The 115,343-nt window shown below is 60.6% G+C and carries 97 protein-coding genes and 2 tRNA genes (2 of these 99 running past the window's edge); 54 read left to right on the top strand and 45 right to left on the bottom strand.

The window, feature by feature from the left end:
- The 3 genes from CFB17_RS08830 to CFB17_RS08815 form a co-directional block, all read left to right on the top strand.
- Positions 1 to 567: the final stretch of an NADPH-dependent assimilatory sulfite reductase hemoprotein subunit gene (locus tag CFB17_RS08830; RefSeq protein ID WP_088561173.1), read on the top strand. The gene continues 1,179 nt to the left of window position 1, outside the view; the window shows 567 of its 1,746 coding nt (coding positions 1,180-1,746); its start codon lies off the left edge, out of view; the stop codon is at positions 565 to 567.
- Positions 568 to 1,445: 878 nt separating this feature from the next.
- Positions 1,446 to 2,006: a polysaccharide biosynthesis/export family protein gene (locus CFB17_RS08820; protein ID WP_088561171.1), complete on the top strand. Its 561-nt coding sequence runs from the start codon at positions 1,446 to 1,448 to the stop codon at positions 2,004 to 2,006.
- Positions 2,006 to 3,247, top strand: a complete 1,242-nt coding sequence (locus CFB17_RS08815; protein ID WP_088561170.1) for an outer membrane beta-barrel protein — start codon at positions 2,006 to 2,008, stop codon at positions 3,245 to 3,247. The genes CFB17_RS08820 and CFB17_RS08815 overlap by 1 nt, the downstream gene beginning before the upstream one ends.
- Positions 3,248 to 3,364: 117 nt before the next feature.
- On the opposite strand, the gene CFB17_RS19000 is transcribed toward CFB17_RS08815, so the two are convergent.
- On the bottom strand, positions 3,365 to 3,598 hold the full coding sequence (locus tag CFB17_RS19000) for a hypothetical protein (protein WP_133063872.1): 234 nt from the start codon (positions 3,596 to 3,598) through the stop codon (positions 3,365 to 3,367).
- 199 nt (positions 3,599 to 3,797) lie between these two features.
- On the opposite strand from CFB17_RS19000, the gene CFB17_RS19790 reads away from it, so the two are divergent.
- The 4 genes from CFB17_RS19790 to CFB17_RS08795 all read left to right on the top strand — a co-directional run bounded on the left by CFB17_RS19790 (position 3,798) and on the right by CFB17_RS08795 (position 6,115).
- Positions 3,798 to 3,926 (top strand): hypothetical protein, encoded by a 129-nt coding sequence (locus CFB17_RS19790; protein WP_279311730.1) that lies wholly within the window; start codon positions 3,798 to 3,800, stop codon positions 3,924 to 3,926.
- 55 nt (positions 3,927 to 3,981) lie between these two features.
- On the top strand, positions 3,982 to 4,248 hold the full coding sequence (locus CFB17_RS08810) for a hypothetical protein (protein ID WP_088561169.1): 267 nt from the start codon (positions 3,982 to 3,984) through the stop codon (positions 4,246 to 4,248).
- 271 nt (positions 4,249 to 4,519) lie between these two features.
- Positions 4,520 to 5,125 (top strand): tyrosine-protein kinase family protein, encoded by a 606-nt coding sequence (locus CFB17_RS18995; protein ID WP_133063871.1) that lies wholly within the window; start codon positions 4,520 to 4,522, stop codon positions 5,123 to 5,125.
- Positions 5,126 to 5,221: 96 nt separating this feature from the next.
- On the top strand, positions 5,222 to 6,115 hold the full coding sequence (locus CFB17_RS08795; protein ID WP_088561166.1) for an ExeA family protein: 894 nt from the start codon (positions 5,222 to 5,224) through the stop codon (positions 6,113 to 6,115).
- A 1,170-nt stretch (positions 6,116 to 7,285) separates the two neighbouring features.
- Here the strand turns inward: CFB17_RS08795 and CFB17_RS08785 are convergent.
- From CFB17_RS08785 to CFB17_RS08765, 4 genes are all read right to left on the bottom strand, one after another.
- Positions 7,286 to 8,386, bottom strand: a complete 1,101-nt coding sequence (locus CFB17_RS08785) for a ribonucleotide-diphosphate reductase subunit beta (RefSeq protein WP_088561307.1) — start codon at positions 8,384 to 8,386, stop codon at positions 7,286 to 7,288.
- A gap of 23 nt (positions 8,387 to 8,409) precedes the next feature.
- Entirely contained in the window at positions 8,410 to 11,283 is a 2,874-nt protein-coding gene (locus CFB17_RS08780; RefSeq protein ID WP_088561164.1) for a ribonucleoside-diphosphate reductase subunit alpha, read from the bottom strand.
- A gap of 824 nt (positions 11,284 to 12,107) precedes the next feature.
- Positions 12,108 to 13,487 (bottom strand): sensor histidine kinase, encoded by a 1,380-nt coding sequence (locus CFB17_RS08770; protein ID WP_088561162.1) that lies wholly within the window; start codon positions 13,485 to 13,487, stop codon positions 12,108 to 12,110.
- Positions 13,480 to 14,163, bottom strand: a complete 684-nt coding sequence (locus CFB17_RS08765; RefSeq protein WP_088561161.1) for a response regulator transcription factor — start codon at positions 14,161 to 14,163, stop codon at positions 13,480 to 13,482. Before CFB17_RS08765 ends, CFB17_RS08770 begins: the two co-directional genes overlap by 8 nt.
- A 137-nt stretch (positions 14,164 to 14,300) precedes the next feature.
- Between CFB17_RS08765 and CFB17_RS08760 the strand changes: the two genes are divergently transcribed.
- The 8 genes from CFB17_RS08760 (at position 14,301) to CFB17_RS08725 (ending at position 26,089) form a co-directional block, all read left to right on the top strand.
- A complete protein-coding gene (locus CFB17_RS08760; protein ID WP_088561160.1) occupies positions 14,301 to 14,990 on the top strand; it encodes a response regulator in 690 nt (229 codons plus the stop codon).
- An 82-nt stretch (positions 14,991 to 15,072) separates the two neighbouring features.
- Positions 15,073 to 16,530 (top strand): efflux transporter outer membrane subunit, encoded by a 1,458-nt coding sequence (locus CFB17_RS08755; RefSeq protein WP_407642399.1) that lies wholly within the window; start codon positions 15,073 to 15,075, stop codon positions 16,528 to 16,530.
- A 4-nt stretch (positions 16,531 to 16,534) separates the two neighbouring features.
- Positions 16,535 to 17,692 carry an efflux RND transporter periplasmic adaptor subunit gene (locus CFB17_RS08750; RefSeq protein ID WP_088561158.1) on the top strand — a complete coding sequence of 386 codons (1,158 nt, stop codon included), beginning with the start codon at positions 16,535 to 16,537 and terminating at the stop codon, positions 17,690 to 17,692.
- A complete protein-coding gene (locus CFB17_RS08745) occupies positions 17,689 to 20,787 on the top strand; it encodes an efflux RND transporter permease subunit (RefSeq protein WP_088561157.1) in 3,099 nt (1,032 codons plus the stop codon). The genes CFB17_RS08750 and CFB17_RS08745 overlap by 4 nt, the downstream gene beginning before the upstream one ends.
- Before the next feature lie 764 nt (positions 20,788 to 21,551).
- Positions 21,552 to 22,754 (top strand): ABC transporter substrate-binding protein, encoded by a 1,203-nt coding sequence (locus tag CFB17_RS08740; protein ID WP_088561156.1) that lies wholly within the window; start codon positions 21,552 to 21,554, stop codon positions 22,752 to 22,754.
- Between the two features lie 4 nt (positions 22,755 to 22,758).
- Positions 22,759 to 24,624, top strand: a complete 1,866-nt coding sequence (locus CFB17_RS08735) for an ABC transporter permease (RefSeq protein WP_088561155.1) — start codon at positions 22,759 to 22,761, stop codon at positions 24,622 to 24,624.
- Positions 24,621 to 25,388 carry an ABC transporter ATP-binding protein gene (locus tag CFB17_RS08730; RefSeq protein WP_088561154.1) on the top strand — a complete coding sequence of 256 codons (768 nt, stop codon included), beginning with the start codon at positions 24,621 to 24,623 and terminating at the stop codon, positions 25,386 to 25,388. Before CFB17_RS08735 ends, CFB17_RS08730 begins: the two co-directional genes overlap by 4 nt.
- The gene (locus tag CFB17_RS08725; protein ID WP_088561153.1) at positions 25,385 to 26,089 is read left to right on the top strand and encodes an ABC transporter ATP-binding protein; all 705 of its coding nucleotides are present in this window, start codon (positions 25,385 to 25,387) and stop codon (positions 26,087 to 26,089) included. Before CFB17_RS08730 ends, CFB17_RS08725 begins: the two co-directional genes overlap by 4 nt.
- 152 nt (positions 26,090 to 26,241) lie before the next feature.
- Here CFB17_RS08725 and CFB17_RS20060 read toward each other — a convergent pair whose 3' ends face one another.
- Complete coding sequence (locus tag CFB17_RS20060; RefSeq protein ID WP_407642405.1) at positions 26,242 to 26,769, bottom strand: ATP-binding cassette domain-containing protein; 528 nt, start codon at positions 26,767 to 26,769, stop codon at positions 26,242 to 26,244.
- A 385-nt stretch (positions 26,770 to 27,154) separates the two neighbouring features.
- Here CFB17_RS20060 and CFB17_RS08715 point away from each other — a divergent pair, with 385 nt between their 5' ends.
- The 4 genes from CFB17_RS08715 to CFB17_RS08700 all read left to right on the top strand — a co-directional run bounded on the left by CFB17_RS08715 (position 27,155) and on the right by CFB17_RS08700 (position 30,975).
- Complete coding sequence (locus CFB17_RS08715; RefSeq protein WP_165769506.1) at positions 27,155 to 27,838, top strand: TetR/AcrR family transcriptional regulator; 684 nt, start codon at positions 27,155 to 27,157, stop codon at positions 27,836 to 27,838.
- A complete protein-coding gene (locus CFB17_RS08710) occupies positions 27,835 to 29,214 on the top strand; it encodes an aminotransferase (RefSeq protein ID WP_088561150.1) in 1,380 nt (459 codons plus the stop codon). Before CFB17_RS08715 ends, CFB17_RS08710 begins: the two co-directional genes overlap by 4 nt.
- 184 nt (positions 29,215 to 29,398) lie before the next feature.
- Positions 29,399 to 29,644, top strand: a complete 246-nt coding sequence (locus CFB17_RS08705) for a hypothetical protein (RefSeq protein ID WP_088561149.1) — start codon at positions 29,399 to 29,401, stop codon at positions 29,642 to 29,644.
- 2 nt (positions 29,645 to 29,646) lie between these two features.
- A complete protein-coding gene (locus tag CFB17_RS08700) occupies positions 29,647 to 30,975 on the top strand; it encodes an NAD(P)/FAD-dependent oxidoreductase (protein WP_088561148.1) in 1,329 nt (442 codons plus the stop codon).
- A 278-nt stretch (positions 30,976 to 31,253) separates the two neighbouring features.
- Here CFB17_RS08700 and CFB17_RS08695 read toward each other — a convergent pair whose 3' ends face one another.
- The gene (locus CFB17_RS08695) at positions 31,254 to 32,486 is read right to left on the bottom strand and encodes a multidrug effflux MFS transporter (RefSeq protein ID WP_243389819.1); all 1,233 of its coding nucleotides are present in this window, start codon (positions 32,484 to 32,486) and stop codon (positions 31,254 to 31,256) included.
- A 169-nt stretch (positions 32,487 to 32,655) separates the two neighbouring features.
- On the opposite strand from CFB17_RS08695, the gene CFB17_RS08690 reads away from it, so the two are divergent.
- Complete coding sequence (locus CFB17_RS08690) at positions 32,656 to 33,390, top strand: 3-deoxy-manno-octulosonate cytidylyltransferase (RefSeq protein WP_088561146.1); 735 nt, start codon at positions 32,656 to 32,658, stop codon at positions 33,388 to 33,390.
- Positions 33,391 to 33,478: 88 nt separating this feature from the next.
- On the opposite strand, the gene CFB17_RS08685 is transcribed toward CFB17_RS08690, so the two are convergent.
- The 3 genes from CFB17_RS08685 to CFB17_RS19785 all read right to left on the bottom strand — a co-directional run bounded on the left by CFB17_RS08685 (position 33,479) and on the right by CFB17_RS19785 (position 35,585).
- Complete coding sequence (locus tag CFB17_RS08685; RefSeq protein WP_133063870.1) at positions 33,479 to 33,985, bottom strand: hypothetical protein; 507 nt, start codon at positions 33,983 to 33,985, stop codon at positions 33,479 to 33,481.
- A 17-nt stretch (positions 33,986 to 34,002) separates the two neighbouring features.
- Positions 34,003 to 35,115 (bottom strand): UDP-galactopyranose mutase, encoded by a 1,113-nt coding sequence (glf, locus tag CFB17_RS08680; RefSeq protein ID WP_088561144.1) that lies wholly within the window; start codon positions 35,113 to 35,115, stop codon positions 34,003 to 34,005.
- 347 nt (positions 35,116 to 35,462) lie between these two features.
- Positions 35,463 to 35,585, bottom strand: a complete 123-nt coding sequence (locus CFB17_RS19785) for a hypothetical protein (protein ID WP_279311727.1) — start codon at positions 35,583 to 35,585, stop codon at positions 35,463 to 35,465.
- Between the two features lie 483 nt (positions 35,586 to 36,068).
- Here CFB17_RS19785 and CFB17_RS18900 point away from each other — a divergent pair, with 483 nt between their 5' ends.
- Entirely contained in the window at positions 36,069 to 36,236 is a 168-nt protein-coding gene (locus CFB17_RS18900; RefSeq protein ID WP_122984970.1) for a glycosyltransferase, read from the top strand.
- A 741-nt stretch (positions 36,237 to 36,977) separates the two neighbouring features.
- On the opposite strand, the gene CFB17_RS08670 is transcribed toward CFB17_RS18900, so the two are convergent.
- From CFB17_RS08670 to CFB17_RS08655, 4 genes are all read right to left on the bottom strand, one after another.
- Positions 36,978 to 37,946, bottom strand: coding sequence for a transglutaminase family protein (locus CFB17_RS08670; RefSeq protein WP_088561142.1), 969 nt, complete (start codon positions 37,944 to 37,946; stop codon positions 36,978 to 36,980).
- A gap of 257 nt (positions 37,947 to 38,203) precedes the next feature.
- On the bottom strand, positions 38,204 to 38,485 hold the full coding sequence (locus tag CFB17_RS08665; RefSeq protein WP_088561141.1) for a hypothetical protein: 282 nt from the start codon (positions 38,483 to 38,485) through the stop codon (positions 38,204 to 38,206).
- Between the two features lie 81 nt (positions 38,486 to 38,566).
- On the bottom strand, positions 38,567 to 39,244 hold the full coding sequence (locus CFB17_RS08660) for a ParA family protein (RefSeq protein ID WP_088561140.1): 678 nt from the start codon (positions 39,242 to 39,244) through the stop codon (positions 38,567 to 38,569).
- 367 nt (positions 39,245 to 39,611) lie between these two features.
- On the bottom strand, positions 39,612 to 40,118 hold the full coding sequence (locus CFB17_RS08655; protein WP_165769505.1) for an NUDIX hydrolase: 507 nt from the start codon (positions 40,116 to 40,118) through the stop codon (positions 39,612 to 39,614).
- A gap of 125 nt (positions 40,119 to 40,243) precedes the next feature.
- Here CFB17_RS08655 and guaD point away from each other — a divergent pair, with 125 nt between their 5' ends.
- From guaD to CFB17_RS08640, 3 genes are read left to right on the top strand one after another with little or no spacing between them, the layout of a single operon-like run.
- The gene (gene guaD, locus CFB17_RS08650; RefSeq protein WP_088561138.1) at positions 40,244 to 41,641 is read left to right on the top strand and encodes a guanine deaminase; all 1,398 of its coding nucleotides are present in this window, start codon (positions 40,244 to 40,246) and stop codon (positions 41,639 to 41,641) included.
- A 33-nt stretch (positions 41,642 to 41,674) separates the two neighbouring features.
- Positions 41,675 to 42,535, top strand: coding sequence for a shikimate dehydrogenase (locus CFB17_RS08645; RefSeq protein ID WP_243389818.1), 861 nt, complete (start codon positions 41,675 to 41,677; stop codon positions 42,533 to 42,535).
- An 18-nt stretch (positions 42,536 to 42,553) separates the two neighbouring features.
- Complete coding sequence (locus CFB17_RS08640) at positions 42,554 to 43,057, top strand: DUF2726 domain-containing protein (protein ID WP_088561137.1); 504 nt, start codon at positions 42,554 to 42,556, stop codon at positions 43,055 to 43,057.
- 401 nt (positions 43,058 to 43,458) lie between these two features.
- On the opposite strand, the gene CFB17_RS08635 is transcribed toward CFB17_RS08640, so the two are convergent.
- A complete protein-coding gene (locus CFB17_RS08635) occupies positions 43,459 to 44,349 on the bottom strand; it encodes a replication initiator protein A (RefSeq protein WP_243389817.1) in 891 nt (296 codons plus the stop codon).
- Between the two features lie 145 nt (positions 44,350 to 44,494).
- Between CFB17_RS08635 and CFB17_RS08630 the strand changes: the two genes are divergently transcribed.
- The 3 genes from CFB17_RS08630 to CFB17_RS08620 all read left to right on the top strand — a co-directional run bounded on the left by CFB17_RS08630 (position 44,495) and on the right by CFB17_RS08620 (position 46,919).
- A complete protein-coding gene (locus CFB17_RS08630; protein WP_279311726.1) occupies positions 44,495 to 44,920 on the top strand; it encodes an NUDIX hydrolase in 426 nt (141 codons plus the stop codon).
- A 73-nt stretch (positions 44,921 to 44,993) separates the two neighbouring features.
- Complete coding sequence (locus CFB17_RS08625) at positions 44,994 to 46,118, top strand: endonuclease/exonuclease/phosphatase family protein (protein ID WP_165769504.1); 1,125 nt, start codon at positions 44,994 to 44,996, stop codon at positions 46,116 to 46,118.
- Between the two features lie 108 nt (positions 46,119 to 46,226).
- Entirely contained in the window at positions 46,227 to 46,919 is a 693-nt protein-coding gene (locus tag CFB17_RS08620) for a glutathione S-transferase N-terminal domain-containing protein (RefSeq protein ID WP_088561134.1), read from the top strand.
- 81 nt (positions 46,920 to 47,000) lie between these two features.
- Here the strand turns inward: CFB17_RS08620 and CFB17_RS08615 are convergent, their stop codons facing one another.
- From CFB17_RS08615 to CFB17_RS08600, 4 genes are all read right to left on the bottom strand, one after another.
- A complete protein-coding gene (locus CFB17_RS08615) occupies positions 47,001 to 47,792 on the bottom strand; it encodes a DUF882 domain-containing protein (protein ID WP_165769503.1) in 792 nt (263 codons plus the stop codon).
- 525 nt (positions 47,793 to 48,317) lie between these two features.
- On the bottom strand, positions 48,318 to 49,967 hold the full coding sequence (pgi, locus tag CFB17_RS08610; protein ID WP_088561132.1) for a glucose-6-phosphate isomerase: 1,650 nt from the start codon (positions 49,965 to 49,967) through the stop codon (positions 48,318 to 48,320).
- A gap of 84 nt (positions 49,968 to 50,051) precedes the next feature.
- Positions 50,052 to 51,368, bottom strand: coding sequence for a UDP-glucose dehydrogenase family protein (locus CFB17_RS08605; protein WP_088561131.1), 1,317 nt, complete (start codon positions 51,366 to 51,368; stop codon positions 50,052 to 50,054).
- Positions 51,369 to 51,591: 223 nt separating this feature from the next.
- Positions 51,592 to 54,033: a glycogen/starch/alpha-glucan phosphorylase gene (locus CFB17_RS08600; RefSeq protein WP_088561130.1), complete on the bottom strand. Its 2,442-nt coding sequence runs from the start codon at positions 54,031 to 54,033 to the stop codon at positions 51,592 to 51,594.
- 153 nt (positions 54,034 to 54,186) lie between these two features.
- On the opposite strand from CFB17_RS08600, the gene CFB17_RS08595 reads away from it, so the two are divergent.
- Both CFB17_RS08595 and CFB17_RS08590 read left to right on the top strand, forming a co-directional pair.
- A complete protein-coding gene (locus tag CFB17_RS08595; RefSeq protein WP_088561129.1) occupies positions 54,187 to 54,636 on the top strand; it encodes a hypothetical protein in 450 nt (149 codons plus the stop codon).
- 2 nt (positions 54,637 to 54,638) lie between these two features.
- Positions 54,639 to 54,845 carry a hypothetical protein gene (locus tag CFB17_RS08590; RefSeq protein ID WP_088561128.1) on the top strand — a complete coding sequence of 69 codons (207 nt, stop codon included), beginning with the start codon at positions 54,639 to 54,641 and terminating at the stop codon, positions 54,843 to 54,845.
- Between the two features lie 33 nt (positions 54,846 to 54,878).
- On the opposite strand, the gene CFB17_RS08585 is transcribed toward CFB17_RS08590, so the two are convergent.
- The gene (locus tag CFB17_RS08585; protein WP_207761987.1) at positions 54,879 to 56,495 is read right to left on the bottom strand and encodes a DHA2 family efflux MFS transporter permease subunit; all 1,617 of its coding nucleotides are present in this window, start codon (positions 56,493 to 56,495) and stop codon (positions 54,879 to 54,881) included.
- 3 nt (positions 56,496 to 56,498) lie between these two features.
- A complete protein-coding gene (locus CFB17_RS08580) occupies positions 56,499 to 57,905 on the bottom strand; it encodes an HlyD family secretion protein (RefSeq protein WP_088561127.1) in 1,407 nt (468 codons plus the stop codon).
- 232 nt (positions 57,906 to 58,137) lie between these two features.
- On the opposite strand from CFB17_RS08580, the gene glgX reads away from it, so the two are divergent.
- The 4 genes from glgX (at position 58,138) to CFB17_RS08555 (ending at position 64,307) form a co-directional block, all read left to right on the top strand.
- On the top strand, positions 58,138 to 60,225 hold the full coding sequence (gene glgX / locus CFB17_RS08575) for a glycogen debranching protein GlgX (protein ID WP_207761986.1): 2,088 nt from the start codon (positions 58,138 to 58,140) through the stop codon (positions 60,223 to 60,225).
- A 224-nt stretch (positions 60,226 to 60,449) separates the two neighbouring features.
- On the top strand, positions 60,450 to 61,454 hold the full coding sequence (gene galE / locus CFB17_RS08570) for a UDP-glucose 4-epimerase GalE (RefSeq protein ID WP_088561302.1): 1,005 nt from the start codon (positions 60,450 to 60,452) through the stop codon (positions 61,452 to 61,454).
- A gap of 174 nt (positions 61,455 to 61,628) precedes the next feature.
- Positions 61,629 to 63,071, top strand: a complete 1,443-nt coding sequence (gene wbaP / locus CFB17_RS08565) for an undecaprenyl-phosphate galactose phosphotransferase WbaP (protein WP_165769502.1) — start codon at positions 61,629 to 61,631, stop codon at positions 63,069 to 63,071.
- A 469-nt stretch (positions 63,072 to 63,540) separates the two neighbouring features.
- Positions 63,541 to 64,307, top strand: a protein-coding gene (locus CFB17_RS08555) for an IS5 family transposase (RefSeq protein ID WP_407642397.1) whose coding sequence is annotated in 2 segments (ribosomal slippage) — positions 63,541 to 63,850 and positions 63,850 to 64,307 — 768 coding nt in all. Because the reading frame shifts where the segments join, the coding sequence is not laid out codon by codon here.
- A 768-nt stretch (positions 64,308 to 65,075) separates the two neighbouring features.
- On the opposite strand, the gene CFB17_RS08550 is transcribed toward CFB17_RS08555, so the two are convergent.
- The 3 genes from CFB17_RS08550 to pepN all read right to left on the bottom strand — a co-directional run bounded on the left by CFB17_RS08550 (position 65,076) and on the right by pepN (position 69,140).
- Positions 65,076 to 65,342 carry a hypothetical protein gene (locus CFB17_RS08550; RefSeq protein ID WP_088561123.1) on the bottom strand — a complete coding sequence of 89 codons (267 nt, stop codon included), beginning with the start codon at positions 65,340 to 65,342 and terminating at the stop codon, positions 65,076 to 65,078.
- Positions 65,343 to 65,770: 428 nt separating this feature from the next.
- Positions 65,771 to 66,166 (bottom strand): hypothetical protein, encoded by a 396-nt coding sequence (locus CFB17_RS08545; RefSeq protein ID WP_088561122.1) that lies wholly within the window; start codon positions 66,164 to 66,166, stop codon positions 65,771 to 65,773.
- A gap of 334 nt (positions 66,167 to 66,500) precedes the next feature.
- Positions 66,501 to 69,140 carry an aminopeptidase N gene (pepN, locus tag CFB17_RS08540; protein ID WP_088561121.1) on the bottom strand — a complete coding sequence of 880 codons (2,640 nt, stop codon included), beginning with the start codon at positions 69,138 to 69,140 and terminating at the stop codon, positions 66,501 to 66,503.
- A gap of 187 nt (positions 69,141 to 69,327) precedes the next feature.
- Between pepN and CFB17_RS08535 the strand changes: the two genes are divergently transcribed.
- Together CFB17_RS08535 and hspQ are read left to right on the top strand one after the other, a co-directional pair.
- On the top strand, positions 69,328 to 70,197 hold the full coding sequence (locus tag CFB17_RS08535; protein WP_088561120.1) for an NAD(P)-dependent oxidoreductase: 870 nt from the start codon (positions 69,328 to 69,330) through the stop codon (positions 70,195 to 70,197).
- Positions 70,198 to 70,296: 99 nt separating this feature from the next.
- Positions 70,297 to 70,650 (top strand): heat shock protein HspQ, encoded by a 354-nt coding sequence (gene hspQ, locus CFB17_RS08530; protein WP_243389816.1) that lies wholly within the window; start codon positions 70,297 to 70,299, stop codon positions 70,648 to 70,650.
- 54 nt (positions 70,651 to 70,704) lie between these two features.
- Here the strand turns inward: hspQ and CFB17_RS08525 are convergent, their stop codons facing one another.
- The gene (locus CFB17_RS08525; RefSeq protein WP_088561119.1) at positions 70,705 to 73,656 is read right to left on the bottom strand and encodes a phosphoenolpyruvate carboxylase; all 2,952 of its coding nucleotides are present in this window, start codon (positions 73,654 to 73,656) and stop codon (positions 70,705 to 70,707) included.
- 166 nt (positions 73,657 to 73,822) lie between these two features.
- On the opposite strand from CFB17_RS08525, the gene CFB17_RS08520 reads away from it, so the two are divergent.
- Positions 73,823 to 74,803 carry an NAD(P)H-dependent glycerol-3-phosphate dehydrogenase gene (locus CFB17_RS08520; RefSeq protein WP_088561118.1) on the top strand — a complete coding sequence of 327 codons (981 nt, stop codon included), beginning with the start codon at positions 73,823 to 73,825 and terminating at the stop codon, positions 74,801 to 74,803.
- Positions 74,804 to 74,814: 11 nt separating this feature from the next.
- Here CFB17_RS08520 and CFB17_RS08515 read toward each other — a convergent pair whose 3' ends face one another.
- The 4 genes from CFB17_RS08515 to CFB17_RS20050 all read right to left on the bottom strand — a co-directional run bounded on the left by CFB17_RS08515 (position 74,815) and on the right by CFB17_RS20050 (position 76,507).
- Positions 74,815 to 75,336, bottom strand: coding sequence for a hypothetical protein (locus CFB17_RS08515; RefSeq protein ID WP_133063869.1), 522 nt, complete (start codon positions 75,334 to 75,336; stop codon positions 74,815 to 74,817).
- Positions 75,337 to 75,788: 452 nt separating this feature from the next.
- The gene (locus CFB17_RS20055) at positions 75,789 to 76,082 is read right to left on the bottom strand and encodes a GMC family oxidoreductase N-terminal domain-containing protein (protein WP_407642395.1); all 294 of its coding nucleotides are present in this window, start codon (positions 76,080 to 76,082) and stop codon (positions 75,789 to 75,791) included.
- 8 nt (positions 76,083 to 76,090) lie between these two features.
- A complete protein-coding gene (locus CFB17_RS19780; RefSeq protein WP_279311723.1) occupies positions 76,091 to 76,222 on the bottom strand; it encodes a hypothetical protein in 132 nt (43 codons plus the stop codon).
- Positions 76,223 to 76,240: 18 nt separating this feature from the next.
- Positions 76,241 to 76,507, bottom strand: coding sequence for a GMC family oxidoreductase N-terminal domain-containing protein (locus tag CFB17_RS20050; protein WP_088561114.1), 267 nt, complete (start codon positions 76,505 to 76,507; stop codon positions 76,241 to 76,243).
- Between the two features lie 334 nt (positions 76,508 to 76,841).
- Here CFB17_RS20050 and CFB17_RS08490 point away from each other — a divergent pair, with 334 nt between their 5' ends.
- The 8 genes from CFB17_RS08490 to thiL are packed head-to-tail and all read left to right on the top strand — an operon-like array spanning position 76,842 to position 84,022.
- A complete protein-coding gene (locus CFB17_RS08490; protein WP_279311722.1) occupies positions 76,842 to 78,740 on the top strand; it encodes an ABCB family ABC transporter ATP-binding protein/permease in 1,899 nt (632 codons plus the stop codon).
- A 29-nt stretch (positions 78,741 to 78,769) separates the two neighbouring features.
- Complete coding sequence (nrdR, locus tag CFB17_RS08485) at positions 78,770 to 79,270, top strand: transcriptional regulator NrdR (RefSeq protein ID WP_088561112.1); 501 nt, start codon at positions 78,770 to 78,772, stop codon at positions 79,268 to 79,270.
- On the top strand, positions 79,267 to 80,391 hold the full coding sequence (gene ribD, locus CFB17_RS08480; RefSeq protein WP_088561111.1) for a bifunctional diaminohydroxyphosphoribosylaminopyrimidine deaminase/5-amino-6-(5-phosphoribosylamino)uracil reductase RibD: 1,125 nt from the start codon (positions 79,267 to 79,269) through the stop codon (positions 80,389 to 80,391). Before nrdR ends, ribD begins: the two co-directional genes overlap by 4 nt.
- Positions 80,373 to 80,969, top strand: a complete 597-nt coding sequence (locus CFB17_RS08475) for a riboflavin synthase (RefSeq protein WP_088561110.1) — start codon at positions 80,373 to 80,375, stop codon at positions 80,967 to 80,969. Before ribD ends, CFB17_RS08475 begins: the two co-directional genes overlap by 19 nt.
- Entirely contained in the window at positions 80,966 to 82,120 is a 1,155-nt protein-coding gene (ribB, locus tag CFB17_RS08470) for a 3,4-dihydroxy-2-butanone-4-phosphate synthase (RefSeq protein ID WP_243389814.1), read from the top strand. Before CFB17_RS08475 ends, ribB begins: the two co-directional genes overlap by 4 nt.
- 20 nt (positions 82,121 to 82,140) lie before the next feature.
- On the top strand, positions 82,141 to 82,596 hold the full coding sequence (locus CFB17_RS08465; protein ID WP_243389813.1) for a 6,7-dimethyl-8-ribityllumazine synthase: 456 nt from the start codon (positions 82,141 to 82,143) through the stop codon (positions 82,594 to 82,596).
- Positions 82,593 to 83,066 carry a transcription antitermination factor NusB gene (nusB, locus tag CFB17_RS08460; RefSeq protein WP_088561104.1) on the top strand — a complete coding sequence of 158 codons (474 nt, stop codon included), beginning with the start codon at positions 82,593 to 82,595 and terminating at the stop codon, positions 83,064 to 83,066. The genes CFB17_RS08465 and nusB overlap by 4 nt, the downstream gene beginning before the upstream one ends.
- A gap of 17 nt (positions 83,067 to 83,083) precedes the next feature.
- On the top strand, positions 83,084 to 84,022 hold the full coding sequence (gene thiL, locus CFB17_RS08455; protein WP_088561299.1) for a thiamine-phosphate kinase: 939 nt from the start codon (positions 83,084 to 83,086) through the stop codon (positions 84,020 to 84,022).
- Between the two features lie 102 nt (positions 84,023 to 84,124).
- Here thiL and CFB17_RS08450 read toward each other — a convergent pair whose 3' ends face one another.
- From CFB17_RS08450 to glmU, 3 genes are all read right to left on the bottom strand, one after another.
- A complete protein-coding gene (locus CFB17_RS08450) occupies positions 84,125 to 85,456 on the bottom strand; it encodes a D-alanyl-D-alanine carboxypeptidase family protein (RefSeq protein ID WP_088561102.1) in 1,332 nt (443 codons plus the stop codon).
- Between the two features lie 150 nt (positions 85,457 to 85,606).
- The gene (locus CFB17_RS08445) at positions 85,607 to 86,362 is read right to left on the bottom strand and encodes an SH3 domain-containing protein (protein ID WP_088561100.1); all 756 of its coding nucleotides are present in this window, start codon (positions 86,360 to 86,362) and stop codon (positions 85,607 to 85,609) included.
- 49 nt (positions 86,363 to 86,411) lie between these two features.
- A complete protein-coding gene (gene glmU / locus CFB17_RS08440) occupies positions 86,412 to 87,767 on the bottom strand; it encodes a bifunctional UDP-N-acetylglucosamine diphosphorylase/glucosamine-1-phosphate N-acetyltransferase GlmU (RefSeq protein WP_088561098.1) in 1,356 nt (451 codons plus the stop codon).
- Positions 87,768 to 87,940: 173 nt separating this feature from the next.
- On the opposite strand from glmU, the gene gph reads away from it, so the two are divergent.
- Positions 87,941 to 88,609 carry a phosphoglycolate phosphatase gene (gene gph, locus CFB17_RS08435; protein WP_088561096.1) on the top strand — a complete coding sequence of 223 codons (669 nt, stop codon included), beginning with the start codon at positions 87,941 to 87,943 and terminating at the stop codon, positions 88,607 to 88,609.
- A 36-nt stretch (positions 88,610 to 88,645) separates the two neighbouring features.
- A tRNA-Val gene (locus tag CFB17_RS08430) sits at positions 88,646 to 88,720 on the top strand.
- A gap of 19 nt (positions 88,721 to 88,739) precedes the next feature.
- Here CFB17_RS08430 and cysK read toward each other — a convergent pair.
- Positions 88,740 to 89,732, bottom strand: coding sequence for a cysteine synthase A (cysK, locus tag CFB17_RS08425; RefSeq protein ID WP_088561094.1), 993 nt, complete (start codon positions 89,730 to 89,732; stop codon positions 88,740 to 88,742).
- A gap of 177 nt (positions 89,733 to 89,909) precedes the next feature.
- Between cysK and CFB17_RS08420 the strand changes: the two genes are divergently transcribed.
- Positions 89,910 to 91,169 (top strand): SAM-dependent methyltransferase, encoded by a 1,260-nt coding sequence (locus tag CFB17_RS08420; protein WP_088561091.1) that lies wholly within the window; start codon positions 89,910 to 89,912, stop codon positions 91,167 to 91,169.
- Positions 91,170 to 91,303: 134 nt separating this feature from the next.
- On the opposite strand, the gene rpsI is transcribed toward CFB17_RS08420, so the two are convergent.
- The 8 genes from rpsI to dnaG all read right to left on the bottom strand — a co-directional run bounded on the left by rpsI (position 91,304) and on the right by dnaG (position 99,817).
- Positions 91,304 to 91,786, bottom strand: a complete 483-nt coding sequence (rpsI, locus tag CFB17_RS08415; RefSeq protein WP_088561090.1) for a 30S ribosomal protein S9 — start codon at positions 91,784 to 91,786, stop codon at positions 91,304 to 91,306.
- The gene (gene rplM, locus CFB17_RS08410; RefSeq protein WP_088561088.1) at positions 91,779 to 92,264 is read right to left on the bottom strand and encodes a 50S ribosomal protein L13; all 486 of its coding nucleotides are present in this window, start codon (positions 92,262 to 92,264) and stop codon (positions 91,779 to 91,781) included. Before rplM ends, rpsI begins: the two co-directional genes overlap by 8 nt.
- A 548-nt stretch (positions 92,265 to 92,812) precedes the next feature.
- Complete coding sequence (locus CFB17_RS08405; RefSeq protein ID WP_165769500.1) at positions 92,813 to 93,658, bottom strand: aminotransferase class IV; 846 nt, start codon at positions 93,656 to 93,658, stop codon at positions 92,813 to 92,815.
- Complete coding sequence (locus CFB17_RS08400; protein ID WP_088561084.1) at positions 93,645 to 94,238, bottom strand: anthranilate synthase component II; 594 nt, start codon at positions 94,236 to 94,238, stop codon at positions 93,645 to 93,647. Before CFB17_RS08400 ends, CFB17_RS08405 begins: the two co-directional genes overlap by 14 nt.
- Positions 94,235 to 95,587 (bottom strand): aminodeoxychorismate synthase component I, encoded by a 1,353-nt coding sequence (gene pabB / locus CFB17_RS08395; RefSeq protein WP_165769499.1) that lies wholly within the window; start codon positions 95,585 to 95,587, stop codon positions 94,235 to 94,237. Before pabB ends, CFB17_RS08400 begins: the two co-directional genes overlap by 4 nt.
- A 122-nt stretch (positions 95,588 to 95,709) precedes the next feature.
- Positions 95,710 to 95,785 (bottom strand) — tRNA-Ile (locus CFB17_RS08390).
- A 71-nt stretch (positions 95,786 to 95,856) separates the two neighbouring features.
- Positions 95,857 to 97,851: an RNA polymerase sigma factor RpoD gene (gene rpoD, locus CFB17_RS08385; protein WP_088561080.1), complete on the bottom strand. Its 1,995-nt coding sequence runs from the start codon at positions 97,849 to 97,851 to the stop codon at positions 95,857 to 95,859.
- A 229-nt stretch (positions 97,852 to 98,080) separates the two neighbouring features.
- Entirely contained in the window at positions 98,081 to 99,817 is a 1,737-nt protein-coding gene (dnaG, locus tag CFB17_RS08380) for a DNA primase (RefSeq protein ID WP_165769498.1), read from the bottom strand.
- A gap of 236 nt (positions 99,818 to 100,053) precedes the next feature.
- Here dnaG and carA point away from each other — a divergent pair, with 236 nt between their 5' ends.
- From carA to CFB17_RS08355, 5 genes are all read left to right on the top strand, one after another.
- Positions 100,054 to 101,238: a glutamine-hydrolyzing carbamoyl-phosphate synthase small subunit gene (carA, locus tag CFB17_RS08375; protein ID WP_088561076.1), complete on the top strand. Its 1,185-nt coding sequence runs from the start codon at positions 100,054 to 100,056 to the stop codon at positions 101,236 to 101,238.
- 151 nt (positions 101,239 to 101,389) lie between these two features.
- Positions 101,390 to 104,650: a carbamoyl-phosphate synthase large subunit gene (gene carB / locus CFB17_RS08370; protein WP_088561074.1), complete on the top strand. Its 3,261-nt coding sequence runs from the start codon at positions 101,390 to 101,392 to the stop codon at positions 104,648 to 104,650.
- 71 nt (positions 104,651 to 104,721) lie between these two features.
- On the top strand, positions 104,722 to 105,198 hold the full coding sequence (gene greA / locus CFB17_RS08365) for a transcription elongation factor GreA (RefSeq protein ID WP_088561072.1): 477 nt from the start codon (positions 104,722 to 104,724) through the stop codon (positions 105,196 to 105,198).
- A gap of 107 nt (positions 105,199 to 105,305) precedes the next feature.
- Positions 105,306 to 106,310 (top strand): thioredoxin-disulfide reductase, encoded by a 1,005-nt coding sequence (gene trxB, locus CFB17_RS08360; protein WP_088561070.1) that lies wholly within the window; start codon positions 105,306 to 105,308, stop codon positions 106,308 to 106,310.
- A gap of 100 nt (positions 106,311 to 106,410) precedes the next feature.
- The gene (locus CFB17_RS08355) at positions 106,411 to 107,319 is read left to right on the top strand and encodes a LysR family transcriptional regulator (RefSeq protein ID WP_322112134.1); all 909 of its coding nucleotides are present in this window, start codon (positions 106,411 to 106,413) and stop codon (positions 107,317 to 107,319) included.
- 286 nt (positions 107,320 to 107,605) lie between these two features.
- On the opposite strand, the gene msrP is transcribed toward CFB17_RS08355, so the two are convergent.
- Positions 107,606 to 108,559, bottom strand: a complete 954-nt coding sequence (gene msrP, locus CFB17_RS08350; protein WP_088561068.1) for a protein-methionine-sulfoxide reductase catalytic subunit MsrP — start codon at positions 108,557 to 108,559, stop codon at positions 107,606 to 107,608.
- A gap of 296 nt (positions 108,560 to 108,855) precedes the next feature.
- Here msrP and CFB17_RS08345 point away from each other — a divergent pair, with 296 nt between their 5' ends.
- Positions 108,856 to 110,247: a DEAD/DEAH box helicase gene (locus CFB17_RS08345; protein WP_088561066.1), complete on the top strand. Its 1,392-nt coding sequence runs from the start codon at positions 108,856 to 108,858 to the stop codon at positions 110,245 to 110,247.
- 40 nt (positions 110,248 to 110,287) lie between these two features.
- On the opposite strand, the gene CFB17_RS08340 is transcribed toward CFB17_RS08345, so the two are convergent.
- The 3 genes from CFB17_RS08340 to gorA all read right to left on the bottom strand — a co-directional run bounded on the left by CFB17_RS08340 (position 110,288) and on the right by gorA (position 114,395).
- Positions 110,288 to 111,427, bottom strand: coding sequence for a nicotinate phosphoribosyltransferase (locus tag CFB17_RS08340; protein ID WP_088561064.1), 1,140 nt, complete (start codon positions 111,425 to 111,427; stop codon positions 110,288 to 110,290).
- Between the two features lie 143 nt (positions 111,428 to 111,570).
- Entirely contained in the window at positions 111,571 to 112,941 is a 1,371-nt protein-coding gene (locus CFB17_RS08335; protein WP_088561062.1) for a class II 3-deoxy-7-phosphoheptulonate synthase, read from the bottom strand.
- 62 nt (positions 112,942 to 113,003) lie between these two features.
- Complete coding sequence (gorA, locus tag CFB17_RS08330; RefSeq protein ID WP_088561060.1) at positions 113,004 to 114,395, bottom strand: glutathione-disulfide reductase; 1,392 nt, start codon at positions 114,393 to 114,395, stop codon at positions 113,004 to 113,006.
- Between the two features lie 174 nt (positions 114,396 to 114,569).
- Between gorA and CFB17_RS08325 the strand changes: the two genes are divergently transcribed.
- On the top strand, positions 114,570 to 115,343 hold the 5' portion of the coding sequence (locus CFB17_RS08325) for a lysine-2,3-aminomutase-like protein (protein ID WP_088561059.1). It continues 279 nt past the right edge of the window; only the first 774 of its 1,053 coding nucleotides appear in the window; its start codon is at positions 114,570 to 114,572; its stop codon lies beyond the right edge, outside the window.

Genomic DNA, 115,343 nt, shown 5'->3' with positions numbered 1-115,343 from the left:
TTCCGCATCACCGCCAACCAGAATGTCATCGTCGCCAGGGTCAAGCCCGAGAACAAGGCCGGGATCGAAGCACTCCTTGCCGCCCACCATATCGGGCCCGAGAGCTATTCCGGCCTCCGACGCAATTCCATGGCCTGCGTCGCCCTGCCGACCTGCGGCCTGGCCCTGGCCGAGAGCGAGCGCTACCTGCCCGATCTCGTCACCGAGCTGGAGACGGCCCTGGGCGAGGCCGGGCTGGACGAGGCCGACATCGTCATCCGCATGACGGGCTGTCCCAATGGCTGCGCGCGGCCCTACCTGGCCGAGATCGGCCTCGTCGGCCGCGGCCCTGGCACCTATAATCTCTATCTGGGCGCTGCCTTCGACGGCTCGCGGCTGAACAAGCTCTATCGCCGCGACATCCGGCATGAGCGGATCATCGCCGAGCTCCGGCCCCTCTTCCTGGCCTATGCCAAGGAGCGGGGCGAGAAGGAGCGCTTTGGCGACTTCGTCATCCGCAAGGGCGTGATCGCCAAGACAGAGGCCGGCCGCCATTTCCACGCGGACCTGCCAGAGCTGGTCGGCTAGCCCAAGGGAGGGCCCAGGCAGTCGAGCCGTCTCAGCCATTGCCCTGGGAGGCCGGCTGCGGCTGGCGCTCGAAATCGGCCGGCATCCGCCTGGCCTCCTTGGCACCCTCGAACATGAGGTCGAGGGTCAGGGCTTGGCGCGGCTGTCAAAAAAGCTGGTTTAGCGTATCGACGGCAAGATCGGTTCTCACCCCTTTGCATATGCACCTGGGCCAGGAGCTTGGGCCCGGGGACCAGAGAGGATCCCGTCGCAGGATTGCGCGCGTGGCCCGCAGCGCGCCTTCCAGATCGTTCTGCCTGAGCACGATCATGCCGTGTACGAGATTAGCCCCCCGATATTCAGCATTGGCGGCCAGCATCGTGGCCTGTTCGAGATTGCCCTTCGAGCTGAATCTGAGCCATCCCCGCCGCCGCATCCTGCACGCTCTAGGCCGGCAATAGCGTCTTTCGTTGGAACCGCAAGAACATCGACACCGGAAAGCAGCAACGTTTACCATCTTTTCTTTGCTCGCGCTCGGCCGCCTATTCGTTCACTCCTTGAAGATTAAGAGAACAACAAATATACGATTAACAATCTATGTTATTATAATTTCTCTTTTCGAGAGGCTTCATCAAATCAAAACGACGATACATTTCTATTTTAGTAAATTTGTCGGCAGTTTCATCATTCTTCCGATGGTAAATTTCCCCTGACTTGCAGAATCATCGGATCGGGCAACGAAGACACGTAAATGTCACGCCTCTGCTCGCAACCTTCGGCTCATTACGGCAAAGGCTGGGCAAGCCTGAAATCCTATGATACGCGCCAAGCGAAGCGGATTTGCGGCCATAGTCGAATAATAACGTTATTACGTTCATACTTGCGGATAAGGCACCTCGATGAAATCAATTAAAGGGGCCCTGTTCCTTCTTGTCGTCCTCTTCGCTCATGGGGTGCGAGCGGACGAATATCGCTTCAATGCGGGGGACGTTATCCGTGTCTCCGTCTGGCGTGAGGACGGCCTGGAGCGAGAGGAAGTCATCCTTCCCGACGGCTCGATCTCCTTTCCCCTGGTTGGCATCGTTGTCGCCAAAAGCAAAAGCGCTCCCGAGCTCGAACGCGAAATCGCCCAGAAACTGGAGCCCTTCATCCCGGGCCCTGTGGTCACGGTCGAACTCGTCGATGCACGCGGCAATATCGTCTACGTGCTGGGCGAGGTGAACAATCCAGGCGCCTTTCAGATCTCCAAGCCGACGACCGTCATGCAGGCGCTAAGCCAAGCGGGCGGCTTCACGCCCTATGCCGGCACCGGACGGATCAAGGTGCTGCGTGAGGATGCCACGGGCCAGAGCGTGCATCCCTTCAACTACAAGCATGTCGCCGTGGGCGAGGACCTGGAGAGCAACATCCAGCTGCAAGCGGGCGACGTGATCGTCGTGCCTGGCGGCTCGCTCTTTTGATGCCAATCCCATCGGGCCGCCTGCCTGGCTGGACCTGGCTGGTGGGCGGCGGATTGCTGGCGGTCCTCAGTCATGCCCAGCGTGTGGAGGCCGGCGTTTTCGACCTGTCGCCCAAGGTCAGCCAGACGACCACCTATGATGACAATGTGGGCCTGCAGAGCAGCAACAAGGTCTCCACGCTGGTCTCGCGCACGGGCGTCGACCTGGATGCCGACATGGGCACAGCGGCTACCAACCTTAAATTATATGCCGGTGCGGCTCTCGTTCGCTATTTCAGCGAAAACAGACTGAATACCGACGACGAGAATATCGGCTTTGACCTCACCCATAGCGGCCGGCGCCATCAGATGGGCCTGAAAGGCAGCCTCGTCCGCGATACGGGCATCAGCAACCCGCTCGATCTCGATTCCGGCCGCGGCGGTCTCGCCAACGAACGGCGCTATACCTACGATCTGGCGCCCAACTTCGCCTATCAGCTCGACCAGACCCAAAGTATTGAGCTGTCCGGCGCGTACACGCATCGTGATTTCAGCAATGTTGACGAAGATGAATTCGGCTCGAACGCTGCGCCCTACTCGCAATATCGCTCGAGCCTGGACTGGCTGAAAAGGCTGGATCCAAGGCTGCGGGCCGGCGTTGGCGTCAATGCGATCTATGTTGATACGAGCACGCAAAAGACGAGCCTTGCCAGCGCTGTCGGCATTGTCGAGTGGCAGGCTTCACCCAGGCTTGCCTTGAATGGTAATATCGGACCCGGCATCACGCGCACCGAGACGACGCTGCCGACGGGGTTGGGCGGCAGCGAGCGGGATAGCGAGGATACACTTGGTTATTACTTCGAGGCCGGTATCGATTGGCTGCCGACCCCCAGGACCACGACCAAGCTCAGCATCTCGCGAAGCATCCAGCCCTACGGCACGGGCCAGACGGCGGTAACGCGCAACAGCATCAGCCTGAGCGGCGATCACAAGCTCTCGCGCCGCCTGAGCTTCAACATGGATGCCGTCTATTTGCTCGACCAGTCAGTCGGCAATCAGCGCAGCGGCAGCGTCAATGATGGCGATATCACGGCAATCTACCTTACCCCCAGCCTGCGCTGGGCCGTGACCAAGGAGGTTGACTTGTCGCTAGCCTACAGACTGCGTTACAAATCATTCGAGAACTCGGATTCCGATGCTACATCTCAAGCCATAATTTTCCGCGTGGGCCTGGCATTGCCGACAACTCGCAGCAATTGGTAACTATCGTAGAACGTATGATTTTTACTTTGTCGTTGTTTTTTAAAGCGACATCCGGAATCGCTTTCATATAGCTGACATGACAGCAACCATGTACACATATAGGTCCGCTTTCCTGCGCTACAAATAGTGGTTTCTCATCCCCACCACCTCGCCCAGGAAAGGTATCGGGTCGATCAGCAGATCGATCAATTGAACACCCAGCTCGCCGAGTTCCGGCAGAAGAATTCCGGTGCCTTGCCCGATCAGACGATCTTCGATCAACAGACCTTGACGCGGCTCGAACAACAGGTGAGGGCCATTCCACCACCCTGCCAGAGCCTGCGCGAGCGCGAGGCCTACCCGCAGCAGCAATTGGTCCTGACCCAACCCACCAGCCCGGCGCCAGCGCTGGCGCCTCCTCGAGCCCGACCCGCCAGCTCGTGAGCATGAGGACCGAGCTCGCGACGCCCAGGGGTCGCTACGGTCCCGAGCGCCGCGCCTGATCCCGCAGGTGCGGGTCCTGAAGGTGTAGCAAGGGATCAATCCGAGATCCTCTCTGGAGCACGACCGGATGACGGCCCAGCAGAACCTGGAAGCACCCCTGCGGCGCCACACGCCGCGGTATCCAGACGTGCTCCGCGTCAAGCGAACGCTGGCCGGCAGATTGCCCGGAACGGCAAGGCCAGCCCGGGCACGCTGAACAATCTCGCCTATATCGAGCTGCAATCGACCTTGAACGGGGGCAGATCCCGACCTTGACCGGCCAGTTGAAGCCCGCGACCCAGCAATTGCAGGACTACCAAAAGCTGGCCAGCCGCACGCCCGGCATCGAGGGCGAATACGACCAGATGCAGCAGCAGCTGATCGAGCTTACCAATCGCCGCAACGATCTTGCCCAGCGCGAGATGACCGCGGTCCTGGGGCATGATGCCGAAACCGAACTCGAGGGTGAGCGCTTCTTGCTGATCGAACCGCTCGACCTGCCGATCGGCCCCGCCGGCTCATGCTGGGCTTCCTCGTGATGCTGGTCCTGCCGGCGGGCGGCCTTCGTCGTCACTGGCCGTGTCGCTCCTTTGGCCGTGCTGGCTTACAATCTCGTCAAACGGGTGGGACTTCCTGCGGTCGCTTTTCTACGGCAGCCTCAACACCGCCACGCCGCCTCAAGGATCTTAAGGAAAAGATCCAAGCGACGCTCGACAAAGCACACGATCGCCGGGCGCAGGTGGGCCGCAGATTGGCGATCTCAGCACGATCGAGAAGGTCCTAGCTGCCCTCCAGGAAGGAATTGCTGCGGTGCAAGATAATCGCCACCCAGGCCTTCCGCCTGCTGCGCGCCCGGCTTCTCCAGCGCAACGATATTCTCAAGGGCCCCCTGATCGCCGTCACGAGTCCGTAACCAGGCGACGGGAAGAGCTTTGTCGCCTTGAACCTCGCGTCCGCGATCGCCAGGCAGATCACCGCAGCGCCATCCTGATCGACGCCGATATCCGCTCCTATCTGCCGCTTTCTCCCGCAGGCCAGACCTCCGATCTTCTGCAAGGAAGCAAGCCGCTGGCCCAGTGCCTGTTACGCACCGACCTGGACGATCTGCTCTCGATGCTGCAGAAGACCTCACACGCGCGTTCCTCGGAGTTCTTGAGCTCGAAGACGATGCAGGCACTCTCGCAAGTCCTAAGGCGGGCTTTCCTCGACCGGCTGGTCATCGACCTGCCGCCTTTGCTGCCAAGCGACGATGCCCTGGCCTTGCAGCGGATCGTGAATGGCGTACTCCTGGTCGCCCAGGAGGGAGGTACGACACAGGCCGACCTGAAGCAGGCGGCCGAACTGATCGATCGCGACAAATTCCTGGGCTGCATCATGAATAATGCCCGCTGGCAGGATCCGATCAGTTACTATTGACCAGGCCGCACGCCATCGGTGAAGACCGGAGCGGGATCGGTATTCATTGACAGCAGCCCGGGCCTTTCGGGGCTCTTTGGCCAAAAGTGAGGCGAGTTGTACGAATCCTTCTTCGGTTTTGCGCAAAAGCCCTTCTCGCTTTTGCCCAATCCTTATTTCCTCTACGGCAGCCGCACGCACCGCATCGCCATCAATCTCCTGCAATACGGGCTTGAGGAGCAGACGGGCTATGTCGTGCTCACCGGCGAGGTCGGCACCGGCAAGACGACCTTGCTGCGCGAGCTACTACACCGTTCCTATGGCAATCTCACGATCGGGCTCGTGACCAACACGCATCACTCCTTCGGCGAGTTGATGAAATGGATTCTCTCAGCCTATGACCTGCCGTTTCGCGACAAGGACCGGGTCGAGCAGCACCAGGCCCTTTTGGATTTTGTCATCGACCGCTATGCCGCCGGCAAACGGGTGATCCTCATCATCGACGAAGCGCAAAATCTGAGCGGCGAGGCGCTGGAGCAGCTTCGCATGCTCTCCAACATTAATTCCGAGAATGATCATCTGCTGCAGGTCATCATGGTGGGCCAGCCCGAGCTCCGCCAGATGCTGGCTTCGCCGACCCTTCGCCAGTTCGTGCAAAGGATCGCGGTCGACTATCACCTGGAGCCGCTGACGGTGGAGGAGGTCGAGGGCTATATCGCGCACCGGCTGAAGACCGCGGGCGGCGATCCCAACCTCTTCACTGCCGATGCCTGCCGGGCCGCGCATTTCTTCAGCGGCGGCATTCCGCGCCTGGTCAATGCCGTTTGCGACTATGCGCTGGTCTTCGCCTTCGCCGACGAGCGCCGGCAGATCGATATCGACACGGTCCTGGACGCAGCGGCCGAGCGCATGCAGGGTGGCCTTGGTTCCTTCACCCGCATTCCCGAGGGTATCACCCGGGCGCAACTGCGCCACGCCCTGGTGACCGGCGAGCCCTTGCCGACTGCCTAGGCGGCAAGGCCGGCCGACAGGATCCGCGCCTTGATCTCATGCCACTGGGCCAAGCTCGCGGGGTCGCTCGCATACATGTCGAAGGGCACCGTTTAACGGGTCGCGCACTGGGGCGGTCTGGCGGTTGTTCCAAAGGCTGTAACGCGCCAGCTGGAGGACGCGCGCCTCCTTGCCCGGAAGACAGACCCCCATGTTCACCGTCGAATCGATGGTCATGACGAGACACGCTGCTCGATGGCCTCGATCGTGTTGGCGGCGGTGACGATGAACTCGGGGTGCCCCACGCTCGGCCGGACGCAGCTTGATCATCAGCCAGGTCCGGCACGCCAGCGCTTCCTCGAAGCCCAGATCCAGAGCGGCGAAATCATCGATCTCGCCGCGCCATGCGAGATTGGTGTCGGTCGATACCTGCAGCGACAGGAAGACGAGATCTCCCGACGGCAGGGTCGCTGTAGCCCGGCTGCTGATAAGGCCGCCTTTCCAGGCCAGGACCCTGACTGCAGCTACTTGTTGATCATCGCCTCGCCCGCGGCCATGAGGAGTGGTAGACGAGCCGAGCGGCCTCAGGCGTCATATAGCCCCAGGCACCTCGTGGTTGCGCGCGTCATAGAGGGCGGGGAAGGCAGAGGGCCAAGATTGGCCGGTCTCGTCGAATAACGTAACGAAGGAACGACGACATTACGTACTGTCGCCAGTACAATAAGATCGCCGCAATTGATCTCGACAGCGTGCCTGCCATCTTCCGTCATCCGCAGAATGAGCATGTCTCCAGACATCGGGTCCCAGTCCTGGCCATGCCGCGGGGCAAGACCAGGACCATGCCGGCACCCGGCAGGGCATCGGTGACGGCCTCGATGATCCCCGGACATTCCTGATATAGCTGTCAATGGCGCCAGTCCTGGCCATGCAGTGCCTGGTGTCGGAGAGGAGCATCAGGTTCTCAAGCCCGATATTCCTTGGCATGCGGTGGGGCCACGCTCACCGTCACGCCTGCCGGTATCGGCAAGATAGATCTTGGCCTGCCCGGCCGGGGTCGCATAGGGCAGGGGATAAGCAAGCTCGATCCGGCAGATCGTCGCCCCCCATCGCCGATAGGCGCGCCGTCAATGGCGAAATCAAACAAATCGACCTTGGGCAGGGCAGAGATCGGCCATGGGGACGGCCGGCATCTCAATCCCAGCTCAAAGATCCGCCCGTCTGGTACTCGATGACACGCGTCTCGAAGAAGTTCTTCTCTTTCTTGAGATCCATCGTCTCCGACATCCAGGGAAAAGGATTCTCGGCCTCCGGAAAGAGGGGCTGCAGCCCCAACTGGGCGCAGCGACGATTGGCGATGACGTGCATGTACTGCTCGCAAAGCTCGGCGTTCAGCCCAAGAAAGCCGCGCGGCATCGTATCCCTCGCATAGGCGACCTCAAGCAGGGCCGCCTCCTCGAGCATGGTCCTGATCTCGGCCTCGAACGCCTCGGTCCAAAGGCCGGGATTCTCAAAACGTATCTGGTTGATGACGTCGATGCCGAAATTGAGATGGATGGATTCGTCCCGCAGGATGTATTGGTACTGCTCGGCGATGCCTACCATCTTGCCACGTCGGCCGAGCGAGAGGATCTGCGCAAAGCCCGTATAGAACCACATCCCCTCGAAGACGACGTAGAAGGCGATAAGGTCGCGCAGGAAGGCGCGATCCGTCTCGGGCGTGCCCGTCTTGAAATCCGGATCGGAAAGGCTCTGCGTGTATTTGAGCGCCCAGGCCGCCTTGTCGGTAATCGAGGGCACTTCCCGATACATGTTGAAGAGCTCGCCCTCGTCCAGGCCCAGGCTGTCGACGATGTATTGGAACGTATGGGTGTGGACCGCCTCCTCGAAGGCCTGGCGAAGCAGATATTGCCGGCATTCCGGGTTGGTGAGGTGGCGATAGATCGCAAGGACGATATTGTTGGCGACCAGCGATTCCGAAGCGGCGAAGAAGCCCAGATTGCGCTTCACCGAACGGCGCTCGTCGTCGCTCAGCCCCTCCTTCGACTGCCACAAGGCGATATCCGCCTGCATGGAGATCTCGGTCGGCATCCAGTGATTATTGCAGCCCGAGAGATATTTCTCCCAGGCCCAGCGATATTTGAGCGGCAAAAGCTGGTTCACGTCGGCGCGGCAATTGATCATCCGCTTCTGATCGACGGAGACTCTTGCTCCCTCGCGATCGATGGCGCCCAGGCCCGTGGCATCGCCAGCCTCGGGTGACAGACCGGCCTCGTTTGCAGCCCAATCCAGCATGGTCATTGAAAGAAATTCCGTTCTTACTGGCAGGCTTCACAGGTCGGATCGTCGATCGCGCAAAAGGAGGGCGCCTCGACGGCTGGAGCCTGTGGAAGCGAAGCCGGCTTCGCCGTCACGCCAGGTGCCGTGGGCTTCACCGCGTTGAGCTTGCCGTCCGTGCCCTTGAGGGTCGATTTCTCGACATGGGTCGCGCTCTGGGAGCGGAGATAATACGTGGTCTTCAGACCACGCGCCCAGGCGAGCTTGTAGATGGCATCCAGCTTCTTGCCCGAGGGTGCTGCCATATAGAGGTTCAAGGACTGCGCCTGGTCGAGCCATTTCTGACGCCTGGCGGCCGCTTCGATGAGCCAGGCGGGATCGATCTCGAAGGCCGTCGCATAAAGCGATTTCAGCTCCTGGGGCACGCGATCGATGAGGCCAAGGCTGCCATCATAATATTTAAGGTCGCTCACCATGACCTCGTCCCAGATCCCAAGCCCCTTCAGGTCGCGGACCAGATAGGGATTAACGACCGTGAAGTCGCCCGACATGTTGGCCTTGACGTAGAGGTTGCGATAAGCGGGCTCGATCGACTGCGAGACGCCGCAGATATTGGCGATCGTGGCGGTGGGGGCGATCGCCATGACGTTGGAGTTGCGCATGCCTTGCCGCACGCGGGCCCGCAGGCCGTCCCAGTCCAGCGTCGCGGACCGATCGAGGTCGAGGACGCCGCCCCTGGCCTCGGCCACCTTCTCGAGCGAATCGATGGGCAGGACGCCCTGGCTCCACAAGGAGCCGGCAAAGCTCGGGTAGCGGCCGCGCTCGGCCGCGAGTTCGGCCGAGGCCTCGATCGCCAGATAGCTGATCAGCTCCATGCTGGTATCGGCGAAGGCCACGGCTTCCTTCGAGGCCAGCGGCAGGCGGAGCTGATAGAGGGCATCCTGGAAGCCCATGAGGCCCAGGCCCACGGGACGATGGCGGAGATTGGAGCGCCTGGCTTCCGGGATGGTATAGAAATTAATGTCGATGACGTTGTCCAGCATGCGCATGGCCGTCTTCGTCGTCCGGGCCAGCCGCTCCCGATCCAGGCCATCCGGCCCGACATGGGCCGCAAGGTTGATCGAGCCCAGATTGCAGACCGCGACCTCGTCGTCGGAGGTATTGAGCGTGATCTCGGTGCAAAGATTGGAGGAATGGACGACACCGGCATGCTGCTGCGGCGAGCGCAGATTGCAGGGATCTTTGAAGGCGATCCAGGGATGCCCGGTCTCAAACAGCATGGTGAGCATGCGCCGCCAGAGATCGACCGCCTTCACCCGCCGCCAGACCTTGATCAGCCCCTGCTCGGCCTTGGCCTCATAGGCCTCGTAAGCCTTCTTGAAGGCCAGGCCATAAAGCTCGTGCAGATCGGGCGCCTCGTCGGGAGAGAAGAGCGTCCACTCCGCTCCGGCCTCGACGCGCTGCATGAAGAGATCCGGCACCCAGTTGGCCGTATTCATGTCATGCGTGCGGCGCCGGTCGTCGCCCGTGTTCTTGCGAAGATCGAGGAACGCCTCGATGTCGATATGCCATGTCTCGAGATAAGCGCAGACGGCACCCTTGCGCTTGCCGCCCTGATTGACGGCGATGGCCGTGTCGTTGGCGACCTTGAGGAAGGGGACAACACCCTGGCTCTCGCCATTCGTCCCCTTGATATGCGCGCCCAGGCCACGGACCCGCGTCCAGTCATTGCCGAGACCGCCCGCATATTTGGAGAGCAGCGCGTTGTCCTTGATGGCCTTGAAGATGCCATCCAGATCATCGGCCACGCTGGTCAGGAAGCAGGAGGAGAGCTGGGGCCTCATCGTGCCGGCATTGAAGAGGGTGGGCGTCGAGCACATGAAGTCCATCGAGGAAAGCAGCTCGTAGAATTCGATGGCGCTGGCTTCCCGGTCGATCTCCCGTATGGCAAGGCCCATGGCCACGCGCATGAAGAAGGCCTGCGGCAGCTCGATCCGCACGCCGCCCTCATGCAGGAAATAGCGGTCATAAAGAGTCTGGAGGCCCAGGAACTGGAAGTTCAGATCCCGTTCGGGGCGAAGCGCCGCTGCGAGCCTGCCAAGGTCGAAGCGGGCAAGCTCGGGGTCGAGCAGCCCGGCCTTGATGCCGCACCGGACATAGAGGGGGAAATAGGCACCATAGCCCTCCGCCATCTCTGCCTGCGTCGCCTGGATCGGCCTGCCATGCACATGGCTCAGGGCCTCGCTGCGCAGGAGGTCCAAAAGCAGACGGGCACTGGCGAAGGCATAATGGGGCTCGGTCTCGATCAGCGTGCGCGCCGCCAGGATGGGCGCTGTCGCCAGCTCCTTGCGGGAAATGCCGTCATAGAGATTGCGCCGCGTCTCCTGCAAGATCGCCTCGGCGCTGACGCCCTGCAGCCCCGCCGACGCCTCGGCCACGAGGATTTCGAGCCTGGCCTCGTCCAAGGGAACGAGCGTGCCGTCCATTTCCTTCACATTGAGGGCCCGGCGATCGGGACGCGGGGTTGCCGCCTCGGCCGCACGTGCCGCCGCCCGTTTCTCGCGGTAGAGCACATAGGCGCGCGCCACTTTGTGATGGCCCTCGCGCATCAAGGCCAGCTCGACCTGGTCCTGAATTTCCTCGATATGGCAGGTGCGACCGAGATCGACGCGGCGACGCAGCGCTTCCGCCACCTGCAGGGTCAGTTCCGTGGTCACGTCCTGAACCCGCGAGGAGCCGGCAGCCCCACTACCCTCGACGGCCAGGAAGGCCTTCTTCAACGCCGCCTGGATCTTGCCGGCATCAAACGCGGTAACGCTGCCATCGCGACGGATCACATTAAAGCGGGCCGCGCCATCGATCCCATCGTCGCCCCGGCCATCGGGCCGCGTCTTCAGCGCAAGATCCAGCGACATGTTTTCAACTCCAGGTTGATATCCGTGTGGCCGAAAAATCGCTGGCATGCTTCGCCCAGCCCATCGCCACGCCGTCCATCGGTGTCATTCAACGCATCGTCACCGGCTCCGCCCTGTGCTCAGAGAGAGCCGCTGAAGAGACTATATATGGTGTCTCTACCGATCGCTTCGGCAACATTTAGTGACGGACTCGGCCTGTTCTGTCAACATGAGTCGGCGCCCGGGACCAAAGCCGCTTCGGGTGGCTTTGGTATCTGTTTTATAAGAATATATGCCTCAATGCGGCTATGGGAAGCAGGCTTTCGGCCGGAAGGCGCCGAGATCCAGGTCATCGATATTTTCCTTTGGCTCGCAAAGCGAATGTCGTCGAACACTAAGCTGGAGCCGCAAGCATCGGGACTGTATCGCTAGATGGGGTCGCGGGCGCTGCGTGAAGGATTCATCTTTGAGGACGCCAATCACAACGTGATAAGGGAGGTCGTCCGGATTAACTGGACCGTGATCAGCGACGAGCAGCGCGATCGAGGACAGGAGTTGTTGCGCAAGATTAAGGCTAGCGAAAGTCGGCGATGCGCGAACCTTAAGGCTTTGACGGGATCCGTGTGATAACGTCCCCAAAGCCCGTGTAGAGGGGGCGCTTTGATGGCCTGGCCATACTCGACGTCAAGGCTGCACACGAATCATTGGCTCTTAACGGCCAATGCCGGCATCATCTATTTAAGCAACGACTAAGAACATAGTTAGTGATTAGATAGCGACTACGTAGTCACCGGCAAAGCAACAGATCGCCATGATTTGCGCGGCTGTGGTTTCTGGTCGGCTGGTCATTTGGCGTCAACGGCAAGGACCGGTGTGCTTTGCCACTGGAATGTAAGGGCGATCGAGCACCCATTCTCAACATCGCCGATGGTCAGCTTCATGCCGTGAAGCTTGGCGACGACAGCTACGAGGCTGAGCCCCAGTCCGTTGCCCTCTACCGTCCGACTGGGCTCGGTCCGATGGAAGCGGGCAAGGACCGCCACGCGCTCCTCAGGCGGAATGCCAGGGCCGGTGTCTATGACCTCGATGCCGCACTCTTGCTCCGTCGCCAAAACTTTAAGGCATACCTCGCCACCGCTGGGCGTGAATTTTAAACTATTATCGACGAGATTTCCGATAGCTTCGAAGAGCAGGCTCGCATCGCCTTCGATCATTGGGCCTTCGGCACTCGGACGAGTGTAAGTGAAGGCGATGCCTTTTTCTTCGGCCATCGGATCGTAGAACTCGAAGACGTCTTCGGCGATCTGACCGATATTCACGGTAATAAAGCCCGCCTTACGGCGAAGGTGCTCGACTTCCGCAATGCGCAAGAGAGCATTGAACGTCCGAAGAATGCTATGCACTTCGCCGATGGCCTCGTCGATGGCAAACGCATAATCTTCGCGCCCAGGATCCCGTCGCCGGACGCGTTCCAGTCCGGCGAGAAGGCGGCTGAGCGGAGTCCGAAGGTCGTGGGCGATGTTATCGCCGGCGCCTTTGACCTCCAGCATGAGACGCTCGATATGGTCCAGCATGGCATTCACACCGGCAGCGATCCGGCCGATGTCCCCGGAATTTCGGGCCAGCGGCAGCCGAGCCTGCAGGTCGCCATGGATGATCCTGTCAATTGCGACATTGACGGCCGTGAGGCGCCGCGAGGCGTCCAGACCGACAAGCGCCGCGCCCGCAAGGCCTAGAACGGCGGTGACGATGCCGCCGAAATAGACGGCCCGCGCCAACCGCTCGTCGAACTCGCTGAGTTCGTGAAGGTTTCGACCGACGATCACGAGATAACCAGACGCGGCGCGATGGGCGATGCCGCGGATACGAAGGTGCTTCCCATCCGCCATGGCCGACATATTGACGGGTTGATCCAGCGTCTCCAGAGGCTGCGGTAGCGTCGCCTTGAAGCCCGCGACCTGGTGCCCCGTCGGATCGTAGAGCATGAACATGTGATCGGTTTCGATATTGCGCGCGGAATAGCTCTGCAGCAGGCCGGCCAGTGCGTTGGGCTCGATCTGGGCAAGACGACTCGCCTCACGGAATAGCCAGCTGTCGATCTGGTGAACGAGATAGTCCTGGGTCTGCCAATAGAAGAAGCTGGACAGTCCCAAGGCGATCGCGCCGAAGATAAGGAGGGCAAGCAGGAGCAGCCTGAAGCCGGTACGCCGGACGAGATCACGCATCGTCGTCGAGTAGGTAGCCTATCCCCCTGACCGTCTTGATTATAGTGGGCAATCCCTCGGCGTCGACCTTGCGGCGCAACCGGCTGATATGGACGTCTAGCACGTTGGATGCCTTGTCATAATGATAGTGCCAAATCTCCTCAAACAGCATGGCACGGGTCACGATCTGCCCTCGATGCCGGATCAGATACTCGAGAATACGATACTCGCGGGGTAAAAGCTCGATCAGCGTGCCGTCGCGCCTGACACCGTGCGTGAGGAGATTCACCTCGAGCGAACCCACCCTAAGCGTCGTGGTCTGTTCGGGCAGATGACGCGGCCGCATCAGCGCGTTCAGCCGTGCCACGAGTTCCAGCGCCTCGAAAGGCTTGACCAGATAATCGTCGCCGCCGCTCTTGAGACCGCGGATGCGCTCGTCGACCGCCGAGAGCGCGCTCAAAATCAAGACAGGCGTGTGGATGTCGGCGGCGCGGAGAGTTGCCAGAACGGTCAGCCCATCCAACCTGCCAGGTAGCATGCGATCGAGGACGATGGCACCATACGTCTCGCTCGTGGCCTTGCGCAGGGCCTCGGCACCCGTTGTGATCGCATCGGTTTCGTAGCCGTAATCGTTCAAAGCGGCCGTGATCTGGTCAGCGTTCTTGGGGTCGTCTTCAACAACTAATATCCGCGCCATAGGAGCCCCGGTGGCTGCTCAGCCCTGTTTTGAAAGAATGATTTGTCCGGGCAATCTTTTGCCGATCTTGTAGGATGGAAGCGATCCAGTCCTTCTCATCAACATTAATTCCTCTTTATTTCAGGTGAGGTTAGGGCATGCGCATCCTGATCGTCGAAGACGACGATGGTACGGCGCGCCATCTGCAGCGCGGGCTTGTCGAAAGCGGTCATGTCGTGGACCGGACCGCGGACGGCGAGAGCGGCCTGGGGATGGCGTTGGAGGGTATATATGACCTCTTGATCGTCGATCGCCTCGTACCGGCGTTGAACGGAGTGGACCTGATCAAGGCGTTTCGCCAGACGGACGCCGTGACGCCGGTATTGATGTTGAGCGCAATTGCCGGCATGCGCGACCGCGTCTCCGGCCTGGTTGCCGGTGCCGATGATTATTTAGGTAAACCCTTTTCTTTTGGTGAACTCCTGGCCCGGATCGAAGCCCTCGCCAGGCGCGCCGATCAGACGCGTCGTCGCTCCATTTTGGAAGTAGCCGATCTGCGTGTCGACACGTCCCTTCGTCGTGCCTGGCGTGGCGATGTCGAGATCTTGCTGCGACACCGCGAATTCCTTCTCCTTGAAAAACTCTTGCGGCATGCCGGTCAGATAGTGACGCGTGCCATGTTGCTGGAAGCAGGCTGGCCCTACGATTTCGAGCCCCGCGGCAATATCGTCGATATGCACATTCATCGTTTGCGGCAGAAGATCGACAAGTATTGGACACCGCTCATTCGTACGATACCTGGCGCGGGCTACATCATCTTGACCGATGATGAGCCAGAAGAACTGTAAACCTATCTTCATGATGGCGCGAAATTTCTGCCAGTGGGACTGTGACATCGTAACGGCTCCAAAGGCATTTTCGATAAGCCGGATGCTTCCAGTGCCAATTGTTCGTCGAGTAAGCGTCTTGGCAATGGCCGCCCTGATGACCGGATGTTCGCTCGTGCCCACCTATCAGCGACCGGCCGCGCCCCTAGCCCTGGATTGGGCCACGCCGCAAACAGCTGGTGCTTCGCGTCCGGTCGCTGTCGCGGATCGGTGGTGGACTACCTTCAACAGCCCCGAGTTGACGCGCCTGGAGGATGGCGCGCTCACCGGAAACTTCGACCTGCAGGCGGCCGTGGCGCGGTTGCGCGAAGCCGAGGCGACGGCGACGATCGCCGGAGCCGCCCTCTACCCATCGGTCGACCTTGCCATCACTTCAGAGCGCAAGACCTCATTGCAGGTACAGCTCAACAATAGCGCCGTCCTGGAGCCGACCTACGAAGCCGATCTCTGGGGCAAGAACCGAGCGACCGCGGATTCCGCTACGGCTTTGGCGCATGCGACGCAGTTCGACGCGCAGACCGCGGCGCTGACGCTCACGGGCGCCGTCGCCAACACCTATATCAACGCCTTGTCGCTGCAGGCGCGGGTCAAGCTGGCACAGACGATCGCCAACGATGCCGCGCAGATCCTAAAGTTGATCCAGGCACAGTCATCGTTGGGTGCCGCCTCACAGCTTGAGGTCGAGCAGCAGCGTAACGCCGTCGCCACCTTCGATGCCGCCGTCGTTACATTGCAGCAGCAGTTTGAGCAGAGCCTGCACAGCCTGGCGGTCCTGGTGGGCGTGTCACCATCGGGTTTCAAACTCGGCGCCAATAATTTGGATGGCCTCGAGGTGCCGACGGTGGCCTCATCGAAGCCCAGCGACGTCATCGTCCAGCGGCCCGATATAAGAGCCGCCGAGGCGCGCCTTATAAGTGCGAACTTCGATATCGGCGCCGCGCGTGCTGCCCTCCTCCCAGACATCTCGATCACCGCGACGTTCGGGCTGACCAACCAGAACCACGGCAAGATTTTAGGACCGCTGGCTCTGCCGGATCTCATGACCAGTCTGTTGCAACCCGTCTTCGCCGGCGGAGCTCTGCGCGGTCAGCTGAATCTCGACCGGGCGCACGCGGAGGAGCTTATCGCCACTTACCGGCAAAGCATTGAGCTGGCCTATCAAGATGTCGAGGATGCTCTTTCGGCGGCGGCCCGTCTCGAGGCGCTGGGTCGTATTGATGGCGTTGCCGTCGACTCGGCCAGGCGGGCTTCCAGCCTGGCCGACGCGCAGTACCGCCTCGGGGCCACGGATTTTCTGACTTTCCTTACGACCGAGCGCACGCTCTATCAGGCCGAGGATGCGCTCCTCCAGGTTCGCGCCCTTCGACTTCAAGCCGCGGTCGCCCTGTTTCAGGCTTTCGGCGGCGGCATCGATACCAATGCGGCGCTCCAACAAACGATGACCGCGCCGATCCCCGCCGATCCGCTGGCCTTGACGCGTCAGAACCCATCCAGTGAGTGAGACGATGCCTCCTACATTTCGGCGACGGGCGCTCCGGCTTTCGATCGTGGTGCTGCTCATCGGCGCCGCCGCGGCCTATGGAGTCTGGCACGATCGAAGTCAGGCCAAGCCCACACCGCCGCCGGCAGCATCCTATCCGGTTACAATAGCTGCCGTGACGAAGAAGGACCTGCCAATCTGGCTTTCGGCGATAGGCTCCGTCCAGCCCTTCAAGGTCGTCGACGTCAAGGTCCGCGTCGATGGGCAATTGACCCGGGTGACCTTTACCGAAGGCCAGGATGTTCACCAAGGTGACCAGCTTGCCGAGGTGGACCCTCGGCCCTACGAGGCGCAACTGGCCCAGGCGGAGGCCAACCTCGCGCGAGACAAGGCGCAGGCGACAAACGCTCAAGTCGACTTAACCCGCGCCTCGAAGCTGGCGAAAATCGGCGCTGCGGCGTCCCAGAACGTCGACACCTTGCTGGCGCAGGTTGCCTCGACGACGGCTACGGTGAAGGCCGACCAGGCGGCCGTCGACATCGCCAAGCTCAATCTGAGCTACACCAACATTACCTCGCCGATCGACGGCCGGACCGGCATGCGTGAGGTCGACGCAGGATCCATCCTCCACGCGAGCGATCTCACGGGCCTTGTTAAGGTCACGCAATTGTCGCCGATATCCGTCGAGTTCGCGCTCTCGCAGGACGACTTGCCGGCAATCATGCAGGCTTTCCAGGCCGGCGATGTGTCCGTCGCGATCGATACCCGTGATGGCACCCAGCATCTAGCCGACGGCAAGCTCGTCTTCATCGACAGTCAGGTGCAAGCAGCCAGCGGTCAGATCATCCTCAAAGCCTCGTTCGCCAATGCCGACCGCTCGCTCTGGCCCGGCGAGTTCGTCACGGCCAGGCTTCTGGTCAAAACTGACATACAGGCGACCGTCGTTCCCTCCCAGGCAGTTCAGCGCGGCCAGCAGGCGAATTTCGTCTACGTCGTTAAGAGCGACAACACCATCGAGGCGCGCAAGGTCGAGACGGCTCACAGCGTCGACGGCTATACGGAGGTAAGTGGTGTGACCCCGCAGGAATTGGTCGTCCTCACCGGACATCCACGCCTGAAGCCGGGCGTCAAGGTGGAACCCATCACGGCCGATGGGACCACGCGGACAGCACCCCAGTCATGAGCATATCCGGTCTCTTTATCCGTCGCCCTGTCGGGACGATTCTTCTGGCCATCGGCCTCGTGCTGGTTGGAGGTATCGCCTACATGGGGCTGCCGGTGGCACCTTTGCCTCAGGTGGACTTTCCGACGATCCAGGTACAAGCGAAGCTTCCAGGCGCCAGCGCGGAGACGATGGCGTCCTCGGTAGCGACGCCGTTGGAGCGATCACTCTCCAACATTCCAGGCGTCACGCAGATGACGTCGCAGAGTTCGCTCGGGACGACGCAGATAACGCTGCAATTCGATCTGGCAAAAGATATCGATGCCGCGGCTCAAGACGTGCAGACGGCGATTAGCCAGGCCAGCGGCAACTTGCCCAAGAACCTGCCCAATCCGCCCACCTATCACAAGGTCAATCCGGCTGACGCTACCATCCTCTCTCTAGCCCTCACGTCAGACACGCTGCCGCTCACCGAGCTCGATCGCTATGCTGAGGACTTCATCGCACAGCAAATCTCCCAGATGCAGGGGGTCGGACTGGTCGACTATCATGGCCAGCTTCGTCCGTCCGTGCGGATCCAGCTCGATCCCGACAAGGTCGCGGGCTTCGGACTGACGATGGACGATGTACGCTCCATCATCGCCGCGCAGACGGTTGATGCTCCCAAGGGGAGCTTGAACGGACCGCATCAGGCGACGACGATCAACGCGACCGACCAGATCATGTCGGCCGACGGTTACAATGACCTGGTCGTGGCTTACCGCAATGGCGTGCCGATCAAGCTGAGCGACCTGGGCTCGGTTGCGGATGCGCCGGAAGACATCCGTCAGGCAGCCTGGATTGACGGCAAGCGCGCCATCATCCTCGACGTGCACAAGCAAACCGGCTTCAACGTGATCGACACGATCGCCAACATCAAAGCGAGCCTGCCGATGTTGACGGCCTCGTTGCCGGCATCGGCCCAGCTCCATGTCGTTGGCGATCGCACGCAGACCATTCAGGCCTCTGTCGACGACGTCAAGCTGACCATGCTGATCACGATCGCCCTGGTTGTCATGGTCATCTTTCTCTTCCTGCGGAACATCTGGGCGACCGTCATCCCGAGCCTAACGATCCCGCTCTCGCTGGTCGGCACTTTTGGCGTCATGTACCTGCTGGGATACAGCCTCGATAACCTTTCACTCATGGGCTTGACGATCGCGGTGGGTTTCGTCGTCGACGACGCGATCGTCGTCATTGAAAACGTCGTGCGCAACATGGAAGAGGGGCGTCCACGGTTGGAAGCCGCGATCGAGGGTGCGCGCGAGGTGGGGTTCACGATCGTATCGATGACCATCTCGCTGATTGCCGTCTTCATACCGATCTTGATGATGGGCGGGATGATCGGGCGGCTCTTTCGTGAATTTGCCGTAACTGTCAGCGCTGCCATCGTTGTCTCGGCGATCGTCTCGTTGACCGTGACACCAGCCCTTTGTGGCCTTTTGCTACGCCACGAGCATGGCCGCCAGCAAGGCCGACTTTATCAGTGGGTCGAAGCTGGCTTCGATGCGATACTGGCTCTCTATCGGGTCAGCCTCGACTGGGTGCTCGGCCAGCGCGCGCTGACGCTGCTGGTGGCAGTCGGAGTGCTGGGACTGACGGGTTGGCTCTACGTAATCTCGCCCAAGGGCTTTTTCCCCGAAGTCGATACCGGTCAGATATTGGGCTCGGTGCAGGCGCCCCCCGACATCTCCTTTGATGCGATGTCCGCTCGTGTCCAATCCTTGGGCGATATCGTCGCCAAGGATCCCGACGTCGCGAATGTCTATTACTGGATCGGCCCGAACCCCACCGTTAGCCAGGGACGCATGCTGATCAACCTCAAGCCGTTTGCCGAGAGGCACGTGACGGCTAATCAGGTCATGGCACGGATTCGCAAGAACGTCGCGAAGGTCGTCGGCATAGCACTCTACATGCAGGTGCCACAGGATGTGCGGGTCGGTGGGCGGATATCGGCAGCGCAGTATCAATATACCCTACAGGACGCCGACATCGCCGAGCTGACCAAATGGTCGGACATCCTTTTGCAAAAACTCTCAAGCTTACCGCAATTGCGCGACGTCAGTTCAGACGCACAGGCATCGGCTAAGAGCGTCACTCTTCAGATTGATCGTAAGACGGCATCGCGTTTAGGTATTTCAGCTCAGCAGATCGACGACACGCTCTACGACGCGTTTGGGCAGCGACAGGTCGCCACGCTGTTTACGCAGCTCAATCAGTATCATGTCGTCCTCGAGGTCGATTCACGCTTCCAGCTCTCGACGGCTTCGCTCGGACATCTCTACGTCCGCTCGACAACGACCAACAGTCTCGTTCCACTCAGCATGCTGGTGAAGGTCGAGGAAGATGTGGCCCCTATCACCATCAATCACCAAGGCATGTTTCCTTCGATCACGCTCTCGTTCAACTTGGCTCCCGGCATTGCCCTTGGCGATGCCGTTGCCCTCGTCGACAAGGCGGCGATCGATGCCGGCAAGCCGGATACGGTGACGGCCACCTTCCAGGGAGCGGCACAGGCCTTCCAGGACTCGCTCCACACTGAACCATATCTCATTCTGGCGGCGGTCGTTGCCGTCTACATCGTCCTGGGCGTCCTCTACGAAAGCGCCATCCATCCGCTGACGATCATCTCGACATTGCCCTCTGCCGGTCTCGGCGCGTTGCTGGCCCTGCAATTGTTGGGACAGGATCTCTCGATCATGGGAATGATTGGCATCATTCTTCTGATCGGCATCGTCAAGAAGAACGCCATCATGATGATTGATTTCGCGCTGGCGGCGGAGCGCGAGCAGGGATTGTCTTCCTTCGACGCCATCCGGCAGGGCTGCCTCCTGCGCTTTCGACCGATCATGATGACAACCATGGCCGCGCTTCTTGGCGCATTGCCGCTCGCCCTGGGCACTGGTGCTGGCGCAGAGCTTCGTTCGCCCATTGGCATTTCGATCGTTGGCGGCTTAATCGTTTCTCAAGTCTTGACGCTGTACACCACTCCAGTGATTTTCTTATTTTTCGCGTCGCTAACAAGAAGAAGGTTTATGGCAAGGCAAACAACGGCCGTGTTGACAGCTCAAAATTAAGGTTTGACCCATTCGAATAAATTATAATAATTCAGAACGGAAGAAATAATAATATTCACAATTAATGTATCGTTTGAATGAAAATGTGAGCGCATCGGGTACCCGAGCTTTATCGCAAGCGTAAATTTCGGGCCAAGAGGTAGGTCAAAAATGATATGAGTCCTTGGACTCATCGCTGTCATTCCCATCATCTACCCCGCAGGCTGCTCTGATTACCGGGTATACAATTTCAGCAAATAAGTTATATGTCATAATATGTCTTATGCACGTAAGGTTAATAATAGCCGTCACCTTACCAGCGCCTGCCCGCTGTGCAGCGACGCCACGGCTTTCCTAGCCACCTTTCTGTCGGTAGCTAGCGCTTGGGCGTTCGAGGACGGACCGTATCCCGTCGCCGGAGAACCGGCTCGGCAACCTACCCACACGAAAGGTCGGATGAGATCCTACAACGGGCGATGATCGCCGTGGCACTCGCCTGCGAGCCCGCCATTCGCCTGGCGGACGAGCCGACGATGTGCCGGTTCAGATCCGAATCCCAGTCCTGGTTTTCATGCACGAACTGCAGCGGCGGCGCGACCTGGCCGTCGACCAGCGTCGCCTGATTTGTACCGCTGCGAGACTGAAGAACAGCGCCTTGACACGCCGAAAACGCCTTTATATCGTTTGACTACAAACAAATAATTTGTACGCATAAATCACAAGAGGGCAACGCGTGCCGCCGGCTCGGGCATGAGTTGGACGATGACCTGAACCTGAGAGGACCCATGCCCCTGATCCCGACATGCCGTATCGCTGCAGGCCTGCTGCTGGCTGCCCTGACAGCGGGCCAGACCATGGCGGCCACGATCAAGATCGGCGAGATCAACTCCTATTCGACCCTCCCGGCCTTCACCGAGCCCTATCGCAAGGGCTGGCAGATGGCGCTGGACGAGATCAACAAGGCCGGCGGCGTGCATGGCGACACGCTGGAGGTCATCTCCAAGGACGATGCTGGCAAGCCCTCCGATGCCCTGACGGCCGCCAATGATCTGATTGCGGGCGAAGGCGTCGCCTTCCTAATGGGTGGCTTCTTCTCGAATGTTGGCCTCGCGTTGGCCGACTATGCGAAGCAGCGCGAGGTCTTCTATCTAGCCGGCGAACCGTTGACCGATGCCATGGTCTGGCAGGACGGCAACCATTTCACGTTCCGGCTTCGGCCCTCGAACTACATGCAGGCTGCGATGCTGGCCGAAGAAGCGGCGAAGCTACCGGCCAAGCGCTGGGCCACCATCGCGCCCAATTACGAATTTGGCCAATCGGCGGTGGCTGTCTTCAAGAAGCTGCTCTCGGCCAAGCGGCCCGACGTCGAATGGGTCGGCGAGCAGTGGCCGCCGCAGGGCAAGCTCGATGCCGGCGCCGTTGTACAGGCGATCGCCGCCACCGAGCCCGATGCGATCTTGAACGTCACCTTCGGCGCCGACCTCGTCAAGCTCGTGCGCGAGGGTCAGGCGCGCGGCCTCTTCAAGGATCGCAGCGTCGTCAGCTTCCTGACCGGAGAGCCTGAATATCTCGACCCCTTGAAGGACGAGGCTCCGGTCGGCTGGATCGTCACGGGCTATCCCTGGTATACGATAACGACGCCCGAGCATGCGGCGTTTCTCAAGGCCTACGAGGACCGCTATCACGAGCCGCCACGCCTGGGCTCGATCGTCGGCTACACGCTGATGAAATCGGCAGCGGCAATCATAGCGAAGGCCAAGGACACCGACACCGAATCCCTAGTCGAGGCTGCTTCCGGTATAGGATTGGATTCGCCCTTCGGCCCGATCGTCTTCCGCGCCGCCGACCATCAGTCGACGCTCGGCGCCTTTGTGGGCACGACCGCCGTCAAGGACGGCAAGGGCGTCATGGTCAACACCGTCTACAAGGCGGGAGGCGACTTTTTGCCGAGCGAAGCCGAGGCGGCGTCACTGCGCCCCAAGGACTGAGACTTTGTCGCTCCTTCTCGCCCAGTTCCTGGCGGGACTGGCCAGCGCTGCCTCGCTCTTCCTCGTGGCGTCGGGCCTTTCCTTGATCTTCGGTGTCACCCGGGTCGTCAATTTCGCGCATGGCGCCTTTTACATGCTGGGCGCCTATCTGGCCTACAGCCTGACGACGCACCTGACCGGCCCCCTCGGCTTCTGGCTGGGCATCCTGGCCGCGGCGCTCCTGTCCGGCATCATTGGCGGCGTCCTGGAGATCCTGCTCCTGCGGCGGATCTATCACGCGCCGGAACTGTTCCAGCTCCTGGCGACCTTCGGTGTCACGCTGGCGACCCAGGATCTCGTGATCCTCATCTGGGGTCCGGATGATCTCGTTGGACCAAGGGCACCCGGGTTGACGGGGGCCCTGCCGATCCTGGGCCAGTTTCTGCCCACCTACGACATTTTCCTCATCGTCATCGGCCCCCTGGTCCTCTGCCTGCTCTGGCTGCTCCTCCATCGCACGCGCTTTGGCATCCTGTTGCGCGCCGCGACCCAGGACCGTGAAATGGTGGGGGCGCTGGGGGTGAACCAGAAATGGCTCTTCACCAGCGTCTTCGCGCTCGGCGTCTTCCTGGCTGCGCTGGGCGGTGCGCTGCAATTGCCGCGCACCGCCGTGACGCACGGCATGGATCTCTCGGTGATCGTCGAGGTCTTCGTCGTCGTCGTGATCGGCGGCCTGGGATCGGTGCCAGGTGCCTTTTTGGCGGCCGTCCTGGTGGCGGAACTGAACGCTTTCGGCATCCTGATCTACCCGGCAATCTCGCTGGTACTCGTCTTCCTCGTCATGGCAATCGTTCTCGTCGTCCGCCCCTACGGTCTTCTGGGTCGCCGCGAGGGCGCGGCGCGGGCGCCTTTGGGCGCTCTGCTCCGGCCCTGGCGGCCTTTGCACTGGGTCGGCTCGCTCGGCGTCGCCGTTGTCCTCGCGCTGGCGACTCTTCTTCCCTTCGGGCTCGGACGCTACGGCCTGGGCGTGGCGACCGAGATCCTGATCGCCATCCTGTTCGCCGGCAGTCTGCAGTTTCTCATGAGCGTCGGCGGTCGCGCCTCGTTCGGCCATGCCGCCTATTTTGGCCTTGGCGCCTATGGTGCCGCCCTCGCCGTCAAATGGTTGGGGGCACCCATGGAGTTGGCCTTGCTCGCCGGCCCGGCGCTGGCCATCCTGGGTGCTGCCTTGTTCGGTTGGTTCTGCGTCCGGCTGAGCGGAGTCTATTTCGCCATGCTGACCCTGGCCTTCGCTCAGATCGTCTGGTCGATCGCCTTTCAATGGGTGACGGTGACCGGTGGCGATAACGGCATGCTCGGAATATGGCCACCACGCTGGGCCGCGCGGGCACCGACCTTCTACTGGATGACGCTCCTGTTGACGGCAGCGGTCGTCCTCGGCCTTCGCCATCTGACCTTCAGTCCCTTCGGCTATGCCTTGCGGGCGGCCTGGGATTCGGAGCTACGGGCGGAAGCGCAGGGGCTGCGACCCAAGCGCCTGCAATGGCTCGCCTTCACGATCGCCGGGGCCGTGGCGGGCCTGGCCGGGGCTCTCTTTGCCTTCTTCAAGGGCAGTGTCTTTCCCGACGCAATCGGGATCGGCCAATCCATCGATGGCCTCGTCATGGTGCTTCTGGGCGGCGTTGGCACCGTTTCTGGCGCTGTGATCGGCGCCATCGCCTACAAAGCGGGTTCGATCTGGCTACTCAGCCAGACCGATTACTCGCGTCTGGTCTTGGGGCTGCTTATCGTCTTCCTGGTCGTGCTTTTTCCCAAGGGGATCGCCGGGTCGCTGCAGGCGGCCTGGCTTACTATCCGAACGCGCCGACCCAAGACGGGTCCTGGGGCATGAGCGCTCTCCTCGAGGTCGAGAACCTCGCCAAGTCGTATGGCGGCGTCCACGCGGTCCGAGGCGTCTCGTTCGCGCTGGAGCCTGGCGAGGTGGTGGCGCTCATTGGTCCGAACGGTGCTGGCAAGAGCACCTGCTTCAACATGCTGAACGGCCAGATCCGTCCCAGTGCCGGCAAGGTGCGGCTGGATGGTCACGACATGACCGGACTGGGGCCACCCGAGGTCTCCCGCCTGGGAGTGGGCCGTACGTTCCAGATCACCGCCACTTTCGCCACGATGACGGTTCGGGAAAACGTCCAGGTGTCCCTCCTGGCCCAGGCTGGACGGGCCTTCAGCCCCTGGCGGCGGCTGGCCGCCTTCGCAGTGGACCGGGCAACAGACCTGCTCGAGCTTGTGGGCATGGCCGAGGCAGCCGCAAGGCCGGCGGGCGAGCTCGCCTACGGTGATCTCAAACGGCTGGAGCTGGCGATCGCTCTTGCCACCAGCCCCCGGCTCTTACTGATGGACGAGCCCACGGCCGGCATGGCGCCGGGCGAACGGATCATCTTGATGCGGCTGATGGCCAAGCTCGCCAAGGAAAAGGGGATAGGCGTGCTCTTCACCGAACACGACATGGATGCAGTCTTCGAGCATGCGACCCGGGTCATGGTCCTGGATCGCGGCCAGTTGATCGCCACGGGAACGCCCGCCCTGATTCGCGAGGATGCGACCGTCAAGGCCGTCTATCTGGGCGAAGGCCTGCTCTATGGAGAGCCCGGCCCATGAAGCTCTCGACGCGCGGTCTCAACGCTTGGTACGGGCCGGCGCACATCCTTTTCAATGTGGATGTGGCGCTGGCGAGCGGAGAGGTTGTCGCTCTGCTCGGGCGCAACGGCGCTGGCAAGTCCACGCTCTTTCGTAGCGTCATGGGCCTGCTGGCCCGCACGAGCGGCGAGGTCCAACTGGATGACCGGCCCATCCAGGCGCTCGAGCCCTACGAGATCGCACGCCGAGGCATCGGCTATGTGCCCGAGGATCGACGCGTCTTCACCGAACTGACGGTCGAGGAAAACTTGATCGTCGGACAGAGACCGCCCAGACCGGACGCGCCTCGCTGGACCCCCGAGCAACTCTACACGATCTTTCCCAACCTACGTGAGATGCGGCGGCGGCCTAGCGGTCGCATGAGCGGTGGCGAGCAGCAGATGTTGACGATCGCGCGCACGCTCATGGGAAATCCTGCGCTGGTCCTCCTCGATGAGCCCTCCGAGGGCCTGGCGCCACGGATCGTGGAGCAGATGGCCTCCGCCATCTTGCTGATGAAGACGCAGGGGCTTGGCATCCTGGTCTCTGAACAGAACCTCCATTTCGCGCGACTGATCGCCGATCGAGCCTATATCATCGAGAAGGGCCATATCCGCTTTGCCGGAACGATGGCGGAACTGACCGCCGATCCGGCACTGAAAGATGCCTATCTGGCCCTTTGAACGACGGCGACAGCGACCAGGCGACGCTCCGCGAGCCGACGGCGATCACGGTTTCAGCAGTCCCCTTGAGCGGCTGTCAGCAGTTCAATCCTGCGCATGAACTTCTCACGTGGATTCGCCGAGCGTCGACGATCGGCCGTACGTTCACCAAGTCATGCGCGATGAAGGGAAAGGCCGCGTGCATCTCGGCTTGCAGATAGCTTAGCATCTTGGGGGATGCTTTCCTGGATCAGCTGATCCAAAGCCGAGACAACCTCGTCGAAGGTCAGCACCTCCGGGCGTGCGGCTAGCGTGCCTGCGATCGCCACGCGTTGCTTTTGCCCACCTGAAATTTCGGCCGGCCGATATTGTACCAATGTCGGCGCAGCCCGACCCGCGCCATCAAGGATTGAAGCGCTTGCTCTAGCCGGCGCCCCGCAGGCCCTGGTAGACGGCCAGCGGCCGGCGCAGGAGCTTTTGCACCTTTTGCCTGGGATTGAGCGCGGTATCGAAGGTTTGATAGAGCATCTGCATGCGCTGCATGCCGTCTGCGGTCGCGCTCCTTCAGGCAGCAGGCAAAGGCAACCGTCAAAAATCAGCACGCCGGCCGAGAACGGCTTCAGACCCGCGATGACACGCGCCAGGGTCGACTTGCCCGAACCGCTCTCACCCACCACCGCGACGCTACGACCGCGCGGCATGCTTAACGAAACGCGATCCAGGACACGATGCTGGCTGAAGAAGGCACTGATGGCCTTGGCCTCCAAGACGGGCGGCGCGGCCGGTATGGTGCGCGTCGGCGCATCCTCGACGAGCCGGCCATGCCGCAGAGCCATGATCCGATGGGCCATCTGCGCCACGGGCCGGGATTGGCATCGGGCTTAAAACGGGAACCCCGTAGCAGCTGACGTCAGCAGTCAACGAATTTTTCTCTAGAGATAGAAAATCCACTCTATCTATTTATAAAAAAACGATATTTATATCAATTGTTGACTATATAATTAATCAACAAATTGTGGTTTTGCGCTTGCGGTGATCAAAGCGACGATCTAGGTTTTGTCATCGTCGACGTCATGGGGCCGAATGATGGTCAAGTCCGAACGGCTATCGCGAGCCGCTGCCGTGCCAAGGGCGGTGCGCAGTTCGGTTCGGCGCCAGGAGCTTTTGGATGCGAGCCTGACGGTGATCGCCCGCAAGGGGATCTCCGGGCTGACCCTGGCCGACGTCGCTGCCGAAGCCGGCTGCAGCCAGGGCATCATCAATTTTCATTTTTGCACCAAGGAGCAGTTGCTCCTGGCGGCACTCGATGCGACCCTGGCCGACTATGAAGACCTATGGCTGGAGCGACCGGAGGTCACCGAGCCGGCCACGGCCGCGGCCGAAATACGGGCGATGATCCGGGCGGATTTCCATCCGCGCGTCGCGAGCCGCAACCGGATCGCCATCTGGGTCGCATTCTGGGCGGAGACGCCGCGGGTAGGCGCCTATCGTGATCGCTGCGCCGCCTTGAAACAGCGCTATCGGCAGGCGGTGACGAACCTGCTGACCGTCCTCGTCCGCGCGCAGGAAGCCAAAGCCGATCCCGCCGTCATCGCCGAGAGCCTGAATGCGCTGATCGACGGCTGGTGTATCCATGCTCTCGTCACTGGTAAAATCGGCGCGTCCGATCGCGAGCGCGGCATGCTCGCCTGCTTCACGCTCCTGGCTCAATTCTTCCCCGCGATTTTCGCCGGCGACCGTGACCGGCTGACCCCAGGAGCAGCAGCATGAGCGTGACGGAGCCACAGACGACGAGCAGCGAAGCGGCCAGACGCCACCTCCTCAGCCCGGCCGAGGATATGGCCAAACTGGGCAGCGCGGCGCGTCCCTTGCTCCGGCACGCCGAAGGCATCCATCTTTTCGACGCTGACGGACGCGCCCTCATCGACGGGCCGGGTGGCATGTGGTGCAGCCAGATCGGCTATGGCCGGCAGGAGATGGCGGACGCGATCGCCTCCCAGGTCATGGCGCTGCCCTATAATTCACCCTGGCACTCGATCAACGGGCCGGCCGCCGAGCTCGCCCGGCGGATCGCGACCCTGACGCCTGGCGATCTTGATCATATTTTCTTCACGACCGGCGGCTCCACGGCGGTCGATTCCGCCCTGCGCTTCGTGCAGTATTTCAACAATGTGCTGGAGCGGCCGGCCAAGAAGAAGATCCTGGTCCGGTATCGCAGCTATCATGGCAGCACCGAGCTGGCAGCCTCCTGCTCGCCAAGACCGCAAGCCTCGCCCTTCGACACGGCTGATCCAAAGATCGTCGTCCTAAGCTCGCCGGATGCGCGCGACCGGCCGGCCGGCATGAGCGAGGAGGAGCATGGACTAGCACTTGCCGCCGAGTTCGAGAGGGTGATTGCCCGCGAAGGCGCAGAGACGCTCGGCGCCTTCATCGCCGAGCCGGTCCAGGCCTCTGGCGGCGTCATCGTGCCACCCGCCAATTATTTCGCGCTCATGCGCGCGATCTGCGCGCAGCACGACATCCTCTTCATAGCGGACGAGGTCGTGACCGGCTTTGGCCGCCTCGGCCACTGGTTTGCCAGCGAGGCCGTGATGGGCATCGTCCCCGACCTCATCGTCTTTGCCAAAGGCGTCACCTCGGGCTATGTGCCAATGGGCGGCTTTGCGATCTCGGACCGCATCCTTGCCCGCGTCAGCGGTGAGCATGCCAAGGGCCGCTATTTCAGCAACGGCTATACCTATAGCGGCCATCCCGTGGCCGCTGCCGCCGCTCTTGCCAATATCGCGATCTTCGAGCGCGAGGAAATCCTGGCGCATGTCCGCGCCGTGGCACCGCATTTCCAGGCAGGCTTGCGGGCACTTCGCCGCTACCGCCTGGTGACCGACGTTCGCGGTGCCGGCCTCGTCGGTTGCGTGGAATGTGCCGGCGACGACGATGCCATGAAGCAGGCGATCGGTGCCAGGGTCGACCGTCACTGCCAGGAACTGGGCCTGGTGGTGCGCCCGATCGTCAATAATTGCGTGCTCTCGCCGCCGCTCATCATCAAGCGCGCCGAGATCGACCAGATGATGGACATCCTGGCCAAGGCGATCGAGCTGACCGAGGCCGATCTCATGGCCGAGGATCTCTGGCCCAAGAGCATTTAAGGTCAGCGTGTTTAAGGGTGGGACCTACCCCGCTCGGCGCCCGCCAACGAGCGGCGCGCCTGCAGGCCAAGAACAACGGACCAGCCCACCAGCGACGATGAGGAACGAAGGCCACGAACGTCGAGAATGACAGGGATGATCACTGGCAAGCGGCAGATGAAGCTCGGCCTGTCGATCTGGCGGCATGGCTATCACATCGCCTCCTGGCACCTGCCGGGCTCGCGGCCGGACGCGCTGCGCGACTCAGGACAATGTCCTGCCATCCCACACGAGCGGCGCCGTCGACGAATTCGTCAGGGAGGTGGTCCCCGAACTGCAGCGTCGCGGCCTGTTCCGTAGAGCTCATGAGGGAACGACGCAGTGCGTCAATCTAGGACTGGAGATACCCATGCACACGGCAAACATGCTCATTCTCGAGGCCGAGAGTTGACGATGTTGGCCGCCCATGATGTCACCGTCGCCCGCGCCGAAACGGCCGGCAACGACTACCCCGATACCTATTACAGCCGCACGATTACCCATCCACGCCGCTTTCCCGCCTTGGATGAGCGGCTCCAGACCGAGGTCTGCGTCATTGGCGGCGGGCTCGCCGGCACGGCCACGGCCCTGGCCCTGGCCGAGGCGGGACGGAAGGTCGTGCTCCTCGAGGCAAACCGGATCGGCTGGGGCGCATCCGGGCGCAATGGCGGATTCGCCTCGCCGGGATTGCCGGGCGGCATGATCGAGGCGATCGAGGAGCTGGGGGTAGAAAAGGCGCGCGAGATCTATGCGCTGACCCGTGAGGCGCAGGCACAGATGAAGGCGCGCGTAGCTCGCCACGCCATCGCCTGCGGGCCGCTGACACAAGGCGCGCTCCGCTGCGGCATGCGCCGGAGTCCCAAGCGAACCGTGCCCGACTATGTCGAGACGATGAACCGCCAGCTCGATGCCGAACTGGTTTATTGGTCGGCGGCGCAGGTTGGCGCCGTGCTCAAGACAGAGCGCTACCGCGACGGCGCCTTCAATCCGCACAGCTTTGCCATCCATCCCTTGAATTTCTGCCGTGGCATGGCGGTGGCGGTGGAGGCGCTGGGCGGCCGGGTGCATGAGGGTGCTGCCGTGCGCGAGCTGGATCTGACGGGTTCGCGTAAGCGCGTGCGCCTGGGTGGCAGTGGCGAGGTCAGCGCCGACCATGTCGTCCTGGCGTGCGGTGCCTATGTCGAGCGGCTCTTTTCACCCTTGAGCCGGGCCACAATCCCGATTGCGACCTTCGTTGCCTCGACGCCGCCTTTGGGCAGGCTCCTGGACCAGGCGATCGCCACGCCGCATGCGATCTCCGATTTCTTCGCCCCCACCAATTATTACCGCCGGCTCGACGATGGCCGGCTCCTCTGGGGCGGCCGCGTCTTTGCCCTCGAGCGCTCCAAGCCCGCGATCGCCCGCCAACTGAAGCAGGACATCACCACCTTCTATCCAAGCCTGAAGGAGGTCACGATCGAGACCTGCTGGAGCGGTCTCATGCCCTATCTGCGCCACAAGCTGCCCTCCTTTGGCAGCCTGGGCGAAGGCGTCTGGTATGCGAGCGGCTTTGGCGGCCTTGGCGTCGTTTTGACAACCCTGGCCGGCGACCTGATCGCGGGGGGCATCGTGAACAAGGACGATCGCTGGCGCCTCTTTGCGGCCTTCGGCCTGCCCTACGCCGCCGGCAAATGGGGCAGGATCCCAGCCCAGCTCATCTACTGGCGCGAACAATTGCAACAACATTTCGCCCGCGCGACCTGAGGTTTGTGCGGGTCCAAGGCCCCCTCGCCTACTGAAGCCGCAGGCCGTGCAACACTAAGGCTATCTGGTCGTCGGCGAGACGGCATCGGTTGATGCGTGCCCCCGACTGACCGACCTCGCCGCTCGGCGCGCCCAATACCTGGCCCCTGGCGCTTCGACAGGCACGCTAGCAGCATGATGCCGCAAAGCGCCCAGATCTGCCTCCTCTTAGGTGTGGATCTGGGCGCGCTTTATAGCCCACCATCGGCAACAAGCATCCTTGCAGCCCGAAGACGGGTTCAGGCAGGCTCGTGCTGGGGATGGAAGAGACGGCCTTTCTCGGTCCAGAGCACGATTGCAAGGCCGCTGCCCCCCATGGCCAGGAGACCGAACGCCAGAGGCAGGACGGTGCCGTCGAACGCCCGGCCGACCAGGTAGCCGAAAAGCGTGCCGGCCAGGGTCGTGTAGCACCCCATGAAGGAGGCGGCCGTCCCCGCCACGGCGGCCAGGGGCTGCATCGCCATGGAATTAAAGTTCGGCATTACGATGCTGAAGAGGAACTGGTTGCCGGCCACCAGGACGGCGAAGAGCAAAAGCGGCGGATGGCCCTTATAAACAAGGGCCATGATCACCTGCAGAAGCGAGACCAGCACATAACCGCAAAGACCGCCATGCGAGAGCCGCCGCGTGCCGAGACGGCCCACCAGGCGCGAGTTCAGGAGCGCGGCGATCGACATGGCGACGGCGATCAAACCGAAGACGAGCGGAAAACGCCCGCCCAGGCCATAGACCTCGGTTTCGAAGATCTGCTGCGAGGATCCCACATAAGCCATGAGACCACCCATCATCAGCGCCATGGCCGTCGCATAACCCACAGCCACCCGCGAGCTCAGCGTCAGGTGGACACCCGCCAGGATCCGGGTCAGGGACAGGCTCGAGGCGCGATATTCCGGATGCAGGGTCTCGGGCATGCGCAGATAGAACCAGAACGCAAAGGCCACGCCCACCATGAGCGTACTGACGAAGATCCAGTGCCAACTGCCCATGAGCAGGACCAGGCTGCCCAGGGCCGGGGCGAAGACCGGCACGATGATGAAGACCATCATCGTCAAGGACATGACCTTTGCCATCTCCCTGCCCTCGAACCGGTCGCGCACGATGGCAATCGAGAGCACGCGCCCCGCGGCAGCACCCATGCCCTGGATGACACGGGCCAGGATCAAGATCTCGAAGTTCGGCGCCAGGAGTGCCATGACGCCGCCGAAGAGAAAGACCCCCATCCCCATCATCAGGGCTGGTCGACGACCGATCACGTCCGAGAGCGAACCATAGATGAGCTGTGTCAGTCCAAAGCCCAGCATGTAGGCATAGACGATGAGCTGCAGCCTGTTGGGGTTCGAGACGCTGAAGCTCGCCTGGATCGGCCCGAACGCCGGCAGGAGATTATCCATGGCCATGGACGTGATCCCCATCATGGCAGCGATCAGGATCACGAATTCCGGGAAGGGCGGGGTTTTCTGCGGGGCTCTCATCTTGTCCATCCCGGGGGGAAGCAGCGGCCAGCAGCCTGTAGCACGAGCACCTTGAAGAGGCCGTCTCTTCCCGGACATGCTAGTCCCCATAAAACTGCGGCTGCGACATTTCCCGCTGGACCGGAGCGGGTCTATAGCTCTGCCCCGGTCCAGCTGCGAAGAAATCGTCATGCCCGAGAAGCTGCTCGTTCTCATTCCCGCCCGCCTGCATGCCACCCGCCTGCCCGGCAAGCCGCTCCTCGACATCGCGGGCAAGCCCATGATCGTCCATGTGGCGGAGCGGGCCCGCGCGGCCGGCATCGGACCGGTCGCGATCTGCACCGATGCAGAGGAGATCGCAACCGTCGTGCGGGCGGCCGGCTTCGAGGCGGTCCTGACGAAACCGGATCATCCTTCCGGGTCGGACCGCATTCACGAAGCGCTCCAGACCTATGATCCCAAGGGCGAGGTCGAGATCGTCGTCAATGTTCAAGGCGATCTGCCGACGCTCGATCCGGCCACCGTCCATGCCACGGCCAGCCTCCTGGCAGACCCTGCGGTGGATGTGGGCACGGCCGGGGTGGAGAACGCGGTCGATGCCGAATATACGACGCCCAGCGTCGTCAAGATCGTCGGGACACGGCTGGCCCCCCAGCGCCTGCGCGCTCTTTACTTCACACGCTGCGCGGCCCCTTGGGGAGCCACGCACTATGTGCATCACATCGGACTCTACGCCTATCGCCGCCATGTGCTCGACAAGTTCATAGGCTTGCCGGTCTCACCTCTGGAAGCCTGCGAGAAATTGGAGCAGCTTCGCCTGCTGGAGGCGGGATTTCGGATCGATGCGGCCCTGGTCGACAAGCCGGCGCTGGGCGTCGACACGCCAGCCGATCTTGAGCACGTACGCCGTCTGATGGGTGCCTAGAGCGGTCTCGGTCTCGGGCGGCTGCCGGCTTCAGGCCGGATGCCCTTGGCCACCTTGCCGCATCAGGCCAGCTTCGTCCCGATCGGGTTCAAGGGGCCATGGGGCTGCTAGCCGCCAGCGACTGCGGATCGACCCAGCGACCTTCCGTCCAGCCATAACCCCAGGGTGAAGGCGTCCAGCGGCCCTGCACCCAGACCTGCCCCGCAGCCGGCGGCGTCGCATAGTGCCCGGCCCGCCATATCCAGCTCCCGCCCACAAAGCGCCAGTCACCCTGGATCCATTGCTGATCCGCATCGGCATTGGGATAAGCGTATTCGGGCCGACGCGGCGGGGGTGCCGAAGAGGCCGGGATGGTGCGTGGGCCCGTGACGACCGGGATGTCGGCGCGGGGCGGAGTCTGCTCGCTCGCGTAACGTCCCTGGACGCGATCGAAAGGCTTGGGTGCCCGGCTCCGCTTGAGATCCCACCAAGCCTTGATGTCGGGGGCCGCCGCAGGCTGTTGCGCTGGCAAGCGCTGCCCTGGCGCCGCCATCGCCGCCGTCGCAAAAAGGACGAGCAGGGTCACAAGACCACCCAGTCGAAGACGCATCGACATGATCCCCTCTCCTGCTCTTAGCGCTGCGCCACTTGGCGGCCCAGGATCTTGTCGGTCAAGGCCAGAGATGCCGCTACGACCTGATCCATGTTGTAGTAGCGGTATTGAGCCAGCCGCCCGACGAAATGAACCTCCTCCTCCTGGTCGGCCAGGGTTTGGTAGCGCTTAAAGAGCAGCTCGTTCTCGGGCCGGGGAACCGGATAATAGGGATCGCCTTCAGCCCTTGGAAATTCCCGCACGATGGCGGTGCCGGCGCATACCTGGCCGGTCAGCTTCTTGAACTCCGTGATCCGGGTATAGTCCTCCTCGTTGGGATAATTGATGGTGCCAACGGGCTGATAGGCGTCCTCGGGCCGATGCTCGTGCTGGAATTCAAGGCTGCGATAGGGAAGCTTGCCGAAGCGATAGTCGAAATAGAAATCGATAGGGCCCGTATAGATTACCTTGCTGGCCGGGATGTCCCGCCGCAATTCGGCGAAGTCCGTGCCAAGCCGAACCTCGATGTTCGGATGCGCCAGCATGGTCTCGAACATCCTGGCATAGCCCTGTTCGGGCATGAACTGGAAACGGTCGGTGAAATAGCGATCATCGTCGTTGGTCCGGGTCGGGATGCGGGCGGCGACGCCGGCGGCGAGCTCGGAAAGGTCGAGACCCCATTGCTTTTTGGTATAGCCGCTGAAGAACTTATCGCAGAGATCGCCGCCCACGCTGTTGAGGACGACGTCCAGACTGGTCCGGATCTCGTTCTTGGGCTCGCGCACGCGTTCAAGATGGGCGGCCACACCCGCCTCGTCGAGCTCCAGACCATAGAGACGGTTGATCGTGACGCGGTTGATGGGAATGGGCAGGAACTGCCGACCGACCTTGGCCAGGACGCGGTGTTCGTAAAAGCGCCAGCGTGTGAAGCCGCCCAGATAGTCGAAGACTCGCCTGGCATTGGTATGGAAGATGTGCGGGCCGTAGGGATGGATGAGAACGCCCTGCGCATTCAGGCAATCATAGGCGTTGCCGCCGATATGGGGGCGCCGGTCGATCAATAGAACGCGGCGCCCCGCCGCTGCCAGACGCTCGGCACACACGCTGCCAGCATAGCCGGCCCCGACGATGAGGAAGTCATAAGGCTTGGTCATGCGTATCCCGGCAACGGCTTCTGACGACGAACAAGGAGAAAACCAATCATCGTGAAGGTGACCGCGATTCGGTCAAAAGCCCCGTCGAGACAGCTCCGATGGTGCCCAGGTAATAAGAAGCAGGAGCGATGAAGATTGGGTTAACAATGCCGGCCAACAGGAGGATGCAGGAAAGCTCTGCGTTCAACCCAAGGGAATCATCGTCATGATCCCGAGAATGCCGCTGATCCCGACCAGGACAGGAACGGGTGCCAGGAAACGCAAAATAGTGGCCGCCCCAACGAAATCCGGACCCAGCAGGAGCCGCACGATCAGGTTGGCGAAGACAAAAAAACCAGCATGATCACCTAGATGAGCGTGCCCTGAGGCAGAAGGACGAAGCGCAGGAGCCGATGCGTCTCCTTGCAATCGTGCGCAAAATTATAGGCGACCCTCGGGTAGAAGGCGGTACGGATCGGCTGCAGCATCATTGTGCGGCGCGCCGAATGCGGCCGGCGCCCGAAAAGAGGCCAAGCGCGCCGATTCCGGCCACGGCTCCAAGGATGATGTTGGTCGCCTAGGTGTACATGCCGATGGCGGACGTCGAGACGAAGACATGCCGGCCATCGTGCAGCGCGGGCCACATCAAGGAAAAGTTCAGCGGCGACCGGCCCAGCCGGGCTGGTACCCCGGGCGAAACACAAGGATTCAAGGCCGCCCATGCAGGCACCCAGACCCTGGACAAGATGGCGACCGCGGGGGCGAGGTTACGAAAAGGAAGGTCAAGGCACGGTCGCGATTCGGCCGAGCAGGAAGCGGTCACGAACCCGCCGCCGTTCGCCCGGACTCTAAACGGAGGCTCGATCCGCCGCCCCTACCCTGGCTCTCCCCTTGGAAGACCTAGAATGCTTCATCGACCAGCATCCGACTTTGCCCCTCCGCCTCGGCGTGGCGGGCCAGGCAGTAAGGCTTATATGCAAGAAGTCGTGCGTGTCGCGCACCGGCTCTCAGCGCGCGTCGAATTCCTTGGAGGACGCCGCAATGCCGCACGGAATGCCTTTTATGGCGAGATCGATCTCTTCGTCATGCCGTCACGCTTCAAACCCTTCGGCTCCACCTTGCTGGAAGCGGTCTGGCATTGACGGCCAGCTCTTTGCGCACCCGGACTAGACGTTCTGGAAGTCCTTCCCGACCGCAGTACCTTTCCTGTCCTCCCGGATCTTTTGCCACTCGTCGTGGCATTGGCGCTCGAGTCCTTATGGCGGAACCGGGTCGCCATTCTCGCTGCAGCTTGGCGACATCGTGGCCAGACGTTTCCCAGCTTGACCGGCGACGCGTTCATCGCCCGGTTTGTCGACACTCTTTTGCCCAGACTGCGCAAACCGGCCTAAAGGCTGGCCGTGGCTTTGGTGGCCGACGTCTTGTTCTGCCAGCCCTGACCGACGGCCACGATACAGCTCTGACCGTCGGGCGAGGTCGATCTCATCGCCCAGGCGCCGATTACCGGCGAGGCAAGGACTCAGAGCAGATTGCCATCGTCCTGCAGGCCGCCGGAGACGGTTGCTCGGCGAAATCCACCGCAAGGTGAGCCTTCACTTCGGGTCGCTCGGGCGACATGCTGGAAGTTCCGACTAGAGTGATCGACTCCGCGCCGGCAGGAAGATGTGAGGCGAGTCATCCTTTGCCCATCCAGCTAGGCTCTTAAAAGCGATGACGCTCAGCGAAGCTATAGCTGACGCGAAGATTACATGGCGCGCGGTCTTGTTCCTCTTGCAGGCCAGCCTGCGCGAAATCGAGCTCTGGCTATCTGCCAGGTTTCACAACGAAAGCCTGAACAGAACGGGCTGCGCCAGGATGCCTTTTCAATGAATCGTGACCGCCTCTCAAGACAGGCGTTCGGGAATGGGCTCGTCCTTGAGAAGTTGCACGTCGACATCGACCTTCAGCGTCGCCCGTATGCCAAGAGGGCCCTTGAAGCTGCCGCTGACCGGTGAAACCAAAGCCGGCTCGCGGGCGATGGCAATCCGTACCAGGTCAGCACCCCCGTAGAGGGCGTTGGTGGGATCGAACTCGACCCACCCTGCCCCCGGAAGATAGATCTGCACCCAAGCATGCGTGCTGCCACCACCGACGATGGGCGCCGCCAATGGCACCCCGGCGGCGGCGTCATCCTTGTCGTGGTCACTCTGCTCGCCATTGCGATCTGATGCTATTTGGACTGGTGGCACATAGAGATAGCCGCTGACGAACCTCGCGGCGAAGCCCAGGATGCGGGCGGCCTCGATCATCAAGACAGCGAAGTCGCGGCACGTACCTCCTTTCTCCAGGGTCTCCAGGGGATTGCGAATGCCCTCCTCGTACCTGACACTATAGGGCAATTCGTCCTTGATCCGCCGCATCATGGCGACCAGGAGGTCCTGGGTCGGATACTCGATCTTGTTATTGACCAGCTGGCGCACCCAGCAGGTCAGCCTGCCTTCAGGATCCTTGAATTGTCGTCTGGTCCAGGGCTCCAGATCCACCGCTTCCTCGGCGCGATAATCAAAAGGCCATGTCTCGGCAAAGGGCTCAACAGGTAGTCGCGGCTTGTCGTAACCATAATTGTCGATCAGCAGGCGACTCTCGACGATCAGGTCCTGCGTCGTACCCTCGAACTCCAGGATAGCGATCGAGTTGTCGTAGATGTCATGCAGCCAACGTGTCCGACTCGCCGGCGGCGAGACCATCAGCGTCGCATCGAGGAGCCGCAGATCGTGACTGTCGCGCGGCCGAATGACAAGCCGCTGCGGCCCCAGGGTGACCGCCTCGGAGTAATGATAATGCGTTCGATGTCTGACGATGAATACCGCCATGATCCCGGTTTCTCCTCAGCGCCCCTCGGCCAGCCAAGCTCTCTCATGACCCGTGGCGGCTCATAACGGCTGACGAGCCCGGAAGCTGCAGACGAGGTGCCGATATCGACGCCATCACCGATCGGTGCGTGACGAAACCACATCGTCGTCCGCCGCTCTCTTCTATACGTAACGCCGAAACGTCGTTTTTACGTAAAAAGAGCGGTACGTACCTTCGTCGTTAAAAAATCATGAGGGATGCCGGCGCCGTAGCGGATCTAGTCGAAACGCCGTCGTGGCGTACGATCCTCGAGATCCGCCGCGGCGACAGCCACACCCAGCCCTTGCAAGCCCTGCGCAACCAGTTGCTTCATCGTCAGGCCACGCCGCCGTGCCTCGGCTTCGAGGGCCCGGAGCGTGCTCGTCCTGACCCGAAGATTCAAGGTGGTCGGCCGGTCGGCCGCGTCAACCTGAACGGGCGGCAGGGAGGGTGCATGCTGGCTGACGGCCCGTAGGGCCTCTTCCGCCGTCGGGCGATTGCGTGACTTCAGGTTCTTCATCAGATCCCCTTCAATACGACGCTACGGCATTTCGTATCGACATCATTACGTACATTATTAAGTTACGTAACGATATTGTGTTTACGACGCAATCGTTCTCTTCGCGCGGCGGTGTTTTTTCCCGGGCGGGGGCCCCAGCCAACCTTCCTTGCGCAACTCGGCCAGAAGATCGCCGAGTTCGGTTACCGCGGGGCGGCTGCTAGGCAAGATTCCGGAATAAGAAAGTTCGCCATAGGCGACGAGATCGCTCAGACTTGTCTTCAGGCGTTTCAGGCCGGCCTTCTCGATCTCGCTTGCCGCGTGGCGGGCCAGATGCGTACGGCGCATCTTGTTTAAGAGCACCCTCGCCTGAATATCGCGCCTGGCAGCGGCGGCCAGACCTTGAACGAGCCGCATGGTTTTCTCCGCCTCGGTGACATCGGCCTCGCCGCTCAAGGTCGGAATGATCACGAGATCGGCGCTCGTCATCGCCACCGCCGCCGCCCGGTTGCCGAACCCGGCCGTATCGACCAGCACCAGTTCATCGAGGCCGGCTCTCTCGTTGATCCGATGGGCAAGCCGGCTTTCCTCCGCCTCGAAGAAACAATCGAAGGGCGGTCCCTCATAGGTCTGTCGCGCCCAGCGACTGAAGGCTTCGGTCGGATCGGCGTCGATGACGCTCAGCCTCTGTCCTTCCTTGGCCAGGGCGGCAGCCAGTAGCATGGTCACGGTCGTCTTGCCGGGGCCACCTTTGCTGCTCGCGATCGTCAAGACGCTCATCGCTACCTCGCCCTTGAATTTATTCGGCGTTACAACAATACGGCGCCGCGTGCAATCGTAATGTTGTAGTTACGTAACGTAAATAGACATGCTCCAGACATCGCATGCAAGCTGCGACAGACCATTAGATTCGCTTATACGTCACTACGCATTTGCGCGATTACATACTGTCGTTGTTACGACTGTTGTTCACCACGAATGTACGTAATGCCATCTTTGCGTATCGTCGTGCATATGACATGACGTTGTCCAATTTTAGTGACGCCGCAGCTACGTGATTACGTACTGACGTTTTCTCGGCGTTTCGTAGACACGTAGTTATATACATATTAGCATTACGTCGTCACGGATTGTCGTGACGACGTATTTACAGTTGATGTGATGACGACTCCGCCACGGGGAGGTGCGTAGGCGCAAGATCCGTGACGCAGTGGTGCAGGACCGGCATCATGGGCCACTGGCCGAGTTCGGCTAGCGTCATGAAACGCGCCCAGACGATCTCGCGATTATCGACACGCAGAAGGGGCGGATCATCCAGATGGTGCACGAAGAAATGCGTGGTGATGCGGCGGTGATCCTCGATGAGCAGGGCGGAGGGGAGGGGGGTCAGGCAAGCGGGATCAAGGCTGAGGCCGATCTCTTCCTCAAGCTCGCGCATGGCAGCTTGTTTTGGCGTCTCGCCGCGTTTCATCCCGCCACCCGGCAACGACAGCCCACGCCTGTAGGAAAGCCTGACGACCAGGAGGCTTTCTCGATGCCAGAGCAGGACACAAGCACCCTGTCCCGCCGGCCGACGCACGAACCACCAGATCTTGAGCAGCGCGATCGCCGCCTTATAGACCAACCGCATCGAGGCATCGCTTACTGCCGCCATCGCAATCTTTCCTGCCAGCCAAGGATGCGAACAATATCTAGACCAGGACGCCTCAGGAGGCAGGCCGGGACTTTCCCGCAAGGATGGCCCTGGAGTGGCAAGACGATGCGGCATGGGGACCTCGCATGACCCAGCCCGTGCCGACGCCAGCCAGCCTCAAGGCCATTCGGGGGCCCGCCTTTACCTTCAAGGACAATCCCTTTCTGGCAAAGGACGCCCTCCATTACGAGGAGGACGCCCTGATCTTGATCTCAGATGGCCGCATTTTGTCCTTTGGCGCCTATGCGGGACAACATTCGAGCCTGCCGCCTGACCTTGAGATCGCGCATTATCCAGATGGCCTGATCTCGGCGGGCTTCATCGATTGCCATGTCCATTACCCGCAGCTCCAGATGATAGGGGCTTATGGCGAGCAATTACTGGCCTGGCTCGAGCGCTATGTATTCCCAACGGAACGGCGATTTTCCAGCCCAACCCATGCAGCAGAGGTGGCGTGCCTGTTCTTGCGCGCACTCCTGCGCGCCGGCACCACCACGGCTGCAGTCTATTGCACGGTCCATCCACAATCGGTGGAGGCCTTTTTTGCCGAATCGGCCCGCTTTAATACCCGCATGGTCGCAGGCAAGGTGCTCATGGACCGTCACGCGCCGCCAGAACTCCTGGACACGGTCGAGACCGGCTATGCCCAGAGCAAGGCGCTGATCGAGCGCTGGCATGGTCAAGGTCGCCAACTTTACGCCGTCACGCCCCGTTTTGCGCCCTCCTGCTCACCGGCACAGCTCGATGTCGCGGCCAGCCTCTTGCAGTTGCGGCAAGGCCTCTTCATGCAGACCCACCTGGCCGAGAACGAAGCGGAAGTTGCTTGGGTCAAGGAACTCTTTCCGGAAGCGAAATCCTATCTGGACGTCTACCAGCGCGCCGGCCTTGTCGGGCCTCGCGCTATTCTCGGGCACGCCATCCATGTCGGGGAAGGGGAGCTTTGCACCTGCCACGCCACCGGGGCCGCCCTGGCCCACTGTCCGACCTCGAATCTTTTTCTGGGAAGCGGACTGTTCCGACTCTTCGATGCCATCGATCCACGACGGCCGGTGCGCGTCGGCCTGGGGACGGATATCGGCGCGGGAACCAGCCTCTCGCAGCTTCAAAGCCTGAACGAGGCCTACAAGGTGGCCCAGTTGACTGGCCATGCGCTCAGCGCCTCACAAGGCTTCTGGCTGGCCACCCGGGGGGCTGCCGAGGCCCTCTATCTGCAAGACCATGTGGGAACGCTGGCGGCGGGACAGGAAGCCGATATCGTTATCCTCGACCCGGGCGCCACGGCTCTCTCAAACTTTCGCCGCGATCATTGTGATACCATCGATCAGCTTCTCTTCATGCTGATGACGCTGGGCGACGATCGCATGATCAAGGCTACCTATGTGAACGGCCAACCCGTCTATGATCGTGATCGGCTGGAGCCGTTCGTCTATCCGCCTCCAGCCGGTTGCACCACGGCTAGGCCCACGGCATCGTCATCCTCATAAAACGGCCGATCACGCTAATCTTGGAAGACGCACGTGCTTATCAGTGGACGGGCCAGACTGGCCGGTGTCATGGGATGGCCCATCGCCCATTCGCTCTCGCCTTTGCTGCATGGCCACTGGTTCGAACGCCATGCGATCGACGGCAGCTACATCCCGCTGCCGGTGGTTCCGGCCGATCTCGATCTCCTTTTCCAGGCCCTGCCTAAAGCCGGTTTTCGCGGCTGGAACGTCACCTTGCCCCACAAGGAGAGGGCCTTTGCCCTGGTCGATCGACTGACGCCCACCGCAGAGCGCATCGGCGCCGTCAATACCGTCCTGGTCGACACTGACGGCACGCTGATCGGCGATAATACCGATGGCCATGGTTTTACCGCCAATCTCGATGATCAGGCGCCAGGATGGCAGGAACGGACGCAAAACGTCATTCTTCTTGGCACGGGCGGCGCGGCGCGTGGCGTAGCCGCGGCCTTGTATGATCGCGGCTTGCGCAATTTTCGCTTGATCAACCGGACCCTGGAACGAGCCAGGCTGCTGGAGTCGGAGCTCCGGCGACTGGGAACGCTCAACCTCGAGATCGCACCCTGGAAGACGCGCGACGAGGCCCTGGCCGATGGCGACCTGCTGGTGCAATGCACGAGCCTGGGCATGGAGGGGCACGAACCACTAGCACTCGATGTGGCCGCCCTGCCGCCACACGCCGTGGTTGCCGACCTCGTCTACCGACCGCTGGAGACCGATCTCCTGGCCAGGGCCAGAGCGCGCAATCTGCGGACCGTCGACGGCCTTGGCATGCTGATCCACCAAGCGGTGCCGGGCTTCGTGCACTGGGGAGGCCAAAAGCCGTTGATCGACGCTACGACAAGACTTTTGATGCGAAACGCTCTTGGCGTCTGAAGCTCGAATGGGCGTTTCATGCCGACCTGGCTGAAGGCCGGGGAATTCGTCCCTCTCCTGGCTTTGCTGGCCTTCCTCCTCGTGGCCCTGAGTTGGGCCATCCTGGCGCTGACGAAACCTTATCGTTATCAGCCGACACCCCTGCTTAGTGCCGGTGAGAAGCGATTCGCGACGAAGCTTTTGCAAAACCTGCCATCGCATGCCCGCCTTCTTGCCAAGATTCGCGTCGCCGATCTTATCCAGCCCGTCCTGAAAGAAGGCTCGGCCGGCCAGCAGCGAGCTTTTGCTCGCATCGTCGCCAAGCATGTGGACTTCGTCATCGTCGACGAAAGCTGGAATGTCCTTCTGGCTATCGAGCTGGACGATAATTCGCACGAACGTCCTGAACGTCGTCGCCGTGATGATCTTCTCAATCGTGCCTTTGCCAGTGCAGGGATTACCCTGCATCGGGTGAGGGTCAAGAAAGAGTATAGGGCTGATATCGCCGCGATCTGCCGTTTGCTGGAGGATGCGGAAGCGTAGCGCCGGACCGTTATGACGTTATATTTGTGGTTAGTACGTTAAAGGTCGGGATTATCCTGCATATACAATAGGATAGGTGCTATATTTGTGAATGATGTACCGAGTTTTCGTGAATGATGTACCGAGTCAAATGTGAATGAAGTACCGAGCTTTTGTGAATGAAGTACCGAGTCCGAAAGCTTATCCCCAGCTTGTGGATGGTGAATGATGTACCGAACTTAGAACTTGCTCCGGGTGGTAGTTACTTTTTTGTGAATGATATACCGAATGGACTTGGACGCCTGTGAACGATGTACCGAGAAATCGCGACACTTGCGTAGTGTGAATGATGTACCGAACGAAACGGCGCTGCCACGTCGATCCCAAGACGACTATGTGAACGATGTACCGAATAGAAGTCGTTATAAGGAGGCAGATGCCTGGGCCAGAACCGAGGCGCGCGGCTGGAAATTGACGAGGATGCGCTCGTTCGTCGCCCAGCGCCGCGCATCCAGGCCATCCTGGGCGACAGCTTCCCGCTCACGCGGATCGAAGTTCATGGAAATATGGTAGTCGGGCAGGTCGTCATCCTCGATAACCTTGCGCAGTTGGGGCTTGAAGAAGCGGGGCTCGAGGACCGAGCCGCATTTGTCGATCAGCCGGGGCAGACTGATGACCCATCGCTCCTGATAGCCGCAATGCTTGCGGGCCAGCTCGTAGAGGCGTCGCTTGAGGCCCATCGACAGATCGAAATAGCCAGGATGGATCGTCAAGACGCGCCGGTCCTGGGCAATTGCGCGAAACATCCAGTCGTTAAGCGTGATTTCGCAGGCTGCCATGACCTTCTTGCCGGTCTTCGTCTTGCGCTCGATGATCCGAAAGGTCTCGATCCAGCCAAAACCCCGTCGCTCCTTCAACTCGGCCGATTCGATAGTCGTGACAATGGTGGTCGAACGCAGTCGGAAAAAAGCATCGAGGAGAAGCTCGTAGGCCCGCTTGCCCGAGCCCCGGCCCGTGACCTGCAAAAAATTATGCGCCGAGAAACGGATCGTGCGGTCGACCGGCAGATTGCGTTCTAGTCGATCATTGATGATCGAGGCCACGTAGATAAGGACGTCCTTGTCCCAGATCGTGGCGATGCCGCGCTCGCCTGGCCGAACCTCGATCTTGACCTTGCCATCGTCATAGACGAGGGGCTTGAGGCGAGGTGTCTTCTGCAGTGAAAAGAAGGGGAACTCCATCAAGGCCCGATCGTCTTTGAGCGGGGCATTGACGATGCTGTCGAGAAAGAGGTCGACTTGCTTGCCGGTCAAACGGAGATCCTTTTCACAGATCGTCCTGGTGATGACGGGACTTTCGCAACGAAGCCCCCGTGGCGACGATGAAGATGTGGACGATGTACCGAATGCAGCGATTGTGCGGAGTTAGCGCCTTTGTCGCAAGGGGTGGATGGTCTGCATGAGCCAAGGAGAACACCCCCTGACTGCGGTCCTAGCCATGGTCAGGCGAGAAGATCACCTGCTGCTCGGCCGCCGTCGCAAGGCTCCTGATCTTGGTCTTTGGGGCTTTCCCGGCGGCAGGCTCGAATGGGGCGAGACCCTGGTCGAGGCTGCCTTGCGTGAACTGGACGAGGAGACGGCTGTCTCGGCCCGGGCCTTGCGGCTCCTGCCGCCTCTGGAGATCATCAGGCCGAAGGAAGGCCTGCATGTCGTTCTCTGCCCCGTTCTTTGCGCCTGGCAGGCAGGGGAGGGTCGGCTTGCCGACGACGAGCTTGCCGAGCTCGCCTGGATGACGGCGGGCCAGGTCAGGGCACTCGATCCCGCCACCGCCAGCCGGGACCTCGCGAGCCTGGCAGCGACGGCATTCCAGGAGTCCTTGGCGTGAAGAAACCATCCCGCCGGCACCCACAGCCAATGCCGTGCGGGCCGGCGCGAAAGCCCCACCGACTTTACCGATGATGAGCTGCTTCTTGTATTCGCTGGCCTGTACATTGGCGGTCGGCGGCATCGCCCTTACGTTCCTGCCCTTCTGGCGGCATGCGGCCTGGTGGGTGCGGATCTGGGAGTTTCCGCGTCTACAACTCGTCGGACTGATGGTGATCGCCGTTGTCCTCAGGGCAGCGAGCGGAACTCTCTATGGTTGGAAAGACCTCCTCCTGGGTGCCGGCCTGGCTTTGGCCTTGTTTGCGCAGGCGGCAGCGATAGCACCCTTTACCCCCTTTTGGCGGCGCCAGGTACTGCGCAGCCGCCGACCCAGATCCGAGCGGTCCCTCTCGCTCGTGGCGGTCAATGTCCTCATGGATAATCGCGAGGTCGGGCGGCTCAAAAGGAGCCTCGAGCGCATGGCGCCCGATATCGTCCTGGCCGTCGAGACCGATACGTGGTGGGCCCAGCAACTGGCGGAGATGCTGAGCTGCACCCATCCGCACGTCCTAAGCTGTCCCCTTGGCAATACTTATGGCATGGTTCTCCGCTCCCGGCTTCCCTTCGTTGACCAGTCATTGTCCTTCCTTTTGAAAGACGGAATTCCCTCCATGCGGGTAGGGGTGCGACTGGACTCGGGTGCGATCGTCGATTTGTGGGGCGTTCATCCGGAGCCGCCCAGTCCGACCGAGGCGCCAACTTCGCTATCGCGCGATGCGGAACTCATCCTGGTTGCACGCGCGATCGAAGCGCGTCGCCGCCATGGCGACGAACGACCGGTCATCGTCATGGGCGATCTCAACGACGTTGCCTGGTCCAGGACGACCCGCGCCTTCCTGCGCCTGAGCCAACTCGTCGATCCTCGTGTGGGTCGCGGCTTCTATAATAGCTTCCACGCCGGGATCTGGCCCTTGCGTTGGCCGCTCGATCATGTCTTCCACAGTCCGGACTTCGTCCTGCGACGACTTCGGCGGCTGCCAGCCTTTGGTTCGGATCATTTTCCCATCATGGTCGAACTCGATCATGCACCCCGCGCCAAAACGCATCAGACACCCGATCCGCCACGGCTCGAGGACCGCGCGATCGCCGCGGAGACCGTAGCCGCGGCACGAGAAGAGGCGGCAAGCGAACTGCCGCTTGGGAGAGCTCTGGATGTTTAGTTCCATCCACCTCACATAGCTTCATGCAATCGGCTTTCGTGCCAGCCCGGTTTCGTGCCGGCGGTCCACCGCCCTTTCTTCACTCTTGGCTTTTGATAAGGATGATCGATGATCGAGCTTTACTATTGGACGACGCCTAACGGCCATAAGATCACGATCTTTCTTGAGGAGGCCGGCCTCGACTACGAGATAAAGCCGATCGATATTGGTCGAGGCGAGCAATTCCAGCCGGAATTCTTAAAGATCGCTCCTAATAATCGCATTCCTGCGATCATCGACCTGCAGCCTCCAGGCGGTGGCCGGGCGCTGTCACTGTTCGAATCAGGCGCCATCTTGGAGTATCTGGCCGACAAGACGGGGCTTTTCCTGCCCAAGTCCGGTGCGGCGCGGTACACGACGCTGCAGTGGCTTTACTGGCAGATGGGCGGCTTCGGCCCGATGCTGGGACAAAACCATCATTTCAGCATCTACGCGCCCGAGAAGATCCCCTACGCCATCGAACGCTATCGCAAGGAGACCCAGCGCCTCTATGGCGTTCTGGACGAGCAGTTGAGCAAGAGCGAATTCGTGACCGGCGATTATTCCATCGCCGACATGGCAATCTATCCCTGGGCCGTGCCGCACGCGAACCAGGGGATCGATTTCGCGGAGTACCCTCATGTGGCGCGGTGGTTCGAAGCCGTGCGCGCGCGTCCGGCCGTCGCCAGGGCCTATGCCAAGGCCGATGCCGTCAAGACCAGGCCCACTTCCATGGATGATGAGGCCAAGAGTATCCTCTTCGGTCAGGGCCGCCGGAACTAGGAACCGGCTCCCCCGAGGAAGAAGGGCCGCTTTCGGCTCGTCTCTCTCGGGGGGAGGGAGCCCTCAAAGAGGGTAGCTGGATCAGGCGCCGTAACTGTGGCCGTTCTGGCCCCATTGGCGGATCGGCCCATTATCGACGTGGACGAAATTCGAGCTTGGATAGTAGCCCACACCGCCGGAGCCGAGCTTGAGCGCCGTCGTGTGCAGGGCCTGGAGCGACACATTGGCGATGCGCACGTCCATCGCTCGCCCATACATGTGGAAGCTGTTGAGGGCGACACCGCGATTGGTACGCCTCAGCATGGCGTTGGTTGCGGGTGAGCGATAGCCGCAGACCATGTCGATGCAGCCTTCGGGAACGAGGCGCCGCTGCAGCGACCAGAGGATATCGGCGAGGCCCGGATCGATGTCGATCGTACTATCGCTGCGCCAGTCGCGCATGAAGCGCTTGATCGCTTCCATGGCGTCCGGACGATACTGGCCGTTTTGATAATATATGGGCCGGATGGATTCGCCGTTGCGACGATTATAGAGAGCAAGCTGACGCACCGGCGCGTTCAAGGGCGCACCGTTATTCGCCCCATAGGGGACCACGAGGCCAGGCTGGCCATGGGTCTGATGTGTGACGCCCGAAGGCAAGCCTGCCAGCGTGCGGGTGTGCCTAGCCGTACCGGCAGCGGTCCGCGTCGTTGTGTGCGCCAGCTTTCGGCTGGAATGCTGGGAGACGATCTTGGTTGCCAGATGCTTCTTCTTGACTGCCGCCAGGGCAGAGAGAGGCGACAAGCTCACAGCACCCATCGCCAGGGTAGGAAGGACGAGGCCGCCAAGAAGCCAGCGGCGCGACTTTGGCGAACGATCCGCTTCGTCGGTCATTCTATCTCCTCCAGGCTGCACCGACGGACTGCGCCGCGGCATGTATACAGGTTTCATTTTGGGCAAGACTTGCCCGCCATCTAACCGCTTCCGCAGTCTTAAGCAATATTTTGTTACAAAAAGTGATGACAGCCGACAAGATCAATCAGCATGCTCCGGAATCCAAGCTGTCACGAAAGATTTACTGGCCTCAAGCGGCCGATATAAATCCATCCTGCACAAGATCCCGATTATTACATGACAATGTACAGAAATCATTGATGAACACTCGATGATCCCTCGATCTTGCCTGTTGTCGACATGGATCGCGATATTCCACGATCTCAAAACCCTGGCGGTCTCCCTTCAGGTGATGCCCGAATGCTCCTATCGGTTAAAAAGCCGAAGAACTCATCCTATGGAGCCCCCAAAAACCCTTTCTTGCGTTTTTCCGTTTTCATAGTTGCTAAAATACAACATTTTCGCGTTGTGACGGATGGTCGCGAAAGCGTGACGTTCCGTTGCCTGCGATTTTTTATGCAGAACTCATGCCATGAAGTGGCGCGCCCGCGCGATCAGCCCATTGGTGGAGGCATCGTGTCCGGTGGGCAGGGGCGCCTTTGGATCGAGTTCCGGCAGGATTTTGCCTGCCAGGGCCTTGCCTAGTTCCACGCCCCACTGATCGAAGCTGTTGATGTTCCAGATGGCGCCCTGGACGAAGACCTTGTGCTCGTAGAGGGCGATGAGCGAGCCCAGGCGATGTGGTGTCAACTCCTTGTAGAGGAGTGTGGTCGAAGGACGATTGCCTGGAAAGATCTTGGATGGCAGCAGCTTTGCCAGAGTCTCGCCCTCGACCCCTTGCTGTTCCAGCTCCGCTCGAGCCTCGGATTCGGTCTTGCCGAAGGCCAGGGCTTCGGTCTGCGCAAAGCAGTTGGCCAGGAGCTTTTGATGGTGGTCGCCCAAAGGAGTGAGGCTTCGCGCCGCTACCAGGAAATCGCAAGGAACGAGCTTCGTGCCCTGATGCAGGAGCTGGTAGAAGGCGTGCTGGCCGTTGGTGCCAGCCTCGCCCCAGACGATGGGACCCGTTTGATAGTCCTTGATCAGATGGCCATCCCGATCGGCGCGTTTGCCGTTGCTCTCCATGTCGACCTGCTGAAAATGCGCGGCGAAGCGGTCCAAATGCTGGTCATAGGGCAAGAGGGCGACAGACTGTGCATCCATGAAGTCATTATAGAGGATGCCCAAAAGGCCGAGCACGACCGGCAGGTTGGTCTCGAGCGGTGCTGTCTCGAAATGCTCATCCATGGCTTGGGCACCCGCCAGCAGTTCGGCGAAGCGCTCAAAGCCGACATAAAGGGCGATGACGAGCCCGATCGCCGACCAGAGCGAATAGCGTCCGCCAACCCAGTCCCAAAAGCCGAACATGTTCTTGGTATCGATACCGAAGGCGCTGACCGCCTTGGCGTTGGTCGAGACAGCGACGAAATGCTTGGCGACGGCGGCATCGTCTTTGAGACTTGCCAGCAGCCAGTCGCGGGCGCTGCCGGCATTGGTCATCGTCTCCTGCGTAGTGAAGGTCTTGGAGGCGACGATGAAAAGCGTGCGCTCCGGGTCCAGCTTTGCCAGCGTGTCGGCGATGTGCGCCGGATCGACATTGGAGACGAACCAGGCGTTCAGGTCCTTGGAGGCGTAGGGGGCCAGCGCATGGCAGGCCATGAGCGGCCCAAGGTCGGAGCCGCCAATCCCGATATTGACGACGTCGGTGATTTTCTTGCCGGTATGGCCCAGCCACCGGCCGGAGCGTACTTCGTCGGTGAAGGTCTCGATCCGGCTAAGGACATCGCGCACTTCCGGCATGACGTCCTGGCCGTCGACCTTGAAGGCGCGTGCCTTCCTGTTGCGCAGGGCCACATGCAGGACGGCGCGACCCTCGGTGAAATTGACCGCTTCGCCCGCGAACATGCGGGCACGCTGTTCCTCGACCTTGGCCTCACGCGCCAGCTCGAAGAGCAGGCGCATGCTCTCCTCGGTGACGAGGTTCTTGGAGTAGTCAAGAAAGAGATCCTCGAAGGTGAGGCTGAACGTTTCGACACGCGCAGGATCGCTGGCGAAGGCCTGTCTGAGATCGAGGTTTCTGACTTGCGCGGCATGAGCCTTGAGCTTTTTCCAGGCGGGAAGCTCGGTAGGCGTTGGCATGAGGCATCTCCTGCTTGGGCTGAGGAAGGTCTTTGACCATCTGGAGGAACCCCAAGACAAGAGGATCGCCGGAAAAGACTGCGACTATATGCGCGCTTTGGGCCGTCCGATCGAATGATAGGCAAATCCCCTTGCCCGGGCCGCCGCAGGAGAAAGCACATTGCGCAAATCGATGATGACGGGTGTGTGCATGAGGGTTTTGAGCTGGTCGAGATCGAGGCTGCCGAAGGCTTCCCATTCGGTCAGGATCACGAGGGCTGTCGCATCCTGGGCGGTTTCATAGGCGTTTTGCGCCCAGGTCAGACCAGGAAGCCGTTTTCGCGCTTCTTCCATGCCGGCGGGATCAAAGACGCAGAGCTTGGCGCCCAGCTCTTGCAAGGCCGGCAAAACGACGAGGCTTGGGCTGTCACGGACGTCATCCGTGCCCGATTTGAAGGTAACGCCAAGGACGCCGATCCGCTTGCCGCGCACCTTGCCGTCGCAGGCCGCGACGATGCGCGATACCATTTTCAGCTTGCGCGCTGCATTGGCGGCCTCAACCGCCTCGACAATACGCAGCGGCACACTCTGTTCCCTGGCCGTGTGGAGGAGGGCTTGGACGTCCTTGGGAAAGCATGAGCCGCCATATCCGGGGCCGGGCTTCAGGAAACGCCCGCCGATCCGCCCATCCAGGCCCATGCCCTTGGCAACCACCTCGATGTCGGCACCCGTGGCCTCGCAGAGATCGGCCATCTCGTTGATGAACGTGATCTTGGTCGCAAGATAGCTGTTGGCCGCATATTTGATGAGTTCGGCCGTCTCGCGGCCCGTGAAGAGAAGGGGTGTTCCGGCCTGGGCCAGCGGACGATAGAGCGCTTCCAGGAGAGCCTGCGCTCCCGAGCCGTCGATCCCACAGACGATGCGGTCCGGCCGCATGAAGTCCTCGATCGCGGCCCCCTCCCGCAGGAACTCGGGATTGGCCGCGACCTCGATTTTCAGATCCGGCCTCGTTTCGGCAAAGAAGGCGGCAAGCCGACGCCCCGTGCCGACCGGTACGGTCGACTTGGTGACGACGAGCAGCGGATGGCTCAGGGCTGTCGCGATTTCGCCCGCGGCCGCAAAGACATGGGAGAGGTCCGCATGACCGTCGCCTCGCCTTGAGGGCGTACCCACGGCGATGAAGGCTGCCATGGCACCCTGCAAGGCGGATTTGAGATTGAAAGTGAAGCCGAGCCTGCCACTGGCCACGTGCCGTTTCACCAGGTCTTCGAGCCCGGGCTCGAAGATCGGCATCCGACCTGCCCTCAGGGCTTCGATCCGATGGCGATCTTTATCGACGCAGACGACTTCGATGCCGAATTCGGCAAAGCAGGCAGCGGAGACGAGCCCCACATAGCCGGCACCGATCATGACGATGCGCATGGCGTGTCAGGCTTCCTGCCAAAGAGTGTGGCGTCGACCGGAGAGGGTCGGCGAGAGAAGGGATGGGGTCATGGTGTTGTGGATGATGTCTTATACCTGCGCGCCGCCTGGGAGCGACCCCGCGAGGAGGCAGCAAGGCCAATCATCGGGAGTTGCTGGCCCCGCGATGATGCCTTCTGGCACCCTATCGCATACGAGCACCTAGACGAGCTCGGGCCGGGTGTCAGTGGGCCAGCGGCGCCTGCCATATGACATCGGCATACTCACGGATGGAGCGGTCAGAGGAGAAAAAGCCCATCTTGGCGGTATTGATGATGGCCTTTTCCGTCCAGATCGACTGGTCAGCATAGACTTTGTCGACTCGGCGTTGAGTGTCGAAATAGCTCTTGAAATCGTCGGTGACGAGAAACCAGTCAGTCGTGCGGAGGTCTTCTAGAAGAGGTCGAAAGAGGCTGGGATTGTCCACTGAGAAGCGACCCTGGCCGATCGCATCCAGCGCCTCGCGCAGGATGGGCGTAGTCTCGATCGTGCTTTGTGGATTGTGGCCGTGGCTTCGCCGTTCCAGCACCTGCTCGGCGGTCAGGCCGAAGATGAATATATTATCGTCCCCCACATGATCTTTGATTTCGACATTGGCGCCATCCAGCGTGCCGATCGTAAGCGCGCCATTCAAGGCGAACTTCATGTTGCCGGTTCCCGAGGCCTCCAGGCCTGCCGTCGATATCTGCTCGGAAAGCTCGCCTGCGGGGATGATCCGCTCTGCCAGGCTCACATTGTAGTTGGGAAGGAAGGCGATGCGAAGCTTGCCGTCGATGTCGGGATCGCCGTTCACCACGCGGGCGACATCGTTGATGAGCTTGATCACGAGCTTGGCGCGGACATAGGAGGGTGCGGCCTTGCCGCCGAAGATCTTGACGCGGGGCTGCCAGTCGGCGTCCGGCCGCTGCTTGATCGCCAAATAGAGGGCGATCGCCTCCAGGATGTTCAAAAGTTGGCGCTTATATTCATGGATGCGCTTGATCTGGACATCGAAGAGAGCGTCCGGGTCGACGCCGATGCCATTGCGCTTGGCGATCAGCGCGGCCAGCACCTCCTTGTTGCTCCGCTTGATGCGGGCGAAGTGCTCCTTGAAGCTGGCATCCTTGGCAAGCGGCGTGAGTTCGTCCAGAGCCTCGAGATCGGTGATCCAGCGATCGCCGATCGCCGAGGTGATGAGGGCGGCCAGGCCGGGATTGCACGAGAGCAGCCAGCGACGGGGCGTGACGCCGTTGGTGATCGCCGTGATCTTCTGCGGATAAAAAGCGTGCAGCTGCTTAAAGACAGTCTCCTTCATGAGGTCGCCATGCAAGGCGGAGACGCCATTGACCCGACGCGAGCCCAGGAAGGCGAGATTACCCATGCGAACCATGCGGTCGCGACCCTCGCCGATGATCGAGACCTCGGCCAGATCGGGATCACGCGTCTCCGGCTTGCTGCGCAGCTCGTTGAGGACCTGGGCGTTGAGCTCGTAGATGATCTGCATGTGGCGGGGCAAGAGCCGCTCCATGAGCGAGACCGGCCAGCGCTCTAACGCCTCGGGCATCAAGGTATGGTTGGTGTAATTGATCACCGAGGAGGTGATCGCGAACGCCTTGTCCCAGGCGATCTCGTAATCGTCGATCAGGAGGCGCATCAGTTCCGGCACGGCGATCGCCGGATGGGTGTCGTTCAGCTGGATCGCCACCTGCTGGCCTAAATTGTCGAATGTCTCAAAGCGGGCCAGATGGCGGCGCAGGATGTCCTGTAGGCTGGCCGAGGTGAAGAAATATTCCTGCTTGAGGCGCAAGAGCTGGCCGGCTTCGGTCGAATCATTGGGGTAGAGCACGCGGCTGATGCTTTGCGCGTTCACCTGCTCCTCGACCGCCTTTACATAGTCGCCGCGGTTGAAGGCATCGAGGTCGATCAGATTGCCCGACTGACCGGACCAGAGGCGCAATGTGTTGATGGTCTGACCTTGCCAGCCAACGATGGGTGTATCCCAGGCGACGGCCAGGACGCGCTCGCCACCTTCCCAAAGATAGATCTTGCGACCCTCGATTTCGGATTCCTTGACCGTGCCGAAGAAGCGGATGGGATAGACTGCTTCCGGTCGTTCGAATTCCCATGGATTGCCGAAGGCCAGCCAGTCTTCCGGCCGCTCCACCTGCCAGCCGGAATCAAAGCCCTGCTTGAAGAGGCCGTGCTCGTAGCGGATGCCATAGCCCATGCCGGCCACGCCCAAGGTCGCCATGCTGTCCATGAAGCAGGCGGCGAGACGGCCGAGACCGCCATTGCCGAGCGCCGCGTCGGGTTCGACCTTCAAGACCTCGTCCGGATCGACGCCAAGTTCGCTCAAGGCGATACCGACCGGCTCCATGAGCTGCATATTGTTCAGGGCATCGGCCAGGAGGCGCCCGATCAGGAATTCCAAAGAGAGATAATAGACGTGCTTGTGGCCATCGCCGGCCTGCTCGCGATGCGTCTGCATCCAGTGATCGACGATCCGATCGCGGACCGCCAGGGTCGTGGCGAAGAACCAGTCGTGTCGGGTGGCCCGGTCGAGATCCTTGCCGACGCTATAGACGAGCTTATCGAGAATGGCCGACTTCAGGGCGGCCGGATCGATCGGCTTGGACGCAATGGACATAAAGGCGCTCGCTTCTTGCAGGTCACGTCGCGGTCGACTCGCAGTTTAAAGTGATCCCCGAAGGGAACAAGCGCAGCGCATGGGTCATCCATGCTCGACCTCATTTGCAAATTACGATAGGATTATATACCCACAAAATAATAAGGATAACCCATGCGCAGTGCGATGATGGTCCTAACGATGCTCGCCTTCGGCCTTGTGGCCTGCGTGGGTGTCAGGACCGACACGGTTCGCCAGGGGGCCTATGCGGCCCTCTCGGACTACGATGCCGCCCTTGCGGCAGCCGATACCTATCTTTGCCAGAATGCCGGCGACTTCTCGGCGGCCTGCACGCCTAAGCCGGACTGCACGGCCGACGCGCCGGCACCAGCTGGGGGGTGTGTCGAAGCAAGCTTGCGACAGGCGATCCAGACCACTGTCAAGGATGCCGACAGCTACGTGACGAGCGCGCGCGCACTGGTGGCGCAGTCCACCTTGTCGACCGAGGAGGAAAGCCAGCTCGGCTCCTTGACGTCGCTTCTCTCGACCGTGACCGCCACCTTGCGGGCACAGGTGCTGACCGCCCGGGAAGCCACCCCGGCAACCGCTGCCAAGGAAGACTGATCATGGGTAACGTGCTTGTCGCCTTGAAAATCCTGGATTTCGCCGTCTCGCTCGTCGAGGCGGGTTCGGCTGCCTATACCGTTTTGATGCAGCGCCGGGCGGAAGTGCAAAAGATGGTCAACGAGAATCGTGATCCGACGGCCGAGGAGTGGGATGCGCTGTTCGCGGCGATCGACCAGCGCACCGCCCACGTGCTCCAGCGCGGTTGAGCGCGGTATCGGGGGAGGGAATGCCCCTCCCGCCTAATGAGCGGCGACCGGGCCGCCGCCGCCTTGGGGCTTCTTGATGAAGAAGACGAAGGGGATAACGATGACCAGGAGTGTGCAAACGAAAAGGAAGACGTCGATATAGGCCAGCATCTGCGCCTGCGGCCCGACGAGCTGCTGCGCCATGACGCCAAGCGCCGAGCGATTCGCATCGATCGGTGCCTGGCCGAGAGCCTCGAATTTTTGCTGCAAGGAGGCCAGTCGGTCCGTGTAGGCGGGATTGGCATAAGTTGCGCTCTCGACCAGATAGCTCTGGTGGGTCGCGGTTCGCCTTGTCACCAGAGCCTGCATGATCGAGATGCCGACACTGCCGCCCAGGTTGCGCATCAGGTTCACCAGGGCCGACGCGTTGGTGTTCTTCTCAGGCGGTATGCCCACATAGGAGACGGTCGAGATCGGAATGAAGAGGAAGGCGATCCCGATCGTCTGGTAGATCCGTGCCAGGGCCACGGTCCAGTAGCTGACCTGGGTATCGAAACCGGTCATGTGCCAGAGGGCGGCCCCCGAGACGGCAAAGCCGAAGGCGATCATGTAACGAGGGTCGATCACGCCCACAAGCCTGCCGACAATGGGCATCATGAGCATGATGGCGAAACCGCCCGGCGATATGACGAGGCCGGCATCGACGGGCGTGTAATGCAGCAGGGTCTGGACAAATTGCGGGATCGTCGCGGTGGTGCCGAAGAGGGCAAAGCCCAGGATGAACATGAAGACGTTGGAGATGGCAAAGCTCGGCGTCTTTAGGAGCTTCAGATCGACGATCGGATCGTCGCTGGTCCATTCCCAGATGACGAAGGCGACGACGGAGATCGCCGAGATGATGGCGCAGGTGGCGATGAAGCTGGAATTGAACCAGTCATCCTGCTGGCCGCGGTCCAGCATGACCTGGAGGAAGCCAAGCCCCAGCGCCAGGAGGCCAAAACCGATATAATCGATCGAAATGCCCTTCGCGATCCGGCGTTCGCGATCCGCCGTGAAAGCGGGCGGATCCTTGACCAGTTGCTGGATGAGGATGGCCAGAATGATGCCGATCGGCACGTTTAGGAAGAAGATCCAGCGCCAGTCGTAATTATAGGTGATCCAGCCGCCCAGCGTGGGCCCGATCGCCGGCGCGAAGACGACCGCCATGCCGAAGATGCCGAAGGCGACGCCACGGCGCTCGGGGGGGAAGGCGTCCGCCAGGATGGCCTGAGCTATCGGCTGCAGGCCGCCGCCCACCATGCCCTGGAGCGCGCGCGCCACGATCAAGATCGACAAGGTCGGTGCGAAGCCGCACATGGCCGACGCGATCGAGAAGCCGATGATGCAGACCAGGAAGAAGCGCTTCCTGCCCATCAGCGTCGACAGCCAGCCGCTGACCGGCAGAACGACGGCGTTGGTGACGAGATAGGATGTCAGGACCCAGGTTGCCTCGTCCTGGCTGGCACCGAGGCCGCCGGCTATGTAGTTGAGCGCCACATTGGCGATGGAGATGTCCAAGACCTCCATGAAGGCAGCCATGGCAACGACGGCCGCGATGAGCATGCCTTGCGGTTTGACCGCCGGTCCCTGGCCCCCCTTGGCGGCCGCGTCGATGGCATCTTCCCTTGCCATCGCTCAGTTGCTCGTGCCGGCGGCGGGCTTGGTGTCTGGATGGGTTCCTGCCTCGCCTCCCGCCTGGCCTGGAGGCGTTCCGGCTCCCACATGCACGGTTGGCACGACGGACATGCCAAGACCCAGGGAATATTTGCGGTCGGGTGGCTCGTCAAAGACGATCTTGACCGGCATGCGCTGGACGATCTTCACATAATTGCCGGTAGCGTTCTCGGGCGGCAGGAGGGTGAAGACCGAGCCCGTGCCCCGTTGAATGCTGTCGACCCTGCCCTTGAACACGGCACCGCCATAGGCGTCGACGACGATGTCGACGGGATCGCCCGGCTGCATGCCCGCAAGCTGTGTCTCCTTGAAATTGGCGGTCACCCAAGGCGTGCCGAAGACGAAGGAGGTGAGCGCCTGGTTCGCCTGCACGACATCGCCTTCTTCAACCGAGCGTTGGGTGATCCAACCATCGGCGGGGGCGTAGATCTTGGTATAGGAGAGGTTGAGCTCGGCCGTTTGCAGGGAGGCCTTTGCCTGGGCCACCTGGGCGTCCGCCGAGCGCAAGGCGGCTGCCTTGGCGGCTAGTTGCTGGGCTACCGTGTCGGCCGCGGCGCGCTGGGCGATGGCGCTGCCGATCTGCGCTTCCGTTACTTCGATTTGCGCCTGGGCGGACTGAACCGAGGCAGCCGATGTCTTGGCCGTGGCGTTGGCTTGGTCGAAGGTCTGTCGGGAGGCGAATTGTTCCCGGTTGAGCTGCGTGTAGCGTGTGGCGTCGGCCTGGGCCCTCGCGAGCTCGGCCTGCGCGGAGGCGAGATTGGCCTTTGACTGGTCGGCCTGGGCGCGGGCGCTGCCGACATTGGCATCCGCCTGCTGCAATTGCGCTGGCAGCTGGATGCGGGCGAGGTCGAGATTGGCCTGGGCCTGGGCCTGGGCGGCGACGGCGGAGGCGAGATCGGCCTGGGCACGCGCCCGGGCCGCTTCATAGTCACGCGGGTCGATCTCGATCAGAAGGTCGCCCTGCTTGACGAACTGATTGTCGTCGATCAGGCGTCGGATGACGAGGCCACCTACCCTGGGAGCGATGGTGGCGCGGTGGCCGTCAATGAAGGCGTCGTCGGTGCTCTCATAGCCTCGGTTGAGCCACCAATAGATGCCGCCGCCGATGGCCAAAACCAGCAGTACGAGGAAAAAGATGAGAAAGGCCCGCTTGCGACGCGGCTTTTGTGGCTGGTCCGGCCCCTGTTTCTGGCCGAGATCGCCCCCCACGCCTTCGGGCTGGTCCGGCCTGGCATTCGCGGCTGGTCCGGGAGGGGCAGGTCTGGCCTCTTCCCTGGCCGCATCGCTTCCTTTTTCAGCCGCGGGTAGTGCCTGGGCGGCGGGTCTTTTCTTGGCGTCGGCCTCGGAAGGCGCAGGGTCGAGATCCATGCGAACAGCAGAACCCTTTAAGCAATTACAGTTTGAGCCTGATAGCGGTAGCTGGTCAGGCGTGGGTCAAGTGGATCACGAGGGCATCGTGATCAATGAACGCAGATCAGCCCTGCGAGAGGCGGGTCGTTGACTTTTGCGGTCTTGCTCCCAGCGTGGCCGATCTGCTCTAGGCGACCAAGTATAAGCGAGGCAAAGCCCTTTGCCTCGATCACGAAGTCAGGAAGTGTAGATGGCCAAGGGCCGCTCCTCCACTGCCGATGTCATGAGCCCGGGCCGTTCATGGCCATTGGGAGTCGATTTCACGGAGGACGGAATCAATCTTGCCGTCTTTTCGGCGCATGCGGAGGCGATCGAGCTCTGCCTGTTTGACGATTCGGGTTTGGTCGAGACGGCACGGTTGCGGTTGCCGTCTTTGACCGATGGTGTCTTTCATGGCCATCTCGCGGGCGTGCGGCCAGGGCAGATCTATGGCCTTAGGGCCTATGGTCCTTTCGACCCCGCGCACGGCCATCGTTTCAACCCGGCAAAGCTGCTGCTCGATCCCTATGCCCGTGGGCTGACCGGCCGGTTTCGCTGGGAGGGACCCAATCTTGTCGATGAGGCTAATCCCTTGGCCCTCGATCCGCGCGATTCCGCCCCTTTCGTCATGAAAGGCGTGATGCTGCCGGGCCTGGCGCTGGCCGAAAGTGTCGATCCGCAAGACAGGTTGGCGATACCCTGGGCCAAGACCGTCATCTATGAGGCGCATGTTAAGGGCCTGACGCGTCTGCATCCGGATGTACCCACCCAGGATCGTGGGCGCTTTGCCGCCTTGGCCCATCCCAAGGTCATCGAACATCTACAGCGCCTGGGCGTCACGGCGGTGGAGCTCCTGCCCGTCATGGCCTTCCTCGACGAAAGACGGCTCATCGAGGGCGGGCTCGTCAATTATTGGGGCTACAACACGCACGCCTTCATGGCGCTGGAGGGGCGATACGCGCAAAGCGATCCGCTCTTCGAGTTCAAGGCCATGGTGGACGGCCTGCATGCGGCGGGCATCGAGGTCATCTTGGATGTCGTCTACAATCATACGGCCGAGAGCGACCATCTCGGGCCCACTTTGTCGCTGCGCGGGCTCGACAATCTCTCCTATTACCGACTGCAGGCAGACGATCCGCGCTTCTATGTGAACGATACGGGCTGCGGCAACACGTTGAACACCGCGCATCCGCGGGCAATGCAGCTCGTCCTCGACAGCCTGCGCTATTTTGCGCTTCTGGGCGTGGATGGCTTTCGCTTCGATCTGGCATCGGTTCTTGGCCGCACGCGGCTTGGAGCGTTCGATCCCGAGGCTCCCTTGCTCCAGGCGATCTCCCAGGACCCGCTGCTAGCCGGACTGAAGCTGATTGCCGAGCCTTGGGATATCGGTCCCGATGGCTATCAGCTCGGCCATTTTCCCTCGCCTTTCGCCGAGTGGAACGACCATTTTCGCGACAGCGTGCGCCGCTTCTGGCGTGGCGATGACGGTGCCTTGCCGGAGATCGGCCATGTTCTCATGGGCTCGCGCGGCTTCTTTGGCGCCAACCGCGACACGGGCATGCGTGGTGTCCATGCCAGTCTCAACCTCCTGACCAGCCATGACGGCTTCACGCTTTTCGATACCGTCGCCTATGCAGACAAACATAACGAGGCGAATGGCGAGGCCAATCGCGATGGGACGAACGACAACCACAGCAGCAACAACGGCATCGAGGGGCCGACCGACGATCCGGTGATCAACAACCGGCGTCTGCGCCAGATACGCAATATGCTGGCTACCCTCATGGTGGCACGGGGCGTGCCCATGCTGACCATGGGCGACGAGTCGATGCGCAGCCAGCAGGGCAATAACAATGCCTATTGCCAGGACAACGAGATCAGCTGGTATCTTTGGGCTAGTGATCCGGCGACGCTTGATCTCATTGCTTTCGTTGGCCGCCTCGTCGAGATCCGCAATCGGCATCCGCTCTTGGATTCGGTCTCGCAGCATGACGGGCTGGAGATCGGCTGGTTCCGGCTGGATGGCCGGCCGATGTCGTCGGAGGACTGGCGCCAGCCCGATGGAAGAGCCGTTCTCCTGGCCTTGACGGAAGGGGGACGCTCGCTCTTCGTCGTCCTCAATGCCGGGCCGGAAAAGGCTTTGCTGCAGATGCCACACGAACCGGTGAAGCCTGCCCGCCTCAGGCTCTTGCTCGATACGGCGCTGGAAGACCAGCTCCTCCTACCTATCTTTTGTGGAGATCAATTGGCCATCGCCGCCTGCAGCGTCCAACTCTACGATGTGGCGTTGATGCCATGAATGCCAGCGTAGCGATAAGAGGACGAAGGCGAGGAAAGGGGTTGCGTTGAACCTGCTTCATCTTTCTCGCTATGGTTGGGCGCCGCCAGTCGTTTTTGACCTGGGGTGATATTGTTCGCGATGGCCCTACGGGCCTGGAGCTTCATTATGTTGGCGCGGCGGCCAAGGTCGCCTGTCTTCTTTCTGGCTGGCACATTCAGGCCAGCCCCTATTGGGGATCGATCATGCGTGTCCTGGTAACAGGCGGTGCTGGCTATATAGGCAGTCACATTCTCTTCAAGCTCGCGGATGCCGGACACGAGGTAGCCGCCTATGATAATCTCTATTCAGGGCATCGCTGGGCCGTTGGCGACGCCCCTCTCCATCAAGGCGACATCAACGATCAGGCACGGCTGGACGAGGTTCTGGGCAAAGGCGGCTTTGATGCTGTCATTCATTGCGCCGCCCATATCTGGGTGGGTGAATCGGTCCGCGATCCACTGAAATATTACCGCAACAACACCGCTGGCGCCTTTACCTTGTTCGATGCCTGCGCGCGCCATAAGCTGAAGGCCGTGGTCTTTTCCTCGACGGCGGCCGTCTATGGCGAACCCTTGAAGCAGCCCATTGACGAGGATGTGCAAAAGGCGCCGATCAATCCTTATGGCGCCTCCAAGCTGATGGCCGAACAGGCTCTGATCGAGGCGGCTGGCGCCTATGGCTTTGCCTATGGCATTTTGCGCTATTTCAACGTCGCCGGTGCCGATCCCAAGGGGCGCGTGGGCGAGGCGACGCCGGAGAACAGCCATCTCATCAAGGTTGCCTGCGAGACGGCCATCGGCAAGCGGCCGGGCATGCGGATCAACGGAACCGACTATCCCACGCCCGATGGCACCTGCGTGCGTGACTTCGTCCATATCGACGATCTGGCGGCGGCTCACCTGGCCGCGCTCGAACATCTGCTTGCCGGCAAGCCTTCGCTCATCGCCAATTGCGGCTACGGCCATGGCTACAGTGTCAAGGAAGTGCTGGACACGGTCCAGCGCATCTCGGGTGTCATGTTCCCGATCGAGATCGGCGCGCGCCGCCCGGGCGATCCCCCCAGCCTCGTGGCGGATGCGAGCCGGATCGGTGAGCTTTTGGGCTGGACGCCACACCACGACGATCTGGACGAGATCGTCCAAAGTGCCTGGAACTGGGAACGCAAGCTTGCCGGCGGTCGTGATCTGGGTCGGCCGACCTCGTCCTGATTTTAATCAGTTCCTCATGCCGCACCGTCTAAGCAGACAGGGCAGCGGCAACAGGTATTTATTGCGTCGCAGCACGCCTCGTGGTTTATAAAAATCATAGTTAATTTCGCTCAGTCATATATCTGACGATATTCGGAATCCCATAGGATGATGACAGGAACGTCGGCCTACCCGATGGCAAATAAGCGCGATGTTGTCAGCGCCAGCCATCGGCATCTGGCTCTTCCGTCGATCGATATTCTCGCCATCATATGCGGTTTCATCATTGTTCTGGGCATCGTACGATCGAACCCGGAATTTGCCGCTTTCAACCAGATCATGTTGACCCGCATCGGGATCGAGATTGTGGTGACGGCGGGCCTCGTGCTCTTCTTGCGCCATCTTGGGCATTACCAGGAAAGGCGGCCCTTCTGGCAGGAAGCCGGCGAGGTCATCAAGGCCTTCGTCGCGGCGATGGCAATCGAGGCCGCCATCCTCTTCTTTTTCCAGATCGAGGCCTCGCGCCTCGTCGTGTTCGGCATGTGGACGGTGAGCTGCATCCTCGTCTTGACGATGCGTTTCCTGGTCAAGTCCTGGCTTATGCACCAAGGTCTCTGGACGATGCCGGTCGTCATCGTCGGCAAGGGCAGGAACGCCCGCGACCTGGCGCTTGCCATGTTGGACGAGCCGGTGCCGGCGCATCGGCCTATTGCCTTCGTCTCACCGACTGGTGAGGTTGGCAACGAAGAGCGGCTAAGGCTCGACGAGCAGACGAGCCTGCCCGTCGTCGGGGTCGGCAATAACCCTTTCGAACTCCTGCGTCGCTTCGCCCGGACCCGCATCATCGTCGCCCTTGATATCGAGGACTTCAAAGCCTCCAAGGAATTCGTCGATCGATTGAGTAGAACGCATCGCTTCGTCGATGTCGTCCTGCCGCTGCGCGGTCTGCCGATGCGTCGATCGTACAAAAGCCGTTTTGTAAATCATGATCTTACCTTGATGCGTGTCCGACGTGATTTCGATGCCCGTTTTCAGGCGGGTGTGAAACGTGCCTTCGACATCGTCGTGGTGAGCTGCATCCTGCTCTTTCTGGCCCCCTTGTTCGGCATTCTCTCGCTGCTGGTGGCGACGTCGGGACGACCGATCTTTTTCGCCCATGAGCGGATCGGCCGGCACGGCAAGCCGTTCAAGTGCCTGAAATTCCGCAGCATGGCGGTCGATGCCAAGGAACGGCTTGAGGAGATCCTGCGGACGGATCCGGCAGCGGCGGAGGAATGGCGTCTCACCCGCAAGCTCAAGAACGACCCGCGGGTCACCAAAATCGGCGCCTGGCTGCGCAAGACCAGCCTCGATGAGCTGCCGCAGCTCGTCAACGTGCTCCGGGGCGATATGAGCCTGGTCGGTCCCCGACCGGTCACCCATGACGAGGTGCTCCAATATGGCGAGCATCGCGTCTACTACATGCAGAACCGACCGGGCATCACGGGTCTCTGGCAGGTGAGCGGTCGCAGCGACATCGACTTCCAGCGTCGGGTCGACATGGACGCATTCTACGTCCAGAACTGGAGTCTCACACGCGACATCATGATCCTCTTCATGACCGCACGTGTCGTCTTCGCCCGCGAGGGAGCCTACTAGGCCTCTGAACCTTCCACAGCACGCCGCTTATCGAGCGGTTCCATCAAAACGTCAGCGGCGCACTATGTTGGCGACCAATCTTGATTTGCTCAACCGATCTAGGCCGAGAATCCATAAAGGCGGGCGTAACAGGCGCCGGTGCTGAGATCGCTGTGAAGGCTCTTAAGGATGTCGTCGCCTTCGGCTGATCCAGAAGTAAGGCAGGGATCATCCCACTCGTTTTGGAAGGTGAAACTGCACCCACCGAACCGATACTCGGCAGATGTCGGATATTGGCGTTTGTCGGGCACGCCGTAGCGATCGCGAATGGCCGATGACACCGACGGCAGGTCCGCAGGCTCGAACTCCAACGAGTAGTGTCCATTCGATAAAGGGAGCAGTGTCACGGCCATTGCCTATAGATGCGAGGACAACCGTTCGAGATCAAGTCCGGCCTTCCGTAGGTCATCGGTTGATGATTCAAGCGGGTATGAGCCGATATGACCTAACCGACTTCGAGTGGCGCGTGATCGAGCCACTCTTGCCCAACAAGCCGCGAGGTGTGCCGCGCGTCGAAGATCGCCGTGTGCTGAATGGCATCTTCTGGGTGCTGCGATCCGGAGCGCCATGGCGCGATCTGCCCGAGCGCTATGGTCCGCGCACCACCTGCTACAACCGCTTCGTGCGATGTCGGAAGGCAAGTGTTTGGGACTGGCTGATGGACGCCATCACCGCCGCCCATGACGGCGCCATCCAGATGATCGACAGCACTTCCGTTCGTGCCCACCAACAGGCCGCGACAGCAAAAAAACGGGGGCAGATCACTGTCTCGGTCGATCACGAGGCGGGCTCACGACCAAGATCCACGTCGTCGTCGACGCGCAAGGCCTCCCGATCCGGCTCGCCCTGACGGCCGGGCAAACCCACGACGGCCAGATCGCCGACACCCGGCTCGACCATCTCGGTCCGCGCACTATCGTGCTGACCGACAAAGCCTATGAAGCCGACCGCATCCGCGAGTTGATTCAGGAACAGGGCGCCACGCCCAACATCCCGCCGAAGAGCAACCGCCGCTGGAAGCCGTGCTTCAGCAAGCGGCTCTACCGAGAACGCGATCTGATCGAGCGCTTCTTCTCCAAGTTGAAGCATTTCCTCCGGATCGCCACCCGATACGACAAGCTCGCCGTCAACTTCCTCGCCATGGTCCAACTCGCCTCAATACGGCTGTGGCTGCGCGGTTATGAGTCTACGGCCTAGTCCAGACGGCTTGGTCGCAGATTCTCAGTAGTCCGCCGTTCCGCAGTATTATGTGCGATTGCGGGCAAGGCTCGCCTGCAATCGAACTGGCTCATGGGTCGTAGGATAGTCAATTGCAGCCTCCCCGGAACCGACGAAACTTTCTCTCTCAGCTCAAGCAGCCTTGATAGACAGCCAATCGCATCCGGCATTCGATATGCCAGTGGTGGGAAAGACGTCCGGCGTTCTCCTGGCCACGCGCCCTCGATCCGTCTCCAATCCATCCGGGCTCACGGCGATCACCAGCAACCAGCGGCGGCGCCTTCCTGATTATGCTGGTCGATCTGCATCATTAGACTTTGGCTGAGTGAGGCAATATCCTGCTGGGTCAAGGTTATAGGCCCTTTTGACGGACAGATTTTCTCAGCCTTAACCAGCGTCTTGACCTGGGTGCGTGTAATAACCCGAGGCTTGGGCGGGGGAGGAGCTGGAATTTGCGGATTGCCCGAAAGAACGGGGGCCGGAGCGCTAGGGGCAGTCTGTTCTGACGTCATCAACTGACAGCCGCTCAAGACCACGAAAACCGCCACGCAGAAACGGCGCCTTAGCGACCCTTCCGCTTTCATCAATCGCTCGCTCAGTTCCAGATCCCCAAAAAAGGTCGTCCGCCGCTGGCCGGAGAGAGTCTTGACCGTAGATTGAGAAAAAGATCAAGGCACGCCAGCCACGAACACAGATAGGGTCGGCAGTTTAATAGTCATGGGGCCATCGTAAGCGATATTAACCTGCTCATGGCGCATATGTTCCGGTTCCGAACCTGACGGACTGCGAGATATAGGCGTTGGCACAGGCGGGCTCCACACTGCCCTGACGAACCTGAAAGCCCGTTCCGGTGCCCTGGCTGCCCGCGAGAACGGAGTTCTGGGCCGCCGCCTGCGCCGCTCTGTCGATGTAGATTAGAAAGCTATTTATCGACTTCATGTAGACGATTGCCAGTTTGTGCTGGGACGACATGGCAAGTGCTGTGCCCAGGATGGTCGCGACCCGCCGCCACATAACCCTCAAAGATCGTTCGATCAGCCACGACGAAGGGCGTGGTCTTGTTGTTGAACATGTTAGCCGGAACGCAATAGGGTGAGCCGATAACAATATTGTCGGACGTGTAGAGACCCGACGTCAGCAACACCGAGATCATATGTCTGAAATCGCAACGTCAGGCTGCGTTGGTGACGGCGTCTTGGGGCATGTAGCGGAGGTCATTATAGCCGCCATCGATATAGACTCGATCCGCGACGGACGAACTCAGGGCCGCGCTATAGAGTCGGGCCGCGCATTGGCGTGCCGGTGCCAATTGTTGCCCCTTTGATCTAGGTCGCTTGCAAGAAATTACCGTTGACGCCACCGCAAGACCGCCATGTCGCGGCCCAATCGCTGTGCCGACGAGGGTTCGCCAACCCACGATCAACTCCGCCGTGACCTGATACTCATTCGTGATGCCGGGGCCGATCGTTTGGATCGGTCGCCACACCTGCCGTACAGAAGGCAATTGCGAGCGCCACCGGCCCCTCCCCAAAGCATTCGTGGCCGCTACCTGAACGGAATGCGCGATGCCCATCACAGGATTCGGCAATACGGACCTCGGCACCGCCGGCCGCTATTGCAACGCGGTAGGCACGCCCATTGTCGTCGGCGGTCTTGTCGACAAGACTCGCACTCTGAGAGGCCATGTCGGAGAAAGACAACGCGGAGCAGATCTGCGTCGGCACACCCGATAACACTATGGCGGGCGCAGCGTCTGGGGCTGCGGTTGACACGGCCGACACGAAGCTTTCGGCGTTCGAAACGTCGACGATACCGCCAGCGTTGAACAGCACGACCATCACGCCGCTGTCGCCACCGCTCCTGTCGGTCCGCGTATTATCGAGAATGAAGCCCTAATGCGGAGCAATCGAAACCGTTTCGTTGAGATACCCCGTCGTAACGACCGTCGTGCTCCGGTCACACATCCTGCAATGCCAAAGAGTGCGGCCATTCACGTAGAGCGGACACGACAGATTCCGCGCCGCGTAAGCCATCGATCCCGCTCCTTGCAACTGCAGTCTCGACCGCGACAGCAGGAGGATGATATTCTTATATTAAGCCTGAACCAATGCCGAGGAAGTTGCCGGAGATAGGGGATGGCCATCGCCTGAGCGAGGCCACCCCTCGGTTCGATCAGCCTAGGCTCTTGCTAGCGATCTCGTAGGAGTCACGTGACAGCCCCGGAACAGCCAGGATCCGCTCCAATTGCGACTTCATCATCTGTTGACGATGAAGATCGAAACGCCGCCAACGACCGAACGTCGTCAGCAGGCGAGCGGCCACTTGGGCATTCTTGCTATCAAGTTCGATGACTTTGTCCGCGAGTAACCGATAGCCAGCACCATCCTCCCGATGAAAGCCGATCAAATTCGCCATCGAGAACGTTCCCAGCAAAGCCCGTACGCGGTTGGGATTAGCTAGTGTGAAGGCCGGATGTTGCATCAACGCTTCGACACGCTCGGGAGACTTGTAGTCCTCAATGCCCGCCTGCAGCGCAAACCACTTGTTCACAACCAATGGTTCATTCTGCCAGCGTCCATAAAAATCCTCGAGAAGCGATGCGCCGGCCGCCCCGTCGATTTCTGCTAGAATGCGAAGAGCAGAGAGGCGATCCGTCATCATAGACGATTGGCGGTACTGCGACACCGCCAGGGGCTCGAATTTCGCGGGCTGCCCTATGACCAAGTAAGCCAGTGCGGCGTTCTTCAGCGTACGTGCTGCCATCGCCGCCGTGCGGGTCGAACCATCGTCAATTCGCGCCATGCTCCGATAGGCGGCAAGCAAGGGCGCCTCCAGTTCTCTTCCGATTGTCTCCTGGAAGGTCTTGAAGACGCGATGCATCGCGTCCACGTCGATGACGCTCAGTTGCTGCGCGATGAACGAACGGCCGGGCAGGCTGAGCGTCCGCGCGACGAAGGCATGGTCTTGCTCGATCGAGCCTTCCAGTAGGCGGCTATAGGCCTGGATGAGGTCGGCATCGGGTACGGGCTGTCGTTGCGGGCTCATCCTTATGGCCTGGACGATGGCCTCGGCCGCCAGACTCTGTGCTGCCTCCCAGCGATTGAAGGCATCCTCGTCATGCTTCAAGAGATGCAGCAAATCGTCTTTCGTGAGATCGCTCCGCAGACGGACCGGCGCGGAGAACCCACGCAAGATCGAAGGGACCGGCGCCGCATCCAGCCCGACAAAAGTAAAACTCTGTCGTTCTTCGGTGAGTTCAAGAACCCTGGCCGTCTCCCCTTTGGCATTCTCACCGGCGAGTTGTAGAGGTAACGCTTGGCCGTCCCGGCCAACAAGTCCGACTCTGATCGGAATATGAAGCGGCAGCTTGGCCTGTTGCCCGGGCGTGGGTGGTGTCGACTGCGTAAATTCCAGCGTCAGGCTGCCCGTGGACGAATCGAACTCACGAGTCACTCGCACCTCGGGGGTACCAGCTTGGCTATACCAGCGCATGAAGCGTCGTAGGTCGCGCCCTGAAACGTCCGCCATTGCCTGGACGAAATCCTCGCACGTCACCGCCGATCCATCATGACGCGCGAAATAGAGGTCGATGCCTTTGCGAAAGAGTTCAGCACCGAGAAGCGTGTGCAGCATGCGCACGACCTCGGCGCCCTTCTCATAGACCGTACGAGTATAGAAATTATTGATCTCGACGTAAGACTCCGGACGGATGGGATGAGCAAGAGGGCCGGCATCCTCCGCAAACTGCGTTTCGCGCAGAAGCATGACGTCGGCGATGCGCTTCACTGCGGCCGAATGCATGTCCGACGAAAATTGCTGATCCCGGAAGACGGTGAGCCCCTCCTTGAGCGTGAGCTGAAACCAGTCTCTGCAAGTAACACGGTCTCCACTCCAGTTATGAAAATATTCGTGCGCGACAATTCTCTCGACTTGCTGGAAATCTCCATCAGTCGATGTATCGGTCCGAGCCAGGAGTGCCGATGTGTTGAATATATTTAGCCCTTTGTTCTCCATGGCACCGAAATTGAAATCACCAACCCCGACGATCTGAAACAGGTCCAAATCATATTCGAGACCGTAAGCATCCTCGTCCCAGCGCATTGATCGCTTCAAGGAGTCCATCGCGTGCGCGCATTGGTCAATGGCCGCAGAATCGGCATAGAGCTTCAATGCGACACGACGACCGGATCGCGTCACATGGTGATCTTCTAAACAAGCGAGATCGCCAGCGACGAGCGCGAAGAGGTAGGCCGGCTTACGGAAAGGGTCCTCCCACAGGGCGAAATGGCGGCCGTTGGCAAGCTTGCCGCCACCTACCGGATTGCCGTTGGAAAGAAGAACCGGGCACGACGCAAGATCGGCCTCGATTCGCACCTTGTAACGGGTCATGACATCGGGTCGGTCGAGAAAATAGGTGATGCGGCGAAAGCCTTCAGCTTCGCATTGCGTGCAATAGATTCCGTTCGACAGATAAAGTCCCATGAGCGCCGAGTTCAATCGAGGCGCGATCGTAGTGACGATCTCGATAAGGCAGGTGCTCGGCACATCGATAAGCGTCAGATGTTCACGATCTACCTGGAACTCGTCCCGACCCAGCGGTCGATCGTCGATCTTGATTGATTTTAGCGTCAGTTCGCGACCATCGAGAGCGAGCGTTTCTGGTGCACCGGAACGGGTTTTAACCTTAAGGCGCGAGGTGACGGTGGTCACATCGGGGTCGAGTACGAAATCGAGGCTGATCTCTTCAAACTCACAGACTGGCGGCCTGTAGTCCGCCAATCGGATCGGTTCTGGGTGCGTCGTCGGCGACAAAGCGATCGTCCTTAAGGATGGAGGTACTGACGGCCCGGCGGCCTAACTTGCATGATGGCGCATGCTTTCGCCCATAGTGGCAGTCGCTCCCCCCGGGGTCCAGGCGGCACCTGGGAGGTCACCTTGAGGCCACGAGAGCAGTGGTCTAGCTTCTGGGCACAACAGAGCTATCGAGGGGACGAACGACATGGTGAAGATTGCCTTCATCGGCCTTGGGGTCATGGGATATCCGCAGGCAGGTCACCTCGCCGCGAAGGGCCACGAGCTTCGTGTCTTCAATCGAACGAAGAAAAAGGCCGAAGCCTGGGTCAAACAACACGGTGGCTCGGCCCACGACACACCCAGGGATGCCGCACAAGGTGCCGAAATTGTCTTCACGATGGTTGGCGACGACAACGATATTCGCTCAGTCGTCTATGGCGATGAGGGAGTTCTCGGTGCTCTCGATAAGCGTGCCATTCTGGTCGATCATACGACCGCCTCTGCCGACATTGCCCGTGAGTTGGACCTAGCGACGCGTGAAAAAGGCGCGCTCTTCATGGATGCCCCGGTTTCAGGTGGGCAGGCCGGCGCAGAGAATGGCATCTTGACCATCATGTGTGGGGGAAATGAAGAGACTTTCGCCAGAGCCGAGCCCATCATGCAGGCCTATGGCCGGACGATCACCCATATGGGTCCGGTGGGCGCAGGACAACTGACCAAGATGGTCAACCAGATCTGCATCGCCGGCGTCGTGCAGGGGCTTGCGGAAGCGGTCAACTTTGCGCTCGCGGCGAGGCTCGATACGGATCGCGTTCTGGCGACCATATCCAAAGGAGCGGCGCAGTCCTGGCAGATGGAAAATCGCTGGAAGACAATGGTCGAAGGGAAATTTGACTTCGGTTTTGCCGTCGATTGGATGCGAAAGGATCTGCGTATTGCAATCGAAGAGGCACGTCACAATGGCGCACCGCTCCCCATCATCGCCGCAGTCGATCAACTCTACCGGATGGTCCAGCAACAGGGTGGCTCACGCTATGACACCTCCAGCCTTATCGTGAACCTGCGAAAGCCTTGAGGATCCACCCAACCGCTTGGCGTCGCCGAAATGAAACACAATATGTGCCTAACGATTTGATCGCATGAGATCTCCAGCATGGGGGAGCGTTCAACAAAAATGCCGGTCGACAGCGGAATTGCGAAGATGGAACGTGCGGCGAAATTCTCGATCGGGCAATTGGTAAGGCATCGTCGCTACGATTTCCGTGGCGTGGTGTTCGACGTTGACCCGACATTCTCCAATAGCGAGGAGTGGTATGAGGCCATTCCAGAGGATGTCCGTCCCGAGCGTGACCAACCCTTCTATCATCTGCTGGCCGAGAATGAAGACAGCTACTATGTGGCCTATGTCTCAGAACAGAACCTTCTGGCCGACCAGACGGGCGAGCCGATCGAGCATCCGCAGCTTACCGATTTTTTTTCCCAATTGAAGGATGGCTCTTACGAGCCGAAGCGAACGCTGCGGAACTAAATCTGGACATCATAAAATATGCAAAAAGGCGGCCGGAAGGTCGCCTTTTTTCTTTCATCCCAACGCTCCGAGATGGTGGACGAGAGCCGTACTAATACGGCGGATCAGGTCGTAATCCCGTGCGATCGGCCGAAATATCGTCATGTGCTCTTGCGCGTAGGAGTGAGCGCCGCCTTCCTGATAGGTGGAAGGTTCCCCGAAATCGACGGCCTCGTCAGCACCGTCGACCAGAGGAAATACCTCGCCCAAAAGCTGGAGAGCAGGTTCAATGTCGAGTTGAATAATCGCCATGACGAGACCGGCCCTGGTCGTTGGATGGCGGTCGCTGAAGTCGGGCACCTGCACAGCCAGGCGCATGATCCGCTCGATGAGCGCCAGTCGAGTCGCGTGCAACAGATGCATATTGTCGCGCGTTTCTGGATCGACCGCGATCGGCTCGTCGCCGACGCTCCTGGTAGCCCGGCGGTGGGCACGCAGTGCCCAAGCCAGGTCCAGATGATCACGTCGGAAGATACGGAAGATGCGTGAGACTCGATCGTGAAGATTGGCGTGCTCGATGAGTGCTGCAATCGACATGCATTGCTCGCGTTCCACCGGTTCGCGTGCATCCCAAGCGGCTTTTAGCCAGGAAGCAGGATCGAAGAGATCGAGATAGCCGCGAACGACTTCAAGATCGGTGAACATGAAGGCATGCTCGACCATCGTCATCAGCCGGCGGAACCTCGCGCTTTCACGATATAGCTCAAGGAAACGTTCGGGGTTCTTGCCGACTGCCTGTCCGAGACCGCCGATCGTGTTGGCGAGAATGCCAAACTGCTGCAGGATGCTGTTATGGGGAATGGCACGGATTTGCGAAGGATGATCGATCGCCTGCTTCGCCCCAGGGGCGTCGAATTGCCGACGTAACGATCTCGACCCCGACGGATAGAGTAAATTCGAACTGAAAAGCGTCAGTAGCGCCGCATAGCATGGGTCCGCGATCACGCGCGCGTTGAATTGCTCGATGGTGGCGAAAAACTCGTCGATATAGGAGGTGTCGACATAGAAAGGATCGTCCGTTTCCTGGGGCGTGCCAAGAAAATGCTCGAGCGAACGCGTGAGGACGGCAAGCGCCGTCTTGCTCGAGAGGAAGTATCGATAGCCATCCCCTCCTTGGAAACTGGTCTCCTCACGCAGGCGGATATTCGCACGCTGAAAGCGCCGTCGACTCTCAGGCGAATCCAAGTAACGAAAGCGATCCGCGAGGCTGAGAGGATGGCCACCACGGCCAATGCTCTCGCCATGTGTATCGAAGAAAATCACCTCGATATCGTCGAGGCCTTTCGCCTGCAGAACCTCGGCCAGGCCCAGTCGCACGCGCTCGATCGCCACCGCCGCCGCCAATTGGCCGAGATATCGTCCGGCATCACTGAAGCCGGCCTGAAGGCAAAGACGGCCCCTGCCCTTAACGTAGTCGCGATAGACTGGCACGCTGAGTGCCTCGTCGATGATCTGCACACCCCGCTCAAGGGCGTTGCGTGTTTCAAACAAAGGCGAGATGTCGATCAGTCGCTCAATGCCAAAAAGCTTGGCAAAATATAGCGCCACCAACAACGTAAAGCCGCTTTCACATTCGGCGATCAGGAAGCGGATGGGCTCGCCCGCGTCAATAAACTTCAGCATCTGCGCCATCGTCATGAAGACTCGACGCGCCGTGGCCCTTTCGTCTTGCACAGTACCGAAATTGACTTGAACCGGTCTGACGTTATTCAGCTCTTCCGTGATCGCTCGCAGGTAGCTCAACCGATAGCTGGGATCATCGGCCGCATGGTCCATGCCGATCTGCTTGCGGATCGCATTATGCAGTTGCAGGCTATTGATCCGCAGATGCGAGCGCGCCGCGGCCAAGCCGTGATTTTTGATCTCGGCCTTGAGCACCAGGAGTTCGCGAACAAGGCCCGGATCTTCGGCTTGCGCAATAGCACGGTCCATGAGTTCCAGGATTTGCCGTGCGTGCACCAACCTACCCGTGCCGCTCTCGATCATTTGCTTTGAGAGGCGCGCCAATTCCTGCTTGGTGAACGGTTTGACAGCGGCCCTGTCCAGAACCTGTAGTTCATCGGCGGCCGTTTTGATGGCCAAGCTTAATCTGGCCTCGATCAGTTCGAGGCTCGAAATGAGCACGGAGGTGGGACCGGCCGCGCGCACGATCGCCTGGATCGTCTCGCGATATCGCAGAAGCTGAATGTGCTTCATGCGGAGCCGCTTGGCAAAGGTCGTCGACCAGAGGATGTCGGACCGGCCATCGGTATCATACCCGACCCAGGTCGCGAGCGTGACGAGCTTCGGCGAGAGCGTCCGCCATTGTTCAGGGTATAGTTCTGCGCCGACGTCGAGTGCGATACGATAACAGTTCGAGATCGCCGTCAGAAGATTTAGGATCGCCTCATTTGCGCGATCTTGCTCATAGTCGAGAGTAACCAGGGGATCGGGGCGATGCGCCGATCGCTCCAGCCGTTCAATTGCAAGCGGGTCGTCTTCCCTCTCGACCAGTGCCATGAGGTCACGCTGCAAATCCACCGCCAGGCTGAAAGTGGGATGCGCGGTGATCACGAAGCCATAATAGGCACGCTCCAGCCGCTCCTTGAAGGTTTCGAATGGCACCAAACTATCGTTCTCAAACGCCAGACCGCGAATGAGCCGCCCGATCGTCTCGTTGTTCGATGCTTCGCCAAGTTCGCCCAGATAGCGCCGAAGAATGCCGGCACGGCTCCGCGCGGCGGTGACAGTCAGCCTTTGGACGAGCGGCTCGAGCGATTCTTCCGAAATCCTACCGTCGGCAAGACGTTGCCTTATATCCAAAGCCAGCAGCTTGATCGGACTGGTATAAGGATCCTGCTCACTCTTTTCCCTGAGCTGATACAGCCGAGAGCGCAGCTCTTCCACAGCCGATCCGCCTTTGTCCTTATTCAGGGAGGGGGATCCCGCTGATCGTCCTTTTTCCTGTTTGACGGCAGCGATAGTCATATCCCCAGTTCCCCCCTGATTGCTGTTCGAAACTGCCCCGCTGGATGCTGCGGCGCAATATCAGTTTGCTCGAATAGCGATCTCATCCGCTATCGGCTGTCGCCAGATAGCAAGGCCTGTTAGATGATCGAATCGCGTATGTAGCGGAAGGGAGCCAAGTCGAGGGATGGCAAAGATCGCCGTTGTCGGTGGAGGGGCATGGGGAACCGCTCTGGCCCAGACAGCCGCCCGAGCGGACAATAGTGTCATCTGGTGGATGCGCGACACCGAACAGGCGAGCGATGTTCGTCGGACGCGGGAAAATCGCCGGCGGATGCCAGGCCTGACATTGGATCGTCGAATCACGATAGCCGCCGCCATCCAAGATTTTCACGCGGCAGATTGCATCTTGGTGGCCGTCCCCGCTCAAGCCTTGCGCGAACTTTGCCGCCTTCTACCCACTGGCACTTCATCTCTGGTGATCTGCGCGAAAGGCCTCGAACGGCCTAGCGGGGCGCGTTTGAGCGAGGTTGCCCGCGCCCTTAACCCAACGCGCAGGATCGCCGTTCTGTCCGGGCCGGCTTTCGCAGCGGAGGTTGCTCTAGAAAAACCTTCAGCGGTCACGCTAGCCGCCGAAAGTATCGAAGACGCCGCCCACATCGCCCACCTCCTCAAGACGCCGGCTTTCCGCCTCTACCCCTCTGATGACGTGGCGGGGGTTGAGATTGCAGGGGCCATGAAGAACGTGATCGCAATCGCTGCAGGCATCTGCATGGGCAAAGAACTGGGAGAGAATGCCCGTGCCGCGCTCATCACCCGAGGCTTGGCGGAAATCGGACGGCTCGCGGCGGCGATAGGCGGCAGGCCGACGACATTGCTTGGACTAGCGGGCCTGGGCGACCTCATGCTTACCGCTACCAGCCTGACGTCACGCAATACGCGCCTTGGCTATGAACTGGCGACGGGAGGTGAGCGGAAGAACCTGTTAGGCCCATCGCATGCGCTGGCCGAGGGCGTCTGGACGGCGGGTGCGGCAATGGCGCTGGCCGCAAAATTGAAGGTTGATCTTCCAATCACGGATGCCGTCGATCGCATCGTCAAGAATGAGGTGACAATCGAGCGCGCCATTGAGCAACTCCTGGATCGACCTGCTCCATCACGAGAATAACTGTCGTTGACTCAAGCACGATCGCGGGCGTCGGCTTCCGACAAAGCCCGAGCCTGCACGATCCATGCCTCTCGCTCGACACGACCAGGAAAGCCCAGCCTTTCCTCGATCGACTTGATCTGATCGGGCCCAAGTTCGGCCAGCGCGCTTATCGTTGTGATGCCCATGCCGTTCAAACGCTTTTCGACCGCCCGACCTATGCCACGAATGCGCTTGAGATTGTTGGCTGCCGGCCGCGAATAGGAGGGGCGGTCCCTATTTGAGTTAGCGAGGCTTGGGGCTTTGTCCGCTGCGGGTTGCGCGACCGGCACCGCGGCGCGCGCGAGTTCCAGCGCGATCAGCCGCTCTTTCGTTTCGCGATGGGCAAGGTCGGCGTCACGAGCCTCTTGCATCGCTCGTTGGATCTGATCCTGCGCATCCTTCTCGATTGCCACAAGTCGCCGCTCGCTGGCACGGCTGACAGCGACCCAAGCAATGACAATCGCTACGACAACGCCGAGAAGAAACCCGATAGAAAGTGACCACAAATCCATAATTACCTCCGGGCAAGATCTGGCGGCTCGGCCTTGGGCTGTTTTGACTATCATCCCGATCAACCTCTTAAAGGCAATCGCGTATTACCAATGCCGTCACCGCTATCAGGCAGCGAGCGAGACGCAGCGATTCTACCGCGACCCCGCAATCCTTCTCGGTCGAAAGATAGCGCGGCGCATTGAAAGGAGGAGCGATCAGATCAGCGGTGACAAGCAATACCGTCCCACGGCTCCTCTGTCGCAGATTGATACCGTCATGGCTGGAAACCGGTGGAGCGGCTGATCGAGTGAAAGCGACTGGACGTGGAGTTGCACATTGGGTGTCTCGAAACGGGGATCGCTACGGGTAAAAGCAACTTACTGCGACGGCGCCATCGTCAGCGGCGTTCTGCGAAAAAGGGCGTATTCTTTAGCGATCTTGACCTGGGACCAGGGGCTGAGCGCCATCGTGTTCAACGTCCTTTCAAGGCTGACGCCATAAACTGCCCGCTGCTGCAAACGATCTCGGAGATTGGCGCCCACACTCGGCAAATCATGCTGAGCCAAGATACCAACAGAAGCGAGCTTCGCCCGTCGCCAATACCGGAGGGCTGCAAGGTATGCAGCGAGCGTATGGCACCGACTGCAGGCACGACCTCGCGCGCCACTGCGACCCGCGCAATCCTTCCTTCAGCTCGTATATAGTACAGCCCGTGGCAACGCCCGTCCTTACGCAACAGACGCTGGACATGGAGGTCGGTTTTCACTTCGAGGTTCAGTCGGTGCCTCGCAGGTCGCAAAAAGCCTTGCTGCTGTTCCAACGGACGCTGCGGCGCTGATTGACCTCGAGATAGCAGGAGCGCTCATTGTCGCCCGTATTGAGATCATCGACGGCTGGGATACCCACCTCGACGGCCGCGCGATTTCAGGCTTCGAGGATAGACCATCGAAGTCGCCGTCTTTCAACGCGCCATTCCTCGCCCGATTGCCATGATAGGCGCTGGCAGCGGCAAAATGATCTTCTAATTTTTCTGAAGAATGGGAGCACCTTGTCACAAGACCAGCCTGGATTACCTTGCTGCGTCCAGCTGCCATAGTCACGCTCCTGGCCGCACATACAGATCATGCTATTGACCGACGACGAGCCGCCCAGGACGCGGCTGCGCGGATAGTCCAGTTCGCGGCCGTTCAGCCTGCCTCGGGCCGGTCTTCAAGCACCAGTCGATCTTCTGGCGATTATACGTGTAGAGATATCCGACGGTACGTGGTCACAGAACTGCTTGTCGCTCCCACCAGCCTCCAGGAGGAGGACAAGCCAGCGCCCGTTTGCCGAAATCCGATTTGCCAGAAGGCCGCCGGCAGTGCCCACGCTACCGATCACGAAGTCGAGTAAGTGCGCGGCATTCGCCATTTTGTTGCACTTCCTCCAAGATCGGCCAACGACATTTCATCGCGACGTCGCTGCGGCAGAGCAAGCTCCGGCCCCAACTCTCTGCTGGGCACCGGACACAACTCGGCAGGAATGATTGAAAGCTCGTCCTATTGACCACACACAGCCCGAAGGCAAGATCACGTTGCGGGATCTCGCGGGCCTGGTCTTTCCCTATCTCTGGCCGGCGGATACACCCGCGCTTCGCCGACGCATCGTGATGGCGCTGGTTGTCATGATTGCCGGCAAGCTCGTCAACTTGACAGTACCGTTCTTCCTTCGCACAGTGGTCGACGCGCTTCGCGTTACCGGTTTTGGCATTCTGCCTTTAGGCGCACTAATGGGCTACGGGGCCGCGCGCTTTGGCAATGGCTTCCTGGCCCAGGTGAAGGAGACGCTTTTCGCCAGGGTCAATTATCGTTCTGGCCGTGAATTGGCGCGCTCAACCTATGCCCACATCTTCGAGCTTTCGCTGCGTTTTCACCTCGAGCGACGCTCGGGCGAATTGGCTCGCGCTGTCGACCGCGGCGTTGCCAGCATGGACGTCATCCTGGATTCACTGATTTTCAGCCTAGTACCGACGGCGATTGAGTTCGTGCTCGTTCTAGTCGTCCTGCTTGTCCATTATTCGCCGATCTACGCGGCAATAACTTTTCTGACCATCGGCGCTTACGCGCTGTTCACAATTGTCACTTCCGAATGGCGAACGCAATATCGCCGCGAGATGAACACGCGCAACAACGACCTTAATGCGGTCGCTGTCGATGGCCTCATCAACTTCGAAGTCGTCAAAGCCTTCGGCAACGAGGCACTCGAGGTCGCGCGGCTGGATCGATCGCTCGCAGCTTATGAAGATGCGGCCGTGAAATCAGCCACCAGCCTCGCCTTCCTGAACGCCGGCCAGGGAGCGATCATCGCAGCCGGTTTGACGATCCTGATGATTCTTGGGGCGGCCGACGTCGTGGCGGGCAAGCTCACGGCGGGCGACGTGGTATTACTCAACACCTTTCTCCTGCAACTTTATGTCCCGCTGAACCTGCTGGGCTTTGTCTACCGCCAATTGAAGCAGGCCGTAATCGACCTCGAAATGATCCACAGTCTTAAGCAAAGGCGGCCGGAAATCGCCGATGCTCCGAACGCTGAGCCCATCCGTATCGCTGGCGGCAGGTTGCGATTCATCCAGGTATCTTTCGCCTACGACGCGCGCCGCCCCATTCTGGAAGGTATCGACTTCGAAGTCCGTCCTGGGCGCAAGCTCGCCATCGTCGGCGCCTCCGGTGCCGGTAAATCGACGATCGCCCGGTTGCTCTTCCGTTTCTATGACCCCAGCGACGGCAGGATCGAAATCGATGGCCACGACCTTCGCCAAGTCAAGCTCGCCTCCTTGCATGATGTGATTGGTGTAGTGCCGCAGGACACTGTGCTGTTCAACGACACCATTGCCGCCAACATCGCGTATGGAAGGCCAGGGTCCGACCGCGACGAAATCGTTGAGGCCGCGCGGGTCGCGCAGATCGACACGTTCATCCGCACCCTTCCGGAGGGCTACGACACGCTGGTCGGTGAACGTGGGCTGAAGTTGTCGGGCGGCGAGAAGCAAAGGGTCGCGATCGCGCGCGTCGTTTTGAAAAACCCGGTGATTCTTGTACTCGACGAGGCAACGTCCGCCCTCGACAGCCGTACGGAGCGTGAGTTGCAAATCCAATTGCAGAGAATCTCGGCCGGACGAACGACGGTGGTCATCGCCCACCGGCTTTCCACCGTGATCGACAGCGACGAGATCATCGTCCTTGCGGAGGGCAGGATTGCAGAACAAGGAACTCATCGATCGCTCTTGCAACACCGGGGGCTTTATGCGCGCCTATGGCAACGTCAGCGACCCTTGGATGGGGAGCCGGCCGAGGATGATAATTCGCGTGACTTGATGCCGGCCAGCCAATCCGGCGAGCAGGGAGAGAGATTGACCCGTCTTCCAGACGAAGACGATCTGCCTTAGCTTCAGAGCGCACTAAAGGCTCATTTTCTATGCGTTGCCCATTTTGCGGTTTCGAGGATTCACAAGTCAAGGACTCGCGGCCTGTCGAGGACTCGACCTCCATCAGGCGCCGGCGACAATGCCCAAGCTGCGGCGGTCGATTCACGACGTTCGAACGTGTCCAACTCCGCGATCTGGTTGTGGTGAAAAAGGACGGCAAGCGCGTTCCCTTCGACCGTGACAAGCTAATCCGCTCGATCAGGATCGCCACGCGCAAGCGCGGCATCGACGAGGATCAGATCGAACGAATCGTAAACGGTATCGTGCGCCGTATCGAGACGTCAGGCGAAAGCGAGGCCCCTTCGACCAGGATCGGTGAGTTGACGATGGAGAGCCTCGCGGAACTCGACGAAGTCGCCTATGTGAGATTCGCATCCGTTTACAAGGATTTCGGCACGGCTCGCGATTTTCAGGAATTCATCAACGACATCGCGGCAACTGACGGCGAAGGCGACAGGGCCGGGAACGACGCTCCAGAGGCGGTCCGATGACTGACGATGCCCGCTTTATGCGGGCGGCGCTGGCACTGGGACGGCGTGGACTCGGTCGGGTCAGCCCGAATCCGGCGGTCGGATGCATCATCGTCAAGGATGGCCGCATACTGGGCCGGGGGATCACACAGGAAGGCGGCCGCCCCCATGCGGAGACCGAGGCGCTGCGGCAGGCCGGACCCGAAGCGTACGGGGCGACCGTCTATGTCACTCTTGAACCATGCTCCAATTACGGCAGGACCCCACCTTGCGCCGCTGCGCTCGTCGCGGCCGGGGTTGCCCGTGTCGTGATCGGCTGCGGCGATCCCGACCCCCGCGTGAACGGCAAAGGTATCGCCTGGCTGCGTGAAGCGGGGCTGGACGTCGTTGTGGGTTGCCTTCAAGAAGAGGCGCTCTTTGACCATCTGGGATTGTATCGCCGCATCCGCGACCGCAGGCCGATGATAAGCCTTAAGATCGCGGCCAGCCAGGACGGCCAGATTGCAGCGGCCAATGGATCAAGCCGCTGGATTACGGGCAAGGAAGCAAGAGCCTTTGGCCATCTCCTGCGCGCTTCGCATGACGCAGTGATGATAGGCAGTGGCACACTCCTGGCCGATGATCCAGATCTTACCTGCCGGCTGCCTGGAATGACGGAGAGCGCATCCCTACGCATTGTGCTGGACCGGCGCTTTCGAGCGGGACTGGATCGTTCATTGACCGCTTCCGCCTCGCCCACAAAGCCGGTTGTGTTGATCACCAGCGAGACCGGCCTTAAAAGAGCTGCCTTGCTGGGTGAGAGGCCCGGGCTGCAGATTGCCGCCCTTCCCGACGAGACATCTTTAACAGACATGCTCGCGTGGCTGGCTGACCGTGGTCTCACGCGCCTTCTCGTCGAAGGTGGTGCGACCCTGTCGACGGCGCTGTTGAGAGACAACCTCGTCGATCGCATCTATTGGTTCACCGCCCCTCTTCTCATGGGTGGAGATGCCAGGCCGGCGATCGGCGACCTTGAACTAGCGGCTCCCGCCGACGCTCCGCGCTGGCGTGCCATCGATCATCGAAGCCTGGGCGACGACCATCTTACTGTTTTTGCTCAGCGATTGGATACCAAGGCTCAAACATGTTTACCGGTATCGTGACGCATCGTGGAATTGTCAGGCGGGTTGCAGGCGAGGAATCGACGAGACGGCTGGAGGTCGAACCGGGCTTCGCGCTGGATAAACTTGATATTGGCGCATCCGTGTCTCACTCGGGTGTGTGTCTGACTGTCACAAGCAAGGATCGGTCCAACTATTGGGTTGATGTTTCGCCGGAGACATTGGCGAGGTCCACGATCGGCTCATGGCAACCCGGCACCAGCGTCAATATCGAGAGATCCTTGAAAATAGGCGACGACCTGGGCGGTCATCTGGTGTTCGGGCATGTCGACGGCATCGCCAGCATCCGCAAGGTCGAATCCCTGGCGGACGGCAACTGGTCCTTTGTCTTCGAGCTGCCGCCCGACCTTGCCCCGCTGGTCGCGGTCAAAGGGTCGATCGCTGTTGACGGCATCTCCCTAACCGTTGCCGCCGTCGATGCCGACAGCTTTAGTGTGAGCGTTATCCCGCACACCTATAAAGAGACCACGTTGCATGACCGGCAAGTTGGCGACGCCGTCAATCTGGAGGCTGACATGCTCGCACGATACGTTGCTCGCCAACTCGGGAGAGCCGCGTGAGCGCTGATCCAGCCGGGCTCGCGCGGCTAGCCCCTGAGGATGTCGCATTTCTCTCCACTGCCGACGAGATCATCGAAGAGGCGCGACGAGGCCGGATGTTCATCCTCGTCGATGACGAGGATCGCGAAAACGAGGGTGACCTCGTCATCGCCGCGGAGTTCTGCAACGCAGAGGCGGTCAATTTCATGGCGCGCTATGGCCGTGGACTAATCTGCCTGGCCATGACCGAGAACCGCTGCCATGAACTTGCTCTGCCACTTATGACGCAAGGCAACGGCCCGCGGCGCACGACCGCCTTTACCACCAGTATCGAAGCGCGCGAGGGCGTGACGACCGGGATCTCCGCGGCCGATCGGGCAAAGACAATTGCCGTCGCCATCGACGATGCGAGTAGTCGGGACGATCTCGTCTCTCCTGGACACGTCTTCCCGCTCATGGCGCGTGACGGTGGCGTGCTTGTGCGAACGGGCCATACCGAAGCCGCCGTCGACGTTGCCCGCTTGGCCGGCCTCAAGCCGGCCGGCGTGATCTGCGAGATCATGAAAGACGACGGTACCATGGCGCGGCTGCCAGACTTGGTGGCCTTCGCACAGCATCACAACCTGAAAGTCGGCACGATAGCTGATTTGATCGAGCATCGCGTCCGCACCGAACGGCTGGTCGAGCCGCTGATGACGGAGCGATTTCATAGCCGCTTTGGCGGTGATTTCCGCATGCAGATCTTCGTCAATGTCCTGGATGGTGTTGAGCATGTGGCCCTCATCAAGGGCGATGTCACGACACCGGAACCCGTGCTGGTTCGAGTCCATGCCATCAATATCCTCGAGGACCTGCTAGGCGAAGGTGAAAGTGGACGCGGGGACCATTTGCAGCAAGCCATGCGGCTGATCGGGCAAGAAGGTCGCGGCGTCGTCCTTCTGCTTCGCGAGCCAGCTCCGAGCGGGATCACGGAACGGCTGAAGCAGCGCCTTGGACTCACTCCGCCACCGCCGGTCAATCTCCGCGTCTACGGCATCGGCGCGCAGATTCTGACGGCCCTTGGTGTCCGCGATATGATACTGTTAGCGAACAGTGACCGCACGATTATCGGTCTTGAGGGATTTCATTTGCGCGTGATCGAGACACGTCTGATCGAAGGGCAAGGTGACTGATGGCCGGCCAAGGAGCCGATTTGACCGTCGAACGCGTTGACGGTGCAACCATACTGGTCGTTGAGGCACGGTATCATTCCCATATCAACGACATGCTGATCGAAGGCGCGTTGCGGGTCATTGAAGAGGCCGGCGCGAAGGCGGAACTCGTGACCGTTCCAGGAGCACTGGAGATACCGCCGGCGATAGCGCGAGCCGAAGCCGCTGGCGGATTCGATGCCTATGTGGCACTCGGCTGCGTCATCCGTGGTGAGACAACGCATTACGAACTCGTGTCCGAGGAAAGCTGCCGTGGCCTGATGGATCTAGGCGTTCGTGGCAGGCTCGCGATCGGCAACGGCATTTTGACAACAGAGAACGAGCAGCAGGCCGTGGTACGCGCCGACCCAAAAGACCAGAATAAGGGTGGGGGCGCAGCTGCCGCAGCCATTGCCCTGTTAGCCTTGACGAGACGTCTGAGCGGTGCGCCCAAATGAAAAAGCCTCTGCTCAACAAACGGCGGGCGGCTCGGTTCGCAGCGGTCCAAGCGCTCTATCAGATCGAGCTCAACAATGCCGAACCCTTGGACGTGGTGCGTGAATTCAGCGAGCATCGGCTGAGCAAGCTACTCGAACCTCTGGGGCAGGAGCCGTCACCGGAGGTGGATCGCGACATGTTCCAAAGGGTGGTGATCGGGACAACCGAAGCGATTGCTGAACTCGACCCCCTGATAGCGGCACGGCTGGGTCAGGGTTGGTCGCTCGCACGTTGCGGCTTCATGCTCCGCGCCTGCCTGCGTGCAGCGTCATTCGAGCTTGCAAAATGTACTGACATACCTGTTGGCGTCGTCATCAACGAGTATATCGATCTTGCGAAGCTCTTTCTCCCCGGCAACGAGGCGAGCCTCGTCAACGCGGTTCTGGACGGCATCGCAAGTGAGCTGCGCCCCAAGGAGGGCGCGGCTTGAGTCTCGACGAATTCGGCATGATCAATCGCTACCTGAAGCCGCTGGCAAAGGGCTTTCCTGGCGCTCTGGCTCTTACGGATGACGCCGCTCTGATTGATTGTTGCTCTAACGAGCAAATTGTCATTGCGAAAGATGCACTCGTCGAGAACGTGCATTTTCTGAGCAGTGATCCGGTCGATCTGATCGCCCGCAAGCTATTGCGGACCAATCTTTCGGACATGGCCGCAATGGGAGCAAAACCGTTCGGCTACCTGACGATGATCGCTTGGCCGCCCACATTGCAGGCCGATTTCTTCCCGACTTTCGCCAAAGGGCTGGCGGCGGACCAGCGTGAATTCGCAGTCCATCTTTTAGGAGGCGACACGGTCTCGACCTCAGGCCCGCTCGTTCTTAGCTTGACGATCCTCGGTTCTGTTCCGAAGGGACATGCGCTCACCCGCAGCGCCGCTAAGATCGGCGACCTCGTTTTTGTCTCAGGCACCTTGGGTGATGCGGCGCTAGGGCTGCGCGTGTTGCGTGGCCTTGCCGCCACCGAGGACGAGGCACTAGCTCTCGTGGACCGCTATCGCCTTCCTCGCCCCCGCATAGCTCTCGGCCAGGCACTCCTGGGAGTGGCGGGCGCAGCCATTGATGTTTCAGACGGGTTGCTTGCCGACCTGGGACACATCGCTTCGACTTCGGCGGTGGGCATCGATATCGACATTGTCAATTTACCGCTGTCAGAAGCGGCTCGCTCGCTCCCGGGAGCGCTTGAGGCAGCGCTTAGCGGAGGCGACGATTATGAGCTTGCTTTCACGGTACCGCCTGGGAAGATCGAAGAAGCCCTAATGGCGGCGAAACGCGCAGGCGTTCCGATCACCCAGATTGGTCGCGTCACTGAACGCCGAGGCGTCAGGGCGCTGGATCGGCAGGGTCAGCAATTGGAACTTGCGCAGACCGGCTGGGTTCATTTCTAAACGTCTGCGACGTCGCCCTGGGGCTCCCGGCCCCTGGGCAACGCCGCCTCCATGGACCTAATCTTCGCCACTTCAGTGCGGTATAATCCCGAGCCGGAGCAGCTAGTTCGCGGCCATAATCTCCCCCGCGGGAACGACGAAGCACTGATGCGAGGACTTTTTCAGGACGGCACAGGCCCTGTCGGCCGCGGCCCGGTCGAGACCAACGATCCGTGCCAGATAGACGGCCTTACCCCTGCTGGCCCGGGCGACGTCGACACCTGCCCCGGACGGCAACCCACGGAGGCTTTTCATGGAAGTCTTTGCCATGTCAAGCGCCGAAGATCGCTGTTTGAAAGCACCAACTTGCAGGGCAAAAGCCCCCGTCGTCGCGCGCCGCGACTTCGTGGCGACCGAGGCAGCGGGCGGCGTCGGCCGGCTCCTGACGCTTCTTCGAGTGGCGGCCTCCTCGCCCCCCGCCTGGGGCATCGGTGTGGATGCGTCGACAAATCCCTGCACCGAGTCGTTCGGCGCGACGAACTGGGGTGCTGCCTTGGCGATATAAACTTGCCGCCCACTGACCGGTATCGTCTCGGTCGACGTGCTGGCTACAGTTGTGTTGCGCGACAAGCCAGCAACCATCGGCTTTTGCGGCACGCTGTTCCAGGCAGCGTCCAGGAGGCGCACCATCGTCTGGTTTCGCTGAGCCGTGGATTGGCCGCCGAGGATCACGCCCACAAGGCGACGGCCATCGCGCACAGCAGAAGAGGCGAGGTTATAGCCGGCGGCATGAATATAGCCTGTCTTCAGGCCGTCCATGCCTTTGTAGGTAATCACGAGCGGATTATGCGTATTGATGCGCCGCCCCCTGAAATTAAAACCTTCCGCCGAGAAGTAGTGATAGTAGGTGGGATGATCACTGATAAGGTGGCGAGCAAGCGTCGCTATGTCTCTGGCCGTCGTGACCTGCTGGTCATCCGGCAAACCTGAAGCATTGCGGAAGGTTGTCGAGCGCATGCCTATCTGCCGAGCTGTGCGGGTCATGATCTGCGCGAACCGTTGCTCGCTTCCACCCAGTTCTTCGCCTATGGCAGCAGCAACATCGTTCGCCGAGCGGATGATCACAGCATAGATTGCGTCTTCAACGCGGATCGTGGATCCTGGCTTCAATCCCATCTTCGTGGGTGGCATCGACGCTGCATGCGCGGAAATATGTATGGGCGAGTCCAAGGTTAATCGATGCTGTTCTAGAGCATCGAATAGAAGATACAGCGTCATCATTTTTGTCAGCGACGCTGGATAATTGACTTCATCTGCTCCATCGGAGGAGATTATGCTGCCGGACAGATGGTCCACCACGATGTAGGTCGTGCGAGCAATGGCGCTGGTGGCGGTAAGCAACACCAGCAGGATTGCCCCCACCCAAACGGATCCAGACCTCATGCTTTTAGGCATCGCGGCTCCCGCCCATAGCGTGTCCCACAGCTCTCGATACCCCCACTATGGCACGCTGTTCGTTATCTTCCTAGGACTTAGCGGGAAATCCTAATCTATTGTGTTAAGAATACCGCGGTCTTCGGAATTTTAGCTTTCTTCACATCTCTTTCAGCGGCGTTGCAGATAGGTGCCGTAAACGTAACCCGTGCCGCCATCGCCTAGGCGTAGAGCCAGCCAACCATTGGTTTCGCCAATCGCTTCAACAATCTCGCCCTCGTTCAGGGTCGAGAGGATAGGCGCGCCTGTATCCGGGCCGCCTCTCACATTGACCGCCTTGACAACGCTGTAGCTGGCGGCACCCGAATTGTTGCCATGCGTCTCGGGGGGCACCTGACTTTGCTCGACCTGAGATCCCGAATCACCGACCGCTGCATTCTGTCCTTTGGCCACGCTACCCTGAGTTCCTGCTGGATTGCCCTGAACGGACCTGATGGCATTTTGCCGAGCGGCGGCCTCGGGCGAGTCGGGCATGAGAGCGATAGCTCGCTCATAATCTCTGCGTGCGGTACCTTTATCGCCCTTGCCGAGCGCCGCATCACCTTGCCGCAGAAGGGTTCGGGCCAGATTTGCTTTCAGCTTGTCATTATCAGGCGTCGTTGAGAGAGCACGCTCATAGTCGTCAATCGCCTCGCTTTGCTTTCCCATCGCATCGTAGATGACGGCTCGATTATTTAGCGCCGCTGCCAAGTTCCCACCCGAAAGCTCGCCCGAATCGATCGCCCTCGATAGACTGGCAAGAGCACCTTTCAGGTCACCTTGAATGTAGGCGGCTGAACCCTGGCGTGCGTCGTCCAGTGCAGCACTCCATGCTGGTGAGGACACGACGAGGCAGACGAGAACAAGCAAGACATTTGATGAGCGCATGGAAATCCCGGGCGTTAGGTCGTTAAGGGCGCACGAACCGTCATCGGCGTCAGCGCGCTTTCTTCACTGCGGCACGATCCTTGAATGTCTGTCGAAGGACGGGCGCCCGCTCCGCGAGCACCGTCTGCCGGCTTCGCGCCAGCGCCAATGCCTCATCCGGAACATCGGCGGTGATGACGCTGCCTGCGGCGACAATGGCCCCCTCACCCACTCTCACAGGCGCGACGAGCGAACTGTTGGAACCGACGAAGCTTCCGGCGCCAATTGTCGTCCGGTGCTTGGCAACTCCATCATAATTACACGTGATCGTGCCTGCTCCGATGTTGGCGCCGGCACCGATGTCGGCATCACCCAGATAAGACAGGTGATTTGCCTTGGCCCCCGTCTCGAGGGTGGAGTTCTTGACCTCGACGAAATTCCCCACATGCGCCCGCTCGCCAATATTTGCGCCCGGCCGAAGTCGGGCGAATGGTCCAATGACGGCGTCGGCTGCAATGGTAGCATCCTCGATGTGGCTAAAGCCCAATATATGGACATTCGCGCCGACCGCGACGTTGCCCCGCATCACCACATAGGGCTCGATCCTCGCACCGGCAGCGATGCTCGTGTCGGCCGAAACGAACAGGGTTGAAGGCGCGGTCAGCGTTACGCCTGCGTCCATGAATTCAGTTCGACGTCGCTCCTGGAACAGTTGCTCTGCTTCGGCTCGCTGAGCCTGAGAATTGACGCCAACCCCATCGACCCAGGAAGCCTCGATCGCCTCGCACGACCACCCCCTTTGATCGGCGAGATGAACACAATCAGTCAGGTAGAACTCTCCTTTGTCAGCTCGCCATTCCATGGCATCGAGGAGAGTCGACGCGCGGGTGCCATCGAAAGCCATGGCACCGGCATTGCATAGGCCGTTGCGCCGTAACTCTTCATCGGCGTGGCGTTCCTCGACGATGGCGGCCAGTTGGTCGCCACGCAGCTGCAGCCTGCCATACCCGCGCGATTCCGGTGGCGTCATGCCAAAAGCCGCGACGGCCGCACCGCGCTCGATGGATGTTATCATCGCGGTCGCCGTAGCGTTCGTCATGAGCGGGGTATCGCCATAGAGCACGAGCCAGGCACCCTCGGCAGGCAATGCCTCGACGGCCGACCGGACGGCATCGCCTGTGCCATGCTGCTCACGCTGCAAGGCGATAATCGCTTCTGGGACGAGGCGACGCACTTCGATCGCGACGTCCTCCATTTCAGGCGCCAGGACGACAACGATATTGGCCGGGCGAAGCGATCTTGCCGTTCGCAGGACATGCCCGATCATCGACAGACCACCGATCGAATGCAGTACTTTGGGCAGCGGACTTCTCATCCTCGTCCCGCGCCCCGCCGCTAAAATGATCACGGACACGCGATCGGTCATCTTGATTGATCTCCAGCCTGCGGCGATAGGGTCCTTGCGCCGGGACCCGAAACGCTTCCTCCTATATCGATATCAGCGGCGATGAAATCGGCAGACGACGGCTGGAAGCGATTTCAAGCCGCCCACGATCTCAAAAATGCCGCTGCCCTTTCTGACTGACTGAGCAGAACCGCATGCAGGCGATCATTTTCGACCTCGATGGGACTCTTGTCGAGACCGCACCAGACTTACATCTGGTCTTGAGCGAGGTGATGCAGACGCTGGGCTTGAGCGCCCCGCCTTTGTCCGCGGTGCGTGGAATGATTGGCGACGGCGCCAGAGCGTTGCTGGACCGTGCCCTGGCCGCAGCCGGACAAGAACGGACTTCGCAGGAGATCGATCATCTCTATGCCGAGTTTATAGACCGCTATACAAGCGAGCCTTGCCGGACCAGCCATCTCTATGACGGCGTCACCACGGCGCTTGAGGAAGTCCGCGCGCAGGGCGCCAAGCTCGGGGTCTGTACAAACAAGCCACAGCGTCCTTCTGAACTGCTGCTCGAGGCCCTGAACATCTCGCAGTTTTTCGATGCCGTCGTCGGTGGCGACGCACTCGACATACGCAAGCCCCATCCAGGCCATCTGCAGACGACACTTGATCGAATGGGGGCCGATCGCTGCGATGCCGTGATGGTTGGCGATAGCCAAAATGATCTGCTGACCGCCAGAGCCCTTGGCGTACCCTGCATTCTCGTATCGTTCGGCTATACATCCGTCCCTGCCCGAGAGCTCGGCCCGGATCGCGTCATTGATGGCTTTGGCGAGCTCTGTCAGGCGCTGGGCGAGGTTCGCTCCAGCGCTTGACAAGCCTGCCACTGATCATCATAGACAGCCGCGACCGGGCGGTTAGCTCAGCGGTAGAGCACTCCCTTCACACGGGAGGGGTCATAGGTTCGATCCCTATACCGCCCACCATGCTCGGATCTGCCCATCCTCAAAGACCCTCGAAGAGGGGCGTGGTCATATAGCGCTCGGCGAAAGATGGGATGATCGCTACGATGGTCTTCCCAGCATAATCTGGACGCTTGCCGATCTCGAGAGCGGCCGCCACGGCGGCGCCGGAAGAAATCCCACCAGGAATACCTTCGAGCCGAGCGAGCTTGCGCGACGTGTCGAAAGCCGTCTCATTGGCGATCTTGATGATTTCGTCGATGAGGTCGGTATCGAGGATCTCCGGCACGAAGCCAGCACCAATTCCCTGAATCATGTGGGGCGCCGGCGCACCGCCCGAAAGAACGGGACTAGCCTCCGGCTCTACAGCGATCACTTTGACGGCAGGCTTGCGCTCCTTCAGCACTTGCGCAGTACCGGTCAACGTACCGCCCGTCCCGACGCCCGAGATCAACGCGTCCACTTTTCCATCCGTATCGCGCCAAATTTCCTCGGCGGTCGTCCGACGATGGATGGCGGGATTGGCCGGATTGGAAAATTGTCCGGGCATCACAGCTCCCGGGATCGCCTCGAGCAGCTCGTGTGCGCGGGCGATGGCTCCTTTCATCCCCTTTTCCCGCGGCGTCAGCTCAATTTCCGCGCCGAGGAATTTCAGCATTTTGCGCCGTTCCATAGACATCGATTCGGGCATGGTCAAAATCAGCCGATAGCCCCTTGCTGCCGCAACGAACGCCAATGCGATGCCCGTATTGCCCGACGTCGGCTCGATAAGGGTTCCGCCTGGCTTGAGCTTGCCCTCGCGCTCCAGCGCATCGACCATCGCGACACCGATGCGATCCTTGACGCTGGCAAGCGGATTGAAGAACTCCAATTTTAAAAGGATGTCGGCTTTCGATCCTGCTGTCTCGGAAAGGCGATGCAGTCGTACGAGCGGCGTGTTGCCGATTGTCTCCGCGATCGAATCGTAGATGCGACCTCTGCCCGGCCGATCAATCGTCGTTTCCCCATAGTTCTCGTCAGCCACGGTCGTCTCCATGTTCTGGCCTCATGCCTCTAGCGAGGCCTTTTAACATGACTTTGTAGTCTAACAGGCGTTCGTCACCGGAACCCATGTAGAACATGGATGTACCAAAGGTGACGTTTCCAATCCATCCTTGCGATGCTCGCCGTCGACCGCCGCCAATCTCCTCGTTAGATTAATCGCCAGCCAGACATGACAGAGGATTTGGGCATGAAGATGGTGGGGCATCGAACCGCGGATGGTCGTGGGCGAGCCATAGGTAATCTGGGGCGCCACGGACCGGCGATCGCCGCACTCCTTGCCATGTCCGAACGACTCGTCATTGGGCGCTTGACCATCGTTCTGCCCGATGGATCACAACGGGTGGTCGAAGGTGAGAATCCCGGCCCGGCAGCGACGATTGTCCTGCGCAACGGGCGAATCATGCGTCGCTATATGACTGGCGGTGCGGTTGGCTTTGCCGAGAGCTTTCTCGATGGCGATTGGGATAGTCCGGATCTGTCGACACTTCTGGAGCTTTTGGATCGAAATCAAGATGCCTGGGGCACGTCCTACTACGGGAGCACACTCAATCGGGCCATCCGGCGCCTGCAGCACGCATTTCGAACCAACACCAAACATGGAAGTCGGCGAAACATCCACGCGCATTACGACCTGGGCAACGACTTCTTCGCGAGTTGGCTCGATCCAACCATGCTCTATTCGGCCGCCGCTTTCGTCGACGGGACCAAGGAATTGGCAGAGGCTCAGTTGGCGAAGTGCCGTCGACTGCTCAAGATGATTGGTGCCGGTCCCGGCCAAAGGCTCCTTGAGATAGGCAGCGGCTGGGGCACCTTCGCCATTCTCGCGGCCAAGGAATACGGGATGAAGGTGACGAGCCTGACCATCTCGCAGGAGCAACTGACATACGCGCGGCGTCGCGTCGCCGAGGAAGGGCTGAACGAACAGGTCGAAATCCGTTTTCAGGATTATCGCGACGTCGAGGGCCAGTTCGATAAAATTGCGTCGATCGAGATGTTCGAGGCAGTTGGCGAAAGCTACTGGCGCACGTTCTTCGACAAGCTCCGCGCTTGCCTGACGCCAGACGGTGCCGCCGGCCTACAGATCATCACGATTGCCGATGATCATTTCAGCGAATATAGGCGCACGCCCGATTTCATTCAGCGCTACATCTTTCCCGGCGGGATGCTCCCGTCGCCATCGATCTTGAAGTCCGTTAGCCGATCTGCGGGTCTTCAGGAAACAGACTCTATTACATTCGGCGGTGACTATGCCAGGACCCTTGGCCTCTGGCGGGAGCGCTTCGACCTCGCTTGGTCATCGATCGTAGAGCGGGGCTTCGACGAACGCTTTCGCCGTATCTGGACCTATTATCTGGCTTATTGTGAAGCTGGATTCAGGACGGGATCAATCGATGTCGTTCAGACCGTTATGAGACCATCTCAAGGTTAGCCTAATCGCCTGGCCCGGCCGCGAGCCTTGATAAGGGGCGGCCGGGCAAGACATCGAAACGAAGCTTGCACCCAAACGAAAACGCCCGGGCAAGCCCGGGCGTTTTACAAACAGCCGTTTCGAAGCGGACGAGATTAACGCTTCGAGAACTGGAAGCTTCGACGAGCCTTGGCCTTACCGTACTTCTTGCGCTCAACCTCACGGTCATCGCGCGTGAGAAAGCCCATGTGCTTCAGGGCCGGGCGCAAAGCCGGCTCGAAGTTGATGAGCGCTCGGCTCAGACCATGTCGCACAGCACCGGCCTGACCGGAGAGCCCGCCCCCAGCGACCGTACAGATCACATCATATGTGCCCTCGCGATTAATCGTCGCGAAGGGCTGATTGATAACCATCTGCAAGGTCGGGCGAGCGAAATAGACAGGCATCTCGCGACCGTTGACAGTGAACTTACCGGTACCCTGCTTGATCCAGACCCGAGCCACCGACTCCTTACGGCGACCCGTTGCATAGGCACGGCCGAATTTGTCGATCTTGGGCTCGGCCGGCTCGAAGCTAACTTCTCCCTCTCCGCCCCGCAGCTTGGAAAGTTCGTCAAACGAATGGGCGACCTCAGACATTGGCCTGCTCCTTGCCGCTGGCGATCGAATTCTTGGAATTGAAGGCGGCTATATCCAGCGACTGCGGCTGCTGCCCCTGGTGGGGATGCTCGCTGCCCTTATAAACATGCAGCTTACGCAGCACGTCACGGCCAAGCGGGCCCGCCGGCACCATGCGCTTGACTGCCGCCTCGATGACACGCTCAGGGAAGCGACCGCTAAGAATCTTGTCCGCGACCGTCTCCTTCAATCCGCCCGGATGGCCGGTGTGACGATAATAGATCTTCTGCTTCGGCTTGTTGCCGGTCAGGACGACCTTTTCCGCATTCACGACAACGATGTGGTCACCGCAATCCATATGGGGGGTGAACGTCGGCTTGTGCTTCCCGCGCAAACGATTGGCGAGAATGGCAGCGAGCCGACCGAGAACTAGGCCCTCGGCGTCGATAATGAACCAGCCCCGCTCGATCTCGCCGGGCTTGGCGGAATAGGTCTTCATCTTGTCCGAGCCTATAGCTTAAGCCGCGGGGACGCCTGTTCTTCAGGCAGTCGCCCAATGAACTTCCATGCGACTATGTACAACACCAACCGCAGCGGGCGACATCGGCGCCCACCGGGTCCGGTCGTGTACTCGCGCGCATCCTGTTTTGTCAACCGGGCGAAGCCGCCAAACGATAAGGGCCGCGATCGAGCGAGCGCAATCGGCAGGGCCCCGCGAGCGTGCCCGTACGAGCACACATGGTCGTCGATCAACGACACGTTGCAGTAAATCTACAGCATCAAAGATCGCGATGACCTAAATCTCCTCCGTCGGCCCGGGAAGCTGGAATACCAGCACCGGCGGACGGTTGATTGCCCATCGCTTGCCCGGTACGAGAATAATGACAACGACTTCGACGTCCTCCCCTGCCCCAGCTTCAGTTACAACGCAAGCTGGACTTCCAGCGACCCCGGCGAGGGTCCAGGATGTCGAGGCATTCGGCGAGCTTGGACCAGTTCTCATCTTCACGTTCGTGCTCTGGCTGGCCATCATGGTGGCCGTCGGCGTCAGCGTTTAGACTCCACGCACTCGCGCTGCATTTCCGCCCACAGCCAGTTGACGATCAGGTCAGGATAAGGGGACTGATCGAGATAACGCTTTTCGTCGAGCATTCGCACATGGCGGACGAAACGGACACTGTTTGTAAGGAACACGCAGTCGGCGGCCAGGAGTTCGGCGCAACTGATTCGCGTTTCTTTGGGCTCAAAGCCAAGAGTCGGCGCCGCTGTGATCAAGGCACGACGGACAGTCCCCGGCAATGCTCCCTCGTCGAGCGCGGGCGTCAACAAGGTTCTGCCGTGCACGGCAAAGAGATTGGCAGCGGACGCGCAGGCCGGACGGCCTTCCGTATTGAGTAAGAGCGCGTCGTCCGCCCCCCGGCGTCCCGCCTCTTCCAGAGCCGCGATCTGGTCCAGGTAATTGAGTGTCTTGTGACGGGATGAGGGCGACGTCTCGTTCCGTCTAATCGACGCCGTTACTAGACGTACCGGCTCGGCCCTGCGCGGAGGCGTCCATGGCGAAATGCTCGCAAAGATTGTCGGCTCCGGCGAGCGGGGTCGGGCAAGGCCACGATCCGAGGGGCCGTGCGTAAGCGTCAAGCGCAAGATCGCGTCGGGACGGTCATAGGCCGCTGCAAGCTCATGGATGGCGTCACTCGCTCGCGCGATGGCGAAGGAAATGCCGAGCCGTGCGGCACCCTCGTTCAGGCGCGTCAGATGCGCATCGATCTGGAAGGGCGTGCGATTGCGGATGGCGACCGTCTCGAACACACCGTCGCCCAGGAGCAACCCACGGTCGCGCAAGTCGAACGCCTGTAGTGGGAGCTGTCGGATCGCTCCATCATACCAGAACACGACGCCAAGCCTTAGCGATGGCGACGAAATTGGCGAGCATGTGATGCCCGTGCTCGGTGAGAATTGACTCTGGGTGAAACTGAATGCCGACGGTAGGATGCTTCTTATGCTGGAGCGCCATGATCTCCCCTTCCGAAGATCGCGCCGTCACGGCTAGGTCCGCATTTGCCGTCTCGTCGAAATCGACGATGAGCGAATGATAGCGCCCCACCGCCAGGGGTGATGGCAACCCTTCGAAGAGTCCCGTTGCCGGGTGGGCTATGAGGGAGGACCGGCCATGCATCGGGTAGCGCGCACGACCAACCTCGCCGCCGAAGGCCTGGCCAATGCACTGATGTCCGAGGCAAATTCCTAGAAGAGGGATCTTTCCTGAGAGTTTGGACACGATATCCAGCGAGACGCCAGCCTCGTTGGGCGTGCACGGGCCGGGAGACAATATGATCGCCTCGGGCTCCTTTGCTTCCAGCGCCGCCACGTCGATCGCGTCGTTTCTAACGACATCGGTCGAATTGCCGAGTTCCTCCAGGTAGCGGGCCACGTTGAAGACGAAGCTGTCATAATTGTCGATCAGGACGATCATAACCGAGGCTCAATCTGCTCGCTGAAAGCGGCGAAAAGGCGAGCGGCTTTGACCATCGTCTCCTCATATTCACGCGCGGGATCGGATAAGACGGTGATGCCGCCACCGACATCGAAGCTTGCTACCCCATTGGCGAGCGTCAGAGTCCTGATGGCGACGTTGGTGTCCATGCGCCCATCGAAGCCGATATAGCCGATACAGCCGCAATAGATCCCACGAGGCCGCTTTTCTAACTCGGCAATGACCTCCATGGCGCGCAGCTTCGGAGCACCGGTGATGGAGCCGCCAGGAAAAGACGCCGCCAGAAGATCCAGCGCATCAAGTCCTGGGCGCAGCCGGCCGGTGACGGTCGAGACCAAGTGATGCAGGCCCGCATAGCTTTCGACTGCGCAAAGACTCGGCACCTGGACCGAGTGCGGCAGGCAGACCCGTGAAAGATCATTGCGGAGAAGATCGACGATCATGACGTTTTCGGCCCGCTCTTTTTCCGAGCCCGTCAAGGCCGCAACCAGTTGGTCGTCCTCCAAGGGATCCACGGATCGACGCGCCGTACCCTTGATGGGGCGCGTTTCAACCGCGTCTCCCTCAAGGCGAATGAATCGCTCGGGCGAACATGAGGCGATCTTGAGGTCGCCATAGTCCAGCCACGCCCCGAACGTAGCGGGATTGGCACGACGTAGATTCAGATAGACGTCCAGCCAGCGGCGTGGCGTCTCCGGCAAGCGAGCCTCGAAATGATGCGACAGATTGGCCTGGAAAATATCGCCCGCCAGGACGTATTCGATGACCCTTCCGATCGATGCCTCGACGGTGCTGCGGTCGACGGCTGGCGCCCACTCCAGCTTGATCGGCTTGACCGCCTGAGCCGTCTGGCCTTTGGCCAAACGATCCAGAAACCAAGAGGCCCTGGCCTCGGCGCGCAAGAGCCGGCGATCCCCGTCGTCCTCTGGCCATCCACTGGATATCAGCCACGCGCGCCCTCGGTGATGGTCGAACGCGAGCACGACGTCGTAGAAATGCAGGAGCAGGTCCGGCTGGCCATTGTCCGTTGTGGGTGGCAGCCGCTCCAGATGATGCGCAAATTCGTAGGCGATGAACCCTGCAGCACCGCCGGTGAAGGGCGGCAGTTCCGGCTCCGCCTCTTGCCTGTAGCGTTCGAGCAGGCTCCGCAAAAACGAGAGGGGTTCGCCTTCATACCGCTCTTCGTTCCAAAACGTGCCCTGCCGGTCGACACGGAACGAGCCAAATGGATCAGCGGCAATAAAGGAATAGCGCCCGAGATGCGCATGGCGCATGGCGCTGTCCAGGAAGGTCAGCGCAGGCAAACCAGCCAGGCGATCTGCTGCCAAGAGCACATCGAGATCAATCAGCTCTTTGACAACAAGCCTGGGCAGATCAGCCTCCCGCCTCCACGATCTCGACATTTTCGTATCAGCGCGGCGCATCAGGCAATTTCGTCCCTGATGTCGCATGGTGGGCCCGGCAGGATTCGAACCTGCGACCAGACCGTTATGAGCGGCCAGCTCTAACCACTGAGCTACAGGCCCCACGGGCGAATGCGCATCGCTTTAGCCGCAGCCTTACTCGATAGGCAAGTATGCTGCGGCAAAGTTGCCGCTCAGGTATCGAGAAAGCTCCGGAGCTTACGCGAGCGGCTCGGGTGCTTAAGCTTGCGAAGAGCCTTAGCCTCAATCTGACGAATACGCTCGCGGGTGACGCTGAACTGCTGCCCCACTTCCTCAAGCGTATGGTCGGTGTTCATCCCGATGCCAAAGCGCATGCGCAGGACGCGCTCTTCACGCGGCGTCAGGGTCGCGAGAACCCGGGTCGTGGCCTCGCGCAGATTGGCGAGCGTTGCGGCCTCAAGAGGCTGAACGGCGTTCTTGTCCTCGATAAAGTCGCCAAGATGCGAATCCTCCTCATCGCCAATCGGCGTCTCCAGCGAGATCGGCTCCTTGGCGATCTTGAGGACCTTACGGACTTTATCGAGCGGCATGTTCAACTTGTGCGCCAGCTCTTCAGGCGTCGGTTCCCGGCCATACTCGTGCAGCATCTGCCGCGAGGCGCGGACGAGTTTGTTGATCGTCTCAATCATATGGACGGGGATGCGGATCGTGCGCGCTTGATCGGCGATCGATCGCGTGATCGCCTGTCGTATCCACCAGGTAGCGTAGGTAGAAAACTTATAGCCGCGGCGATACTCGAATTTATCTACGGCCTTCATGAGGCCGATATTGCCCTCCTGGATCAGGTCCAGGAACTGCAGACCCCGATTGGTGTATTTCTTGGCGATCGAAATGACGAGACGCAGATTGGCCTCGACCATTTCCTTCTTCGCCGTCGTCGCCTCGCGCACGCCGCTTTTGACGTGAGCCACGATACGACGGAACTCGTTGATCTTAAGCCCTGTCTCCTCGGCAATGGACGAAACATCGGCTCGCAGCGATTCGATGTCTTCGTAGTGCCGGCTGGCGAAGTCCGCCCAGCCACGATCCTTAAGAGAGGCTACGCGTGCAAGCCATTCGGGCTCGAGCTCATTGCCGATATAATGTTGCAGGAAGCTCTCACGCGTCACCTTGGTGCTCACGGCCATGCGCATGAGCTTGCCTTCGAGGCTCTGCAACATCTTGTTCATATCGAACAACTGCTCAACCAAAGCCTCGACCCGGGCCTGATTGAGCTGAACCTGCTGCATCAACTCGACGATTTCGCGCCTCGCCGTCTGATAACGCTGATCGAGCTTCGCCGGAACATCCTGGTTTGCCTGGACGAATCCGAGCCGCTCCTCCTGCAGGGCGCGCAGCGTGCCATAGGAATCGGCAATGCTATCGAATGTAGCAAGCACACTATCGCGCAACTTGCTCTCGAGGGCGGCCAGCGAGAGCGTATCCTCGTCGAGATCCTCCTCGACTTCAGCAACTTCGGGCGGCTGAGGTTCGGCCGGCTCCTCGCCCTCCGCCGGCTCCTCGCTCAGCGCCTCCTCCGGTCCGGGCCCGGCGCCCTGGGTGGCTTCGAGATCGATAATCTCGCGCAACAACGTCCGGCCATCCCGAATGGCATCGCGCCAGCCGATAATAGCGCGCATAGTGAGCGGGCTCTCGCAAAGAGCCTCTAAAATCATATTGCGGCCGGCTTCGATCCGCTTGGCGATCTCAATCTCGCCTTCGCGCGACAGAAGCTCAATCGACCCCATTTCGCGCAAATACATCCGGACAGGATCGTCCGTGCGACCCAGGTCCTCGTCGGAAGTCGTGGTGCTCTGTTCCTCGGTCTCCTCGGCCTCTTCGGTACTGGCCTCGGCCTCCTCGGCTTCGGGAGCGGGGCGAGCATTCTCCGCCTCGCCGCCAACGACGTCGTCACGCACGACGCCAATTCCACGAGATTCGATGACCGCGATCAGCTCATCCAGCTGCTCCGGCGGAAACGTCGCCGGCACAGCATTGTTCACCTGATCGATCGTGACGGATCCCTTGTCCTTGGCCTGGGCCAGAATCCGACGCAATTGCGGCATGGCCAGCAGGATTTGCTCGAAAGCATCATCTGCACGCTGACGTTGAACAGCCTTTGGCTTCGGCGCCGCGCTCGCGGTCCTGGCCAATTGGGCTCTGGCCATGCAAGCGACCTCCTACATTAAAAAGTTGATGACGAGCCTGGGCGCACCCCGCGACCGACTCCTCGGACGTCACCGTCCGACAAACCGTTACGTGTAACGTGCAAAGCCCCGTTGGCATTGGCCGACAGGTCCTCGCACTCACCGGCCGCCTTCCTTGCGTGTCACCAACGCGCGTTCATCGACGTCATCGCCGGACATGAGGAATATCGATCCGTCAACCCAAGGTAACTCACGCAGAACCTAGAACCGAACGGCTATTCGTCGATACGGCAGAAAGCCTCTTCTGCCATCTCGCTCGCTCGCCGTCAGTGAAGCCCACCGCTTGCTTACCCGAGAGGAATGGCTGCTCGGCGAGCAAAGTGCTGACGAGCTTACCAAAACCATACTGGGTCAAGTGGTTCAAGAGCGCGTGAGCGTCAAGATGTGACGTGTGCGCATACCATGCAAGAATTTCAGCGCGGAGTTCGCGCAACACTGCCGTCTGCAATGGCGCTCTCGCAAACGCCTCCTCATAGGTTTCGAGGAGTTCCGGCTCTTTCAAGACCGGCCTTATCAATTCGCGATCGATCCGGGACGCCAGGAGCCCCGCAGCCGTTCCGGGCATCGGCCCGTCAAAGGAGTGCCGCGCGCCCAAAGAACTGCCTTGTCGCGGTCTGCGCTCTCGGCGAGAACCATTCGAGGCGCGTCGCGCCAGTCCAGCTTGGTCGAGCTTGTCTTTAAAAAACTGGACATAATCGGCACGCACATCCTGCGCGTTGATCAATGTCACAAGCGCACGCAGATCGCGCCGCAAGGCCGCACGTCGCTCTGGGGTTTCCGGAATGCCGGCGGCAGTCAGGTGCCGCCAGAGAAATTCTCCCATCCCAATCGGCGCGTCCAGCAGCATGCGGAAGCGATCAATTCCGCTGCTGCCACCGGACACTGGCCCGTTCACCATGCTATCGGGATCCTCGCCCGACGGGAGAATGACGAAGCGTAGACTCTTGCCGGGCGCCAGATGTGGCAGCGCCCGTTCGGTCACGCGCACTGCGGCCCGCAGCCCCGCCGCATCTCCGTCCAAACAAAAGACCGGCTCGTCCCCCAGTTTCCATAGCAGCTTGAGCTGATCCTCGGTCACCGCGGTGCCCAAAGGTGCGACCGCCATCGCAAAGCCTGATTTCTGCAGTGCGATGACGTCCATATATCCTTCGACAACGATAACCGGGCCCGCGTCTCGGGCAGCGACGAACGCACCGTCCTGGCCATAGAGCTGGCGCCCTTTGTCGAACAAAGGCGTTTCGGGCGAATTGAGATATTTGGGCTTGGCATCGCCCAGCGCCCTGCCGCCAAAGGCGATTACCCGGCCGCGCTGATCGGCGATCGGAAAAATAATCCGCTCACGAAACCGGTCATAGGCTGGGCGTCGGTCTTCGGCACGAACCAGAAGGCCTGCCTCGACAAGCTTTTCTTCCGTCATACCCTGCGCCACGAGAGCATCGCGCAAGGATTGCCATCCTCCGGGCGCCCACCCCAGGCGGAAACGCTTCGCATCGGCGCCCGATAGACCACGTTGCTTCAGGTAGGCGCGTGCAGCCTTAGCCTCAGGCAGAAGCAGCTGCTGCTCAAACCACAAAGCGGCGGCAGCGTTAACGTCATAGAGCGTCTTATCAACGCGAGGGCGGCCGAGCCCGCCACCTTTCGGAGCGGGAAGACCGGTTAAATCCGCTATGCGTTGCAATGCCTCGGAAAATTCCAGCCGTTCGATCGCCATGATGAAGTCGATGGCGTTGCCGTGCGCCCCGCAGCCAAAGCAGTGGTAGAAACCCTTGGTCTCGACGACGTTGAACGAAGGGCTCTTCTCCTGATGGAAAGGGCAAAGTCCAGTAAATTCCCGCCCCCGCTTCGTCAACTTGACGTGGCGCGCCACGATGTCGGCAAGCGGGAGGCGTGACTTGAATTCGTCCAGCGTGAGCCCTTGCTCGACCAATTCGCTTCCTCTCGCTCGAGCCATGGCCAAAAAAGTGACTAAGCTTGTGCCGCATGATGCCCCGATGACGGGGGAACGATCAAGGATCGAGCGCACGGCTCTTGACGCAAGAATCCGGGATGTTAGAACCCGGAACGTCTAAAAACCGTCGAGACGCATAAGCGCCCCGCCTTCCTTGAGAGGCATGGGGGCTTTCGCTGCGCGCGCGTCGACGGCAAAGCGTTCGCTGGATACGGATGGCCATGGATAGCGGAGAGGAACTGCCCCCAACGGCGGCACTCGTGCTGAGCGATGGCACCTGCTTTCTCGGTCATGGCATAGGCACGCCTGGGCTCAAGGTCGGCGAGCTTGTCTTCAATACGGCCATGACCGGCTACCAGGAAATCCTTACCGACCCCTCTTACGCCGGCCAGATCGTCACGTTCACCTTTCCGCACATCGGCAATACCGGCGCCAATGCGGAGGATCTCGAAGCTACGACCCATGCGGCCCTTGGCCTCGTTATTCGGGCCGACATCACCGATCCGTCCAACTGGCGTAGCTTGCAATCCCTGGAGAGCTGGCTGACGGCGAACGGCCTTGCCGGCATTGCCAACGTCGATACGCGCCAGATCACCAGCCGGCTTCGGCGGGAGGGCTCGCTTAATGCAGCGCTTCTGGTCTCTCCCGAGGGAGATCTTGACATCGAGGCCGCTCGCAAGGCAGCCGCGGAATGGCCGGGCCTGGCCGGCATGGACTTGGTGCCAGCCGTGACCAGTACGCAGAGAAGCCGTTGGCGCGAAGGCCTCTGGCACCTCGAGGGAGGCTATGCCCTGCCGCAGGAAGATTCCGGCCTGCGCATCGTCGTCATTGATTACGGCGTGAAGAGAAATATTCTTCGCGGCCTCGCCAACGCCGGTTGCGAGGTGACCGTTCTCCCCGCGACAGCCACGCATGCCGAGATCGAAGCGGTGGCACCGGATGGCATCGTACTGTCCAATGGACCCGGCGATCCCGCCGCCACCGGCAACTACGCGGTTCCCGTCATCAAGGCGTTACTCGAAGGTGACCGGCCGATTTTTGGCATCTGCCTCGGGCACCAGATGCTGGGACTGGCGGCGGGCGCGCGGACGATGAAAATGCGGGCAGGCCACCACGGAGCCAATCACCCGGTTCAGGACCTGTTAACCGGCAAGGTCGAGATCACCAGCCAGAATCATGGGTTCGCCATCGCCGACGAGGCGCTGCCCGCAAATCTCGAGGTAACCCATCGATCCCTGTTCGATGGAACCATTCAAGGTGTGCGAATCAAAGGTCACCCCATCTTCTCGGTCCAATATCATCCAGAGGCATCGCCTGGGCCGATGGACAGCCACTATCTCTTCGATCGCTTTCTTGAGCTGGTCCGGCGATACAAGAGCCAGAAGGAAGGATCGCTCTAGCATCGTCGTAATTGCTGGACGCGCCTCGCATTGAGGGCGCGCCGTCCCGGGTGTCCATCCCCGCCGCCCGTGGAACGGGTTGTCGGCTATGGCGCCGCCGGCGGCGTCAACAGGAGATTAAGCGGGGTCGATCCTTGTTTGAACAGGCCCCATGCCCAAGCGCACCGACATCTCCTCGATCCTCGTCATCGGCGCTGGCCCGATCGTCATCGGTCAGGCCTGCGAGTTCGATTATTCCGGCACCCAGGCCTGTAAGGCGCTTCGCGAGGAAGGCTACCGCGTCATTCTCGTGAATTCCAACCCTGCCACGATCATGACGGACCCGGACGTGGCGGATGCGACCTATATCGAGCCCATCACGCCCCAATTTGTCCGCAAGATCATCGAGCGGGAGCGGCCGGATGCAGTCTTGCCCACCATGGGCGGCCAGACAGCACTGAACACCACGCGCGCCCTCGATGAAGACGGGACGCTTGTCGAGTTCGGCGTGAAGCTCATCGGCGCCAACCGCGCTGCAATCGACAAAGCTGAAGATCGCGAGCTGTTTCGGGCAGCGATGGAGAAAATCGGCCTCGATATGCCGAAGAGCCGGACCGTGAAATCGCTCGAGGAAGCTCGTGCGACGCTATCCTGGGTTGGCCTTCCCGCCATCATCCGCCCCTCCTTCACTCTGGCTGGAACCGGCGGCGGCATCGCCTACAACAAGGAAGAGTTCGAAGAGATCGTCAAAGGCGGACTCGACGCTTCGCCTATCCATGAGGTCCTGATCGACGAGTCGGTTCTGGGATGGAAAGAATACGAGATGGAGGTTGTTCGCGATCATGCGGACAACTGCATCATCGTCTGCTCGATCGAGAACATCGATCCGATGGGCGTGCATACGGGTGACAGCATCACCGTGGCACCGGCGCTGACGCTGACCGACAAAGAATATCAGTCGATGCGCAATGCCTCGATCGCCGTGCTTCGGGAAATCGGCGTCGATACGGGCGGCTCGAACGTCCAGTTCGCGATCGATCCGAACTCCGGTCGCATGGTGGTGATCGAGATGAATCCACGCGTGTCGCGCAGCTCGGCCCTGGCGTCGAAGGCCACAGGCTTTCCGATTGCCAAGATCGCCGCCAAGCTTGCTGTCGGCTATCGTCTCGACGAAATCATGAACGACATCACAGGTGTCACGCCAGCCTCGTTCGAACCATCGATCGATTACATCGTCACCAAGATACCTCGCTTCACCTTCGAGAAATTCCCCGAGACGGAGCCCTTGCTTACGACCGCGATGAAGTCGGTGGGCGAGGTCATGGCGATTGGCCGGACGTTCAAGGAATCGCTGCAGAAGGCGCTCCGCGGCATGGAGACGGGCCTAAGCGGGCTCGACGAGATCGATATCCCCGATTTCGACCCCGAGGTTCCTGATCAGTCCGCCATCCTTGCCGAGTTGGCGCGACCCACTCCTGACCGCTTGCGCACAATCGCCCAGGCGTTCCGATATGGCCTCAGTCTCGAACAGATCCGCCGAGCTTGTCTCTATGATCCTTGGTTTCTTGGCCAGATCGAGGGCATCGTCGCCGTGGAGACGACAATCCGGCGGACTGGATTGCCCGACAACGTCGAGGGATTTTTGCGGCTGAAGGCCATGGGCTTTTCGGATAGGCGCCTGGGCTACCTCGCAGGAAAGCCTGAAGCCGAGGTGCGGGCTAGGCGTAGCGCCCTGGGCGTCCGACCGGTCTTCAAGCGCATCGACACATGCGCGGCCGAATTCGAGGCCAAGACTCCTTACATGTACAGCGCCTATGAACGCGGCGCGCTTGGCTCGCCCGCCGAATGCGAAAGCCGACCAAGTGCCCGGCGCAAGGTCATCATCCTTGGGAGCGGCCCTAATCGCATCGGACAGGGTATTGAGTTCGATTATTGCTGCGTACACGCATCCTTCGGACTGAAGGAAGCGGGTTACGAGACCGTCATGGTCAACTGTAATCCCGAGACCGTATCTACCGACCCTGAGACCTCCGATCGCCTCTATTTCGAGCCACTGACGCTTGAGGATGTCCTTGAGATCGTCGAAGTCGAACGGTCGAATGGCACGCTGCTGGGCGTGATCGTGCAGCTCGGCGGCCAGACGCCACTCAAGCTCGCACGGGGTCTCGAGGCGGCCGGCGTGCCTATCCTTGGCACTTCACCTGACGCCATCGACCTTGCCGAGGACAGGGACCGCTTCCAGCAGCTGTTACGCAAGCAAGGGCTAAAGCAGCCGGCCAACGATATATGCACGACCGAAGCCGAGGCGCTGGCCAAGGCCGAGGCGATCGGCCTGCCCCTGGTACTCCGCCCCTCCTATGTGCTGGGCGGCCGGGGGATGCGGATTGTTCACACGCTGGACGAGCTCAAGAGCTTTTTCTCAGCAGCTCGCAACGCATCCGAGGATGGCCCCGTGCTACTGGACCGTTACCTGTCCGACGCCATCGAAGTTGATGTCGACGTACTGGCGGACGGAACGACGGTCTTCGTTGCCGGCGTCATGGAACATATCGAGGAAGCGGGCATTCATTCAGGCGACAGCGCCTGCTCGTTGCCGCCCTACTCGCTAAAGAGCGAGACCATCGCCGAAATCGAACGTCAGGCCTCGGCCCTCGCCCATGCACTTCGCGTGCAAGGGCTCATGAATGTCCAATTCGCCGTCAAGGATGACGAGATCTACGTTATCGAAGTCAATCCTCGTGCCAGTCGGACCGTACCTTTCGTTGCGAAGGCGATCGGGAAACCGCTTGCGAAAATTGCCGCAAGGGTAATGGCCGGCGAGCCACTTCTTAAATTCGATCTGAGGTCCGGCGGCCCGAGCCACGTGGCTGTCAAAGAGGCTGTCTTTCCTTTTGCCCGCTTTCCGGGGGTCGATCTCATCCTTGGGCCGGAGATGAAGTCGACGGGTGAAGTGATGGGTCTCGACCGCAACTTCGCGACCGCGTTTGCAAAGTCGCAGATTGCCGCCGGCGTGGACCTGCCATCGGGTGGCACCGTTTTCATCTCGGTGCGTGATCGCGACAAGCCTGCCGCAGTCGATGTCGCCCGCGGGTTCGTCGAACTGGGCTTTACGATCGTCGCCTCGTCCGGCACAGCAGCAGCGCTCGCGGCTGCGGGTGTACCCGTTCGCGCCGTCAATAAGGTGCATGAGGGGCGACCGCACGTGCTGGACATGCTTAAGGACGGAGGCATTAACCTCCTGGTTAATACAACCGAGAGCCACCAGGCTGTGCGCGACAGCTACGCGCTGCGCCGCGCCGCGCTCATGGCCAAGCTACCCTACTACACAACCACCGCCGGCGCGCGGGCGATCGTCGGTGCCCTCCGCCAGCTCCAAAGCGGCAAGCTTGAAGTGACGCCACTCCAATCATATGTTGACAAGGCTGGTTCCTGAGGACGCCGGCGGCAGAGGCTCCGCCTGGCGCCTCTTTTTTTATCCTTAATCGCTGTACGGAACGTGAGCCGATGTCGAACCGCATACCCATGACACCCGAGGGTCATGCCCGCCTGAGTGCCGAGCTCAAGCGTCTCAAGGCGGATGAGCGGCCAGCAGTCATCCGGGCGATCGCCGAAGCGCGCGAACACGGCGATTTGTCGGAAAACGCCGAATATCACGCTGCGAGGGAGCGGCAGGGCTTCATCGAAGGTCGGGTGATTGAACTCGAGGACAAGCTTAGCCGCGCCGAAGTTATCGACATCAAAAATTTGAGCGGCTCCAAAGTCATGTTTGGAGCCAGAGTGAAGCTTGTCGACGAAGAAACGGACGAAGAAGTCACCTACCAGATCGTCGGACCCGAAGAGGCTGAAATAACGCAGGGCCTACTTTCGATTCAATCACCCGTCGCGCAGGCAATGCTGGCCAAGCAGGCGGGCGATACGATCGAGGTGCAGACGCCTCGCGGACTGCGCTATTTCGAGATATTGCAGGTCTCCTTCGGTTAAGGCCACGGATCTTGACGAGACTCTAATAGATTTTGCCGCCACCTTGCCGCCGAGCGACGGATCTGCCTCGCATATGGCGGTGAACGTGACGTTCTGGGAGATGATATATGTCCAGCTTGCGTCGCACCCGCCTCGTGATCATTGGCGGCGGCCCTGCCGGTTACACAGCTGCCATCTATGCGGGCCGCGCCAATCTCTCCCCTCTTTTGATTCAAGGCATCCAACCGGGAGGTCAACTCACCATCACGACGGATGTCGAAAATTATCCTGGGTTTGCTGATCCCGTGATGGGTCCCTGGTTGATGCAGCAAATGGAGCAGCAGGCGGCCAAATGCGGCGCGGAACTGCTTTTTGACGTCGTCACCAGCGTCGATTTCGAAACACGTCCGTTTAGACTTGAGATGGATAGCGGCGACATCGTTGAGAGTGAGGCCGTCATTATTGCCACCGGCGCCCAGGCTCGCTGGCTCGGGCTTGAAAGCGAAAAGCTGCTGCAGGGTTATGGCGTTTCTGCCTGCGCCACCTGCGATGGCTTCTTCTTCAAGAACAAGGCCGTCGTGGTCGTAGGAGGCGGGAACACGGCGGTGGAAGAGGCGCTTTATTTGGCGCAGATGTGCGAGAAGGTCACGCTCATCCATCGTCGCGACAATCTTCGCGCCGAGCGCATCCTGCAGGATCGCCTCTTCACGCACCCGAAGATCAATGTGCTCTGGGACCACGAGGTTGAGGAGATTTTGGCAGACGGCGAACCGCGAGGTGTCTGCGGCGTCAGACTGCGTCACGTTCGGACCGGCGAGCTTAGACAATTGTCCGTTGAAGGGGTGTTCGTGGCGATCGGCCACGACCCTGCAACGCAGTTGTTCGACGGCAAGCTCGCCATGGATACTGAGAAATATATCGTGACGGCCCCAGATAGCACCGCTACGAGCGTAGAAGGAATTTTTGCGGCGGGCGACGTGCAGGACCGCGTTTTTCGCCAGGCAGTGACGGCGGCCGGCACCGGGTGCATGGCGGCTCTCGAGGCTGAGCGTTATCTCCTCTTACGCGCACAGACAAGGGAAGGTGCGTCACAGCCGGACAGAACGCCGACATTGGCAGAATCGGCATCGTGATAACAATGACGGCGGCATGTCTCTGCCGCATTAACCAACTGAACGGCATTGCCCCCATTTCGAGCCATTCAGACAATCAACGAGGTCGAGTTGGGATGTCATGATAGATTGGGATAGAGTTCGGATCTTTCATACCGTAGCGGAAGCCGGCAGCTTTACGCGGGCGGCTGATCGACTAGGGCTGAGCCAATCAGCGATCAGCCGGCAGATCGGTGCGCTTGAAGAGGATCTGGGCGCCCCCCTCTTCCACCGCCATGCACGTGGTCTCGTGCTTACCGAACAGGGTGATATCCTGCTGGAGACCGCGCGCGAGGTTGCGCGTCGGATGGCGGCTGCGCAGTCCGCGCTCAAGGAGAGTCGCGATGTTCCCGCCGGTCATCTTCGCATCAGCACGACCGTGGGCATCGGTACGGTATGGTTGACCGAGCATCTCTCCGAGTTTCTAGACCGGTATCCTGAGATCTCGGTATCGCTGATCGTCTCCGACACCGAGGTCGATCTCAGCATGCGTGAGGCGGACGTCGCGGTGAGGCTGCATCGCCCGACCCAGGCCGATCTCATTCAACGCCGATTGACGACATTTCACACCCACCTCTACGCCGCCCCCTCCTATCTCGAAAAGAACGGCCGACCGACGACAGTGGCCGAACTGGAGAACCACCGCCTTGTCGCCTATGGCGACGAGGCGCAGGCACCGGTCGTATCCCTCAATTGGATACTGCATGCAGGACGTGAAGACGACGAGCAGAACGGCAGGCCGCGCATGGCCCATTTCACCTGTAACAATGTCTATGGAATGCTACGCGCGGTCGGCGCGGGCATGGGTCTGGCCTCGTTGCCAGACTATCTGAGCTGGGCGCATCCCCACTTGGAGCGCGTCCTTCCCGAAATCGAGGGGCCGATCTTTACCGCCTACTTCGTATATCCTGAAGAACTGCGCAGTTCGAAACGTGTGGCCGTCTTTCGTGATTTTCTTCTCGAAAAGGTCGCGGCACATAACGCTTGGTGATTCGACCGGGACGGATGATGCCACACTGTGCGAGTCCATGACCTAGTGTTCTCGGTGAGGCCAATATCCTCACCGTAGGTACAATCGCCGCATTGCCGTGCTCGCAGCGGGCTCCGCGCCAAATGACGGAAGCGTCAACTGGCTGCTTCGATGTCTGGGACTTTTAGCGGCCCTGATCTACTTGGCCGGGCTTTTAGCCGCGCACGCTTTTCTAACGAATTGAACTTATAATAATCCCCTTGAACGTTGCCGTCAAGCCACATATTGACTTACGGCACGCCTACGATCAGCGATAAAGCGGCTCATTCTCCAGGTCTGTGTAGAGGCCCGCTACCTGCTCGGCATAACCATTGAAAAGAAGTGTCGGAATCCGCTGGCCCGTGCCTATTTCCTCCTCGGTAGCTTGGCTCCAGCGCGGATGGGGGACTTTCGGATTGACGTTAGCCCAAAAGCCATATTCGCTAGCTTGTAGTGCTTCCCAGAAACTCTTCGGTCGCTCGTCGGTAAACTCGAAGCATACAACCGACTTAATCGACTTGAATCCGTATTTCCAAGGGATGGTCAGCCGCAGTGGCGCACCATTTTGATTGGGCAAAGGCTTGCCATAGACGCCGATTGACATGAATGCCAACTCATTGCCGGCCTCGGCCAGCGTCAGCCCTTCGACATAAGGCCACGAATACAAAAAACTCTGCTGCCCTGGAGCCATGCTGGGGTCGTTAAACGTGAGCATCTTGAGATAGCGGGCACTGCCGAGAGGTCTGGCATAGTCGACCAACGCCTTGAGCGGAAATCCCGTCCATGGCACGATGATCGACCAAGCCTCGACGCAGCGATGACGGTAGATGCGTTCCTCAACCGGCATCGCCTTAACGAGCTCTTCGATATCGATATCCCTGGGCTGCTCGACCAGGCCCGCGATCTTCACGGTCCAAGGCGACGTCTTGAGCATCTGCGCCGCGTCAGCGATGTCTTTGGACGTTCCGAACTCGTAGAAATTATTATAGCTGGTCACCAGCTTCTCTGCGGTAACAGGTCGATCGACACCGTAAGCTGGATTTTTCCTGGCTGGGTAGACCGCATCGCTGAATCGGGTGGCCTCGTCAGCGACAGCTGGGAAGGATAACCCAAGGCTCCCCCCGATTGCGGCGCCGAGAATATTGCGGCGCCTTAGATAAATTGCCTCCGGCGTCACTTTGCCCTCGGAGACCTCCCAGACACGACGCGAGCGAGTCAGCATCCAAGATCTCCATCCATGCAACTAGGCAATCTCTGCCACCTGCGGCGGAATTCAAGCCTGTGTGCCGAGACGGCCCTTGAAAATTCTATCTCGCTACCGCACAATAGGTCTATCTCGAAAACGAGGCTCGACGCTTCAGGCCGCGTGTAAGCATCGGATCGGACTTCGTCCGTCCGCCTGATTTACTAAGCGTCGCAACTCTTGCATCGCCCGTGCACGCGGGGCGTGACATCAACCCCGCGTGGTCGACCGCATGTAGTCATGCGGCTTGTGCACGCATTCGAAAGACTTCCTCCTTGACGACATTTACCGAACTCGGTCTGGCTCAGCCCCTGCTGAAGGCGCTGGACGCCGAAGGTTACGTGACGCCTACCCCCGTTCAGGCGCAAGCCATCCCCTATATTATCGCGGGCCGGGACCTTCTGGGAATAGCCCAGACGGGCACCGGCAAGACCGCTGCCTTTGCCTTGCCCATTTTGCACCGCCTTCTGAACGACCCGAAGCCGGTCCCCAAAAAGGGATGTCGGGTCCTGGTGCTCAGTCCTACTCGCGAACTCGCCAGTCAGATTCATCAAAGCTTCAAGACCTATGGCCGCTTTGCCAATTTGTCTTCGACAGTCATATTCGGCGGCGTCAGCGGCATGGCTCAGGCCCGCACGATGGCGCGTGGCGTCGATATTCTGGTCGCTACGCCAGGCCGCCTGATCGATCATCTGGGCGAAGGTGCCGTCAGCCTGCGGGATGTCGAGGTGGCCGTGCTCGACGAGGCCGATCAGATGCTCGATATGGGCTTCATTTTGCCAATACGCCGACTCATCAAGGCGATGTCTCCCGTACGACAGAACCTATTCTTTTCGGCGACTATGCCCGACGCCATCGGCTCCCTCGCAGGCGAGATTCTGAGGGATCCTGCCCTGGTCCGAGTTGCGCCGGTTTCCACGACGGCGGAACGCGTCGAGCAGCAGCTCATCTATGCGGAGAAGGCACAAAAGCGCGACGTCCTGGTTTCGCTCCTGCAGCTCCCGAGTGTCGAGCGCGCGATTGTCTTCACCCGCACCAAGCATGGCGCCGATCGCGTGGTCCGACATCTGGATGACGCCGGCGTGCAGTCGGCTGCGATCCACGGCAATAAGAGCCAGGGACAGCGTGAACGGGCGCTGGGCGGTTTCAGGAACGGGCAGCTCAAGGTTCTGGTCGCGACCGATATTGCCGCGCGCGGCATCGACGTGGATGGCATCTCCCACGTAATCAATTTTGAACTCCCGAACGTGCCGGAGACCTATGTTCACCGCATCGGCCGCACTGCCCGCGCCGGAGCCTCCGGCCTCGCAATCTCGCTTTGCGACAGTGAAGAGCGAAGCTATCTGCGTGGTATCGAGCGACTGATCCGCAAGCGCATCTTCGTCATCGATCCCTCGACTCTGCCACGGCCTATCATGGCCCCTCGTCGCGTGGAAGCAGCCACCGCCGAGGGCCCCGATCGGTCTGCCGGCCGCGTGATCACCCGCCCGGGCGGACCATCAAGGCCTGGTCGCAATGCCGACGCCAATGCTACCGGCGCTGGTCCCCGACATCTGCACCGCCAACATGGTCGTGGACCAGGACAAGGTCGCCCGGTCGGCGACGCTGGTGGCGAGCGCCATCTATCGCGGTCGCCTAGGCGGGCTCGTACCGATCGCAGCGCCTGATTGGACGACGCGCAAGGCTAAGGCGAGGCTTCGCCCCGCTTTAGCCCTGCGCGGCCCCGTCCTCGGCACGGAAGAGAAATTCGCGACCGACCTTGACGCGTGAAACGCCGTCATAGGCGATGACGTCGGCGGTGGCGTAGGTTTCGCTCCAGCGCTCCGGCAGGAACGATCCCGTGCCTACGACGTCGACGGGTGCCTTAACGCTCGCCATGAGCTTACACTTGCGCGGATTGAAACCCGAACTGGCGACGATGCGGACTTTCTCGAACCCGGCCTCGTTCAGAGTTTCGCGCATCTTGTAAATCGCGGCAGCGGTCACGCCTGTCCCGGTCAACCAGCCCAACTCTTCCTGAGTTCGGTAGGTCCGGATGGCATGGGGCTGATGGCGCTCCAGCACTGCGTAGGACTGGGCTGTATCCAGTCCCTCGAGAAACCGGCCACCGTGGGTATCGAGGCGCACACCGAGCCTGCCGTCACGGGCCATATCAGGGAAGCGCGCGCAGACCGCCAAGGCATCGGTGATTTCCCGTCCGAAATAATCGACCAGGACGAACAGGGCCTCGTCTGGGAATGTCTCGTGGTACATTTCCGCCGCCCGAACCGTGCTGCCGGCGTAGCCGATAAGTGCATGCGGCATGGTGCCGAGGCCGGCCGATTGGCCAAAGAAATGTGCCGTATCGTCTGTAGCGTTGCCGATAAAACCCTTGGCCCCCTCCTCGCGCTGCGCCCGAGTCGAGCCGACGCTGGCCGCATAGGCCATCATCTCCGCCATCTCGGCACCGGCACAATGCCGCGCATCCATGGCGATAAAGCTAGCATAGGGGAGGTCAGTGGCCATCGTGTAGGCATTGAACGCCGCCACGCAGGTAGGTCCTAGCTTCTGCAGGAAGATCGTCTCAAACTCGACCAGATGACGAAACGAGCCGTGCAGATAAAGCATGGGCTCGCCTGCCCCGACCCAGCCACCTTCGGGAAATAGCGCCTCAACCTCGATCGGCGCTCCTGTCTCGGCGGCTGCCCTCTCGAGCCAGCTTACTGCGAGCCGCGATGCGCACAGCACCGGCCGGCGCATGAAAACCGCGTAGGTTACACGGGTGTCCCCGAACCTCTCAACGATAGCCCGGGTCTTGCTGAAATATTTGTCTGTGAACCGAGCAACATCGTTACCATTGGGACGCATGTGGGTGCCTAAGACGCTGATGATCCGGTCCGCGACCTAGAGCGCTTGCGGCGAAGCTGTCAAATCATCCGCGTCGGCTGGCACATGCTGGTCGATATGAGCCTCGTGGACAGGTCCGCATCGATGATCATCCCGTCCAGGTCCTAACTCGCTTGGCGAAGCGATTCGCGTTCTTCCTTGAGCGCCGCTGCCATCAGAAAAGCCAACTCGAGGCTCTGCTGGGCATTTAGCCGAGGATCGCAGGCCGTGTGGTAGCGGTCGCGCAGGCCGGCATCGGTGATGGCCTGGGCCCCGCCCGTGCACTCCGTAACGTCCTCACCGGTCATCTCAAGATGGATGCCGCCAGGGTGCGTGCCTTCGGCGCGGTGGACCGCGAAGAAGCTACGCACCTCCGAGAGGATGCGATCGAAGGGCCGTGTCTTGTAGCCCGTGCTGGACTTGATCGTATTGCCATGCATGGGATCGCAAGCCCAGACGACCTTGCGACCTTCGCGCTCAATGGCTCGCACGAGTTGGGGCAGATGGGCCTCCACCTTCTCATGGCCCATGCGGCATATGACCGTTAGCCTGCCGGGCTCATTGTCCGGATTGAGCACATCGGCGAGACGCAGCAGGTCGTCGGTTGGCATGGAAGGCCCGGCCTTGACGCCGATCGGATTGGAGATGCCGCGGCAAAATTCGACATGCGCGCCGTCCAACTGCCGGGTACGATCGCCCACCCAGACGAAATGGGCGCTGGTGTCGTAATAACGGCCCGAGGTCGAATCGATCCTGGTCAAGGCCTGCTCATATCCAAGCAGCAAAGCTTCGTGACAGGTATAGAAGTCCGTCCGGGTGATCTCGGTGGTCGTGAGATCGGTAATTCCGCAAGCCGCCATGAAGGCCAGGGCCTCGCTGATACGATTTGCCATGTCGCGATAGCGCTCACCCTGCGGCGAGCGATCGAGGAAACCCATTGTCCACTGATGGACACGGGTCAGCGAGGCATAGCCGCCCTCGGTGAAGGCACGCAGCAGGTTCAAGGACGCGGCCGACTGCATATAGGCCTGGAGTTGACGCTGAGGATCCGGGCGACGCGATTCCGGATCGAAGTCGATGCCATTCACGATGTCGCCGCGATAGACAGGAAGTTCGGTGCCATCAACCGTTTCCATGGGTGCCGAGCGTGGCTTTGCGAACTGTCCGGCCATCCGTCCCATCTTCACGACCGGCATGCCGCCGCCGAACGTTAAGACGACGGCCATTTGCAAAAGCACGCGCAGGCTGTCGCGGATCTTGTTGGCGTTGAAGTCGCTGAATGCTTCGGCGCAGTCGCCTCCCTGCAGCAGAAAAGCCTCCCCTGCCGCAACCTTGGCAAGGCGCTCCTTCAAAGCGCGCGCCTCACCGGCGAAGACAAGCGGAGGATAAACGGCAAGCTTCGCTTCGACTTCGGCCAGCGCTGCGCCGTCCTCGAAACGGGGCATCTGCTGCACGGGCTTGTTACGCCAGCTGCCGGGCTGCCAATCCACGCTCATCGTTCTCAACCTTCAAGACATCGTCGCAAAAAGATACGAAAAGCCGAACGAGTACTTAGCCCTCAGCCCACAGGCTGATAAAGGGTGACGAACTCTTCGGCTGCCGTCGGATGGATAGCTACTGTAGCATCGAATTGGGCCTTCGTCGCGCCTGATGTGAGTGCCACAGCCAGCCCCTGGATGATCTCGGCCGCGTCATCACCGACCATGTGAACGCCAAGAACTCGATCGTTCGACTTGTCGACGACGATCTTCATCATTGTCCGCTCCTTGCCGTCGGGAATCGTATAGAGCATGGGGCGAAATCGGGTTCGATAGATCTGAACGTCGTGACCGGCGGCCCGCGCCGCGGTCTCACTCATGCCGACCGATGCCGCTTCCGGAATGGCAAAGACCGCAGTAGGGACGTAGCGATAATCCACCGGTTGAGGTTCGCGATTGAAAAGGCGCTCGGCCAGTGCACGACCTTCGGCGATGGCAATCGGCGTGAGGTCGAACTGTCCGGCAAACGCCGCATTATGGGCATGTGAGCTACAGTCGCCGATGGCATAGAGGCCCGGAACGACGCTCTCGTAGCGCTCATTGACCAGAATGCGCCCTTGCGGGTCTCGGCTCGCACCCAATTCCACCGCGCCAAGGCCCTCTGTGCGTGCCTTCGCTAACCTGCCGGTAGCCATGACGACCATGTCTGCCTCGATTGGCTGGCGGTCGGTCTCAAGAATCCTCCCTCCGCCGCTATCGAGTATGCGAATGGGCCTCGTATCGGCGTGGATATGGATGCCGCGCTCGACGAGACGGTCACGGAGGTCCTGCCGAAGATCGTCATCGAATCCGCGCAGCGGCAGATCCTGGCGGATAATCAAGTGCGTCTCGATACCAAAGCCGGCCATGAAGCTTGCGATCTCGAGACCGATATAACCGCCGCCCACAACCGCAAGCCGGGCTGGCTGCGGATAGATGTCCTCGAGAATTTCATCAGAGGTCAAGCTGAGCTCGATTCCCTCAATCTCGGGTCGCACGGGATGCCCACCGACCGCGATCACGACGTTGCGCGCCGTTAGCCGCTCCGCTCCGATCTGGACGAGAAAGTCTTGGCCTGCGCGGCCAACGACGCTCCCGTGACCGCGGATGACACGAACCCCGCTCTTCTCGAGCATCGTCGCGTAGATACCGGTCAGACGCTCGATCTCTCGGTTGCGCGCCTGCAGCAGCCGCCCAAAATCAAACTGGGGCTTTGACCCAGCCCAGCCATAGGCTTCCGCTATCTTGAAATAATCCGCGAAATGGGCGCCATAGCGCATGAGCTTTTTCGGCACGCAGCCACGGATGACGCACGTACCGCCCAGGCGACTTTGCTCCGCCAACGCCACCTTGGCACCGTGAGCGGCCGCGCGGCGGGCGCACGCCACACCGCCGGACCCACCGCCCAGAACGAACAGATCGACGTCGGTCACACGACTTCCTCATCAACTCAGTGGATCGGCAAGAGGTCGGCCTTCTGCGCCGACGAATCAAGTGAGCGCGACAGCCTCGCCCGGCCGGGCACTCACCTCTCCGGTGGTGGAAGCCAAAAGGATCCCGCTCATCGGCTTTGCACCTGAGGCGATCCGGCAGTATGAGGCCGGCCCATGGGAACAAAATCGACGATCCGCAGTCCCGCCGACCTTGAGCATGTCGGTCTCGCTTCTCCTAGTCAAAGTGAGGAACTGGCGGCGGTCGCCGCCCGCTACGCGGTCGCCATAACGCCGCTCATGGCCGAAGCGATCGAGCAGCCGAACGATCCGATCGGGCGGCAATTTGTGCCGCGCCTGGAAGAACTCACCAATCGGCCGAATGAGAGCCCGGATCCGATCGGCGACAATGTGCACGAGAAGGTGCCGGGCATCGTTCATCGCTATCCCGACCGGGTTCTCCTTAAGCTCGTCCAGGTCTGCGCCGTCTATTGCCGGTTCTGCTTCAGGCGCGAGGTCGTCGGGCCAGGGCAGCCGCATGTGATGGATGACCAGGCCTTGGACCGAGCGCTGGGCTATATCGCCGACGACGATCATATCTGGGAGGTCGTCGTTACTGGTGGCGATCCGCTGATCGCATCGAGTCGCCGCCTCGCCGCCCTGACCGAGAGGCTGTCGGCAATCCCGCATGTGCGCATCGTGCGCTTCCACACGCGGATTCCACTGGTCGATCCCGGCAGAATCACGCCTGATCTAGTCCGCTCCTTACGAGCCGATGAACTGACCAGTTGGGTGGTCCTGCATGTTAATCATGCCCGAGAGCTCACATCCCTCGGCAAGGAAGCCATTGCTCGGCTCGTAGACGCGGGCATTCCTATGCTCAGCCAGTCCGTGCTGCTCAAGGGCGTCAATGACAGCCCGGCAGTATTGGGCGATCTGATGCGCGCGCTC

The organism is Arboricoccus pini (assembly GCF_900187945.1).
GTDB lineage: Bacteria > Pseudomonadota > Alphaproteobacteria > Geminicoccales > Geminicoccaceae > Arboricoccus > Arboricoccus pini.
Note: the sequence above shows the minus strand (reverse complement) of the source record. Positions and strands in the feature narration are given on the sequence as shown.

Coding starts and splice junctions, on each gene's coding strand:
- CFB17_RS08475 (WP_088561110.1), top strand. CDS start 80,373: ATGTTTACCGGTATCGTGACGCATCGTGGAATTGTCAGGCGGGTTGCA.
- CFB17_RS08355 (WP_322112134.1), top strand. CDS start 106,411: ATGATAGATTGGGATAGAGTTCGGATCTTTCATACCGTAGCGGAAGCC.
- CFB17_RS08785 (WP_088561307.1), bottom strand. CDS start 8,386: ATGCTGGATTGGGCTGCAAACGAGGCCGGTCTGTCACCCGAGGCTGGC.
- CFB17_RS08600 (WP_088561130.1), bottom strand. CDS start 54,033: ATGTCCATTGCGTCCAAGCCGATCGATCCGGCCGCCCTGAAGTCGGCC.
- CFB17_RS08765 (WP_088561161.1), bottom strand. CDS start 14,163: ATGGCGCGGATATTAGTTGTTGAAGACGACCCCAAGAACGCTGACCAG.
- CFB17_RS20060 (WP_407642405.1), bottom strand. CDS start 26,769: ATGCCGCGCGGTCGTAGCGTCGCGGTGGTGGGTGAGAGCGGTTCGGGC.
- nusB (WP_088561104.1), top strand. CDS start 82,593: ATGAAAAAGCCTCTGCTCAACAAACGGCGGGCGGCTCGGTTCGCAGCG.
- CFB17_RS08525 (WP_088561119.1), bottom strand. CDS start 73,656: ATGACTATCGCTGCCGTCAAACAGGAAAAAGGACGATCAGCGGGATCC.
- CFB17_RS08545 (WP_088561122.1), bottom strand. CDS start 66,166: ATGGTCGTGCTGTTCAACGCTGGCGGTATCGTCGACGTTTCGAACGCC.
- CFB17_RS08625 (WP_165769504.1), top strand. CDS start 44,994: ATGAGCTGCTTCTTGTATTCGCTGGCCTGTACATTGGCGGTCGGCGGC.
- CFB17_RS08400 (WP_088561084.1), bottom strand. CDS start 94,238: ATGATCGTCCTGATCGACAATTATGACAGCTTCGTCTTCAACGTGGCC.
- CFB17_RS08815 (WP_088561170.1), top strand. CDS start 2,006: ATGCCAATCCCATCGGGCCGCCTGCCTGGCTGGACCTGGCTGGTGGGC.
- CFB17_RS08710 (WP_088561150.1), top strand. CDS start 27,835: ATGAGCGTGACGGAGCCACAGACGACGAGCAGCGAAGCGGCCAGACGC.
- carB (WP_088561074.1), top strand. CDS start 101,390: ATGCCCAAGCGCACCGACATCTCCTCGATCCTCGTCATCGGCGCTGGC.
- CFB17_RS08585 (WP_207761987.1), bottom strand. CDS start 56,495: ATGGCAAGGGAAGATGCCATCGACGCGGCCGCCAAGGGGGGCCAGGGA.
- rplM (WP_088561088.1), bottom strand. CDS start 92,264: ATGAAGACCTATTCCGCCAAGCCCGGCGAGATCGAGCGGGGCTGGTTC.
- CFB17_RS08820 (WP_088561171.1), top strand. CDS start 1,446: ATGAAATCAATTAAAGGGGCCCTGTTCCTTCTTGTCGTCCTCTTCGCT.
- CFB17_RS08520 (WP_088561118.1), top strand. CDS start 73,823: ATGGCAAAGATCGCCGTTGTCGGTGGAGGGGCATGGGGAACCGCTCTG.
- CFB17_RS08750 (WP_088561158.1), top strand. CDS start 16,535: ATGCCTCCTACATTTCGGCGACGGGCGCTCCGGCTTTCGATCGTGGTG.
- wbaP (WP_165769502.1), top strand. CDS start 61,629: ATGGCAAATAAGCGCGATGTTGTCAGCGCCAGCCATCGGCATCTGGCT.
- CFB17_RS19785 (WP_279311727.1), bottom strand. CDS start 35,585: ATGATGCTGCAGCCGATCCGTACCGCCTTCTACCCGAGGGTCGCCTAT.
- gph (WP_088561096.1), top strand. CDS start 87,941: ATGCAGGCGATCATTTTCGACCTCGATGGGACTCTTGTCGAGACCGCA.
- hspQ (WP_243389816.1), top strand. CDS start 70,297: ATGCCGGTCGACAGCGGAATTGCGAAGATGGAACGTGCGGCGAAATTC.
- nrdR (WP_088561112.1), top strand. CDS start 78,770: ATGCGTTGCCCATTTTGCGGTTTCGAGGATTCACAAGTCAAGGACTCG.
- CFB17_RS08770 (WP_088561162.1), bottom strand. CDS start 13,487: ATGCGTGATCTCGTCCGGCGTACCGGCTTCAGGCTGCTCCTGCTTGCC.
- pgi (WP_088561132.1), bottom strand. CDS start 49,967: ATGCCAACGCCTACCGAGCTTCCCGCCTGGAAAAAGCTCAAGGCTCAT.
- CFB17_RS08420 (WP_088561091.1), top strand. CDS start 89,910: ATGACAGAGGATTTGGGCATGAAGATGGTGGGGCATCGAACCGCGGAT.
- CFB17_RS08665 (WP_088561141.1), bottom strand. CDS start 38,485: ATGAAGAACCTGAAGTCACGCAATCGCCCGACGGCGGAAGAGGCCCTA.
- greA (WP_088561072.1), top strand. CDS start 104,722: ATGTCGAACCGCATACCCATGACACCCGAGGGTCATGCCCGCCTGAGT.
- CFB17_RS08705 (WP_088561149.1), top strand. CDS start 29,399: ATGGCTATCACATCGCCTCCTGGCACCTGCCGGGCTCGCGGCCGGACG.
- CFB17_RS08340 (WP_088561064.1), bottom strand. CDS start 111,427: ATGCGTCCCAATGGTAACGATGTTGCTCGGTTCACAGACAAATATTTC.
- CFB17_RS08725 (WP_088561153.1), top strand. CDS start 25,385: ATGAAGCTCTCGACGCGCGGTCTCAACGCTTGGTACGGGCCGGCGCAC.
- CFB17_RS08450 (WP_088561102.1), bottom strand. CDS start 85,456: ATGCCTAAAAGCATGAGGTCTGGATCCGTTTGGGTGGGGGCAATCCTG.
- msrP (WP_088561068.1), bottom strand. CDS start 108,559: ATGCTGACTCGCTCGCGTCGTGTCTGGGAGGTCTCCGAGGGCAAAGTG.
- CFB17_RS08685 (WP_133063870.1), bottom strand. CDS start 33,985: ATGTCGATGCGTCTTCGACTGGGTGGTCTTGTGACCCTGCTCGTCCTT.
- CFB17_RS08535 (WP_088561120.1), top strand. CDS start 69,328: ATGGTGAAGATTGCCTTCATCGGCCTTGGGGTCATGGGATATCCGCAG.
- rpsI (WP_088561090.1), bottom strand. CDS start 91,786: ATGTCTGAGGTCGCCCATTCGTTTGACGAACTTTCCAAGCTGCGGGGC.
- CFB17_RS08690 (WP_088561146.1), top strand. CDS start 32,656: ATGCCCGAGAAGCTGCTCGTTCTCATTCCCGCCCGCCTGCATGCCACC.
- CFB17_RS08615 (WP_165769503.1), bottom strand. CDS start 47,792: ATGACCGACGAAGCGGATCGTTCGCCAAAGTCGCGCCGCTGGCTTCTT.
- CFB17_RS08700 (WP_088561148.1), top strand. CDS start 29,647: ATGTTGGCCGCCCATGATGTCACCGTCGCCCGCGCCGAAACGGCCGGC.
- glgX (WP_207761986.1), top strand. CDS start 58,138: ATGGCCAAGGGCCGCTCCTCCACTGCCGATGTCATGAGCCCGGGCCGT.
- cysK (WP_088561094.1), bottom strand. CDS start 89,732: ATGGAGACGACCGTGGCTGACGAGAACTATGGGGAAACGACGATTGAT.
- CFB17_RS08780 (WP_088561164.1), bottom strand. CDS start 11,283: ATGTCGCTGGATCTTGCGCTGAAGACGCGGCCCGATGGCCGGGGCGAC.
- thiL (WP_088561299.1), top strand. CDS start 83,084: ATGATCAATCGCTACCTGAAGCCGCTGGCAAAGGGCTTTCCTGGCGCT.
- CFB17_RS08515 (WP_133063869.1), bottom strand. CDS start 75,336: ATGGATTTGTGGTCACTTTCTATCGGGTTTCTTCTCGGCGTTGTCGTA.
- CFB17_RS08730 (WP_088561154.1), top strand. CDS start 24,621: ATGAGCGCTCTCCTCGAGGTCGAGAACCTCGCCAAGTCGTATGGCGGC.
- CFB17_RS08715 (WP_165769506.1), top strand. CDS start 27,155: ATGGTCAAGTCCGAACGGCTATCGCGAGCCGCTGCCGTGCCAAGGGCG.
- CFB17_RS08630 (WP_279311726.1), top strand. CDS start 44,495: ATGAGCCAAGGAGAACACCCCCTGACTGCGGTCCTAGCCATGGTCAGG.
- CFB17_RS08740 (WP_088561156.1), top strand. CDS start 21,552: ATGCCCCTGATCCCGACATGCCGTATCGCTGCAGGCCTGCTGCTGGCT.
- CFB17_RS08745 (WP_088561157.1), top strand. CDS start 17,689: ATGAGCATATCCGGTCTCTTTATCCGTCGCCCTGTCGGGACGATTCTT.
- CFB17_RS08445 (WP_088561100.1), bottom strand. CDS start 86,362: ATGCGCTCATCAAATGTCTTGCTTGTTCTCGTCTGCCTCGTCGTGTCC.
- CFB17_RS08580 (WP_088561127.1), bottom strand. CDS start 57,905: ATGGATCTCGACCCTGCGCCTTCCGAGGCCGACGCCAAGAAAAGACCC.
- CFB17_RS08620 (WP_088561134.1), top strand. CDS start 46,227: ATGATCGAGCTTTACTATTGGACGACGCCTAACGGCCATAAGATCACG.
- CFB17_RS08590 (WP_088561128.1), top strand. CDS start 54,639: ATGGGTAACGTGCTTGTCGCCTTGAAAATCCTGGATTTCGCCGTCTCG.
- trxB (WP_088561070.1), top strand. CDS start 105,306: ATGTCCAGCTTGCGTCGCACCCGCCTCGTGATCATTGGCGGCGGCCCT.
- CFB17_RS08640 (WP_088561137.1), top strand. CDS start 42,554: ATGCCGACCTGGCTGAAGGCCGGGGAATTCGTCCCTCTCCTGGCTTTG.
- CFB17_RS08605 (WP_088561131.1), bottom strand. CDS start 51,368: ATGCGCATCGTCATGATCGGTGCCGGCTATGTGGGGCTCGTCTCCGCT.
- carA (WP_088561076.1), top strand. CDS start 100,054: ATGGCCATGGATAGCGGAGAGGAACTGCCCCCAACGGCGGCACTCGTG.
- CFB17_RS08760 (WP_088561160.1), top strand. CDS start 14,301: ATGCGCATCCTGATCGTCGAAGACGACGATGGTACGGCGCGCCATCTG.
- rpoD (WP_088561080.1), bottom strand. CDS start 97,851: ATGGCCAGAGCCCAATTGGCCAGGACCGCGAGCGCGGCGCCGAAGCCA.
- glf (WP_088561144.1), bottom strand. CDS start 35,115: ATGACCAAGCCTTATGACTTCCTCATCGTCGGGGCCGGCTATGCTGGC.
- CFB17_RS18900 (WP_122984970.1), top strand. CDS start 36,069: ATGCAAGAAGTCGTGCGTGTCGCGCACCGGCTCTCAGCGCGCGTCGAA.
- CFB17_RS08670 (WP_088561142.1), bottom strand. CDS start 37,946: ATGGCGGTATTCATCGTCAGACATCGAACGCATTATCATTACTCCGAG.
- CFB17_RS08335 (WP_088561062.1), bottom strand. CDS start 112,941: ATGAGCGTGGATTGGCAGCCCGGCAGCTGGCGTAACAAGCCCGTGCAG.
- ribD (WP_088561111.1), top strand. CDS start 79,267: ATGACTGACGATGCCCGCTTTATGCGGGCGGCGCTGGCACTGGGACGG.
- CFB17_RS08550 (WP_088561123.1), bottom strand. CDS start 65,342: ATGTGGCGGCGGGTCGCGACCATCCTGGGCACAGCACTTGCCATGTCG.
- CFB17_RS19790 (WP_279311730.1), top strand. CDS start 3,798: ATGACGGCCCAGCAGAACCTGGAAGCACCCCTGCGGCGCCACACGCCG.
- CFB17_RS08660 (WP_088561140.1), bottom strand. CDS start 39,244: ATGAGCGTCTTGACGATCGCGAGCAGCAAAGGTGGCCCCGGCAAGACG.
- galE (WP_088561302.1), top strand. CDS start 60,450: ATGCGTGTCCTGGTAACAGGCGGTGCTGGCTATATAGGCAGTCACATT.
- CFB17_RS08655 (WP_165769505.1), bottom strand. CDS start 40,118: ATGGCGGCAGTAAGCGATGCCTCGATGCGGTTGGTCTATAAGGCGGCG.
- guaD (WP_088561138.1), top strand. CDS start 40,244: ATGACCCAGCCCGTGCCGACGCCAGCCAGCCTCAAGGCCATTCGGGGG.
- CFB17_RS08695 (WP_243389819.1), bottom strand. CDS start 32,486: ATGAGAGCCCCGCAGAAAACCCCGCCCTTCCCGGAATTCGTGATCCTG.
- glmU (WP_088561098.1), bottom strand. CDS start 87,767: ATGACCGATCGCGTGTCCGTGATCATTTTAGCGGCGGGGCGCGGGACG.
- CFB17_RS08595 (WP_088561129.1), top strand. CDS start 54,187: ATGCGCAGTGCGATGATGGTCCTAACGATGCTCGCCTTCGGCCTTGTG.
- CFB17_RS08755 (WP_407642399.1), top strand. CDS start 15,073: ATGCTTCCAGTGCCAATTGTTCGTCGAGTAAGCGTCTTGGCAATGGCC.